Origin of the sequence: Peribacillus sp. ACCC06369 (assembly GCF_030348945.1) — a bacterium.
GTDB lineage: Bacteria > Bacillota > Bacilli > Bacillales > DSM-1321 > Peribacillus.
This window is the reverse complement of record NZ_JAUCEN010000002.1, coordinates 3748649-3863991: the sequence shown is the minus strand read 5'-3', so window position 1 is coordinate 3863991 and position 115343 is coordinate 3748649. Positions and strand designations below refer to the sequence as shown.

Sequence of the window (115343 nt, the reverse complement as noted above, 5' to 3'; positions counted from 1 at the left end):
TATTTTTTATGCAAGAAATGACGCTGTACTCTCTTTCATGACGAAAAACTTCATGATATGATAGAATTAGGATTGTTTAGATTGGGGGCATCATTTTGTCAGACGATAAACGAAATAAAACAACAGTTGATATATACGGACAACCATATACAATAGTCGGTACAGAAAGCGCGAGTCATATGCGCCTGGTCGCTTCGATGGTTGACGAAAAAATGAGAGAGATCAGGATGAAAAATCCATATTTGGATACAAGTAAGCTAGCGGTACTAACGGCCGTGAATACGATTCACGAATATATAAAATTAAAAGATGAACTAGACCAGCTTCAACTGGAATTAAAGAGAGAGAAGGACTGAGTACATGCTTGATTTAGCAATTCTGGCCATTCTTTTAATCGGTTTATTAATCGGTTTAAAGCGTGGCTTCATTTTACAAACGGTTCATATGACTGGGTTCATAGTAGCCTTCATCGTCGCCTATGTATTTTACGGAGATCTTGCTCCCAATTTGAAATTGTGGATTCCGTTTCCGACTATGGGGGATTCCTCGACCATTAATATGTTTTTCGATACAGTCGGGCTGGACACGGCGTATTACAATGCAATTGCCTTTGCAATCATTTTCTTTGCTGCCAAGATTCTTTGGCAAATGATCGGGTCCATGCTGAATTTCATTACCCATCTTCCGATTTTAAAACAGCTGAATCGCTGGGGTGGAGGGATATTGGGCTTTATCGAAGTCTATCTTATCATGTTTATTATATTATATATAGCTGCCATGCTGCCAATGGATTCCATCCAGAAACCATTAACGGGATCTTTTCTGGCAGAATCGATCGTGAAACATACACCGTTCCTTTCCGAGCAAGTGAAGGAACTTTGGTTTCATGATTTAAAACAATCTTAATGTCAGTATACGAGGGCCTGCCTCCCTTTCTCAAAGTCCTAGATTCCTATACTTTGAATGGGGGAGGCCCCTTTTTATGTAGCAGCATGTAACTTCCTCCCTGATTGAATCAAAAGTCAAGAATCGGACTGCTTGTACTTTACCTCCAAGAAAGGTATCTTTAAGAAAGTGAACATGGGACACCCTACTAATTTTTTCGGCGGTGAATGAAATGACGATTAATAAAAAAGATATCATTAAATTATTAGAAAAAATCGCAATATATATGGAATTAAAAGGAGAGAACCCGTTCAAGGTTTCAGCTTTCCGAAAGGCAGCAGGCGCCTTGGAGACAGATGACCGGAGCCTGACGGCCATCGAAGACTTTACCGCTTTAAATGGAATCGGGAAAGGAACGGCATCCGTCATCGAAGAGTATATGAATGAGGGGAAATCGACTGTACTTGAAGAGCTTCAGGAGCAGGTGCCAAAAGGTCTGATTCCGCTCTTGCAGCTTCAAGGTTTGGGCGGGAAGAAAATTGCCAAGCTTCATAAAGAGCTGCATGTAAATGATGTGAATGATCTTAAACTCGCCTGTGAAGAAGGCAGGGTCGCGGCGCTTGCCGGTTTCGGCAAAAAAACGGAAGAGAAGATCCTGTCTGCGATTGCCGAGGCAGGTTCAAGGCCTGATCGGCTGCCCCTTGCCTTCATGAGGCCGATTGCGGATGATATTGAAACGGCCCTTGCTAACATGGAATACATCATCCGTTCTTCCAGAGCCGGCAGCATCAGGCGTATGAGGGAAACGATCAAGGACCTCGATTTCATCATCTCGACAGATCATCCCGAAGAAGTTAAGGATCAACTGCTTGCATTAAAGGGCATAAAGCAAGTGATTGCAGCGGGTGATACAAAAGTATCGGTCGTGCTAGATTATGAATATGATATTTCCGTCGATTTCCGGATCGTGAAGGATAAGGAATTCATAACGACACTCCATCATTTTACCGGTTCGAAAGATCACAATGTGCGAATGCGCCAGCTGGCTAAAGATCGCGGTGAGAAAATCAGCGAATATGGGGTGGAAGTGGCTGAAACCGGTGAGGTATTGACGTTTGAAACAGAAGAACGTTTTTATAATCATTTTGGTCTTCCATTCATTCCCCCAGAACTGCGTGAAGACGGAACGGAAGTAGAGCATTATGATGCAAATGAACCTCTCATGTCTTTGGAGGCCATCAAAGGTGACCTGCACATGCATACCACATGGAGTGATGGGGCTCATACCATTGAAGAAATGATTGAAGCGTGCCGTGCAAAAGGTTATCGATATATGGCCATAACCGATCATTCGCAATATTTGAAAGTTGCGAACGGCTTGACCGTGGAACGTTTACGGGAACAAAAACGGATCATCCATGAAATGAATGAAAAATACGATGATTTTACCGTTCTTTCGGGGATTGAAATGGATATACTTCCTGATGGGACACTTGATTATGACGATGAGCTGCTTGCAGAGATGGATTTGGTTATCGCATCGATCCACTCAAGCTTTTCACAGCCGCGGGAAACGATCATGGAGCGCTTAAAAACGGCTCTGAATAATCCGCATGTCGACATAATCGCCCATCCAACGGGAAGGATTATCGGCAGACGCGCCGGATATGATGTCGATATAGAGATGCTGATCGAACTGGCACGCGAAACGAATACCGCCTTGGAATTGAATGCGAATCCGAACCGATTGGATTTGGCACCTCCCCATCTGCGCAAGGCACAGGAAGCAGGCGTTCCGATTGTTATCAATACAGATGCCCACAGCATCGATATGCTTGATCATATGCCTGTTGGGGTCTCGTCGGCCAAAAAGGGCTGGATTAAAGAATCAACGGTTCTTAATGCAAGGGATACGGATGGATTATTAGCGTTTTTAAAGAGAAATGATTAACTATTTGCCCATAAATAAGGAGGAGCTTTAACTCCATGCATAATAAAGCTTTAAAGACATTGGAATTTCATAAAATAAAAGAACAATTAATCTCACACGCATCCTCTTCCATAGGAAAAGAGAAGGCACAGCACTTGATGCCTTCTACTGATTTTGAAGAGGTGTCGAGATGGCAGGAAGAAACAGATGAGTCAGCAAAAATCGTCCGCTTGAAAGGTAACTTGCCATTGGGCGGGATTTTTGATATCCGTCCTCATGCAAAAAGGGCACAGATTGGCGGAATGCTCTCACCTATGGAATTGATGGAACTTGCGAGTACCATTCGAGCCGGCAGGATTCTCAGCCGTTTCTTCGAAGAACTTGCAGAACAGGAAATTGAAGTTCCGCTTTTAGCCGAATATATCGATTCCCTTCATCCATTGATTGATTTGCAGCAGGAAATTACGTATGCAGTAAGCGAGCATGGCGAAGTGATGGATTCTGCTAGCGATAAGCTCCGTACCCTAAGAAACCAAATTCGGACGAACGAAAGCCGTGTCCGGGAAAAACTGGAAAGCATGATCCGTTCTTCCAATGCATCAAAGATGTTATCGGACGCCATCATCACCATCCGGAATGACCGTTTTGTCATCCCGGTAAAACAGGAATACCGCAGTGTGTATGGCGGGATCATTCATGATCAATCCTCATCTGGGCAGACATTGTTCATTGAACCGCAAGCAATCGTTCAATTGAATAATGTCCTGCAGGAAACCCGAGTGAAGGAAACGCAGGAAATAGAACGGATCCTGGTCGAACTTTCGGAAAAGGTAGGTGCGTTCACCCCTGAATTGCTTCATAATGTCAAAGTCCTTGCACAAATCGATTTTCTTGTCGCCAAGGCAAAGTATGCAAAAGCGATAAAAGGGTCCAAACCGATTCTGAATAATGAGGGACGCGTGAAATTATTCAAAGCGAAACACCCGCTCATTCCGAGTGATGTTGTCGTAGCCAATGACATTTTCCTTGGTGATGAATTTACGACAATCGTCATCACCGGACCGAATACAGGAGGTAAAACGGTTACCCTGAAAACGATTGGCCTCTGTACATTAATGGCCCAGTCAGGTCTGCAAATCCCTGCGCTTGATGGTTCCGAAACGGCAGTGTTTTCCTCTGTTTATGCCGATATTGGCGATGAACAGTCGATTGAACAAAGCTTAAGTACATTCTCTTCGCATATGGTCAATATTGTCGATATCCTTAAGAATGTCGATTATGATAGCCTAGTTTTATTCGATGAGCTTGGAGCGGGAACTGACCCTCAGGAAGGTGCCGCTTTGGCCATTTCCATTTTGGATGAAGTGTATAAGCGCGGTGCACGTGTGATTGCCACGACACATTACCCGGAATTAAAAGCTTATGGATATGATCGGGAAGGCGTCATTAATGCAAGCGTTGAATTTAATGTGGAAACATTGAGTCCCACCTATAAACTTTTGATCGGTGTACCGGGACGGAGTAATGCGTTTGAAATATCCAAGCGCCTTGGTTTGGAAGAAAGCGTGATAAGCAACGCCCGCAGCCATATTGGTGAGGATACGAATAAAGTTGAGAATATGATAGCGTCCCTTGAAGACAGCCGCAAGAAGGCCGAAGAAGAGGAGCAGGAAGCCAAGAATCACTTGAAACAGGCAGAAATCCTTCATAAAGACCTTCAAAGGCAAATTGGTGAATACCATGAAGAACGGGATGCTATGGTTGAAAAGGCAGCAAAAGAGGCAGCGGCGATCGTTGAAAATGCACAAAAAGAAGCGGAAGCGATTATAGCTGACTTACGTAAACTGCGACTCGAAAAGCATGCCGATGTTAAAGAACATGAACTGATTGATGCAAAAAAACGGCTCGAAGAAGCAGCGCCTAAAGTGAAAAAAACATCAAATAAAGTGGCGAGGCCTCTGGATAAAAGCTTGAAACCTGGAGATGAAGTAAAGGTCGTAAGTTTTGGTCAAAAAGGTCATTTGATCGAGAAGGTATCAAGTAATGAATGGCAGGTTCAGATCGGCATCATGAAAATGAAGGTGAAGGAGTCTGACCTAGAATTCATCAAGGCCACGAAAGTAAAAGAAATAAAGCCGCTTACTACGGTAAAAGGTCGCGATTATCATGTTAGCGTGGAACTTGACCTACGTGGTGAACGCTTTGAAAATGCAATATCAAGAGTGGAAAAGTACGTTGATGATGCTCTTTTGGCCGGTTATTCCAGTGTCTCCATCATTCATGGTAAAGGAACGGGCGCTCTCCGGTCCGGGGTCCAGGAATACTTGAAAAATCACCGCTCTGTCAAAAGGATTCGCTTCGGCGAAGCCGGTGAAGGCGGAACAGGTGTTACGGTGGTGGAATTTAAATAAAGGAAAGTGGTCATTCCGGCTAACTGCCAAGCCGGGTGGCTAGTTACCATTCGGGAGTTGGACCATGGAGAACATGTGGGAAAATGAATATGTATATATAGCTGCTCGTTACAGTGTCGTCATTCTTTGCATGATTGTTTTTTTAGCCATTTTTGAACTTGTCACAAAGTACAAGAACTGGGAGGAAATCAAACAGGGAAACTTTTCTGTCGCGTTGGCAACAGGTGGTAAAATATTTGGAATCGCCTATGTATTCCAACAGTCCATCCTCCATCAGAATTCGATGCTTACCATGATTGGCTGGGGCGTATACGGATTTATCCTTCTGTTGATCGGTTATTTCATTTTTGAATTTATGACTCCTGGATTTAAAATAGATGAAGAGATACAAAAAGATAATCGGGCAGTTGGATTCCTATCGATGATCATTTCAATCGCATTATCTTTTGTCATCGGCGCAGGAATTTCTTAATGCCCTTCATGAGAGGGAGAAAACTGTGGAGAAGCTTGCAAAAGTCTTAATTGTTTGTTGCGGAATCTTTTTTCTGTTAGGAATTTTTTATATGATATTCTTCAATTGAAGCGGCCATTGTGCCGCTTCTTTTATTTGAATTCCATTTTAAAAAAGGAGGTGGTGTGTAAAGTGAAACTTTCGAAACCAAGACTATGCTGCAAATCTAATTCGTAACATATTGAAATGGGACAAAAAAAGCTTTTCTTCAAGTTTGTTTACAGTCTGTAAGGAGTAAAACACTCCTTTTTTTTGTTTTCCTTTTTAAGTGTTTCCAATCCTCTCTTGTACTCTTGCAGGACATATGGACTACCTTAATGCTCATCATCAGCCTTTATGCTTATTTTTCTGAATTTAAGCAATTGTAAGAAAATCCCGATTGTATTATAATGATAAAGAGTATTGAGAATATTCAGAAGGAGGGGGCAAATGAGCAATAAGCCATGGCAAGCTATTTATCCGGAACAGATACCAGCGGTTTTGTCGTACGAAGATAAACCTCTTTATTCTTTTTTGAAGGAATCAGCCGAAGAATTCCCTGATAAAGTATCGATTCATTTCCAGGGAAAAGAATTAACTTTCCAGGAAGTGCATGAATCTGCTTTAAAGTTCGCAGCGTATTTAAAAAGTATCGGTCTTCAAAAAGGAGAACGCGTTGCCGTCATGCTTCCGAACTGCCCTCAGGGTGTCATAAGCTTTTTTGGGATATTGATGGCTGGCGGTGTCGTGGTTCAAACGAATCCAACCTATACTGAACGTGAATTAGAGTATCAAATGAAAGATTCAGGAGTGAAAATAATTTTAGCGATGGATATTTTATTTCCCCGTGTCACTGCAGTCGCTTCAAGAACGGATATAGAACATATAATTGTAACCGCTATCAAGGAATATTTACCTTTTCCGAAAAATCTTATCTATCCTTTTATTCAAAAAAAGCAATATGGCATTGTCATCAATGTGGAGCATGTGGGCAATCATCATTTATTTTCCGAAATCATGAAACAAAAGGTCCCTGAAGAAGTCGCCGAGCCGATCGATGTGAATAACGACCTTGCACTTTTGCAATATACTGGCGGGACAACAGGCTTTCCCAAAGGGGTCATGCTTACCCATAAGAACTTGCTGGCAAATACAAAAATGTGCAATGCATGGCTTTATAAAAATAAGCGCGGTGAGGAAAGGATCCTTGCGATACTCCCATTCTTCCATGTGTACGGTATGACGACAGTCTTGGTTCTTTCCGTCATGGAAGGGAACACCATGATCATCATGCCGAAGTTTGATGTTGAAGCGACGCTTAAAACCATCCAAAAACAGAAACCGACCATGTTTCCAGGAGCGCCAACGATGTATATCGGCCTCTTGAACCATCCGGATATCGCTAAGTATGACCTTTCTTCCATCAATGCCTGCATAAGCGGTTCTGCACCATTACCTTTAGAGGTTCAAGAGCAGTTTGAGAAAATTACCGGCGGGAAGCTGGTTGAAGGCTTTGGACTGTCGGAAACCTCACCGGTAACCCATGCTAATTTCATTTGGGATCAGCCGCGTGTAAAAGGAAGCATTGGATTGCCATGGCCAGATACCGACTCGGTGATTCTGTCCTTGGAAACGGGCGAAGAGCTTCCTCCGAATGAAATTGGTGAGATTGCCATAAAAGGACCTCAGGTAATGCAAGGTTACTGGAACCGTCCGGATGAAACGGAAAGCACTTTTAAAGATGGCTGGCTACTAACAGGCGACCTGGGTTACATGGATGAGCGTGGGTTCTTTTATGTAGTCGAGAGGAAAAAGGATACAATCATTGCTGGTGGTTTCAATATATACCCACGTGAGGTGGAAGAGGTACTATACGAGCATGAGGCCATACAGGAGGTTGTTGTGGCAGGTATCCCTGACCCATATCGCGGTGAGACCGTCAAAGCCTACGTCGTACTGAAAAAAAATGCCCGGGTGACTGAAGATGAATTGAATGATTTTGCTAGAAAAAGCCTGGCTTCCTATAAGGTGCCGCGCAGCTATGAATTTAGGGAGGAACTTCCTAAAACGACGATAGGAAAGATTCTGAGAAGAGTCCTTATCGAGGAAGAAAAGAAAAAAATATCGGAGGAAAGAAAAGAAGCGTAAACAAGCAACCCCTTCATACGGAGCAGCGGAATAGGGCTCCGTGTTTTGCAGAACGACTGGACAACCTATGGATCGGGGCTGTACAATGAACATAAGTGGAATGCCATGACTCTTAGAAGTTTTTGCTTGACAGTAAAGGGTCGTCATTTTATGATAGAAATATGAATGATGATTCATTCATTTTCTGAAAGGGGACATCCAGTGAAACGCAACAGACCAAAGTATAACCAAATTATTGATGCGGCCGTTATCGTCATTGCCCAAAACGGTTACTATCAAGCTCAAGTATCCAAAATCGCCAAGCAGGCAGGCGTAGCGGATGGCACCATATATCTTTATTTTAAAAATAAAGAAGATATCTTAATATCATTATTCCATGAAAAGATGGGCTATTTTGTGGAACAGATCGAAGAAGAACTAAAAGGAAAGACCACAGCTTCGGATAAACTGCATGTGCTCATCCAAAAACATTTTCAAAACCTTTCAGAAGACGTGAATTTAGCAATTGTCACTCAGTTGGAATTAAGACAGTCGAATAAAGAATTACGCCTAAGGATTAATGATGTGTTAAGAGGATATTTAAATTTAATCGATCAGATCATTATAGAAGGAAAAGAGAACGGCGAATTTTTGCCTGATTTAAATAATTTACTTGCCAGGCAGATGATTTTTGGAACGATTGACGAAACAGTGACGACTTGGGTCATGAATGAGCAAAAGTATTCGCTCCCAGACCTTGCACCAGACGTTCACCGCCTTCTAATTGGCGGCTGTGGCTTGAAAAGTTAACGATTTTAATAGAGGATGGCTAGCCATCCTCGAAAGAATCGGTTAATATGCTTTCCGGCTTACCGGGAAGTGATACATATAGAATTTTCAAAAAAGTTTGACTAGATGCCAGGAGGGATAGATATGGAATACCTTAAGCTTTCTGTCGAAAATCATGTAGCATTTATAACGATTGATCATGCACCAGCAAATGCGCTTTCCACGGCAATCATCGGAGAGCTGTCACAGGCCTTTGATCAAATTGAGCAAGACGAAGCCGTACGGGTTGTCCTTCTTCATGGTGAAGGAAGATTTTTCTCTGCAGGAGCAGACATTAAAGAGTTTACGGAAGTGACAAACGGTAAGGCTTTCGAGAAGCTGACCAAGAATGGTCAATCTGTATTCGAGAAAATCGAATCTTTTCCAAAGCCGGTCATTGCAGCCATCCATGGTGCGGCGCTTGGCGGAGGATTGGAGCTGGCCATGTCCTGTCACATCCGTTTGGTAACCGAAAAGGCTAAACTAGGTTTGCCTGAACTGCAGTTGGGCTTAATCCCTGGATTTGCTGGCACCCAGCGTCTTCCTCGTTATGTGGGTATGGCAAAGGCCGCTGAAATGCTGTTTACAAGTGAACCGATTACAGGTATCCAAGCTGTGCAATGCGGATTGGCCAATCATGCTTTCTCGGATGAAGAACTGATTCCAAAAGCGAAGGAACTAGCCAATAAAATTGCCAAGAAAAGCCCTCTGGCTTTAAAGGCGGCTATAGAATTATTAAATTATTCCAAGCATGATTCCTACTATAAAGGTGTGGAAAGGGAAGCCGATCTCTTTGGCAAAGCTTTCGATACTGCTGACGCAAAAGAAGGAATTGGCGCTTTCATGGAAAAAAGAGAAGCTGTATTCAAAGGGAAATAAATAACTATTTTTATATATCATGCAGGATTTTGATGAAATTTGAAGAATACAATAATATATATCAATAAAATTCATAATCTTCAAAACTCAAATCATTCGGGAGGTATTATCGTGAACATTTATGTACTGCTGAAAAGAACATTTGATACAGAAGAAAAAATTACACTATCCAACGGGAAAATTAATGAGGATGGAGCAGAATTCATCATTAATCCATACGATGAATATGCTGTTGAAGAAGCAATCCAGGTGCGAGATGCACAAGGCGGCGAAGTAACGGTTATTTCTGTCGGAACCGAAGAGGCTGAAAAGCAATTACGCACAGCGCTTGCAATGGGGGCTGACAAAGCCGTATTGATAAATATTGAGGACGACATAGAAAATGGCGATCAATTCACGACTGCCAAAATTATAGGCGAATACTTAAAAGGTAAAAATGCCGATCTAATCATTGCAGGGAACGTTGCAATCGATGGCGGTTCTGGTCAAGTGGGTCCACGAGTTGCCGAGATTTTAGAAATTCCTTATATTACAACCATTACTAAACTGGACATTGCAAATGGAAATGTAAGCGTTATCCGGGATGTCGAAGGGGACTCTGAAACGATCGAAGCATCTCTTCCATTGTTAGTGACAGCTCAACAAGGGCTAAATGAGCCACGTTATCCTTCTTTGCCGGGAATCATGAAAGCGAAGAAAAAACCGCTTGAAGAATTGGAATTGGATGACCTGGATTTGGAAGAGGAAGATGTTGAAGCAAAAACAAAAACGATTGAAATCTACCTTCCTGCGAAAAAAGAAGCTGGAAAAGTATTGAACGGCGAAATCGGTGCCCAAGTCAGCGAACTTGTTCAATTATTACGCAGCGAAGCAAAAGTGATTTAATCGAAACGGTACTTTTAAAACAACAACACACGACAAATAGATAAAATAGAGCACAGGAGGTTTTTATAAATGGCTAGAAAGTTTCTTGTATTGGGCGAAGTTCGCGACGGTTCACTAAGAAATGTATCATTTGAAGCTATCGGTGCGGCTAAACTTGCTGCAGATGGCGGGGAAATCGTAGGTGTTTTAGTTGGTGACAGTGTTCAAAATTTCGGAAATGAATTGATCCAGTATGGTGCAGACCGGGTTGTTGCAGTCGAAAATGATCAATTGAAACAATATACTTCAGATGGTTATGCGCAAGGATTGCTTGCCGTCATCGAGCAGGAAAAGCCAGAAGGGATTTTCTTTGGACATACGGCTCTGGGAAAAGACCTTGCACCTAAATTGGCTGGAAAGCTTGAATCAGGATTGATTTCCGACGTTACATCCATTGAAGAAGAAGGCGGAAATATCGTTTTCACCCGCCCGATATATTCTGGTAAAGCATTTGAAAAGAAAATTGTTACAGATGGCGTGATATTCGCGACAATCCGTCCGAACAATATTGAACCGTTAGCGAAAGATGAGTCCCGCTCTGGTGATGTTTCTGCATTAAGTGTGGATATTAAGGATTTACGCACAATCATCAAAGATGTTGTTAGAAAAGCTAGTGAAGGGGTCGACCTTTCAGAAGCAAAAGTAATCATCGCAGGTGGCCGTGGCGTGAAAAGTGAAGATGGTTTTGAACCATTGAAGGAACTGGCACAAGTACTGGGCGGAGCGGTAGGTGCTTCCCGCGGTGCATGTGATGCGGACTATTGCGATTACTCTTTGCAAATCGGGCAAACGGGTAAAGTCGTTACACCAGACCTTTATATCGCCTGCGGTATTTCTGGAGCGATACAGCATTTAGCGGGGATGTCCAACTCCAAGGTTATCGTTGCCATCAACAAAGACCCGGAAGCTAACATATTCAATATAGCTGATTATGGAATTGTCGGAGATCTTTTCGAAGTCGTTCCATTACTTACGGAAGAATTCAAAAAACTAAAAGTTAACGCTTAAAAGAAATAAATTCTGATGAGGGGCAAGACATTTGGCATAAGCCGATACATGTCTTGCCCCTTCATTTTTCTTGGCTTTTAGGCAAGGTTTGAGCCTGCATATTTACTCTTTTTTTGGACATCCTACCACTGAAGCAAAATATTAGCATCGTTTCTAGCAACAATGGTATACTGTCTTTAGTTATTTGAGTAATTTTGAGGAGGAAATATATATGGCTATTGTAAATGCAACTGACCAAACTTTCACAACAGATACTAGCGAAGGTGTAGTTCTTGTAGATTTTTGGGCACCATGGTGCGGACCTTGTAAAATGATCGCTCCTGTTCTTCAAGAGCTTGATACTGAAATTGGCGATACAGCGAAAATCGTAAAAGTGGATGTAGATGAAAACCAAGAAACAGCTGGGAAATTCGGTGTGATGAGCATCCCGACATTAATCGTCCTTAAAGACGGTGAAGTGGTGGATAAAGTTGTTGGTTTCCAACCTAAAGAAGCACTTGCTGAACTTATTTCAAAACACGCGTAATAGTAAGTTAGCTAAAAAAAGCTTCAAGTCTGCGGACTTGAAGCTTTTTTCACTATCTTGATATATAATAATTGTAAAATGGGAGAACAGGAGGCTGAATGCATGAACCAACAAATAAAGAATAAACTTGCCCTTCTTCCCGATCAACCTGGTTGTTATTTAATGAAAGATCGTCAGGGAACGATCATATATGTAGGCAAAGCGAAAGTGTTGAAAAATCGTGTCCGTTCTTATTTCACGGGTTCTCATGATGGAAAAACATTTCGGCTTGTGAATGAGATTGAGGATTTTGAATACATCGTCACCTCTTCCAATATCGAGGCCCTTATTTTAGAGCTGAACTTAATCAAAAAACATGATCCAAAATATAATGTCATGCTTAAGGATGATAAGACGTACCCTTTCATCAAGCTGACGGCGGAACGTCATCCACGTCTAATCATTACGCGAAAAGTAAAAAAAGATAAAGGGAAATACTTCGGACCATATCCAAATGCTTTTGCAGCTAACGAAACGAAAAAGTTGCTCGATCGCATCTATCCCCTTAGAAAATGCAATACCTTACCTGATCGCGTTTGTCTTTATTATCACCTTGGCCAGTGCCTGGCCCCATGTGTTTATGATGTTGAGGAACAGGAATATAAGAAAATGGTGGATGATATCAACCGCTTCTTGAACGGTGGACATACTGAGATAAAAAAAGAACTGACTGAAAAAATGCTGGAGGCATCAGAAAATCTCGATTTCGAGAGGGCCAAAGAGTTCCGTGACAAAATTGCCCACATCGATATTACGATGGAGAAGCAGAAAATGATGACGACCGATTTCATCGACAGGGATGTATTTGGGTTTGCCTATGATAAAGGCTGGATGTGTGTTCAGGTATTTTTTGTCCGACAGGGTAAATTGATAGAAAGAGATGTTTCACTTTTTCCTGTCTATGATGAACCGGAACAGGAACTTCTTACATTCCTCGGTCAGTTTTACGAGATTACCAACCACTTTAAACCAAAGGAAATCTTGCTGCCTGAGTCAGTGGATGCTGAAATGGCCGAAGGGCTCCTTGGTGTCAAAACGATTCACCCGAAACGGGGATCGAAAAAAGACATGCTTAAATTGGCGAATAAAAATGCCTCCATCGCCCTTCAGGAAAAATTCTCCTTGATTGAACGGGATGAAGAAAGAACCATCAATGCGGTAGAAAACCTCGGGACCCAATTAGGCATCTACACCCCGCACCGAATTGAAGCTTTCGATAACTCCAATATTCAGGGAAGTGACCCTGTTTCCGCTTTAGTCGTGTTCATTGATGGGAAACCGGAAAAAAGGGAGTACCGTAAATATAAGATCAAGACGGTCCAGGGACCTGATGATTATGAATCGATGCGTGAAGTGGTCAGAAGAAGGTATTCACGAGTATTGAAAGAAGGGCTGCCGCTTCCGGACTTAATCATCATCGATGGTGGAAAGGGCCATGTGGAAGCCGTTCGGGATATATTGGAGAATGAATTGGGCCTTGATATTCCACTATCAGGTCTCATTAAGGATGAAAAGCATAGGACCTCGCAGTTGATGATTGGAAATCCGCTCGAACTCGTACCACTTGATTCACGTAGCCAGGAATTTTACTTATTGCAAAGAATTCAGGATGAGGTGCATCGGTTCGCGATTACGTTTCATCGCCAGCTACGCGGGAAAAATGCGGTTCACTCCCAGCTAGATGATATTCCAGGTGTCGGGGAAAAGCGAAGGAAGCAATTGTTGAGGCATTTTGGGTCATTGAAGAAAATCAAAGAGGCAACGGCCGAGGAAATTATGGAAGCGGGCATGCCAAAAGGGGTAGCCGAGGGAATCGTAAGAAAATTACAAGAATAATCCTTGCTACCGACTATTCCCTATGCTATGATTAAAAGGAATTTTTAACTAGACAACTTAAAAGTGCTGATAGAGGTGCGGAATTCAAGAGTAAAAACCTGGAGAAGTATGAGCTTCCATGAAAGGTTTTGAAAGGGGATGACGCCGAAGGAAGACAAGACTCATACCTTGTTTTTCTGGTCTGACATTTAATAAATGGCGGATTGTCAGGGGTAATACCCTGGAGAGCTATCTCACTGTGTTTACAGTATTAGATATGTGATCACAGCAATGAGATATTTCTCATTGCTTTTTTTATTGCCTAAAAAGGTAGAGAGGGTGCATTAGGATGGCATTAATCGTTCAAAAATTCGGCGGAACATCCGTCGGAAGCGTAGAAAAAATCAAAAATGTTGCCAATCGGGTAATCGAGGAAGTGGAGAATGGAAATGGTGTGGTAGTCGTTGTTTCAGCTATGGGGAAAACCACAGATCAATTGGTTTCCATGGCCCAAGATATTTCCGGAACCCCGAGCAAGAGGGAAATGGATATGCTATTGACGACGGGGGAACAGATCACGATATCCCTGTTAACGATGGCATTGATTGAAAAAGGACATGAAGCCATTTCGTACACAGGCTGGCAGGCAGGCATGCAAACGGAATCCGTTCATGGGAATGCCAGGATTTTAAACATCGATGCTACAAGGATTCAAGCCCAGCTCCAGGAAAAGAAAATTGTGGTCGTAGCCGGTTTCCAGGGGAGCGATGCAAATGGGGAAATCACTACCTTAGGGCGGGGTGGTTCCGATACGACGGCGGTTGCCATCGCTGCAGCGCTGAATGCGGATAGATGCGATATTTATACGGATGTAACTGGTGTTTTCACTACGGATCCACGCTACATAAAAGGTGCGCGAAAACTTCAATCCATTTCTTACGATGAGATGCTGGAACTTGCAAACCTGGGGGCGGGCGTCCTACATCCAAGGGCTGTCGAATATGCAAAGAATTATCAAATCCCGCTTGAAGTCCGTTCGAGCATGGAGAGAGAATCAGGAACGATCATAGAGGAGGAAGCAACTATGGAAGAAAACTTAATTGTACGCGGCATTGCTTTTGAAGACAGTATTACTAGGGTCACAATTTATGGTTTGCCACAATCACTTGGTGCATTATCCACAATTTTCACGACACTTGCGAAAAACCGGATTAATGTGGACATCATCATTCAAAGCATGACTGCCGAGGATACGACCAATCTATCATTTTCCACAAAAAGTGAAGATACGGAAGCGGCATTGGTCGTGCTGGAAAACAATAAAGAACGATTGGCATTCGACCGAATCGAAACGGAGGGTGGGTTGGCCAAAGTGTCCATCGTCGGATCTGGTATGGTATCCAATCCAGGAGTGGCTGCCGAGATGTTTGAAGTGATGGCCAATACAGGCATCCAAGTGAAAATGGTCAGCACATCGGAAATTAAAGTCTCGACTGTCGTCAATGAAAAGGAAATGGTGAAGGCTGTCGAATCTCTTCATGAAGCATTTAAACTTGGGCAGCATGCAAATGTGCTAGCTTGAGTGTAAGGAGTCCAATAAAAAAACAGACTTCCGGTAAAAAGGGTAAGTCTGTTTTAAGGGCTTATTAGATTGGATCTCTGGGATCCCATTGGATGGTGAATATCACTTTTTTTGCGCGGCGTTTGATTTCTTCCGTTGATTCGCTGAGGAATTTTTTTTGCAGTGTAAACTGCTCGGCAAGGAAACCGGCTTCAAGTTGGAAGTGACAATCAGGGTGTAAATCCAGGCGGCGGCTGATTATTTCACCCGTCAGGGATAATTCCATCTCGGTTTTTGAATACTTCATGATTTCCAAATTGCCCCATCCAGCGCTCTGGAAAAATTCAATCACTTCCTGATCGCCATTCAATGGGAATTTTCTTGCTAACTGTTTACCTGCCCAATAAAGGATTTGATTAGAGTCTTTTCCGAGAATATCGTTCAATAGAACTTCTCTGATTAATTCGTATCCGAAAGCTGGAACTTGGAATTCTTCAGTTTGAATTTCTTCAGCTTGAATCTCTTCTTCTATCGCAGCAGCAATATTTTTTTTCATAGTTTATCGCCTCTTTCTGTAAATCTATTATAAACGTATTTCTTTTGCAAATTATACTGTTTTTTATTTATTTAAATAACAATTGGAAAAAAATGAGAAATTATACCGAGATATTAATAGTTAAATTTGAAATTTCTTCAAAATATCATCTTGACAAACAAAAAATAGCCAATTTAATCCAATAAAATCTATTCTGAAAAAGAGATTTCTTGTATCCGTTTTCTTGACGCACATAGAAGTCAGGAGTAAAATGGACATGTCACATAATTGTAAAGGAAGTATAGAGGAGTTTTTTTGACTCTATACTGTATTTTCACGCGGAGATAAAAGGTAGCCACCAGTTTATCTTTGCATGATTTTTCACAAATTAAGGGGGGGCACTTAGTGGCAAAAAATCGTGAGTTTGGGAATCGCAGGCTTCATTCACTTCTAGGAGTAATTCCAATTGGTCTATTCCTAATTTTTCATTTATCGGTAAACTTTATGGCAACAAAAGGAGAAGAAACTTTTAATGGGGCAGTTCATTTAATTGAGTATACGCCCGTGAAGATTTTGGTAGAATGGGTCGTTATCTATCTACCGCTCATTTTCCATGCTGTGTACGGAATTTATATTGCCTTTACAGCAAAAAACAATTTAGGCAGATTTAGTTTCTTCCGTAACTGGATGTTCATGCTGCAACGTCTAACTGGAATCATAACGTTGATTTTCCTTGTTTGGCATATATGGGCAACTAGAATTCAAGCAGCCATGGGTGCTGAAGTTAACTTTGACATGATGGCTGAAATTTTCTCTAGTCCATTTATGATTGTGTTCTATATTGTTGGAATTATCTCGGCAATTTTCCACTTTGCTAATGGATTATGGTCATTTGCAGTGAGCTGGGGTCTTACAGTTTCACCTAAATCGCAAAAAATCATGACTTACTTTACATTGATCGTTTTCGTTCTTCTTTCTTATATCGGAATTAGCGCAATTTTCGCTTTCGTATAAGAAGATAGAGTTCATTTATAAGTATTAGGAAAAACATAGCTTGGCTAATGGAAATAAGGGAGTGACAGAATTGGGTAAAGGTAAAATAGTTATCGTTGGTGGAGGTCTAGCTGGATTAATGGCTACGATCAAAGCAGCAGAGCTGGGACAACAGGTTGATTTATTTTCTTTAGTGCCTGTTAAACGCTCTCACTCAGTTTGTGCCCAAGGCGGAATCAATGGGGCAGTAAATACAAAAGGTGAAGGGGATTCTCCATATATCCACTTCGACGATACAGTTTATGGCGGAGATTTCTTGGCTAACCAACCGCCGGTTAAAGCGATGTGCGAAGCAGCACCATCTATCATCCATATGTTTGACCGTATGGGTGTTATGTTCAACCGTACTCCGGAAGGTCTTCTTGATTTCCGTCGTTTCGGTGGTACTCAACATAGCCGTACAGCATTTGCTGGTGCAACAACTGGTCAACAATTACTTTACGCATTGGACGAGCAGGTTCGCCGTTATGAAGTTGAAGGCCTTGTAACGAAATATGAAGGCTGGGAATTCCTTGGAGCTGTTATCGATGATGAACAAACAGCACGTGGTATCGTAGCTCAAAACCTGACTTCAATGGAAATCAAATCATTCCCTGGCGACGCAGTCATCATGGCGAGCGGTGGCCCTGGAATCATTTTCGGTAAATCAACTAACTCAATGATCAATACAGGCTCAGCAGCTTCCATCGTTTATCAACAAGGTGTAAATTATGCAAATGGTGAGTTCATTCAAATTCACCCGACTGCAATCCCTGGAGATGACAAACTTCGTCTAATGAGTGAATCCGCTCGTGGTGAAGGTGGACGTATCTGGACATATAAAGACGGAAAACCTTGGTATTTCCTTGAAGAAAAATACCCTGCTTATGGTAATCTAGTACCTCGTGATATCGCGACTCGTGAAATCTTCGACGTATGCATGAACATGAAGCTTGGCATTAATGGAGAAAACATGGTTTACCTGGATCTATCACATAAAGATCCTAAATTACTTGATATAAAACTTGGTGGAATCATTGAAATCTACGAGAAATTCATGGGTGAAGATCCACGTAAAGTTCCAATGAAAATTTTCCCTGCCGTTCACTATTCCATGGGCGGACTTTGGGTGGATTATGACCAAATGACTAACATCAAAGGTTTATTCGCTGCTGGTGAGTGTGATTACTCTCAACATGGCGGTAACCGTCTTGGTGCGAACTCACTTCTTTCTGCAATCTATGGTGGTTCAGTCGCTGGACCGAATGCCGTTAAATATATTGAAGGCCTTGATAAAACTTCAGAATCCATTTCTTCTTCGTTGTTTGAAGGGTACGAAAAACAAGAACAGGAAAAATGGAATGAAGTCATGTCCCTTGATGGTAACGAAAATGCGTACGTTCTTCACAAAGAACTTGGTGAGTGGATGACACAGCATGTTACTGTAGTTCGTTACAATGACAAGCTGAAAGAAACGGATAACAAGATTCTTGAACTGATGGAACGTTACAAGAAAATTAACATCAATGACACGGCAAAATGGAGTAACCAAGGAGCTGCATTCACTAGACAGCTGCAAAATATGATGCAATTGGCTCGTGTAATCACAATTGGTGCGTTAAACCGTGACGAAAGCCGCGGAGCGCATTACAAACCTGATTTCCCAGAACGTAATGATGAGGAATTCATGAAAACAACTATGGCAACATTCAAAGGCATGGATCAAGCACCTGAATTCCATTATGAAGATATTGATGTATCACTGATCGCACCGCGTAAACGTGATTACACAACGAAACACTAAAGAGGGGGAGCAAAAAAATGGTTGAAACTAAATCTGAGACTAAAACAGTCCGTTTTATAATCACTCGTCAAGATACACCGGATTCAGCTCCTTATGATGAGGAATTCGAATTAGCGTATCGCCCGAATATGAACGTAATTTCCGCTCTAATGGAAATTCGTCGTAATCCGGTAACTGTACAAGGCAAGCACACTACAGCAATCGCATGGGACATGAACTGTCTTGAAGAGGTTTGTGGTGCTTGTTCAATGGTTATCAATGGTAAACCAAGACAATCATGTACAGCTCTTATCGATCAATTGGAGCAACCGGTTCGTCTAGCTCCAATGCGTACATTCCCTGTTGTTCGTGACCTACAAGTCGATCGCAGCCGTATGTTCGACTCATTGAAAAAGGTAAAAGCATGGATTCCAATCGATGGAACGTACAATCTTGGACCAGGACCGCGTATGCCAGAAAAGAAACGTCAATGGGCTTACGAGTTATCAAAATGTATGACTTGCGGTGTTTGTTTGGAGGCTTGCCCGAACGTAAACAGCAATTCAGACTTCATGGGGCCACAACCATTATCACAAGTTCGTTTATTCAACGCACATCCAACGGGTGCAATGAACAAAGCTGAACGTTTAAATACAATCATGGGTGATGGAGGACTTGCAAACTGCGGTAACTCACAAAACTGTGTGCAGTCTTGCCCTAAAGGCATTCCATTAACAACTTCGATTGCAGCATTGAACCGTGATACTACGATCCAACAATTCCGTAACTTCTTCGGAAGCGACGAAGTTTAATAATGAAAATGAAAGAACCCGTATCTTAGGATATGGGTTCTTTTTGTTTTACATTCGTAGAGAATGGCAAGTCCTTAAAAGATTGATAATTTGCATGCACCCTGAAAAACCGGGATCGAAGTGTGATTGGTTTGGGCAAATGAGTTTCTTGTAACCCAACATCCTCACGCAAAGGCTGAAGGATTTGAATAATAAAGTGAGCAACAAGCAAATTAACCTGCCTTCAATAGAAAATCCTTTTCAATATCGTTGTTTTCTTATAAAATGAGTGAATAGTCATTCAATTCAGAAAGGGTGTGCACAAGATGGGCAGGATATCATATATCGATAATATAACGGAGTGGATCAATGATTTTTCTTTTAAACATGAGATTAAGGTCCGTTTTTCAGAAACTGATATGTTTGGGCACTTGAATAACACGATTCCTTTTACTTATTTTGAGGAAGCTCGGATTGAGTATTTCAACAGTATGGGGTTCATGAAGGATTGGACCTCGGCTGAATGCAGTGAGATGCCGGTTGTTGCCAATTTACAGTGTGATTACCTGAAGCAAGTGTTTTTCAATGACCAATTGACGATCCATGTGAAAGCTGACCATATCGGAAACTCTTCAGTAGACATACATTATATGGGAACCAAACAAGATGGTTCAATTTGTTTAACGGGTAGGGGAACGATTGTCCAAGTTTCCAAAGCCACCGGAAAGCCGATACCTTGGACGGAAGAGATGAAGCGATCGATGTGGCAAACAGAGCTCGAACATTCCTGAAAATATTTTCATTTTAGACAAGTAAAAGAGTCACTCCCTTGCCCCGGCCGACATACTATATCTTGACTAAATAGACACCCACTCCGGGTTTTATGCTGGTGAAGGCAAGGAGGGTAACATTACTTGAAGGAGAACGAATTCACTCATAAGCCACTACTCACCAAAAGAGAAAAAGAAGTATTTGAGTTACTAGTACAAGACAAAACAACAAAAGAAATCGCAGGTGAATTGTTTATTAGCGAAAAAACAGTTCGAAACCATATTTCAAATGCGATGCAGAAGCTTGGAGTCAAAGGACGTTCGCAGGCAGTCATAGAACTCCTTCGTATGGGAGAACTTAAGCTTTAATGTGTTGACATTTAATACGTAAGCCTTATAAATATTTTCTCTCCCGTTCATTGGCAGCATATAAGGAAGGCCAAAACAATTTGGTTGTTTTGACTTCTTTGGATGCTGCTTATTTTTATGAAGGGGGTTTCATTATGGATTCCGGATAATCATTCTTGAAAATCATTTCACTTTCATCCAAAATGGTAGTATGATAAGTTTCATGAAGTGGGGAGCTGTGTGTATGGATGAAGAGAAGCAGGTTGCATATGTAGCCGATATCGAGAGGGAATTGCGCTATGTATCGACATGGCTTAAGCAAAGGGGAAGAGAAATTCTCAAAGATTATAAAATCACCATTCCTCAATTCGTGGCTTTGCAATGGCTTTTTGAATCAGGCGACATGACGATTGGCGAATTGTCCACAAAGATGTTTCTCGCCTTCAGCACAACAACGGATCTGATTGACCGCATGGAGAAACATCAGCTTGTCCAGCGTGTCAAGGATGATAAGGACCGGCGCGTGGTTCGAATTCACCTTCTTGAAGAAGGTGAACGGATTATTGAAGAAGTGATTAATAAACGACAACAGTACTTGAGTGGGGTATTAGTCAATTTTAACGAATCTGACATCGTGTCCCTGCAAGGAATTCTAGCAAAACTACATCAAGAAATGAAAGGAAAATGAGGCGAGTTTTTTGAAACAACCGATAGGAATCATTGATTCAGGGGTAGGCGGCTTGACAGTAGCTAAAGAAGTCATGCGTCAGCTTCCAAATGAAAATATTATATACTTAGGTGATACAGCAAGATGCCCTTATGGGCCTAGGACCAAAAAAGATGTCCAAACCTTCACATGGCAAATGACGAGGTTTTTGATGAAGAAGGATATAAAAATGCTGATCATCGCCTGCAATACAGCGACTGCAGCTGTACTGGATGAAATCAGGGCATTACTTCCGATTCCGGTATTAGGTGTCATTCATCCTGGGGCAAGGGCGGCGTTGAAAGTTTCCAATTCCTTGCATATTGGCATTATTGGTACGGAAGGCACAGTGAAAAGCAAAGCGTATGACGATGCACTTGCCTCCATCAATTCCGATGTGAAAGTAGATAGTTTAGCATGCCCGAAATTTGTCCCTATCGTAGAAAGCGGCGAGTTTCAAGGGAAGATAGTCAATAGGGTCGTGGCACAAACCTTGAGTCCGTTGAAGAAAACGAAGATCGACACATTAATCCTTGGCTGTACCCATTATCCACTGCTGGGGCCTGTAATCTCGACCTATATGGGGGATGAAGTACAAGTCATTTCCTCTGGGGAAGAGACGGCCCGAGAGGCAAGTGTCATTTTGGATTACTATAAATTAATCAATAAAAGCAAGCTCCGTCCAGTTCATCGCTTTTATACAACCGGTTCAAGAGATATGTTCGGTTCCATCGCGGAGAGCTGGCTCGGTATTCATATCAATACAATCGAAACAATTAAAATTGATCACTTATAAGGCTTCCATATGGAAGCCTTTTTTCTGAAGGGAAAAAATGAAAAAGCCTACCGTTATATGTATATAGCTACAAGCCTGGATGGATATATCGCTAGGGAAGCTGGAAGCATAGATTGGCTTGAAGAGACAGAAGGGGAAGGGGGACAATGGGGTACGGCGATTTCTATAAAAATAGCGATACGGTGATTATGGGAAATAAGACATATCAACAGATTCATACATTGGCAGGAGAATTTCCCAATCAAGATAAGGCCTGCTATGTCTTTTCAAGAAGTGCGAAAGGGAAAGAAGAACATGTGGAGTTTGTGATTGGAGATGTGGGTGATTTCATTGGAAAACTGAAAGGCGGATCAAGGATCTGGCTTGTAGGCGGTGCGGAGTTAGTGTCTGATTTCATGAAGAAATCGCTGGTGGATGAAGTGATCCTGTCCATCATACCGATTATCCTGGGGAATGGGATTCGTTTGTTCCAAGCAGGAAGTCCCGAAATCCAAATGAAGCTGACAAAGATGCAGCAGTACAGGCAAATTGCCCAGCTCCATTATCGGAGTGAAAAATAATTGGTCTATTTTCGCTTAGGGCTCGTATAAATAGGAGTACAAACTGTCCTAGGAGTGATTTTATGTCCAATAAATCAAAAGTAACAATGGCTGTGACCATTCTGGCATCTTCTTTTTGGCTTTCAGGCTGCGGATTATTTGGCGGTGAAGAGAAAAAGGAAATTGATCCACCAAAGGATGTTTCATTAGTCGAGGATGAATCTTCATTAAAAGAAACAGAAACGAATGGTGAAGAAAAGCCTGCAACAGATGGAGAAGAAGGCGCTGTTGAGTCGAAAACTGTGAAGACAGAGTTATATTTAATTGATAAAAGTGGGTATGTGGTTCCACAGACATTGGAACTTCCTAAATCGGAGGCCGTAGCTAAACAGGCCCTTGATTACCTTGTCGCTAACGGACCAGTCACGGATAAACTTCCTAATGGATTCAGGGCCGTCATTCCTGCCGATACCCAAATAAGCGTGAACATTAAAGAAGGAGTGGCTGTTGCGGACTTTTCGCCGGAGTTCAAAAACTATCAAAAAGAGGATGAACTCAAAATCCTTCAAGCCATTACATGGACTCTGACACAATTCGACTCGGTCGATAAAATCCAAATGAGAATAAATGGGGAAGATATTTCCGAAATGCCGGTCAATGGCACACCGATAGATGAGAATATCTCAAGGTCTTCAGGAATCAATATCGATACGAGTGATGTGGTCGACATTTCGAATTCCAAAGCACTGACTGTTTATTATGTAGGCGGTGACGAGGAGTACACCTATTATGTTCCGGTGACACGCAGGATCAGCGAAACGGTGTCTGATAATGTAACGGCAGTCATACAGGAATTAACGAAGAGTCCTTCGGGTTCTAACCTGCAAACTGGGTTCATGAGTGATGTAGCTTTACTTGACGAGCCTAAAGTGGCAGAAGGTAAGGTCAGCCTCAATTTTAACGAAAATATCCTTGGAAGCTTTAAAGAGAAAAAGGTATCACAAGAAGTACTTGATGCATTGGTCCTTTCTTTAACGGAACAGAAAGGAATTGAAAGCGTTGAAGTACAAGTGCAGGGCAGCGCCGATGTTCTTAATGAAGAAGGAAAGAAATTATCCGAACCAGTGGTCCGTCCAGAGAAAGTCAACACAGGTAGTTTTTAAAGAGCGATATTATATATTGAAATAGCACAATGAGGCAGCCTGCAGCTGCCTCTTATTTTTTTACCTCCACCATTGATTACCACGTGTTAGAGTCCTTGTTTTATAAATCTTAATTATTGCATTAGTTGAAAACTAATACCCCGCCAAGCAAATTCTCTTATCGTGAGAAAGTTTTTACATAAATAAATTTTTAAAAGGGGAAATTACCTTTAATGATGTAATTAATGGGGGATATTATGGATCAAAAGGTAATTCAGGCTTTACACATCTATGTTTTAATCATTATGAATACAGGATTCATGGTACATGTCCTGCTCATTCCCAATATCTTAACCGCATCTCAACGCGACGCATGGATAAGTGTCATAATAAGTGTTGTTCCATGTATCGTTTGGACGCTATTTATTTTTTATATTTATAAAAAACTAGATAAAGAAGATATAATCTCTTTTCTGAAAAAATGGTCTACACCTTTTGTTACATATATTTTCACTATAGCATTTGGGTTGTACTTTATAATTAACGCCTTCATTACCATCAAATTTACAGTGATTTGGGCAAAAGCTAATTATACTCATGACATACCAAACATCGTAGTCGTCAGCCTATTCACTTTTATATGTATTTTTGCAAGTTATAAAGGAATACGCACCATAAGTACTTTGGCTCTCCTATTTCTTCCGGTCGTCACTTTTTTCGGGATATTTGTGGGTCTGGGGAATACGAGTAATAAGAATTACGAATTATTGTTCCCGATATTTGAAAGCGGGTATCACAATACTCTAAATGGAATTCTGTATACGAGTGCAGGATATTTAGAAATTATCGTTTTTTTATTTTTAACTCCTTACTTGAAAAATAAGCTAAAAGCCAAGTGGCTATTAATGGCTGGTATTATCTTAATCATGCTGACGTTAGGACCCCTCATGGGAGCGATTGCGGAATTTGGTTCTGTGGAAGCAGTGAAAATGAGGAATCCGGCTTATGAACAGTGGAAGTTGTTAAGGTTTGGCTATTATATTACTCGACTCGATTTCCTTTCCATCTTCCAATGGCTTTCAGGTGCCATGATTCGAATAAGTTTATGTTTATTTATAGGCTATAAATTAATCTCAAATTCAAAACATCAGAAGTGGATACTGCTTTCACTATATTTGTTAATTGTTATTGGAACGCTAATCCATTGGGATGCTGATTCATTTTTAAATTTTATATACAAATATTTCTTTCCAATCAGCAGTCTGTTTCTTTTAAGTGCTGCAATTATACTGTTATTTATTATTATAAAAAAGGGAAAAGGAAAAGGAAAAGGTGAAACATTATGAAGAAGGGAAAATTGAATGGAACTCCTTCTTACATTGACCAAATCCAAAAATGGTTCGAACATTCTTCCGATGTTGTTTTAAGAACAAAAACTTTTGATAATGAAGATCGTTATTTGTTGGGATTTTTATATGCGCCGAACTTAGTGGATATGCAATTTATCAATGAAGTGATACTGCCTACAATATCAAAAGCGGTTCAAGAAAATGGGGAATTAACAATTGATCAATTAAGCAATATTATGGAGATCAGTACGCTTAAAAAGGGCTCCGATTTAAAAGAGGGAGTAGAGAGCATTCTTTTTTCAGGAGACCTAATCATTATTAATGAATCTTCTAATGAAATTTACTATACCCCATTGGCTAATTCCCCTAAGCGCAGTCCGGAAGAATCCAATATAGAATCTTCCATTCGGGGACCCAGAGATGGATTTGTTGAGAATATATCGGATAACATGTCTTTAATTCGCCAAAGGTTAAAAACGGCATCACTTAAATGTATAGAATATACAATTGGGAAAAGAAGTAAAACTAAAATATTGCTACTTTATATAGATGACATTATTAATCCCTCGATTCTTTCGGATATTAAAAAAAGATTGGATTCATTAAAAGTTGATATCATAGTCAGCAGTTACCAAGTTGAAGAACTCCTATATGATAATCAATTTTCCATCTTCCCCTTAATGGATTACGTTGGTCGACCGGACTATGTTGTTGAATCCTTGAATCAAGGGCGCTTTGCCATCCTGGTAGACGGGAATCCCACATGCTTGATCGGACCAACCAGTATTAATCAGTTGCTTTATTCTGCTGATGACGCACATGCAAGCTTTTTTTACATTAGTTTTATACGCATCATTCGTGTAGTCGCCTTATTTGTAACGGTTACGTTACCGGGTTTTTTTATAGCGTTAGTTTCCTATCAATTCGATCAAATTCCCTTTTCGCTTCTTGCGACAATTTCAATCACGAGACAGGGATTACCCATACCTGCTTCTTTGGAGGCATTCATGATGATCATATTGTTTGAACTATTTAAAGAAGCCGGTCTTCGCCTGCCAAAAGCTGTAGGTCCTACGGTTTCAGTGTTGGGTGGATTGATTATAGGTGATGCAGCGATTCGGGCAGGGCTCACTTCACCCTCCATGCTAGTAGTAATAGCTGTTACAGTTCTGTCAAGCTATACCTTAATCAATCAGAATATTGCTGGGAATATCGTTCTTATAAGGTTATTCATATTTGCTTGTTCAGCGTTTTTAGGCTTGTTTGGATTCTTTATGGGAATATTCCTTATCTTGATTGTTGTGGTTTCCTTGGAAAGTTTCGGCCAGCCTTTTGTGAATCCACTTTCCAAACCAAATAAATCGGATATGTTAAAAGTCTTATTTAAGCTTCCGTATGGGATGTTAAGGCAGCGGAATCAAGCTATACAGTCCAGTGATAATGAACCGCAAAAGGAGTCGAACAAATGAGAAAGCTATTTGCAGTCATGATTATTGGCTGTCAACTTTTACTGACGACAGGATGCTGGGGAATGAAGGAAATTCAAGCTCAAACATATGGATCCGCTCTTGGGATCGATTATAAAGAGGGTGAATTCATCTTATACTTTCAAGCATTAAATTTTGCGGATATAGCAAAACAAGAGGGGGCAACTGCATTACAACAAAAATCTTCTGTTGTCATTGGGAAAGGTAAAGGGGAAAGTATCGAAGAAGCATATACTGAATTAGAACAAAATGCAGCATTACCACTTTATATCGGGCATATTAACTCCTTCATTTTAAGTGAGAATGTAATCAAAAAGAAAATGAAGGATTTCATTGAATATGTAGGAAAAGAGCCCTTATTGCGATACAATTCTTGGCTGTTTGTTACAAACGAGGATATTAAAAAGGTGTTTGATAGTGATAGTTTCTTTAATCTTCCTAACTTATTCACGATCATTCAAAGGCCAGAGACCGTTATTAATGAGAACTATTTTATTTCCCCGTTAAAATTCAGTGAACTGGTTTCGGAATTTTATCAACCGGTTGGTTCCATTTTAATTCCCTCTATGGTCATAAATGAGCATCATTACTCAGAGAAGGGGAAAGAAAAAAAGATACCAACGTTGAATGGCGGCTATGTTTTATCAAAACAACAGTATAAAGGGTTCGTAAGTAAACAAGATTTGATCGGTTTAAAATGGGTTGAAAACAAGGCGACAGTAATGTTTTTTTCCCTGAACAAACAAAAGGTAAGTGTTGAAATCATGGATCCCAAAACAAACATCATAGTATTGGAACAACAAAAGAAACCTTTGTATGATTTAGAGGTTAGAGCAAATGGAATATTGAAACAAAATATAGATAACTTGGATATAGAAAAAATCGAAAAAAAAGTAGAAATAAAAGTTAAGGAAGATATTTTGAAGACATTGGAGACGGGGGGGGGAATCAATACAGACCTTTTTAACATAAGTGAAAAGGCATACAGATACCATGTCAATAAGTGGGATAATAAAGTTATTAATTCCTTTGATAAGACTTCAATAAATAACATAAAAGTTAATATCCATATTGAACATAGTGAAAATTACAAACGTTAGTTTATAAGTTTCGGGTTAATGCAGATGAGGGAGTTGTGTTAGACTTAACTTATCAGGAAAATTCAGCGGCCGTTGTTGATCATGAAAGGCAGCGCTGAATTCATCCGTTTGGCACTGGAGAAGAAGCGGCTTTTACATATAACGAGTTACAGCAAATTCTTGCTTAGCCCCAAAAGGGCTCACATGCCGATAAAATAAAAAAGGGTGAAATGAAAAAATGAAGACAGTAATCATTGCAACGAAAAATAAAGGGAAAGCCAAGGAATTCGAAAGCTTGTTCTCTGCTAAAGGATATGAAGTCAAAACGCTTCTCGATGTACCGGGTGCACCGGATGTGGAGGAAACAGGTACGACCTTTGAAGAAAATGCAATCTTGAAAGCAGAGGCCATTGCCCATCAGCTAGGCCATTTTGTCATTGCGGATGATTCCGGATTGATTGTAGATGCATTGGATGGCCGTCCGGGCGTATATTCTGCCCGCTATGCTGGAGAGTCCAAGAGTGATGAAGCGAACACGGAAAAAGTCCTCGGGGAACTGGAAGGCGTCCCGGAAGAGGAAAGGACAGCGAGATTCTATTGCGCCTTGGCCCTCGCGTCACCCAACCAGGAAACGATTACGGTTTCGGGAACGATGGAAGGCTTGATTACAGTACAGCCTTCAGGAACGAATGGATTTGGTTATGATCCAATCTTTTTTGTTAAAGAACAGGGTAAAACAAACGCCGAATTGACAAAAGAGGAAAAAAACCAAATCAGCCACCGTGCCCACGCATTGAGGGCCCTAGATGAAAAACTTGATTTATTTCTAAAAAGGGAAGAAGGAATGTGACGATGAAAGTGCTAATAATGAGTGACAGTCATGGCTTAACTCATGAAATAAGCATGATAACCGACCGTCATAAACAAGAAGTTGCTGCCATGATCCATTGCGGTGATTCAGAGTTGGAAAGAAATGATCCTCACATGGCGGATTTCTTAGCTGTTCGTGGGAATTGTGATCATGATTCGGCATATCCGACTGACATTGTGGAGAACATCGCAGGCAAGCGTTTCTTCATTACGCATGGACATCTCTATAACATAAAAATGACCCTGATGAATTTATCTTATAAAAGTGAAGAGGCCGAAGCGGATATTATTTGCTTTGGTCACTCCCACGCTGCAGGTTCCGAATCGATTGACGGCAAGCTCTTCATCAACCCGGGAAGCATACGCCAGCCGCGTGGACGAAAAGAGAAAACCTATGCCATTTTGGAAATGGGAACAGGCAAACTTGAAATCACCTATTATGACCTTGAAGGAAAAATCGTTGAAGAATTAAGAAATGCTTATCAAATGGAATGAATTCATGTATAATGAACAGGAAGCGTTTTTCCCCGCTTCCTGGTACATAAAAAAAAGAAAAAACTTTTTATGAAAAACCGTTGACTTTCTTTTGATATCCTACTATAATAAGAAGTGTCCTAAGGGAACAGTTAAGGTAATACATAAGTTTTACCGCAACTTATATCATAAATGTCTCAGTAGCTCAGCTGGATAGAGCAACGCCCTTCTAAGGCGTCGGTCGGGAGTTCGAATCTCTCCTGGGACACTAACTTGAAAAAGCCAAAACCTTTTAAGGTTTTGGCTTTTTTACTTTTTGCTTTAAGTGTGAACGAAAATATGGGATGAATATAGAAAGAATGCCTTTCGATTTGCATCCTTTGAACCATTAATGTTCCGTTTTGACGAAAAGAAGTTTTTTATTTCATATTGCAGGTGGATGATCTTTTTATGTCGAACTTGTTATGGATAAGGAGTTGTTTAAATGAATAAAGATAGATTGTTCAAGTTCATTCAAACTTCCACTCGGGGCAATTTCTTCTCAGTCGAAATATCCGAAGATGGAACTAAAGTAGTCCAATTAGCCAAAGAGTTAGAAAAAGAAGGAAGAATTAAGTTGAGGGAATGCACACGAAAAGATCAAAGTGTTTATCTGGAAGGAATACTTAAGTTTGTGCCTAGCTAATACTTAATGAGCTTTAACGAAGGACTTATACTACGAATTTCAAATGCTCCATGGAAAAAAGGCATCCAACATTGGATGCCTCAGTTTGTAGACAAAAGGGGTTCGGAATTAAAAAATTCCGAACCCCTTTTTGAGATTCCCTTTGAATTTTTGCCTGAAGTTAGGAGATTGGGGCTCTACGAGCCCACTATGTTAGGCCATTTTTGGACCTCGCCATGTCCAATTGGCCATCTTCTTTAAATTAATGGCAGCGAAAGTAAGCATCGCCTGCATCGACAATTTTTTAAGTCCCCTTAAAGTTGTCCAACGCATACCATGCTTTTCTTTTGCATCTGCGAATACACGCTCAATCGTTTCTTTACGTTTCGCATATATAGTTTTTACATCTTGATGATGACGCAGATGATCTGCTTCTTCCACATGTGTTTGCCAAATATGCCGTGTCACCACTTTTTGATGGTCTTTGCTTTCTGTACACTGAGATAAAAATGAGCATGTCGCACAAGTGTGTTTGGGTGATTTATACTCGCGATAGCCCTCTTTATTGGTTGTTGAGTACTTTAATAGCTCTCCCGAAGGACAAAGGTAACAATCAAAATGTTCATCGTATACATAGTCCTGTTTGCGGAAAAATCCTTCTTTGGTGCGAGGACGTGTATAAGGTAAAGCCGGTATGATTTCTTTGTTAAATAGGTAGCTTGTAATCGCTGGTGTTTTATAAGCTGCATCTGCGGCAACGGCTTCCGGTTTTCCAACTTTCTCAATCACTTGTTCAACTAGTGGCTCTAAGATCTGACTGTCATGTATATTTCCAGGTGTTACAATCGTTCCCAATACAAAACCGTTGCGGTCTGCGGCCGCATGGAATGAATAGGCAAACTGTTTTGTTCGTTCATCTTTCACATAGTAGCCACTCTCAGAATCCGTTGTACTTTCTTTAATCTCTTTGGTCTCTTCTTTATCAAATTTATCTGATGGAAAAGGCTTCTTTCCATGTTTTTCACGATCTTGATTGATTTCTTCTTGAAGACGCCCTTGATACGCTCGTGTTTCTTTACGAACGATTTTCTTTTCAAATTTCCTTTTATTCGCACTGGCTTTCACATGTGTGGAATCCACGAAAACGTGTTCAGCACTTATTAACTTTTTATTAGCAGCTGTCATTAAAATGCGATAGAAAATCTGTTCAAACAGGTCTGTATCTTTAAAGCGTCGCTCATAATTTTTCCCGAACGTAGAGAAATGAGGTACTTTATCATGGAAACCATAGCCTAAGAACCAACGGTAAGCCATATTGGTTTCAACTTCTTCAATCGTTTTACGCATGGAACGAATACCGAAGGTATATTGAATGAATGTCAGTTTAACTAAAATAACTGGATCAATACTTGGGCGTCCTACCTCTGAATACATCTCTTTCACCAAGTCATAAATGAAAGTGAAGTCAATGGCAGCCTCCATTTTACGAACCAAATGGTTCAGTGGCACCAGTTGATCTAACGTAATCATTTCAAGTTGATCTCGCTGAATAGAATCATGTTTAGAAAGCATCCTCATCACCTCAAGTTTTAATACTTCTATTTTAAAACAAAAATGACTCCAGGCAAAAGTGTTTATCTAAAAGGTAAGACAAAGTTGATTGGAACGGAAGGTACGAGACTCCTGCGGGAAAAGCGCGTCTAGGGGAGACCCCGCAGGCGAAAGCCGAGGAGGCTCCCCGACCGCCCGCGGAAAGCGAGTGCCTGGAGTGGAAAATCAACGGCCAAATTGTACAACTCATAAAAAATAGACAAACTCGATTTTCATCGAGTTTGTCTACAGTCTGAGGCATCCAACATTGGATGCCTTTTTCTATTTTAATCAAGTCCTATTTAATGTTTGAAGATTCTTTTTAATAGTTTCACGGTTTTTGATTATTGCCGTCTTCAATTCTTCAACGGGTGAACTTTTATCATCTTCTTCACTAAGTTGCTGCACACTTGATTGGTTTTGTATAAGTATTTCAATTGTATCCCGTAATTCTGGCAGTGATACCTTGAATTGTTCGGATAAATGATGTAATGCCTTATGTAAATCGGGGTTATGGATTGAAGGGACAATCCCTTCATGTTCATCTTTCAATGATAATCCTCCTCTAAGCTTATTCGCGCTTTTATATAGCATATTATTGAGGGTAGATAATTATACAATGAAGGCTCTATTTCGACATGGGAAATTACACTCATTAATCAATGGATTATATCGGCATAGTGCCATGGGATCATTGAACTTGGTTGAAATCAGTAAAAGCTCAATTCCCAGACTCCTCGCTTGCAAGGCCTGAATACTTTAGTGAAATTATAAATAAATCAGAAAAAACATTGACATATAGCAAACAAATTAATAATATGTTTATTATATTATAAACTTTACAGGGAAGTGTTTGTTTAATGAAGGACGCTGAAATGTTTTGGAGTGCATCTCAGGATGAGCTTAAACAAGGGTATAGCGAAGAAGGGAATCAATATATTTGTTTGCTATGCGGAAATGCAATTGAAAAGGGGATAGTATACCCGAAAGATGGGGTTCTTTATGAAGCTGAGAGGTATATGCGAATTCATATTGAACATGCACACAGCTCCGTTTTTGAATACTTGATTGATCTCGATAAAAAACTTACAGGGCTTACTGATCACCAAAATCGTCTCCTTCGCCTTTTTTACCAGGGGAAGAATGATGCTGAGGTTCAGGAGGAAATGGGAATTGGAAGTCCTTCCACAATTCGGAACCATCGCTTTGTGTTAAAAGAGAAAGAGCGTCAGGCTAAGTTGTTTTTAGCACTGATGGAACTTTTGAAAGATAAAGATGAACATGCGCCGGCATTTATCCCCCTTCATCAAAAAGCAAGGATGGTCGATGATCGTTATAACGTTACCGAGGATGAAAAGATGGCTGTACTGAAAAAGTATTTCCCTAAAGGCAGTAAGGATGCATTAAAGTCTTTCCCGCCCAAGGAAAAACAAAGGCTGATGATTCTCCAAGAAATTATGAACCGTTTTGAAAATGAGCGAAAATACGAAGAAAAGGAAATCAATCAAATATTGGGTGCCGTTTATCATGATCATGTTCTTTTGAGGAGATATTTAATAGAATATGGATTCTTGGATAGAAAGCCTGATGGGAGCCAATATTGGCTGAAGAAATGATGACTGGAGGCAAGGAAGATGGATCGTAAAAAAGAATTGAAGCAATTATATAAAGAAACGAAAGTTGAAGCGGGTGTATACCAAATAAGAAATACGGTAAATAATAAAGTTTTTATCGGGAGCACCAGAAATTTAAAGACGTTGAAGGGTAAACAATTTGAATTGGAAGTGGGAACAAACACCAATAAAGTTCTCCAGGATGAGTGGAATCAATATGGGAAAGAGGCTTTTTCTTTTGAAGTACTGGAGGTAATGAAGCCGAAAGAAACAGGATTTTTCGATGCAAAACGGGAATTGAAAAAACTTGAAGATTTGTGGGTCGAAAAAATACAGCCATATGAAGAACAGGGATACAATAGAATGAAATCCAACTGACTTTTTTGAAGTTAATCTTTTGAAATTCTTCCGTAATTCCAGCTCTCGATTTAGCGTTTGCGCATCTCATCCCTTTATGGGAATGGGATAAATGAGGTATTATTGAATAAGATGGTAATATATTCAAGTGTTTTGCTTAGGAGGTGCTGGGATGGAAAATGAAAATGGATATCTAAGGGCGAAAAAAAGGGTGGAAAACCTTAAGGCATTCTACATCCATTTAACGGTGTATGTATTGGTGAATGTAATGCTTTTTGCCATTAACCTATTAACTGATTCTGGTTATTGGTGGTTTCTTTATCCCCTTGGAGGGTGGGGGATTGGAGTTCTGATACACGGCATTACTACCTTTGCAGATGGAAACTTCGGGTCTGAGTGGGAAGAAAGAAAGATAAAAGAATACATGGAAAAGGATAAAAAGAACGGTTGAATTTGGATATTTTCAAAACCGGGAGTCATTTATGGCTCTTTTTTTATGTGGAAAGATAATTATAGGATCTCACTTGTTGTTAGTTTTTAAATGGTTTAAGCTAGTAATGCGGGACCTGTTTGTAAAACAGAGGGGGAACCTGTGAAGGACCTTCACTAAATAATTAATAATAGGAGTTGCTAATGAAAAAAATAGGATGGGCCATAACGGGGATAGGGGCAATCATTGCACTGGGTGCCTTGCTTTATCCTCTGAATGTCATTAATAAAACACTATGTATATATTTTTTGCTTGGCGGTGCAGGGCTAATGTTTGTCGGGTCTATGATCAGGGCCTTTTCGCTTCTTAAGAGATGACTGATTAAAGAGTCTTTTAGTTACATAAATGATTGATCAAAAACGTTCAATTAGGGTGATGACATGGAGAAAAACCAATTGAAATATGCCCAGCAGCATCTGGCTAATGAACGCACCTTTTTAGCATGGATAAGAACGGTGATTGCGATAGTGGGGGTTGGTTTTCTCACGACGAGCCTGCATTTTACGATAGGTGTGCATCGGGATTCCCGGATTGACTTAATCAGTATCGTACTGGGGATGTTTACATGTGCTTTGGGCCTTGTGATTACAGTACTGGCGACGTTCGGGTATCTGCAGAAGAAGCAACAAATCATTGAAGGGACGTTCCGGCCCTCGAGTGCACACGTAATTCTTATCGCTGTTTTTATGGTCATTTTGTTATTGATGATCATTTTATATTTTGTTTTCATAAAGGTTTAAAAAACTGTCCTATCCTAAATAGGTCAGTTTTTTAGTTTCTACTATAATATACTTATTCTTACGTCATTACGGTAAGATTTCTTCCATTAATTAAAATGCAATCAAAAAACAGAAGCATGACATACTCTGAATTTCATTCTGGTCATGAAGGAGTAATAAAAAACTTGTAATAAAAATCATGCAGTATCGTACACCTCAGCCTTAGTGAAACCTAGGGTTTTCAGGAATGATATATCATCGGTCAGGAATAATCGATCAAGATTTCCTTATCATGTCTTATGCCTTCCTGAAAATATTGTTTATTAGCCGTTTTTTATTTGTAAATAAACTTCACATCAACAATGCTTGCTTTCACTCCAATGAATTTTGATCACGTTTTAAATATTTGTTTAATTTCCATTTAGTGAGATATGATAAAGGAAACTAAAAGGAGGTCAACAAGATGGTGGATATCAAAAAAGGTGAAAGTTCTTTTTTTGTCGAAGAATCTGGCGAGAAGCTAGCGGAAATCACATTCTTTAAATCAGGTGATGATGTAATCACGGTCGATCATACCGTAGTTTCTGACAAGCTTCGCGGACAAAAGGTAGGAAATGCCCTTGTTGAAAAGGTAATAGGATTCGCACGTGAGGAAAAACTGAAAATTGTTCCGGTATGTTCGTTCGTTCAAAAACAGTTTGAAAAAAATGCTGAATATGAGGATGTTTTGGCTAAATGAACCAGAGGGCTGGACACAGGGGGATGATATATTTCACCTGTGTTCGGCCCTTTTGCATTCAGGCAGGGTGTGTAAATGAATAAGGATTTTTTCATCAATCAGCCCCCTTCAAGTTCTTCCAGTTTAATAATATATAAAGCGCCTTTCCGTCTAGGACATTTTTCGCATTAAATATAGGGGAGGTGCCAGGATGGCTATCAAATTACAAACCCTATTGAATCGCGCAAAGGAAAATATGGGAAGCGGTATGAACCCGGTCGTGAACGAAGCGATACTTGAAGTGGTTAAATTGGCTTATGAAGTGGGGATATTTGTTCAAATCACGGCTGGTTATCGAAGTTTCTTGGAACAAAAAGAATTGTATGAACAAGGCAGAACGAACAAATCAAAACCAATCGTGACTTATGCGAGAGCGGGCCAATCCTTGCACAACTATGGACTTGCTGTAGATTTTGTCATTGTCAGTGATGACGGCAAGCGGGCATTGTGGACAGAGGACGAAAAGTGGACAAGGGTGGCAGCCATAGCGAAATCCCTGGGCTTTGTTTGGGGTGGGGATTTTGAATTGTTCCGGGATTTTCCGCATCTTGGAATGTCGGGAGGTTTGTCCACGAGAGATCTTCAAAAGGGATTGAGGCCGAATCTTGTATCAAAAGTTACGTTTCCAAACCCTTGTCACAAAGGAGATTGACAGTGGGAAATGAAGCTGAAAGGAAAAATGGATGTATCCACATGGTGAAAACATTACAAGTGACTTGAATAGGATGGGTAATACATGGATGGATACGTTAGTGGAGTTCCAATGATAAGTTATAAAAAATAAATGATGTACCTAACGTTTTAAAAATTAAAAATTGAAATAACTTTATTTTATAGAATGTGGTAATGATAGGTATGTAAGCGTATACAACAAATCTTTCAATTTAGAATTATCAAAAAATTCTCAAAAACCTGTTGACTACTACCGGAAATACGCGTAAGATAATCACAAATACAAGACATCAAACATAAGCGATACGAAAAATAGAATAATGCGAAAAGCATTGAAGAGGATAAGTAGTCTTTTTAAAAGTCATTTACAGAGAGCCGGGTTGCTGAGAACCGGTATTGTCCCGAAAGATGAACTCACCTTGGAGTTTCAGCTTGAACGTCAGACTAGTAGGGCTGAACGGGTGCGTACCAGTACCCGTTACCAAAACAGAGAATAGTGTAAACTATTCAAAGTGCGCATGGAGTTTCATGCGAAAAAGGGTGGTACCGTGGAGTGGCTCATCAAGCCTTTTCACCCCTTTAACTTGCTAAGTGCAAGTACATTTGGGGTGAAAAGGCTTTTTTGTATGCACAAAAAGCTGAAAATTCTGAATCTTGGGAAAATACTTAGAAGAAAAGCGAAGGAGGTCTTTACGAAATGACACAAAAATCAGTGGTAGCTGATCGGAAAAGTGGAAAGACACATTATAGTGGTGCCGAATTTCTGATGGATGCATTGAAAAAGGAAAATGTTGAAGTCATCTTTGGTTATCCAGGTGGTTCCGTATTGCCGATTTATGACAAGCTTTACAGTTCAGAGCTTTTTCATATTTTGACAAGACACGAACAAGGTGCGATCCATGCAGCGGAAGGATACGCCAGAATTACCGGCAAGCCGGGGGTTGTCATAGTCACTTCCGGACCAGGGGCGACGAACATTGTGACTGGTTTGGCCGATGCAATGATCGACTCTTTGCCGCTTGTGGTAATTTCGGGTCAGGTAGCTACCAGTGTAATTGGTACAGATGCTTTCCAGGAAGCTGATGTACTGGGGATTACTACACCGATTACAAAACATAACTATCAGGTGAGAAAGCCGGAAGACCTCCCGCGCATTATAAAAGAAGCTTTTTATATCGCTTCAAGCGGCCGGCCCGGTCCAGTATTAATCGATATACCTAAAGATATGGCCATTTTAGAAGGTGTATCGACGGATGTGGAACCGGAAATGGATCTCCCTGGTTATCAGCCGACGACCAAGCCTAATTACTTGCAGATCAGAAAGCTTGTTGAAGCCGTAAGTGGAGCGAAAAGACCGGTCATTCTTGCAGGGGCAGGTGTCCTGCATGCAAAGGCGTCCAATCTATTAAAGGACTATGTTGAGCAGCAAGGCATTCCAGTCGTCCACACTTTATTGGGTCTTGGAGGTTTTCCGGCGGAACATCCTCTCTTTATCGGAATGGGTGGCATGCATGGCTGTTTTGCAGGAAACATGGCGTTATCGAAATGTGATCTATTAATCAATATCGGTGCCAGGTTCGATGATCGATTGACTGGGAATTTAGCGAAGTTCGCACAGCATGCAACGGTGGCCCATATCGATATTGATCCAGCAGAAATAGGTAAAAATGTACCGACGAAAATTCCAGTCGTCGGAAGTGCTAAGGAAGCATTGACGGACTTGATTGCACAAAATGGCAAGAAGCCGGAAATTGATGAATGGACCACACAGCTGGCTGCATGGAATGAAGAATTCCCATTGCGTTATACACATGAAGAAGGCGTCCTGAAACCTCAGCGGGTCATCCAGATGCTTCATGAAAAAACGAATGGGGAGGCCATTGTTACGACGGATGTTGGACAGCATCAAATGTGGGCAGCACAATACTATCCGTTTAACAAACCGAATTCATGGGTCACTTCCGGTGGACTGGGGACGATGGGCTTTGGCTTACCTTCGGCTCTCGGAGCGCAGCTGGCGAATCCGAAAGCGACGGTGCTTTCGATATCGGGAGATGGAGGATTCCAGATGTGCCTCCAAGAACTTTCGGTCATAGCCGAATTGAATCTGCCGATCAAAATCATCATCGTCAATAATGGGGCACTTGGGATGGTAAGGCAGTGGCAGGAACTCTTTCACGATAAACGTTTCTCACACAGTATTTTTCAATCGCATCCGGATTTCGTGAAATTGGCCGATGCGTATGGAATTCCAGGATACAAAGTGACGACAGAGGAAGAGGCAAGCAACTGCCTGGATGTAGCGTTGAAAACTGATGGTCCCGTGTTGATCGATTTCCGGGTAAAGCAAAATGAAAATGTCTTTCCGATGGTAGCACAAGGAAAAGGGCTTGATGAAATGGAAGGAGTTTAATCAATGAAGGGAATTCTTAGCCTCACCGTGAACAACCGTCCAGGCGTCCTGAATCGGATTACGAACCTGTTCACTAAAAGAAATTATAACATTGAAAGCATGGCTGTCGGGCCTTCCGAGCAGGCCGGCATTTCAAGGATGACCTTTGTGGTCGATGTTGATGACGAAGCTGTCGTGGAACAGATCACCAAGCAATTGAATAAGCAGATCGATGTATTGAAAGTAAATGATATTACGAATCAATCGATTGTGGCGAGGGAACTTGCACTCATTAAAATATTGGTGACTACACAGACCCGAGCCGAGATTTATTCAGTCATCGAACCCTTCCGAGCATCAGTTATTGATGTCAGTAAAGATAGCCTGACAGTTCAAATCACAGGGGAATCGGATAAAATCGAAGCCTTCATTGAACTGATCAAGCCATATGGCATTAAGGAATTGGCAAGGACAGGGACTGCCGCCATCCCGCGTGGAATGCAAATAGCACACGCTAAGAGCGCGACAATCGTATAAACAAAAAACTAAAAAACAAAAAACAAAAAACAATGAAAAGAAAAGGGAGATGTAATTATTATGGCAAAAGTATATTATAACGCAGAGGCAAACGAGAATTTTTTCAACAATAAAAAGGTAGCGGTAATCGGATATGGTTCACAAGGACACGCACACGCACAAAACCTGCGTGACAGCGGTGTAGAAGTAATCATCGGAATCAGGAAAGGTAAATCCTTCGATAAAGCCGTGGAAGACGGGTTCAATGTTTACACAGTTAAAGAAGCAGCTGAACAAGCAGATGTAATCATGAACCTTTTACCGGATGAAACTCAGCCGAAGGTATATCAAGAAGAAATCAAACCGGTCTTGCATGCTGGTCAAGCGTTAATGTTCGCACACGGATTCAATGTCCATTTCAATCAAATCGTTCCTCCGGCAGACGTAGATGTTTTATTAGTCGCTCCAAAAGGTCCTGGACATCTTGTTCGCCGTACATATGAACAAGGTGCAGGAGTGCCGGCATTGTTTGCCATCTATCAAAATGTTACGGGGGAAGCAAGAGAATTGGCACTTGCGTACGCTCGGGGGATCGGATCTTTAAGAGCTGGCGGTTTGGAAACTACTTTCCAGGAAGAAACGGAAACGGATCTATTTGGAGAGCAAGCCGTACTTTGCGGCGGATTGACTGCCCTTGTGAAAGCTGGATTCGAAACCTTGACAGAAGCTGGATATCAACCGGAAGTAGCATATTTCGAGTGTTTACATGAACTTAAATTAATCATCGACCTTATGTATGAAGGCGGTATGGAAAACATGCGCTATTCCATTTCTGACACAGCTCAATGGGGAGATTTCGTTTCTGGACCACGCGTTGTGACGGAAACTACGAAAGAGGCCATGAAAGCGATCTTGAAAGACATCCAAGACGGAGAGTTCGCTAAAGGATGGATTTTGGAAAACCAAGCGAACCGTCCAGTCTTCAATGCTATCAATAATCGTGAAAACCAACATCAAATCGAAGTGGTGGGCCGTGAATTAAGAAAAATGATGCCATTCGTAAAACCTCAACAAAAAGAGAAAGAAGTGGTAGCCGTTGCGAAAAATTAATATATTTGAAACCACACTTCGAGATGGGGAGCAATCCGCCGGTGTAAATTTAAATTTTACCGAAAAGCTTGAAATTGCTTATCAGCTTGAAAGATTGGGTGTTGATATTATCGAAGCCGGTTTTCCGGCAGCATCCAAAGGGGATTTTAACTCCGTACAGGAAATCGCGCGCAAAATTAAAAACAGCTCTGTTACGGGGCTGGCGCGTGCTGTAAAAGGAGATATTGATGCAGCTTGGGATTCATTGAGGATCGGTGCAGAACCAAGGTTGCATACGTTCATCGCCACTTCGCCCATTCATCGTGAATATAAGTTGAAAATGTCGAAACAGCAAGTGATTGAAAAGTCCGTTGAGATGGTTAAGTACGGGGCAGCACGTTTCCCGATCGTACAATGGTCTGCAGAAGATGCCAGTCGTACAGAACTTGACTATTTGGCTGAAATCGTTGAAGCAGTCATTCAAGCTGGTGCCAAGGTCATTAATATTCCAGATACTGTAGGATATGCAGCTCCAATCGAATACGGAAACATTTTCCGGTACCTTCGTGAACATGTTCCTTCTATTGATAAGGTTAGCTTATCTGCACACTGCCATGACGATCTTGGTATGGCAACCGCCAATTCATTGGCCGCCATCGAAGGCGGGGCTACACAAGTCGAAGGTACAATCAATGGCATTGGTGAACGTGCCGGAAATGTGGCACTTGAAGAAGTGGCTATGGCACTCTACATCCGTAAAGATTTCTATCAAGCGGAAACGGGCCTTGTATTGAATGAAATTAAAAGAACCAGTGATTTGGTCAGCCGACTTACCGGAATGCAAGTTCCTGCTAATAAAGCCATAATTGGTGCCAATGCATACGCACATGAATCTGGCATTCACCAAGATGGCATGTTAAAAGAAAAAACGACATACGAAATCATTTCACCTGAACTCGTCGGAGTTTCGTCCAATTCACTTGTTTTAGGGAAGCATTCAGGACGCCATGCTTTCAAAGAAAGATTACAAGAGTTGAATTTTTCGGTTACGGATGAGGAAATGAACTCATTATTCGTTCAATTCAAGGAATTGGCCGATAATAAAAAGACCATGACGGATGAGGATATCGTGGCACTTGTGCTTGAAGAGAAAGCGACGGATATCAGTTTCTATGACCTGATTTCCTTACAGATTTCCCACGGTACACATCAGACGGCAACAGCGACGGTTACACTGAAAAAAGGCGATAATGAAGAGATTCAGGAAGCGGCAACAGGTGCAGGAAGTGTTGAAGCCCTTTATAACACGCTTGAAAGATGTTTGGGCAGCGAAATCAACTTGCTGGACTATCGGATTCAATCGGTAGGTGGCGGAATGGATGCACTTGCCCAAGTTTTTGTGAAAATTGATTTTAATGGTGTGGAAACAAGCGGCCGCGGTCTGGATCAGGACGTCTTGGAAGCATCCGCAAAAGCGTATTTGAACGCTGTGAACCGAGTGATCATCATGAAGGAATTGGAAGAAAAAGCAGTATTACAATAGGAAGGGGAGATTTCGATGAAAAGGAATATTGCGGTGCTTCAAGGAGATGGCATCGGGAGAGAAGTAACAAGAGGCGCTGTAGAAATCCTCGAAGCCGTTGCCCAAAGATATGGACACGATTTTGAATTTCAATATGGTGAGATTGGCGGCGGGGCCATCGATAACACGGGTTCGCCCCTGCCGGATGAAACAGTGGAGATTTGTAAAAACAGCGATGCGGTATTATTAGGGGCCGTTGGAGGACCTAAGTGGGATGCCCAGCCTGCGCACCTAAGACCGGAACGAGGTTTGTTGAAAATCCGAAAAGATTTGAATCTTTATGCTAACATCCGTCCAATCAGCTACTATTCCAGCTTGTCGGAATCTTCTCCTCTTAAAAAGGAATTCATTGAAGATGTGGATTTCGTGATTGTCAGGGAACTAACTGGCGGCCTTTATTTCGGAAAGCCAAGTGAACGCGTTGAAAAAGAGGGGAAAGAGGCGGTTGTCGATACTCTTTTCTATCAGAAAAGCGAAATGAAGCGCATTATTGAACTTGCTTTTGCATTAGCATCGGATCGCAAGAAAAAAGTAACATCCGTGGATAAAGCGAATGTTCTTGAATCCAGCAGGATGTGGCGTGAAACGGCTGAAGAAATCGCCAAGGACTATCCGGATGTAACCCTTGAACACATGCTTGTGGATAATGCAGCCATGCAACTGATCAAAAACCCGAAACAATTTGATATTATCGTGACGGAGAATATGTTCGGTGATATTTTAAGCGATGAAGCATCCGTGTTGACTGGTTCGCTTGGAATGCTACCATCTGCCTCTATATCAACAAAAGGGCCTAACCTATATGAACCGATTCATGGCTCAGCTCCGGATATCGCGGGCAAAAACTTAGCTAACCCAATCGGGACCATTTTATCAGCGGCGTCCATGCTGCGTTTATCCTTTGGCCTGGAAGATGAGGCACATGCCGTTGAGCAGGCAGTGGAAGCGGTCCTTGATTATGGTTTGAGAACAGGCGATATCGCAAATGGCCAACCAAATATTACGTCTACTTCAGAGATGATTGCAGAAATAAAAGCAAATCTTTTAGACCAGGAAGCCATTTCCAACATCATGGGAGCTTACGCATAAACTTCTTTCACGGCCTAACATTAGGCCGTGTTTTTTAAAAAAATACAAGATTGATCGAGGTGGGATAAAGATGGGAAAGTCGATAATAGAGAAAATATGGGATCGCCATATTGTAAATGAAGAGGAAAATAAACCGGATTTAATTTATATTGACCTTCAATATATTCATGAAGTGACCTCTCCGCAAGCATTTGAAGGATTAAGATTAAAAGGACGTGCAGTCAGGAGACCCGACCGTACTTTTGCGACAATGGATCATAATGTGCCAACCGTTAATCGTTATTTCATCGAGGATGATATTGCAAGGAAACAATTAGAGGCACTTGACCAAAACTGTAAGGAGTTCGGTATCCGCCTTGCTGATTTAGACAGCCCGGAACAAGGGATCGTTCACGTTATCGGACCGGAATTGGGTCTTACACAGCCAGGGATGACGATTGTCTGCGGTGACAGTCATACTTCCACACATGGTGCGTTTGGATCGATTGCGTTTGGAATCGGGACGAGTGAGGTTGAGCATGTTTTAGCCACACAAACCCTATGGCAAACAAAACCCAAAACATTAAAGCTTGAGGTTAATGGCAAGCTTGGTCACGGCGTGATGGCGAAAGATGTCATTTTATATGTGATTTCTAAATTCGGCGTCGATTTCGGCACGGGACACATTATTGAGTATTGTGGGGAAGTTTTCCGGGATATGTCGATGGAAGAGAGAATGACGGTGTGCAATATGTCGATTGAAGGCGGGGCAAGAGCGGGGCTGGTAGCTCCCGATGAAACGACTTTCTCTTATTTGAAAGGTCGTAAGTATTTGCCAAAAGGGGAAGAGTTCGAGCAATGTGTACAGGACTGGAAGTCACTTTCCAGTGATGAGGATGCTGTATACGACCAGGAAATCACTCTTGATGGCAGCCTGATTTCGCCAATGGTCAGCTGGGGTACAAATCCTGGAATGGCTAGCGGAGTGGACGGTAAAGTACCTACCTTCGCGGAAGATATCATGGATCCAAAGGAACTGAATCGTGCACTTGAGTATATGGGTCTTGAGGAAGGCATGCCGATTACGGATATTCCCGTTCAGCATGTATTCATAGGATCGTGTACCAATTCACGCATTGAGGACTTACGGCAGGCTGCAGAAATGATCGAAGGCCAGACTGTTCAAAAAGGAGTTCGGGCGATGGTCGTTCCCGGTTCACAGAGTGTTAAAAGGCAAGCGGAAGATGAAGGGTTGGATGAGATCTTCAAATCTGCGGGCTTTGAATGGCGCGAATCAGGTTGCAGCATGTGCTTGAGCATGAACCCTGATGTGGTTCCAGCCGGAGAGCATTGTGCCTCCACCAGTAATCGGAACTTTGAAGGAAGGCAAGGAGCTGGTGCCAGGACACATCTAGTTAGTCCGGCAATGGCTGCTGCGGCCGCCATTCATGGGAAATTTGTCGATATTAGGAATTTGAAAACGACTGAACAAGTCCATTAAGAATAGAATTAACCGGAGGTGCAGAGGATGGAACCCATTACTATATATAAAGGAAGAGCGGCGGTACTTGACCGTAAAAACGTGGATACGGACCAAATCATTCCAAAGCAATTTTTAAAACGAATTGAGCGAAGTGGATTTGGTGAATTTTTATTCTATAACTGGCGTTTTGATGAAAATGGAAAAGAACGTCCTGAGTTTGAATTGAATCAGCCCCATAATCAAAACGCGTCCATTTTAATAGCCGGTGAAAATTTCGGCTGCGGTTCTTCGCGTGAGCATGCTCCATGGTCCTTGAAAGACTACGGATTCGATATCATCATCGCACCGTCCTATGCTGATATCTTTAAAAGTAATTGCATGAAGAATGGCATGGTCCCCATTGCTTTAACCCAAGCTGAAGTGAAGTATTTAATGGAGAGAGTGGCGGCACCTGACTATGAGTTGACGATTGACCTTCCCAATCAGACATTGAAAGATGGTCAAGGGTTTGAAACAAGTTTTGAAATTCATCCATATTGGAAGGAAATGCTCATTAAAGGCTGGGATGAAATTTCCATAACCCTTCAATATGATAAAGAGATTTCCGCCTATGAATCACAAAAAAAGGTTGTATCGAGCATTTAATTGAAGATGGTCATTTTCCCGTCCTCCTTTCATATTTGAAAGGAGGACGGGATTTTTTTATGGGAAAGCTTGAAATGGACGGAAAAGGCGTTTATTCTCCCATATAAAATTTTGTGTTTCCTGCTATTACATGCTAAACTGTTTTTCAAAAAGCGAACGGTGAGGCGGAAAATAGGATGGATAATGAGAACAACCAAAAGAAGGCTGGAGAAACCAAGATTATCGCCTTTCCAAATCTCGGTGAAAGGCTGATTGTAAAAGGGTTGGATGAGCTTGGAAACAGAAACTTTAAAGTAGCTGCACAGCTTTTCAGCCAAGCCAGGGAATATGAGCCCGAAAATGATGAGGTTTGCATGGGGCTAGTGGTCTCTCTAGTCGAACTTGAGCACTATGAGGAGTCAAAAGAGTTATGTATAGAGATGCTGAATAAAGGCATCGGCGACTATTTTCAACTTATCAATATCTATTTGATGGTCCTGCTGCAATTGGGCGAGCATCAGGAAATGGTCACGACGATCGAACTGCTATTTGAAGAGAGCCAAATTCCCTTTGATAAAGAGGAACATTTCGAAAAGATGCTTCAGTTCAGCAAAAGGGCCCTTGAGGATAAAAAAGAGGAAAAGGAAAGGCAAAATCAGCAGCTTGCAGAAGAATTGCAAGAGGATGATCTCTTTGAAGGGAAAACGGATAATGAAATGTTCTTGGTCATTTCAAAACTCACGAATATCAACATTCGACCATTCATCCCGCAAATCGAACAATTTCTACAAAGAGACGAGGGACACCCTTTCTTTAAAACGATGCTCCTTAACATCCTTATCGACCAGGAATATGCCGAGGAAGTGACACTAAGGAAATTCAATCAATCGAAGTCGGTCATACCAAGGGAATTGAAAAGTTTGAAGGAGACGGACTTCTATAAGACGGTAACCGGCCTGACAGAAGAGGAAATCAGTCAGGAAAACCCGAGCTTATTTGAAATGGTCCATAGTTTAATCGATCGTCATTCCTTTCTGTTATATCCTTTTGAACCCGGACCTGAAAGCTTGCCGGCTTGGGCAGCTGCCTACCATGCATTAGCGGAGGAATACATGACTGGGGAAGTTTTCGGGAGGGACTTAGCGGACCTTTATCTGGCTGATGAAGAAACAGTTGCGGATATTCTATCCTATTTAAAAGAAATTGAGGAAATTTCTTATCCCATTATTTAAGCTATTGCTGTTGTAACAGATTAAACCTGTGGTATAATGTAGTGGTTGTAATGTATAAATCGTCGAGTTTTGACGATTTCCCAATATTTTTTTTGGGTATATTTGAAGGATGACTTGTTAACACTTGCAAAGCATATTCATCCAATGCTTATTATTGAAGTATATAGATTTTTTGGAGGGAAACACATGTCTGTAAAATGGGAAAAACAAGAAGGTAATCAAGGCGTACTAACAATTGAAGTTGACGCTGCAAAAGTAAACGAAGGTTTAGACGCAGCTTTCAAAAAAGTAGTGAAACAAGTAAATGTACCTGGCTTCCGTAAAGGTAAAATGCCACGTCAAATGTTCGAAAAGAAATTCGGCGTAGAATCACTATACCAAGATGCGCTTGATATCATTCTTCCAGATGCTTATGCAAATGCTGTCGAAGAAGCTGGAATTCAGCCTGTAGATCGTCCAGAAATCGACATCGAGAAAATGGAAAAAGGCGAAAACCTGATTTTCACTGCAACAGTAACGGTTAAGCCTGAAGTTAAATTGGGAGATTACAAAGGTGTTGAAGTTGAAAAGTTCAATACTGAAGTAACTGACGAAGATGTTGAAAACGAATTGAAAACATTACAAGAGCGTCAAGCTGAGCTTGTTGTTAAAGAAGAAGGACAAGCTGCTGAAGGCGATACAGTCGTTCTTGACTTTGAAGGATTCGTTGATGGTGAAGCATTCGAAGGCGGAGCTTCAGAAAACCATTCATTGGAAATCGGTTCGAACTCTTTCATTCCAGGATTTGAAGAGCAACTTGTTGGTCTTGAAACTGGCGCTGAAAAAGATATCGAAGTTTCTTTCCCTGAAGAATACCATGCTGCTGAACTTGCAGGTAAACCAGCTGTATTCAAAGTGAAAATTCACGAAATCAAAACAAAACAACTTCCTGAGTTGGATGATGAGTTCGCGAAAGATGTCGACGACGAAGTTGAAACTTTGGCTGAACTTAAAGAAAAAACAAAACATAAATTAGAGCATGACAAAAAACACGAAGAAGAAAACTTCATCCAAAACACTGTAATTGGTAAAGCTGTTGAAGGTGCGGAAATGGACGTTCCTGAAGCAATGATTTCAAATGAAGTGGACCGCATGATGAATGAGTTCTCTCAACGCATTCAATCTCAAGGACTTAATTTGGAACTTTACTACCAATTCTCAGGTCAAGACGAAGAAGCTTTAAAAGCACAAATGAAAGAAGAAGCTGAAGGGCAAGTTCGTACGAGCCTTACTCTTGAAGCAATTGCTGAAGTTGAAAAACTTGAAGCGACTGACGAAGATGTGGAAGCTGAACTTGGACAAATGGCTACAATGTACAACATGGAAATTGACGCGATCAAACAAGCTCTTGGAAACTTAGAAGGAATCAAAGGCGATCTTAAAATTAAGAAAGCTATTGACTTCTTGGTAGAAAACAGCAAAACAGTTGACGCAAAATAATTTTTATAAATAAGTAGATTTAAATATTTCCTTTAAAAAAACAAGGCGCGAGTAATCGTGCCTTGTTTTATACATATTGAGAATTAGTGGAAATTTCAAATATCGGTTAGTTCCTGATTGATTTTTTTTGGATTTCAGTGTAGATTAGTTCTAATACCGCATATACATATTTATACAGCAAATCCTGATTTTAAAAATCAAAAGTTTTGGGCATACTGGTAAAGGGCAAATACATATTGATTGATTATTGTACTTATTTAACAACTCGGACGCGTGAGCATTTTTGTTACTAAACTTCCAAGAACATGATAAAATGCAAAACATACTAGGGATTTTGGAATGCTTAAGTAGATGTGTGCCTATTTTTTTCATTCGATTGGGTACCACTATGTAATAGAGTTGGAAGAGTATTTAAAGGGGTGAACGTACATGTTTAAATTTAATGATGAAAAAGGACAGTTAAAATGTTCTTTTTGCGGTAAAACACAAGAACAAGTCCGTAAACTGGTTGCTGGTCCAGGTGTCTATATTTGTGACGAGTGTATCGAGCTTTGTACGGAGATCGTCGAAGAAGAGCTGGGCACTGATGAAGAAGTGGAATTCAGGGATGTTCCTAAACCTATGGAAATCCGTGAAATTCTTGACGAATATGTGATTGGACAAGAACAGGCGAAGAAATCTTTGGCTGTCGCTGTTTACAACCATTATAAACGTATTAATTCCAATAGCAAAGTCGACGATGTGGAGCTTTCTAAAAGTAACATCGCCCTAATCGGACCGACGGGAAGCGGGAAAACCCTTCTTGCGCAAACATTGGCACGATTACTGAATGTTCCTTTTGCCATTGCTGATGCAACTTCATTGACGGAAGCTGGATATGTTGGGGAAGATGTCGAAAACATCCTTCTAAAATTGATCCAAGCAGCTGATTATGATGTGGAAAAAGCGGAAAAAGGCATCATTTATATTGATGAAATCGATAAAGTTGCCCGTAAATCGGAAAATCCTTCCATTACACGTGACGTGTCTGGTGAAGGTGTGCAACAAGCTTTATTGAAAATTCTTGAAGGAACGGTTGCAAGCGTTCCGCCTCAAGGTGGGCGTAAACATCCGCATCAGGAGTTCATCCAAATCGACACGACCAATATTTTGTTCATCTGTGGCGGTGCCTTTGATGGCATCGAACCGATCATCAAACGCCGTCTTGGTCAAAAAGTCATTGGTTTTGGCTCTGACGTGAAGAAGGATGATGTTGCAGAAAAAGAATTGCTTTCCAAAGTCCTTCCTGAAGACTTGCTTCGTTTCGGTTTAATTCCGGAATTCATCGGACGTCTTCCGGTAATTGCGACTCTTGAGCAATTGGATGAAGCTGCTTTGATCGAAATCCTGACAAAACCGAAAAATGCCCTTGTTAAGCAATATCAAAAATTGCTTGAACTAGACGATGTCGAATTGGAATTCGAACAGGAAGCGCTTAGTGAAATTGCTAAAAAGGCAATTGAACGTAAAACTGGTGCACGTGGCCTGCGATCCATCATTGAAGGCATCATTCTTGAAGTGATGTTCGATCTGCCTTCACGTGATGATGTTGCAAAATGTGTAATCACAGGCAGCACGATTTCAAAAAATGAATCTCCAAAGCTCGTCCTAAAAGACGGTACGACCATCAAAGGACAAGAAAAGAAGACATCTGCTTAATTAATAGGAAAAGTAAGACTGCCAGTTCATCCTGGCAGTCTTTTTCTTTTGTCTTTTTTTATGTTTATTGAAAAATTGTTGTTCTTAAGGATGAAAACCCCAAAATTTACAACACGAATTTCTTGGATAATATCGCCCTTCCAAAGGAGATACTAACAGAAATGACAAACTAGGAGAGTGCAGGAGGGAATACGATGAATTGGACAGGATTGGCGTTGTTTATCCAGCTGTTTTTTGGGATTATTATTGGATTGTATTTTTTGAACCTATTGAAAGGCCAGCGGACACAAAAAGTTTCCATTGACCGTGATTCACGTAAGGAAATGGACCAATTACGGAAGATGAGATCGATTTCGTTAACTGAGCCATTGGCTGAGAAGGTTAGACCAAGCTCATTTAATGAAATCATCGGTCAGGAAGATGGCATTAAATCTTTAAAGGCTGCTTTATGTGGGCCGAATCCCCAGCATGTGATAGTTTACGGTCCTCCAGGGGTAGGGAAAACAGCAGCGGCCAGACTTGTTTTGGAAGAGGCTAAGAAAAACGGGAAGTCCCCTTTTAAGAATTCGGCAGTGTTTGTTGAATTGGATGCCACCACAGCCAGGTTCGATGAACGGGGGATTGCCGATCCGCTTATTGGTTCGGTACACGATCCAATTTATCAAGGGGCCGGGGCAATGGGACAAGCTGGCATTCCGCAGCCAAAGCAGGGTGCAGTCAGCAATGCTCATGGAGGCGTATTGTTCATCGACGAAATAGGGGAGCTACATCCAATACAGATGAATAAACTGTTAAAGGTATTGGAGGATCGTAAGGTCTTTCTGGAAAGTGCCTATTATCAAGAGGAAAACCAAAATATTCCCACTCACATCCATGATATTTTTAAAAATGGACTTCCGGCTGACTTTCGATTGATTGGAGCCACAACGAGAACGCCAAATGAAATCGCACCTGCAATACGCTCGAGATGCATAGAGGTATTTTTCCGTGAACTTGATCGGGAAGAAATAATCACCGTGGCTAAAAATGCATCAGATAAAGTGGGAATCACCATCAGTGAAAAAGGCTTGCATTCGATTTCGGATTATGCCCGAAATGGCAGGGAAGCCGTCAACATGATTCAGACTCTTGCAGGAATTTCAATTAATGAAAACAGGACTTTTATCAGAGAAGAAGATATAGATTGGATGGCACATAGCAGCCAACTGACCCAAAGAATGGACAGGAAAATAGAATCTAATTCTAAAATAGGCCTTGTCAACGGTCTTGCAGTCTATGGTCCCAACAGCGGGGCATTGCTTGAAATCGAGGTTACGGTCATGGCTGCCTCTGATGAAAAAGGCTCGATAAATATTACCGGCATCGTTGAAGAAGAAAGTATTGGCGGTGGTGGCGGCAAGTCGATTCGCCGTAAGAGCATGGCAAAAGGTTCGATTGAAAATGTCATTACGGTTTTACGGTCGATGGGAGTGCCTGCCGATCAATTCGATATCCATGTGAATTTCCCGGGCGGAAGTCCTGTAGATGGTCCTTCTGCCGGAATCGCGATGGCAACTGGCATATACTCGGCCATTTATAAAATCCCTGTTGATCACACAATGGCGATGACTGGGGAAATCAGCATTCATGGCGGTGTTAAACCGATTGGCGGTGTCATTCCGAAAATCAAGGCCGCAAAACTTGCCGGCGCAAAGAAAGTAATCATCCCAGCCGATAACATGCAGCCTTTGCTATCTGAAATCAAGGATATAGAAATCATTCCGGTTACGAATGTAAAAGAAGTGCTCGATCAGGCACTGAAAAAGGAAATGATATCGGAACAAATACTCACATCCTTGGACCTATCGAAAAAAGAAAGTGTATAAACGAAATGCCCCGGCTAAAATAAAACCGGGGCATTTTAAGGACCATATTGGAGTCCGTCTTAAACTTAAAGAAAAAATAAACACGTGTTCAGACGTGCTTTTTTATCTAATATTGGAGATAATAATAGCAGTCGAAACGTGTTAAGGTAAACGAATAGACACTTCTATATAAATAGGATAGAATTGTTAAAAGGTTGAGAACATGGGTAAATAGTTTACAACGACGATACTAATTAGATGGAGGTGTCAGGAAATGACTGATAAAGAAATCATCGTCCCCCTCCTGCCGCTTAGAGGACTGCTTGTATATCCAACGATGGTACTTCATTTAGATGTAGGCCGAGATAAATCGGTACAAGCCCTTGAGAAAGCAATGGTGGAAGACCATCTTATATTTTTGACGACACAACAAGATGTTTCGTTGGACGAACCAGGTGAAGAAGATTTATTTACAATGGGAACTTTAACAAAGGTAAAACAGATGCTGAAGCTTCCGAATGGTACAATCCGGGTGTTGGTGGAAGGATTGAACCGGGCAGAGGTCATTGATTTTTACGATTATGAGACACATTATGGTGCCAAGATTAAAATATATGAAGACAGTGATGAAAAGGATGCTGAACATCAAGCATTAATGCGCACACTATTGGATTATTTTGAACAATACATAAAAATGTCCAAGAAAATAACCGGTGAAACATTTTCTTCCACTTCCGATATTGAAGAGCCAGGGAGATTAGCCGATATAATCGCTTCCCATTTGCCTTTGAAATTGAAGGAAAAGCAAGAAGTGCTCGAGACCATTGATATGAAAAAGCGTTTAAGCCGTGTAATCGAGATCATCAATAACGAGAAAGAAGTTCTTTTCCTCGAGAAAAAGATCGGCCAGCGTGTTAAGCGTTCGATGGAACGGACTCAAAAAGAATATTATTTACGTGAACAAATGAAAGCGATCCAAAAGGAATTGGGCGATAAAGAAGGGAAGACAGGGGAAATTGAGGTCCTCAACGAAAAGATAGAAGAAGCGGATATGCCAGAGCACATCAAAGAAACGGCATTAAAGGAATTGGACCGTTATGAAAAAGTACCGTCCAGCTCAGCCGAGAGTTCTGTCATCCGCAATTATATCGAATGGTTGATCTCGCTTCCTTGGTCCAAAGCTACTAAAGATGACTTGAATATTCACAAAGCTGAAAAAATCCTGAACCGGGACCACCATGGATTGGAAAAGGTGAAGGAGCGGGTGCTTGAGTATTTAGCCGTCCAGCAATTGACCAATTCATTGAAGGGTCCTATCCTTTGCTTGGTTGGACCACCTGGTGTCGGGAAAACCAGTCTCGCTAAATCAATCGCGTCATCACTGAATAGGAATTTCGTCCGTATATCTTTAGGCGGGGTGCGTGATGAATCGGAAATCCGCGGACATCGCCGCACATATGTAGGGGCGATGCCAGGACGGATCATCCAAGGTATGAAAAAAGCTGGAACGATCAATCCTGTCTTTTTACTGGACGAAGTGGATAAGATGTCCAATGACTTTAGGGGAGATCCATCTGCAGCGATGCTGGAAGTACTCGATCCTGAGCAAAACCATAATTTCAGTGATCATTATATTGAAGAAACGTATAATCTTTCCAAGGTCATGTTCATTGCGACGGCGAATAATTTGGGATCGATTCCTGGCCCGCTTCGTGATCGTATGGAAATCATTTCGATTGCAGGTTATACTGAGATAGAGAAACTTCACATAGCCAAGGATCACTTACTGACTAGACAGTTGGAAAACCATGGTTTATTGAAGACACAATTGCAAATCCGTGAGGAAGCTCTTACCAAAATCATCCGTTATTATACTCGGGAAGCCGGTGTCCGGAGTCTGGAGCGACAGCTTGCAAGCATCTGTCGAAAGACTGCAAAAATCATCGTGTCCGGAGATAAAAAGCGGGTCGTCATTTCTGAAAAGAATGTCGAGGAGTTTTTAGGGAAAACCATGTTCCATTATGGACAGGCGGAAGTCGAGAACCAAGTCGGTGTTGCTAATGGTTTAGCATACACGTCGGTTGGTGGCGATACGCTGCAAATCGAGGTTTCCTTATCACCAGGTAAAGGCAAGCTTATCCTGACAGGAAAGCTTGGCGATGTAATGAAAGAGTCAGCCCAGGCTGCTTTCAGCTATGTCCGTTCAAAAACCGAGAAACTTCATATTGATACGAACTTCCATGAAAAATATGATATTCATATTCATGTCCCCGAAGGTGCCGTCCCTAAAGATGGCCCATCTGCAGGCATCACGATTGCAACAGCGTTAATATCGGCCCTAACTAATAGGCCGATCAGAAAAGAGGTAGGCATGACAGGCGAAATTACATTACGCGGACGGGTTCTTCCGATCGGCGGGCTTAAAGAAAAATCTTTAGCGGCCCATCGCGCAGGACTTACGAAAATCATCATCCCGCAAAATAACGAAAAGGATATTGATGATATCCCGGAAAGTGTCCGTAAAGCATTAACATTTGTTCCAGTTTCACACGTCGATGAAGTCCTTGAGCATGCATTGGTAGGTGTGAACGAATGAAAGTAACAAGTTCAGATATTGTCATCAGTGCTGTGAAGCCTGAACAATATCCCAATACTCCAATACCGGAATTTGCCTTGGCAGGCCGTTCCAACGTTGGGAAATCCAGTTTCATCAACAAAATGATCAATCGAAAAAACTTGGCGCGGACATCCTCTAAACCGGGTAAGACGCAGACCTTGAATTTTTATATCATAAATGAAGCACTCCATTTTGTGGATGTACCGGGTTATGGTTATGCAAAGGTATCAAAAACGGAGCGCGATGCCTGGGGAAGGATGATCGAAACGTACTTCACTTCCCGTGATCAGCTCCGCGCTGCGCTTCTGATCGTCGATTTGCGTCATCCTCCGACTAAGGATGATATCGCAATGTATGAATTCCTGAAGCATTATGATCTGCCAAGGATCGTCATTGCCACCAAAGCGGATAAAATTCCAAAGGGCAAATGGCAGAAGCACTTGAAGATCACGCGCCAAACGTTGAATATGGAAAGAGAAGATGAATTGCTTCTTTTCTCAGGGGAAACAGGAGAAGGTAAGGAACAAGCATGGGGCGTCCTTAAGAAATATATGTAAAAGAAAAGGGTATTCCGCATCTGGAATACCCTTTTTCATTATGGAATTCACATAAAATGCGAATCGGTCCATATTCACTTTTTTCGAACCAAAAAGAAAATGCCGATTGCCATCAAGGCAAATGGCCAAAACCTTTCGATGTTCGCCGTGCTTGTTTCAACAATCCCGAAAGACGTTGTGATTTTATCATAGAATAAGAAAAGGATCGAGATGATGAGTATTACCATCCCGTGAAACATTCCAGAATTTGTTTTACGTGCCCGAAGAATAAATCCCAGCGAGATGATTAAAATAAAGATACCTATATTGTCCGGCCAAATATCCAGGTTCTCGACAATGTGGAAGTGGGCCCCGAACCCCAGTAAGATGACGCCTGGCAGGATGGACTCATATTCATTACCGCTATAAGCCTGAATCAAGAAGGCGGCACCAACTATACATAATAAAGTGGGCCAGCTAAAAAAGCCTGGAAAGATCTCCATTTGGGAATGTTCAAGAAAAAAATAGAGTCCGAAACCGATTAAAACGATTCCAGGGAAAATACGCTGCGTTTTCATTTTATCCTCCTATCCAATTCGATTACTTGAAGTTTTTTGCCATTTTTGATATGGTACTTTTGTACACAATGTCGAAATATGTATGTAACTTACAAATCCCGCTTAGACACCTTTTGTAGCAATCAGGCGTTTTGGCTGTCTTTTCATGGTAGCATACGTTTTCATAAACTGTTCATATTATTTGCGTGAATCAATTTTAGTACATGGTATAATAAATTTACATGAAAAATTTTGGGGGTGCAAAACAAAAGGATGCATATTCTAGCGGTTGGTATTAATTACAAAACTGCCCCTGTAGAAATTCGGGAAAAACTATCGTTCAGCGAAGCCGAACTTGCCGAGGCAATGAAAGCTCTTAAAAATAAAAAAAGCATCTTGGAAAATATTATTATTTCAACATGTAACAGAACGGAGATATATGCGGTCGGTGACCAGCTTCATACAAGTAGGTATTATATAAAGGAATTTCTTTCGGAATGGTTTAATATCGATAAAGAAGAATTTTCTAAATATCTCTTCATTTATGAAGGCGATGGGGCTGTCGAGCATTTATTTTCTGTTACCTGCGGCTTGAATTCCATGATCCTGGGAGAAACTCAGATTTTGGGACAAGTACGTTCAAGCTATCTGTTAGGGCAGAAGGAAGATACGATCGGTACCGTTTTTAACCATCTCTTCAAGCAAGCCCTTACATTGGCTAAAAAAGCTCATTCGGAAACCGAAATCAATACCAATGCCGTTTCCGTCAGCTATGCGGCAGTCGAGCTTGCAAAAAAAATCTTTGGAGGCCTGAACGGCAAGAATGTCTTGATTCTTGGGGCCGGTAAGATGGGTGAGCTAGCCATTCAAAATCTTCATAGTAATGGAGCCGACAGCATCACAGTCATTAACCGCACCTTTCAGAAAGCGGTCGACCTGGCGGAAAGATTCAATGGTACAGCAAAACAGCTTCAAGAGCTGCAATGCGCTTTAGTGGAGGCTGATATCCTGATCACTTCCACTGGATCAAAAGATCTTCTCGTAACAAAAGAAATGATGTCATTCGTGAATAAGCTTCGTAAAGGCCGTCCTATTTTCATGGTCGATATCGCAGTGCCGCGTGACCTTGATCCAACATTGGGCGAGCTGGAAAATGTCTTCCTGTATGACATTGACGATCTTGAAGGGATCGTGCAAGCCAATATCGAAGAACGTAAAAAAGCTGCCGAGAAAATAGAATTGATGATCGAATCTGAAATTGTGGACTTCAATCAATGGATTAATTTGCTTGGTGTGGTGCCAGTCATTTCTTCTTTACGGGAAAAATCCCTTTCGATACAAAAGGAAACGATGGAAAGCATCGAAAGAAAGCTTCCGCATTTAAGCGAACGTGACAAAAAGGTTCTGAACAAGCATACGAAGAGCATCATCAACCAAATGCTAAAAGATCCTATTCTTTATGCAAAAGAGCTTGCAGATGAGCCGAATGCAAAAGAGCAATTAAATAATTTCGTTAAAATCTTCAATTTAGAGGAATTGATAGAAGACCAGCTGGTTGCGGATGATGAAAAAGAACTGAACAGTTCCAAGGCATCCCTATTGAATCCAGTTCCTGTCCAGTAATGAGGTAGATATGGAATTACTAATGACAAGATTGCATGAAGCCACTGTGTTGTTGTATGCCATCAGTATGCTTTTATATTTTATTGACTTCCTTAATAATAACCAGAAGGCTAATAAGGTCGCCTTCTGGTTGCTTTCTATTGTTTGGGTACTGCAAACAATTTTTTTGTTTCTGTATGTAATGAAAACGGGAAGGTTCCCGGTATTGACGATTTTTGAAGGCTTATATTTTTATGCATGGGTCCTCATATCGTTATCTTTGATCATTAACCGATTGCTAAGAGTCGACTTTACGGTCTTTTTTACGAATGTATTAGGTTTCATGGTTATGGCCATCCATACATTTGCACCTGTTCAGATAGAATCTCAAGTGCTTGCACAGCGTCTGGTTTCAGAGCTATTGCTCATACATATCACTTTTGCCATCCTATCTTATGGGGCATTCACGCTTTCTTTCGTGTTTTCACTACTCTACTTAATTCAATATGATCTGTTGAAACGGAAGAAGTGGGGGAAACGGCTGCTTCGACTCGGCGATCTAACTAAGCTCGAGCAAATGTCTTATGTCCTAGCAGTAATAGGTGTTCCATTATTGGTGGTATCACTTATCTTGGGGATTCAATGGGCTTATATAAAAGTGCCTGGGGTATCCTGGCTGGATATGAAGATCATCGGCTCATTTATTTTGCTCATCGCATACAGTGTATTTTTATACTTGAAAATTCGGAAACAAATGTATGGAAGGACGCTAGCCTTTCTGAATATTGGATCTTTCATGATTGTGTTAATTAACTTTTTCCTTTTCGGAAGCCTTTCAACATTCCACTTTTGGAATACATAGGAGGAAACTATGAGAAAAATAATTGTCGGTTCTAGACGTAGTAAATTAGCGATCACCCAAACGAACTGGGTTATCGATCAACTTAAAGAGCTTGGGGTTCCATACGAGTTCGAGGTGAAGGAAATTGTCACAAAGGGTGACCAAATCCTTGATGTAACGCTTTCCAAGGTAGGCGGAAAAGGCTTATTCGTTAAAGAAATCGAGCAAGCGATGCTGGATAAAGAAATTGATATGGCTGTACATAGTATGAAAGATATGCCGGCAGTGCTTCCTACAGGATTGACGATTGGTTGCATACCACCGAGGGAGGACCATCGGGATGCCTTGATTTCCAAGAACCATGAAACCCTTTCTGAACTGAAACCCGGTTCCATCATAGGTACAAGCAGCTTGCGCCGTGGCGCTCAAATTTTGGCTAGAAGGCCGGACCTTGAAATTAAATGGATTCGCGGGAATATCGATACCCGTTTGAATAAGCTGAAAACGGAAGATTATGATGCTATCATTTTAGCTGCAGCAGGACTATCAAGAATGGGATGGGAACAGGGCATCGTAACGGAATTCTTAGATGAAGATATTTGCATTCCGGCAGTTGGACAAGGAGCACTATCCATTGAATGCCGTGAAGATGACAAAGATCTGCTGGCAGAACTTGCGAAATTGACCTGTGAAAAAACGAAAAGAACGGTTGAAGCGGAACGTGCCTTTTTGGATAAAATGGAAGGCGGATGCCAGGTTCCGATTGCCGGATTTGCGGTAGCAAAAGATAATGGATCCGTTTCCTTGACGGCTTTGGTCGCTTCTCCTGATGGAAAGGTGATTTATAAAGAAATGGTCGAGGGGGCAGATCCCGTGACAGTTGGGCATGATGCTGCCAAGCAGATTAGTGAAATGGGCGGTAAAGAATTGATCGATCGCGTAAAAGAGGAGCTTGATCAGTAATGAAACCCTTTCAACCTCTTAAGGATTACCGGGTATTAATCACGAGAGGGAAAGGGCAGGCAGATGGTTTAAAAGATTCGATCGAGAAAAATGGCGGAACGCCGCTTCTTGTGCCATTGCTTGAGTTCACTCTTCCTGATCATATGGAAGAGGTTCATCAGCGTTTAGGTGAGTTGCTTACCTATGACTGGATCATTCTGACAAGTCAAAATGGGGTGGATTTCTTCTTTAAGCTTCTTGGTAAACTGCCTTTAAAGCTTCCGAAAATAGCCGTTATCGGCTCCAAAACAGAAGCGGCCCTGAAACGGCATGGGTATAAGGCGGATTTCGTGCCAGCTCAGTTTGTTGCTGAAGGGTTTGTTTCGGAGTTCATGACCTTACTTGATCCCGGGTCACGCGTATTGCTGGCAAAAGGAAATCTCGCCAGGGCGGTTATTGCGGAGGCAATCAATGAAGGTGGAGCATCGTGTGATGAAGTGATTATTTATCATACCGTGCTTCCTCGAAGCAGTGAAAAAAAACTCGTGCAACTTATAACGAATCATGAAATCGACGTCATAACCTTTACGAGTTCTTCGACGATCCATCATTTTTTGCAGATTATGGAACGCTGTGAGTTGGATACATACATAGACCGGATCATCATCGCATGCATCGGACCGATTGCCGCTAAAACGGCTGAAAAACATGGGCTATCCGTCGATGTTTGTCCAGATGTTTATACGACGGATGCCATGGTTGCTGATTTAATACGCTTCATCGTGAAAAGAAATAATAAGGGAGGAACTTTAAAATGAAAAACATTCCATTCAATCGCCACCGTCGCTTGCGTGCAAGTGCTGGCATGAGGGCTTTAGTCCGTGAAACACAATTGCATAAAGAGGATTTGATCTATCCGATTTTCGTCATCGACGGTGAAAATGTAAAAAATGAAATCAACTCGATGCCGGGTATCTATCAGTTATCCATGGATAATCTGGGAGCGGAAATGGATGAAGTCGTGAGTCTGGGCATAAAGTCAGTCATTTTATTCGGTGTCCCTTTTGATCATGATAAAGACGAACAGGGCACAGGTGCTTTTCACCATAACGGACTTGTGCAAGAGGCAACCCGCTTTATCAAAAAACAATATCCAGAAGTCATTGTCATTGCTGATACCTGCCTTTGTGAGTATACAAGCCATGGACATTGCGGGGTCGTTGAAGGGGAAAAGATCCTGAATGACGCTTCTCTTGACCTTCTTGCCAAAACGGCAATCAGCCAGGCTGAGGCCGGTGCCGATATCATTGCCCCTTCCAATATGATGGACGGTTTCGTTGCGGCCATCCGTGCAGGTCTGGATGAAGCGGGCTATGAAGATATTCCGATCATGTCCTATGCAGTGAAATATGCCTCGGCTTTTTACGGTCCATTCCGAGATGCTGCGAATGGTGCACCACAATTTGGCGACAGGAAAACTTACCAAATGGATCCCGCCAATCGCCTTGAAGCATTCCGTGAAGCTGAATCCGATGTTGCTGAAGGTGCGGATTTCCTAATCGTAAAACCAGCCCTATCCTACATGGACATCATCAGGGACGTTAAGAATAACTTTAATCTCCCGATTGTTTCCTATAATGTCAGCGGTGAATACTCAATGGTTAAGGCAGCTGCCCAAAATGGCTGGATTGATGAAAAAGCGATAGTGATGGAAATGCTGACAGGCTTGAAACGCGCAGGTTCCGACTTGATCATTACGTATTTTTCAAAAGAGGTAGCACGCTGGATAAACGAAGATAATCAAGGATGATTACAAATAAAACCTGTAATGGAAAAGGGGATTGAATCATGCGGTCATATGAAAAATCGAAAAAAGCGTTTGCCGAAGCAAAAGACTTGATGCCAGGCGGCGTGAACAGCCCGGTACGTGCCTTCAAATCTGTGGACATGGATCCAATTTTCATGGAGCGCGGAAAAGGCTCAAAAATGTATGATATCGATGGGAATGAATATATAGACTATGTTCTTTCATGGGGACCGCTTATCCTGGGTCACACGAATGACCGTGTCGTGGAATCATTGAAAAAGGTAGCGGAATCAGGTACAAGCTTTGGAACCTCTACACTGATTGAGAATGAACTGGCTAAGTTGGTCATTGAACGGGTGCCTTCGATTGAGATGATCCGGATGGTATCTTCAGGAACCGAAGCGACGATGAGTGCCCTAAGGTTGGCACGAGGCTTTACAGGCCGGGATAAAATCCTGAAATTCGAAGGTTCTTATCATGGGCATGGCGATTCATTGCTAATCAAAGCGGGATCCGGTGTTGCAACATTAGGTTTACCTGATAGCCCGGGAGTACCGGAAGGCATTGCGAAAAATACGATTACCGTACCATATAATGATCTTGCTGCAACCAAATATGCGTTTGAACAATTTGGCGAAGACATCGCCTGTATCATCGTAGAACCTGTTGCGGGGAACATGGGCGTCGTTCCGCCACAGCCAGGTTTCCTCGAAGGCTTACGTGAAGTGACGACCCAATACGGGGCTCTATTGATCTTTGACGAAGTGATGACCGGGTTCCGTGTCGGCTATAATTGTGCACAAGGCTATTTTGGCATCGTACCGGACCTGACTTGCCTTGGGAAAGTAATTGGCGGTGGCTTGCCGGTCGGAGCTTTCGGAGGAAAGCGCGAATTCATGGAACGAATCGCCCCGAGTGGGACAATCTATCAAGCAGGAACATTGTCTGGTAACCCTCTGGCCATGACGGCTGGTCTTGAAACGCTGAGCCAATTGACTCCAGAATCTTATGAAGAGTTCACCCGAAAAGGTGATATCCTTGAAAAAGGCATTGGAGAAGCAGCGGAAAAATACGGAGTTCCCCATACATTCAATCGTGCCGGTTCCATGATTGGGCTTTTCTTTACAAATGAAGAAGTCGTAAATTATGATACAGCAAAAACATCCGATTTAGAGTTCTTTGCTTCTTACTATAGGGAAATGGCGAATCAAGGCATCTACTTGCCGCCATCCCAGTTTGAAGGTTTATTCCTATCAACAGCACATAGTGATGAAGATATCGAAAAGACCATTGAAGCGGCAGAAAAGGCCTTTGCAAAATTAAAAAAATGATGCAAAAAACTTTCTGGCTAATTAAGCAATCATAAATATTAAACAGGCACCATTTTCCAAAAATCTTTTGGAGAATGGTAGCCTGTTTTTTTGAATTCAATCAGTAAGCGGAAGAATGCTGATTAAAAGTTGAAGGCCGAATAAAAGGGTGGTAGGACGGAATAAAAGGTTGAAGGCCGAAATAATAGGGAGATAGGACGGAATAAAAGGTTGAAGGCCGAAATAATAGGGAGATAGGACGGAATAAAAGGTTGAAGGCCGAAATAATAGGGAGGTAGGACGAATAAATAGATTGAAGGTCGAAATAAAATGGAGATAGGACCGAATAACTGGTTTTAGGACCAAATTTAAATGGTTTCAGGCTGATTGCATTGATCCAATTCTACATTGATTTTAGCCTGGAAAAATAGAATCTCCTCCTTTTTAGTGGTTCAGGATAAATAAGATCTGGATGGCGGCAAATGAAATTAAGGAATAATCATCTTCCTACCTTCATAGATTGATAATGGTATAGGTACCGTTTCCTGAAGCTGAAAGGAGGAGTTGTCTTGTCGCAAGAAAATGAATCGTATTTACGATTTTCTTTAGAGGAATCCGTTTGGTTCCAGAAGGGACAGGAAGTGGCTGAGCTCTATTCCATTTCCCTGGATCCGAATGTGACGATTCAAGAAAGTGATCAATATGTTTTTATACGAGGCTCGTTAGATTTATGCGGTGAATACAAAGACTCGCAAAATGGTGAGGAAGAGGAGTTTTCGCAGACCTTTTTGCCAAAATCCGTTCAAAAGGTCGAGAGGCATCCCAATGGACTTAATGAGTTCACACACCGTTTTCCGGTTGATATAACGATTCCGAATAATCGGATTGCCTCATTAGAGGAGATCGATGTCTCGATTCAAAGCTTTGATTATGCCCTGCCTGAGCATAACTGTTTGAAATTGCAGGCGGATTTGTTGATAACTGGAATCTATAATGATTCATATGTGGAACAACGGTTCGATACGGAGCAGGAAGTTGGGGAAACAGAGGGAGAAGAAACGGATGGGGAAAATGAGTCATACATTCCTTATGCGGCTGCAGTGCCGCCAATCCCGGATTTTCAGCCTGTTTTCCGTGATGAGCAGGAGGAAGAGTTATACACGCCTTTTTCTGCAGAGGCAAGACGAGTATCTGAAGCGAACGAAGAAGAAGAAGAGGAACCAATCTATTTAAGCGATCAGCATAATGCCCCAGTCTTTGAAATTCCCGTTTCACCATATCCTGAAGAGGAGGAGTGGGAAACGGAAGTGCACAGACAGGAAGATGCTGAAGCTGTAGAGGAAGAAGTGAATTTTATAAGTGATCAGCCTGACCCCACAGAGGAGGTACCTGTGTCATTCGTGGATGAGGAGAAACTGGAGGAAGAAGTAAGTAGGCAGGATTCCATAGTGGAGACGGAGACTCCTAGAGTGACTTTGAAAGAAGAAGTGGTAGAAGAGCCTCATCAAGATAGCCCAGTTTCAAATCTTGAAACCGAGGACGTCATCCGGCAGGAAGAAGATGACGTTGTAACGGGACCTATCCTAAATGAACATGTGAAGGTGGAACAGGAAGAGGAGTCCAATTCATCCATAAGCGATCTATTCAAAAAGAGGGAAAGACCAGCTCCCCCAGCCAAGGAAGTCAAAAATTTCAAAGGCAGGAAACAAGCAGCTAAGCGTGATGATAAAGATACGGCCGATCATGATGAAAAGCAGCTTTCCATCATGGATTTATTCGGACGGAAACAAGAAGAAGAACTGGTAAGGATGAAGGTTTGCATTGTCCAGCAAGGGGAAACGCTTGACGACTTGGCTCAACGTTATGATGTTACGGTTCAATCCATACTTTTCAGCAATGAATTGGAGTCGAATCAAAACGTCCATGAAGGGCAAGTCATATATATACCGAAGGCCGTTGTATATAAGAATTGACCAGGACAGAGAGCAGAGCATATGGTCTGCTCCTGTTTTTTACTAGGGTAAAGTTGTTGAACGGCGTTAGAGCAGCCTGATTGGCCACTGGACTTTGGTGACTATAGGAATCGGATTGAGTTTTTTTAGAGAAAGTGAGTGAGTCTCGTGAGGGAAAACGAGAATCAGCAGCCTGCTAATCGGGATCTTGACACGGAAACCGTCTTGAAGGAATATGCCATGTATGTACAATATATTGAGGATTTCGGGCGTGTAAAAAAAGTATACACTGATCGCGGTACATTTGCCTTGAAATCGATTTTACCGCATAACGGCATTGATTTTATAAAAAATGTTCAAAAACTGTACCATCGCGGCTATAACAGGATCGTTCCCATTTATCAAACGATGGATCAGCGTTACGCCGTTCTTCATAATGGACGTTTGTATTACCTGATGCCCTGGTTGAATAATGAAGGGGACGGGGAGCGCGTTGAAAAGCATAAGCAAATGTTCAGGGAGCTTGCCCGGATGCATACGCTGTCCGTTAGGGAAATACAGGTGGATCCAGAGGAACGGGAAGCCCATTATGAGCGGACGCTTGATGCCTGGAATAATGAGAAGGACTTTATGGATGAGTATATTGTCAGCTGTGAAAAGAAGTGGTATATGTCTCCAGTCGAAATGACGGTTTGTTCTTTCTACACTGATATTTCACAGGCACTGAAGTACTCGATCAAGAAGTTTGAAACTTGGTATGAAAAAACGAAGGAAAGTGAAAAGGTTCGAACCGTGGTCACGCACGGAAAGGTCTCTTTGAAGCATTTCGTTTATGACGAACGCGGATATGGCTACTTCATCAATTTTGAGAATTCGAATACGGCACCGCCTCATTTCGATTTACTGCCATTTCTCGTTAAGTCGGCCAGGACCTATCCTGTCCAATGCGATGACTGCGTCGACTGGCTATATAACTATTTTCGTTATTTTCCGTTGAAAGAAGAAGAATTGCTGCTCATGCAAAGTTATCTGGCTTTCCCTGGATCAGCTTTGGAATTAGTGAAGGGTTATTCCGATGGCAGGGGACATCGTTCAGAGCTTGATAATGTTACTCAACTGCAGCGGCAATTTTGGCTACTGAAGAATATTGAGTATATGGTGATGAAAATCGAAGAGATCGAACAGCAGAAAAAGGCGGCTGCCGAGGCTGCCAAAGAAGAGCAATCACCCCCAAGCTAAATATACATGATTGGATCATCTCCAGTCATGTATATTTTTTTGCTGTAAGGGAATAATTAAATCCATTCGAAATACAAAGACATGGCCAAGAAAATAAAGGCGATTAGCAGGAGCATATCGAAGAAAGTAGGGAAAATCAGCGTACGCAATCCTTGGAATAAGACAAAGGGGATGATGAACTGCTGGCAAACACCCCGGAATTTTTTCATCCAAGGCGGTAAAGTATAGGGGGTATATCTTCGCTTCATATTATTACCTTCCTTTTTAGGGCTTCTTATATTCTATGGGCGGGTAGTGGAAAAGGTGAAAAAACGGTCACATTCACTGTTCCTGGAGGATAAAATAAAGAAAATGGCCGGGCAGCGGGATCGAATGCATGTAATGGAATGCTTGCTAAAGAAAGAAAGCGAAAAGATGATTGACTGGAGCCCCATATTTTTTGTACTATATACTATATGCATTCAATGATTTTACATATGAATATAAATCAATGCAAAGACCGGAAATAGTAAGATGAAATGCACTTTTCAGAGAGGAAACCAATTGGTGCGAGGTTTCCAGGCAGCAGCATCCGAAGTCGTCCGCGAGCAGTTTTCGTGAAAGATCTTAAGTAGCGAAGGCCGGTGAAGAGCCGTTATCCGATTTGAGAGCCGAAAGAGATTTTTTACTTTTTCGGAAAAAAGGTGGCACCGCGAACAACTTCCTTCGTCCTTTTGTGATGATGGAAGTTTTTTTTATGCCCAAATAAGGAGGAAATGATATGGAAGAGAACCAAATTTCGATGCCGACTAAATATGATCCGCAGACGATAGAGAAAGGCCGCTACAAATGGTGGCTTGATGGGAAGTTTTTCGAAACGACGGGTGACGATAAAAAAGAACCATACACGATTGTCATCCCCCCGCCGAACGTGACTGGTAAGCTGCATCTTGGCCATGCATGGGATACGACACTTCAAGATATATTGACACGCATGAAAAGGATGCAAGGCTATGATGTTTTATGGTTGCCGGGCATGGATCATGCCGGTATCGCCACTCAAGCGAAAGTTGAACAGAAACTTCGTGCGGAAGGCGTGAGCCGTTATGACCTTGGACGTGAAAAGTTCGTGGAAGAGACATGGAAATGGAAAGAGGAATACGCGAGCCATATCCGTGAACAATGGTCAAAGCTGGGTCTTGGACTTGATTATACCCGTGAGCGCTTCACTCTTGATGAAGGGCTTTCAAAAGCAGTGCGCGAAGTGTTCGTTTCGCTTTATAAGAAGGACTTGATTTATCGCGGCGAATACATCATCAACTGGGATCCATCAACGAAAACGGCGTTATCCGATATCGAGGTTATTTACAAAGATGTACAGGGTGCATTTTACCATATGAAATATCCGTTAGTTGACGGATCAGGTGAAATTGAAATAGCCACCACCCGTCCGGAAACGATGCTTGGCGATACTGCGGTTGCTGTACATCCTGAAGATGATCGGTATAAACACTTAGTCGGCAAAAAGGTTCGCTTGCCAATTACAGGCCGAGAAATCCCGATTGTCGGTGATGACTATGTCGATATGGAATTCGGTTCAGGCGCGGTTAAAATTACTCCTGCTCATGATCCTAATGACTTCGAAATCGGGAACCGTCACGATTTGGAGCGTATCCTTGTCATGCATGAAGATGGCTCGATGAATGAAAAGGCCGGTAAATATGAAGGTATGGACCGTTTTGAATGCCGTAAACAAATCGTCAAAGACCTTCAGGAAGAGGGAGTACTCTTCAAAATCGAAGATCACCTTCACTCAGTAGGTCATTCAGAGAGAAGCGGTGCTGTTGTTGAACCATATCTATCGACTCAATGGTTCGTAAAAATGCAGCCTCTAGCTGATGCATCCGTTGATCTTCAAAAAGGATCCGATGAGGAAAAAGTTCATTTCGTACCGGATCGTTTCGAAAAAACGTATCTCCGTTGGATGGAAAATATCCGCGACTGGTGCATTTCCCGTCAGCTTTGGTGGGGTCACCGCATTCCAGCCTGGTACCATAAAGAAACAGGTGAAGTGTATGTAGGACATGAAGAGCCTGCGGATGCTGAAAACTGGGAACAAGATACAGACGTTCTGGATACATGGTTCAGCTCGGCTTTATGGCCGTTCTCGACTATGGGTTGGCCTGACAAAGACAGCGTCGATTTCAAACGATACTACCCAACAGGAGCGCTAGTGACAGGCTATGATATCATTTTCTTCTGGGTTTCAAGGATGATTTTCCAAGCACTTGAGTTCACGGGCGAACGTCCATTTGAAGATGTACTGATTCACGGTCTTGTTCGTGACGAACAAGGACGCAAGATGAGTAAATCGCTTGGTAACGGTGTCGATCCGATGGATGTCATCGATCAATACGGTGCCGATTCGCTGCGTTACTTCTTATCAACGGGCAGCTCACCAGGTCAGGACCTTCGTTACAGCACGGAAAAAGTGGAAGCGGTTTGGAACTTCTCCAACAAAATTTGGAACGCATCCCGTTTTGCATTAATGAACATGAATGGCATGACGTATGACGAAATCGATTTAAGCGGTGAAAAATCTGTAGCCGATAAATGGATTTTGACACGTTTGAACGAAACGATTTCAAACGTGACAAGACTCGCTGACCGTTATGAGTTCGGTGAAGTCGGCCGTGTGCTTTACAACTTCATTTGGGATGATTTCTGTGACTGGTATATTGAAATGGCGAAGCTTCCGTTATATGGCGAAGATGAAGCGGCTAAGAAAACGACGCGCTCGATCTTGGCTTATGTACTGGATAATACGATGAGATTGTTGCACCCGTTCATGCCATTCATTACCGAAGAAATCTGGCAGAACCTTCCGCATGAAGGTGAGTCGATCACTGTTGCCGCTTGGCCGGAAGTAAATGAAGGATTGACAGATACAGCTGCAGCCGAGGAAATGAAGCTGCTTGTTGAAATCATCCGCGCCGTCCGTAATATCCGTGCTGAGGTGAACACGCCGCTAAGCAAAAAAATCAATTTGATTTTAAAAGCGAAAGATGAGTCCATCTTAGAAACGTTAAAGAAAAACAGCAGTTATATCGAGCGTTTCTGTAATCCTGAACAATTGACGATCGGTATCGAAGTCGAAGAACCTGCTCAAGCCATGACAGCTGTCGTAACTGGCGTAGAACTAATCCTTCCGCTGACAGGGCTGATCAATATCGACGAAGAAGTGAAACGTCTTGAAAAAGAACTCGACAAACTTAATAAAGAAGTTGAACGCGTACAGAAAAAATTAGGCAATGAGGGCTTCGTTAAAAAGGCGCCGGCAAGCGTCATTGAAGAAGAACGTGCTAAAGAAAAAGACTATAGCGAAAAACGCGACTCTGTGATCCACAGGATCAGCGAACTGAAACAACTGTAAAACAAAAGGATGAACCAGCTAATATGCCGGTTCATCCTTTTTTGTGTTGGACGACATTGATTCGAAAATCAAATGTTCCGTTAGGAGGATAGACTTTCTTTTATGAATGTAAGGTACTCCGATACGATATTGATGTCACTTAGTGCACTTAATGTCCGGCTGCCGACTACATCCTCGATTTCGTTGAGCATGAGGCTGCCATCCTCGGCAAATATGAAATCGATCCCGACCAGACCGAAATCAAACGCTTCGATAACTCTTTCTACAAGGGCTAAATCGGAAGCGGTCAGCTCATATATGGAAGCCGATCCCCCAAGCGTATAATTTGCCTTGAAACTTGAAGCGGATTCCCTAAGTACAGCAGCCTTCACTTTTTTACCAACTACAAAAACGCGGATATCCTTTCCGAATAAGCCGGGTTTTTGGACAATCCAATTTCCGTCATTCAGTTCGGCCAAATCATCGGCATGCTCGATTAAATATACTTGTTTCCCGCCGCGGCCACGCGTTTCTTTAGCAATGAAAGGGAACTCCATGTCATCGGCATTCGGCTTTCCGTTGCAATATATGGTATCGGCCATTGGAATTCCCATCGAGGACAAATATTGATGCGTCCTTGCTTTGTCATTCGCGATTTCCGATACGAATGAGGAGTTAAAGCAGGCAATCCCCATTTGCTCCAGTTGCCTTGTTAGAAAAGGATCGATGGCCCGGACGATAGCAAAGTCTGGCAATGCAATTGGCTGAGCTGCATGTTCCACGTACAATTCGTTGGAACGATGACCGATTCTAAGGTCTTCCCGATGGTAAAAGTGTAAATCAAGATCAAGCTTACTGGCTTCGTCAAGCATCCAATCTATGTATCCTTGATTTTTCACGGCATCCTCACGGTTATAAATCAACCAACCTACTTGTTTTTTCATCAGATGCACTTCCCTTTCCTAATTTGTTCAAGATATAATCAAACATGCTCTCAGCGATGTTGATGCCAGTACATTCATAAATATTTAGTAAATGCGAATTCGAATTCACTTCGCACAAAAGCGGCCCCTCTTTACCGAACAACAAATCGACGCCAGCGAAGTCGGCACCTAGTATCTCCGCACAACGGATGGCAAGTTGTGCTTCTTCCCTAGTGGGTGTATAGGGGGCAGCCTGACCACCGACAGTCATATTAGCTCGGAAGTCGTTCTCGGAATGGCGTTGCATCGCTGCTATGACTTGATTGCCGACGACATTCACACGAATATCCCGTCCTTTACTATGTTCGATGAATTCCTGAATGATAAATGGTTTGTGGCCAAGTATGCGGATGGTCTTTAGTAACTCATCCTCTGTTTGGATCAAATATACTTGTTCCCCAAAAGAACCGTATGCTTCCTTAACGATAAGTGGATACCCAAGTTCAATACCGATTTGTATGAAGGCATCCATATTGACCCTTTCAATACCTTCGTACGTGAAAGGTGGAAACAAGGTTTTTGGCATCGGTATGCCATGACTGGCCAATGCTTGATGTGTTTTTGCTTTACTGTCGCAAATATCGATTGCCGTGCTGCTGTTATATACGGGGATGCCGAGCAATTCCAAATGGCGTGCCAAATGAATGTCTTTATCCATGAACAGAACAAAATCAGGCAGCATATCAAAGGCTCCTTTAATTAGCGGCACTCCTTTTTCGATTATGGGAATAAGATCTGAATTGCGGATAAGGGTTGCTGTGATCTCTTTCCTTTCAGCCGCTTCTTTAATGAAGAAAGCTAAACTGGAAAACTTATCATGCTGTAAATAGCCGTTAACGACAATCCAACAGTGGAGATCTGAAGGTTTCATGGTAAAACACTACCTTTCATCTAGGTTAATCGTTCATATATTGATAAAATAATCTTAACGCATAAGAGCGGTATAAAGAAAGAGGAGGCTCAATGATTAATGGTAACAACCATGAAAGACATCAATCATTTTTTTGAACGGCGCCAAGTTCAATTGGGCATGAATTTTGGCCTATCACGAATGGAAACATTGTTAACTGAATTGGGTGACCCCCATAAGGCGCTAAAGTATATTCACATTGCAGGATCAAACGGGAAAGGATCAACCTTGCAATATATTAAAGAAATCCTTCTTGCTGAAGGGATTCGGGTCGCTTCCTTCACTTCACCATATTTAGTGCGGATGAATGAACAGCTGAAGATAAATGCGGATGAAATAAGTGATAAGGATTTTATCGCTGCCTTCCGCGAGCTGTGGCCGTTCATCCAAGAGATGGACAATAAGGGGGATGGTCCCACTCAGTTTGAAATATTGACTGCGATGGCATTCTCTTATTTTAGCAAAAAGGAAGTGGATTTGGTTTTGATGGAAACAGGGCTTGGAGGCAGGCTCGATACAACGAATGTCATCCAGCCGTTTCTTTCGATCATTACCTCGATTTCTTTGGAACATACGAGCATCCTGGGTAACACACTTGGGGAAATTGCTTCAGAGAAGGCGGGCATCATTAAAAGCGGGGCGCCGGTCATCAGCGGAGTCAACGCTTGGGAACCAGCAAAAGTAATCGAAGAAAAAGCATCTTCATTAGGCGTCCCCCATTACCAATTAGGCAAAGACTTTCATGTAGGGAATGTGAAGCAAAGTGAGCAAGGACAAAGTTTCTCCTTTTCGCTTGCCGATAGGTCCATCGAAAATGTGGAAATGCAGATGTTGGGACGTCATCAAATCGAGAATGCGGCACTGGCCATTGCTGCTGTCCTGGTAGGAATGGAAAATATCGATGAAAAAAGCATCCTTAAAGGGATAGGGGAGGCGAAATGGGAGGGGCGTTTTGAAAAAATATCGGATGAGCCGTTGGTGATCATTGATGGTGCACATAATCCTGCCGGCATCGATGTATTGATGGAAACGCTAAAATTGAATTATCCTGAATATAAGTACCGGTTCATATTCAGTTCATTTAAAGATAAAAATTATTCCCAGATGCTTCGAGGACTGGAAACGGAAACGATTGAAATCATCATTACCGAATTCGAACATGAACGGGCGGCGGATGCTCAAACACTTTATGAAGAATGTCATCATGAAAATAAAACAATAAACAAGGATTGGCAGACGGCGATAAGGGAAGGCAGAAGAAAAACAGGGGAGAAAGAGGTTCTTGTCATAACAGGTTCCCTTCATTTCCTTTCACTTGTGAGGGGATTTCTATCTGAAAGTTAAAAAATTCAAAGTGGATGATGATTGATGTGGTACCTCCATAGAGAATGCTAAATGGATAGATGGTGAACTGGTTATTTTTTCTTCTCCATATGCAGAGGCACGATTGTGATTAATTAACTTACATCAGTAACAGTCTCAAAAAAAGGACCTTTTCAATGGTCCTTTTCCCTTTTTAAGAAGGACAGCTCATTTCTATTTAACAGGGACTTCGAAAAAGAAAAAAATCTAATAGAGTGATTGATAACAAAACACCGCGTATATTTGTTAAAATATGTTTATATATTGATTCTGAATAGTAGTTTGGACTTAACGGCTTTAAGCAGAGCCGGGTAGGGAAAATGAAATATGGGAGGAATGAATAATCATGAAGAACCCAAATGATTATGACAAAGTCGCATATCCTGTGAAAGGAATGGGACATGACCTTAGAGATACAACGAAAGTGAATCGAATCCTCGTGCACTCTGTATAAATGATGGGTATCCATTTCTATCTCTTCGTCCTGGGCTTAATTTTAGGCTCATTCTTTAACGTCGTCGGTTTAAGTGTTCCAGCAAATAATCCATTTGCGAATCGTCGATCCGCTTGCCCATCTTGTGGGCGTACATTGACCTTCTTCGAGTTGATACCGGTTATTTCTTATATGTTGCAAGACGGAAAATGCCGGGGCTGTAAAGCAAGGATTTCCCTCCTTTATCCGGTAGTGGAATTGCTGACCGGTGTTTTGTTTGCCTCAGCTCCCATATTTCTTGGCTGGTCTGGTGAACTCTGGGTTGCCTGGACATTGATTTCATTATTTATGATCATCTTGGTGTCTGATGTAGCCTATATGCTCATACCTGATAAAATACTGCTTTTCTTTACGGTGATTTTTATGGTTTTAAGGGTTTCATTTCCGCTGTCACCCTGGTGGGATTCAATTTTCGGAGCAGCGGTTGGTTTTAGCCTTCTGCTATTAATCGCTGTTGTGAGTAAGGGGGGCATGGGTGGCGGTGATATTAAGCTCTTTGCAGTGATTGGCTTTGCATTGGGGATGAAGATGGTCCTGTTATCATTCCTTTTTGCGTGCTTTTATGGGGCATTCCTTGGCATCATAGGGTTGCTAACCGGAATTCTAAAAAAGAAAACGCTGATTCCTTTCGGTCCGTATATCGTTTTTGGGACATTGACTGCCTATTTTTGGGGCGACTCCATTTTATATTGGTATGTAACTTTTCTAAGATGAGCTTAAAGGACCATCACAGTTTACGGGGAATTTGTCAAAAATCACCTGAACAATGAGGCAGTAGGGAACTATCCCCATGCGGCTGCAAGTGAAGGTGACATGGAAGAGGAATGCATGTAATTGTTGAGAGGCGATATTAAAATGTTATGAACCAGAAGTACCAGTACCTGGAAGGCCCTTTTGGTTAACGGGATATGAATAGGGAAATTTGACGAAACCTATTAATGACAAGACGACAAAAGTCTTGTTATTTTTTTTTACCTCTATGATAGGATGAAAAAAATGACCTGGAGAGGAGGAAAAAAATTGGGCAAGCCGGAACAAAGCAAGGGCGTCACGATTAAAATAAATGGGGAAGAAAAAGTATTTGCCGATAAAAAGATTGAAAGTCAAGAGGCGGCGAGTGAGGAACAGGAACATCCAGATGAGAGTTTCGAATGGATACTCCCTGAGGATTCAAATGAGAACAAGATCGTATTGGTTCCCACACCTCCAAAGAAGAAATTGCCAAAGCTGATCGGTTTTGGTACCAGTTCGCTGAAAAGCTCGGATAAAAGACCGATCAAGACATTCATGATCGCCGTCATTTGTGCTGTTTTTTTTGGGTCGATTCTTGGCTTGATTGCCGTTAAAACGATAACAAAGGAAAAAGCCGCAGTATCTTCGGTCGAGACCACGATTCCAACGGAAGCTACTGTTGAGGATAAAAAAACGGCAGTGAAAGAACCAGGTACCCAACTGAAGACATTCCTTGTACAGGGAGGTGTATTCAGCAGCGAGGATGCGGCAAGGCAAATACAAAAGAAAATCATTGAAAAGCAGGTTCCAGCTGAAATTTTCAAATTGGAAGACAGCTATTATTTATTCTTGGGATCGGCAGAGAGTCTAGTTGCAAGTAAGGAGCTGGCCTTGTTCTTAAAGTCCTATGATGTGGACGTATATTGGAAGGAAATCAATTTTGAAGCTGCTGGGACAAGCCAGGAAGATGAGAAAACCCTCGACAAGATGATGGAAGTATATGCTTCATTGGCAGAAACATCTTCAACCAAGCTTCGTGGAAAGGAAGGGACGGTAAACGAAGAAACCCTGAAAAAAAACATGGATGAACTGAAGGCGGGGAAATTATCGCCGGAGTTTTCGAATTTGAACGATGACTTGACTGCTGCGGCAAAGTCGATTGATGAATATGAGACTTCCAAAAAGGAAGAAAAGCTATTCAAGGCTCAAGAAAGTCTTCTTGATTTTTTATTGAATTACCAAAACATATCGAGTTAAGTAAAGAAAAAGGGGAGCTGCCTAATGGGACAAGCTCCCTTTTTGAACTCTCAGGTTACACTTTTTTTATTCTCCGGGAAATACTTACAGATATTTGTCGATTCCTAGTAAACAATAATTGTGGATTGCACCATAATTTGATAGGATAGATATGTATCTCCCTATGTAAAGAAAGGTGACTTTTTTATTATGCAGCCATTGATTTTAGCTTCTTCATCACCACGTCGTAAAGAACTTCTACAATTTCTTCAAATCCCCTTTGAATGCATGAATTCCAATGTCGATGAAAGTATTGATGAAAACATGTGTCCGGATGCTGCTGTGAAAGAGCTGGCCTCCCGTAAAGCGGAAGCCATCTCAGCAAAATTTCAGGAAAGCTGGGTTATCGGCTCGGATACCGTTGTTGTCCTTGATGGTGAGATATTGGGTAAGCCCACAAGCCGGGCGGATGGAAAAAGAATGCTGGAAATGCTATCAGGACGGACACATGAAGTATACACTGGTGTCGCCATCCTATTCGGCAGGCATCGCAGAGTATTCGCAGAAAAAACGGAAGTGACATTTTGGGAGTTGCCAGATGCTGAAATCGAACGTTATCTGGATAGCGGTGAACCCTTTGACAAAGCTGGCGGCTATGGGATTCAAGGATACGGATCTCTTCTTGTCGAACAGATCAAAGGCGACTATTTCTCTGTCGTCGGGCTTCCGGTTTCAAGACTGGCCCGGGAACTTAAAGCAATGCAGGCAGACTTAGGATAATGGATTTCCTCTGGCATCTTCCCTTTCTAAGGAAGGGTGGATTTTTTGAGTGAAAAAATGTTAATACGGGATTACCCGAAAGAAGAGAGGCCGCGCGAAAGGTTTTTGCAGGACGGACCGCAAAGTCTCTCCAATCAAGAATTGCTTGCACTGCTCTTGAGGACGGGATCGAGGGAAGAATCCGTTCTGCAACTATCCGGCAGGCTCATCAATTCCTTCAAGGGCCTGCGCCTGCTAAAAGAAGCTTCAGTGGAAGAACTGACCGTGATGAAAGGGATTGGTGAAGCGAAAGCGATTCAAATCCTGGCCTCAGTCGAACTTGGCAGGAGAATTAATAAATTGAATGATCAAGACCGTTATGTGATTCGATCTCCTGAAGATGGGGCCAATTATTGCATGGAAGAAATGCGGTTCTTGTCACAGGAACATTTCGTCTGTCTCTATTTAAATACGAAAAATCAAGTGCTACAAAAAACTACGGTCTTCATCGGCAGCCTCAATGCCTCAATCGTGCATCCGCGTGAGGTTTTTAAAGAAGCTTTCAGAAGGTCCGCTGCCTCTATCATCTGTCTTCATAACCACCCCTCCGGAGACCCCTCTCCCAGCAGAGAAGATATTGAAGTGACGAAAAGATTAGTCGAATGTGGTAAAATTATCGGGATCGAAGTATTGGACCATATCATTATCGGGGAACATAAATATGTTAGTTTGAAGGAAAAAGGTTATTTATGACACTATCAAAATTTTTGACGATACGATATAATATTGTTTATGATTTTTAAAAGAGGAAACTTTTTCAAAACTCTTATTGTCAAAAAACGACAAATTATTATTTGAACTTATAAAAAGGCATTTTTGTTTACGAAAGGGAGATACCATAATGTTTGGAATTGGCGCTAGAGATATAGGGATTGATTTAGGAACGGCGAATACGCTTGTATATGTAAAAGGAAAAGGGATTGCTGTACGTGAACCATCGGTTGTAGCTGTGCAAACAGATACAAAGCAAATCGTTGCAGTCGGAAACGATGCGAAAAACATGATTGGCCGTACACCTGGTAACGTGGTTGCCCTTCGCCCGATGAAGGACGGGGTAATTGCCGATTATGAAACGACGGCTACCATGATGAAGTACTATATGAAGGAAGCTCAAAAGAAGGGCGTATTCGGCAACAAGCCATATGTCATGATTTGTGTGCCTTCTGGAATTACGGCAGTTGAGCAGCGTGCTGTCATCGATGCAGCTAGACAAGCTGGAGCCCGTGATGCATACCCTATCGAAGAACCGTTTGCAGCAGCGATCGGGGCGGACCTTCCTGTTTGGGAACCTACAGGCAGCATGGTCGTTGATATCGGCGGAGGAACAACGGAAGTGGCAATCATTTCACTTGGCGGAATCGTAACAAGCCAATCCATCCGTATTGCCGGTGACGAAATGGATGATGCCATCATCGTTTACATCCGTAAGAACTACAATTTGATGATCGGTGAGCGTACTGCTGAAGCTATTAAAATGGAAATTGGTTCTGCTGGAGACACGGAAGGCGTAGAAAACATGGAAATTCGCGGCCGTGACCTATTGACTGGATTACCGAAAACGATCGAAATTACTGCTGAGGAAATATCCAAAGCATTAAGCGACACAGTTTCCGCAATTGTGGATTCCGTGAAAAACACTTTAGAGAAAACACCACCTGAATTAGCCGCTGACATCATGGACAGAGGTATTGTATTGACAGGTGGGGGTGCTTTGCTGCGCAATTTGGATAAAGTCATCAGTGAAGAAACGCAAATGCCGGTAATCATCGCTGAAAATCCGCTGGATTGTGTTGCAATCGGAACGGGTAAAGCGTTGGACCACATTCATTTGTTCAAGACTAAATCAAGAGATTCCCGATAAGCATTACTTCTCAAATAGGGCCGGCTCAACAAAAGGTGCAATTTTGAGCCGGTTTTTCTTATGTTTTGCTGTTTAATTTAACTGTTTTTTGGTCTGGATGAACAAGATAATTGAGTAAATTTTAGACCATTGAGTAAATTTTTAGACCATTACCATGGAGTAAATTTTTAGATAGAGGTGCAATTATCATGCCACAGTTTTTTAATAAAAAGCTCCTTCTCTTGCTCGTTAGTATTATCGTTCTCGTGGCATTGATCGGTTTTTCATTAAGAGAAAGAGAAGAGTTGACATGGCCGGAGCAATTCCTGAAAGATACGACAGGCTGGGTCGGAAATGTGTTTAATAAGCCAGTATCGGGTATAACAGGTTTTGTAGGGGGCTTAAAAGACCTTCAACATACATACGATGAAAACAAAAAATTGAAAGCCCGCTTGGATGAATATGTATTATTGAAAACCCAAGTCCAAGATTTAAAAGAAGAAAATGAAGAACTTCGCGATAACCTCAAAAAAGAAGATGACCTGCGGAAGTATTCGCCCACTCAGGCGACGGTCATCGGACGTAATCCTGACCGCTGGCATGAAATGCTGACGATTAATAAAGGGAAGCGTAATGGGGTAGAAAAAAATATGGCTGTCATCACTTCCAATGGATTAGTGGGTAAGGTGAAATCAGCGACGGATTTCACTGCTTCGGTTCAACTCTTAAGTTCGATCGATAAAGCCAATCGTGTTTCAGCCATCGTTCAAGGCGATGATAAAGCATATGGCTTGATTGAAGGATTCGATGATAAGAAGAACCTTTTGCTGATGAAACGTATTCCTTACGATAAAAAGATCAAGAAAAATTCATTGGTCATCACATCCGGTTATGGAGGGATTTTTCCGAAAGGTCTGCTGATCGGGAAGGTTGTCGATGTCAAAGTGGATCAATATGGGTTGAACCAGACCGCATATATTGAACCTTCGACGGATTTTTATGATATTAACAATGTTATGGTCGTTCAGCGCGAAGTGGACGGTGCACCGAAAGAAAGTGAAGGGGAGGATGAAGCTGAGTGAAATATTTCATCCTTTCTTTTATAGCCTTGGTTTTTTTTGTTTTTGAAAGCATCTTCGCCCAGATGTTCGCTGGAGATGCATTCGGGGCCGATAAAATCCTCGTGCCCCATTTCATGATGGTTTTCGTTTTTTTCCTGACCATGTTCGGGTCCAGGAAAATGGGTATGCTTTATGGGGCGATTCTTGGGTTGACTTATGATGTCGTATATACGGAAATCCTTGGGACTTACATGTTCCTGCTGCCTTTTCTTGCCTATCTGATATCGAAATGCATGAAAATCCTGCAAAATAATATATTGATTGCCTGCCTTACTGCGTTTTTATTCACGGCAGTTTTAGAGGTTGTCATCTTTCAGATGAATATCATCCTTTCTTTTGCAGATATGGGATTTGGTGAATTTGCGGAACGAAGATTGCTGCCGACATTATTATTGAATCTCGCATTCATTATTATCAGTTGCTACCCTTTAAAGAGAATGATTGAAAAGCTTGATTTACAGGGAGAAACGGAATAACGTTCCTGTGTCTTAAGAAGCAGGAGGAAATGTATTTTCTCTTTTCCGTGTACGTAGAAAAAGGAAATTTGTTTTCCTATGTCGAATTATATTTCATTGAGGTGAAACAAACGTCATGAATAAAAGAATTCAGCAAAATGTCATGATTAAGGGAACAAAAGACGGGTTTATGCTTCATCTCGATGATTCTTGCTCATTTTCCGAGTTATTGAAAGAGTTAGAAGTGAAGCTTTCGGCAAACTATCAGTTTCAAGAAAATGACCCGTCCATTTCCGTAAAAGTACATACAGGGAACCGCTATCTTGATGAACAACAAGAAGAAAAGATTAAAGAGGTCATCCATAAAAAGAAGAAGCTTTTCGTAGATGAGATGATTTCGAATGTCCTGACGAAGGATGAAGCGAAACGATGGAAAGATGAAAACCAAGTGACGACCGTGACCAAGGTGATAAGGTCGGGACAGGTTTTTGAAGTTCCCGGAGACTTACTGCTAATAGGGGATGTCAATCCCGACGGAACGGTTCGTGCGGGTGGCAACATATATATCATGGGACAGCTAAAAGGAATAGCCCATGCCGGATATAAAGGGAATAATGAGGCCATTATAGCTGCCTCTGTCATGAAGCCTGCCCAGCTGCGCATTGCCGGACAAGTGAATTTATCTCCTGACCAATATACGAAATGGGGACATGACTTGGAATGTGCCTTCATGGATGAAGAAGAAAATATCATAATAGAAAAACTGCAAGTCTTAAAGAAATATAGACCTAATTTAAATAGATTAGAAGGGGGTCTCTAATCGTGGGAGAGGCAATAGTTATAACATCCGGTAAGGGTGGTGTCGGGAAAACGACCACCTCCGCCAATTTAGGAACATCTTTAGCTCTTCTAGGCAAAAAGGTTTGCTTGATTGATACGGATATTGGTCTTCGGAACTTGGATGTGATCATGGGATTGGAAAATCGCATCATCTATGATTTGGTCGATGTGGTCGAAGGGCGCTGTAAGATACACCAAGCGCTTATTAAAGATAAACATTTCGAGGATTTGCTTTATTTGCTTCCAGCTCCACAAAATAGTGATAAATCAGCGGTTGATGAAGAGCAGATGAGGAAACTCATAAGTGATATGAAGCCTGACTATGATTATATCATCATTGATTGCCCTGCAGGCATTGAACAGGGCTTCAGGAATGCCATAGCTGGGGCAGACAAAGCGATCATCGTTACGACTGCAGAGAGACCGGCTGTCAGGGATGCAGACCGTATCATTGGCCTGCTTGAAAAAGAAGAGCATATTGAACCGCCTCAATTGATCATCAACCGGATACGTGGCCATTTGCTTCATGAGGATGAAGAAATGGATATCGATGGAGTTGCCGATTTTCTTAAAATTGATTTGATCGGCGTCATTCCTGATGATGACCAAGTCATTGTGGCAGCCAATAAAAAGGAACCCATTGCCTATAATCCGGACAATAGAGTCTCGCTTGCCTATCGGAACATTGCCAGGAGGATCCTAGGTGAATCTGTACCCTTGACTCCAATTGGCGGCGAACCTAAAGGCTTCATGTCCAAATTGAAAAAATTCTTTAGCGTGCGGTAAATCTATATTCCATATTTAGAAGCGGGAGCACTTGATGCCCTCGCTTTTTTTTATGCTGAACATGTAAAATAAAAAAGGCAAGCCATATCCTGGCTTGCCTTATCCATATGCTGAAATCCAACGGGTTATCCGCGTCTTCCGCCTCTGCCGCCGCGTTTTGATTCGGTGCTGCGTTTAAGAGTTGATAAATTTTCTTCACTAGTCTTTAAAAAGCGAACCATTTTATCTTCGAAATTTTCCTTTGGTTGGAAATTACCTTTTGAACGAAAATCTTTAGAACGGCTATCCCCTTGGCGTGGTGGGCGTTTGGTATAAGAAGAGGTTTGCCCTTCGGGTCTATCTATAGCCTTTTTGATGGACAAGGCAGTTTTTCCGTCTTTCTCACTAATCACTTTTACTTCAATTTGGTCGCCTACTTTAAGATGGTCATTTACGTCTTTTACATAGCTATCTGCTACCTCACTGATATGCACAAGACCTGTTGAGCCTCCTGGTAATTCTACGAATGCTCCAAAATTAGTGATACCTGTTACTTTACCTTGTACTTTGCTGCCTATTTCGATTGACATAAAAAAATGTTCCCCCTCAATAATGTTAAAACCACTTTATTATAACAAATTCAGGGGAACAATATCAATTGGATTTTTCCCCAATTATTCGTTTTTCTGATTCGATGCCCAAATCACCTTGGGAATTCATAAGTTTCTGGTTAATTTATCATCAAAAAAATATTTTTCTGTCAATAAATTCAGGGGTGTGCAGAAAGAAATTCTTTTCTCCGGCATAGTCTGGACAAGATACTCATACGTTGTAATATAGCGCTTTGACATGAGCAGGGGGGAGATCTGGAATGGATGATCGCAGGAAAGATATCCGTAATCGTATCGCCAAGAGACGTAAGTTTAAGGATAATCCGGCAGGAAGCAGTAGTTGGACGGAGATCAACAATGAGGAACCATATGGGATTGATTCATATAATGGGTATTCCGAGAAAGATCATCCGCTCTTCAAGAAAGAATATTTTTTCTTTAAAATCCTTGCCAGTGTATGCCTGTTCCTGATTATCGCGGTGATGTTCAAACACCCTTCTGTGCGGCTCGACCCTGCCAGAAGTTTTGTCATGGAGAACATGAACAAGGAATTTCAGTTCGCTTCAATCTCCAATTGGTACGAAAGTGCATTTGGTAAACCGATCGCTTTCTTACCGAATGAAGCTGATACGGAAACTGTCGACTCGGGTGAAGGCTATGCAATGCCAGCATCTGCGAAGATTACCCAAACCTTCGAAACGAACGGTGAGGGTATCATATTGGAAACGAGCAAAGGCTCGAAGGTCGAGGCAGTCAATGAAGGGGTAGTCATTTTTGCCGGTGAAAAGGAGGGGATTGGAAAGACGGTCGTCATTCAGCATGCCAACAAAAGTGAATCTTGGTATGGGCAGCTGGAAGAGATTGATGTGAAATTGTATGAGTTCGTTAAAAAGGGCAATGAAGTCGGACAGGTTACAGTAAGTGAAGATGGATCCAAGGGCAGATTTTATTTAGCGATAAAAGAAAATGACGCCTTCGTCGATCCTAAAAAGGTGATTTCCTTTGAGTGAATACGGGAAGTTACTGTTTAAAGTCAGGGTGCACCCGACATTGTGGTTTGTCATTGGAATTGCCATCCTCACTGCTCATTTCGTTGAAGTGATGATGCTTCTGCTCATCGTCTTCATTCATGAGATGGGGCATGCCGTTTGTGCCCAGCACTTCAAATGGCGGATAAAGTCAATCCAGCTGCTTCCTTTTGGAGGGGCTGTCGAGACTGAGGAGTATGGTAATAAGAGTTTGAAGGAGGATTTGGCGGTGGTGCTTGCCGGTCCGCTTCAACATGTTTGGCTCATTGGTGCAGCTTTTTTGCTCTATTTCTTTTCTATTATTCCCTATGAGCTGTATCAGCCCTTTTTGTATATGAATCTTATGCTGTTGGCTTTTAATTTGCTGCCTATTTGGCCTTTGGACGGGGGACGGCTGCTATTCATCGGTATTTCCCTATATTGCACCTTTCTTGAAGCGCAGAAACATACACTTCATTTTTCTGCAGTATTCGCTTTCCTGGCTTTTTTGACCTGGCTCATTCTTGATCCGCTCAATTTGAACATCTGGCTCATCATCTTTTTCATAAGTCTCTCACTCGTCATGGAATGGCGGCAGCGGTATTATGCGTTTATCCGCTTTCTTTTGCAGCGCCATTACGGGCATACGAATGATTTGGCAAAACTGAAGCCGATCTCGGTAGATTCACAAGAACCGATTTATAAAGTGCTGGAACTGTTCCAACGCGGATGTAAACACCCCGTCATCATCACGAAAAACGGGAAAGAGAGCGGTTCGTTGGATGAAACGGAGATCCTTCATGCCTATTTTTCCGAAAAAATGACAAACGGGAAAATCGGCGACCTATTATATTCTTATTAAATATGTTATCCTTTCTTCAAATTGAGGAGAGGATTTTTTTTGATGAAAAAGATGATCGCGAACCTAGCTTCACGCGAAAAAAGAGTGGCCGTACTTGAGAATGGTGTTTTACGTAAACTTGAAATCATGCCGCCCCACCAGCGCAGTACGGTCGGTAATATTTATCTTGGGAAAGTGACGAAGGTGTTACCGGGTATGGATGCCGTCTTCATTGATTATGGTGCAGAGAAGAATGGTTTTTTACACCGTGACGAGATTCCCTCTTTCCAGCTGACAAAAAAAAGCGATGGGAAAGCATCCATCGGTCAATATGTCCGTCAAGGAGAAAAGCTGCTCGTTCAGGTGACCCGGGATGAAACGGGCACAAAAGGAGCTAAATTGACAGGGCTGATCGAGTTTTCAACGGATTCCCTCGTATACATACATGGAATGGATTATGTTGGCGTTTCAAAGAAATTCAAAAACGATGATCTGCATCAGCGATGGCGGGAAACGGCCTTACAATATAAAAAGCCTGATGAGGGATTGATTGTCCGCACCTCGATGGAGAACGAAAGCGAAACGGTCTTCCTGGACAGGTTAACCATATTGCGGGATCTCTTTAAAGGACTTGAACTAAAGGCTGCGTCGGTTAAGGCCCCGTCCCTTCTCTATGAGAGGGACACATACCTTGACATGATCATTTCTGAAATGTCGGGAACGGCTACCGGGGAACTTGCCATCGATGATTTCGAGGCCTATCAGGAATTGAAAAAATGGGTACAGGAAAACGGTAAGGAGTGGGAAATATCCCATGAATCGGGTAAGAATATTTTTTCCGAATGGAATGTGGAAGCGCAAGTGGAGAAACTGGCCAAGAAAATTGTCTGGCTTGATAATGGTGGATATTTAATTTTTGAAGAAACGGAAGCTTTCACCGTAATCGATGTCAATTCAGGTAAGTTCACCGGTAAGGTGGCGAAGGAGGCAACATTGTTTGCGGTGAATCAGGCTGCTGCAAAAGAGGTCGCCCGTCAATTGAGATTGAGGAATATCAGCGGAATCATCTTGATAGATTTCATCAATATGGACCAATCGCGACATGCACAAGAAATCATCGACATCGTCAAAAAGGAAGCGGCGAGGGATGAGAAGCGGGTCCAGGTCATCGGCTTTACGGAACTGGGGATTTTACAATTGACGAGAAAGCGAACGTCCCCGTCTTTAAGTGAAATGATGACGGTGCCGTGCCCCGTGTGCAGCGGAAGCGGTAAAATCGAGAGCCCTGAAACGGTGGCTTTCCGGTTGGAACGTGACCTGCTGGAACACCGGAAGACGGATGATGAAGCGGTCTGGGTGGAGGTCAGTAAGGCGGTGGCGGACGTGCTTCTTGGTGAAAAGGAATCATACCGGCCGACACTGGAGGATTTGATCGCTAAAAAGTTATTTCTATCTTTAATCCCCGGTTCCAGTAATACCTATTCCATCAAGCGTTTCGGGAGCATTCAGGAAATCGGGCGGGCTTTCGAATGAAGGACGGGAATTCTTACAAATATATTGACAGCCATTCCAGTTTCATGTTAGGATTTTAATGTTATGTTTGTAGCACCCGTGCTACAACCGCTCAACAACAGGTCATAAGCTTTTGCCTTTCTGGTAAAACGCCTGTGATTGGCGAGTCTGAGACATTTAAGGAGGTGCAAGTATGTACGCAATTATCGAAACTGGCGGTAAACAAATTAAAGTAGCAGCTGGCGAAGCGGTTTACATTGAAAAATTAAACGCAGAAGCAGGCGAAACTGTTACATTTGACAAAGTTTTATTCGTAGGTGGCGAAGACGTGAAAGTCGGTGCTCCACTAGTTGAAGGCGCTACTGTAACAGGTACTGTCGAAAAACAAGGTAAGCAAAAGAAAATCACTGTTTTCAAATACAAAGCGAAGAAAAACAATCGTAAAAAACAAGGTCATCGTCAACCATACACAAAAGTTGTTATCGAAGCAATCAACGCGTAAGGGCTGATTCTAGATGATTAAAGTTGTCTTTGACGCTCCGCAGGAACGGATTACTTCGTTCACTTTAAGCGGACATGCTAATTTTGCTAAAAAAGGTTCTGATATCGTTTGTGCAGGTGTATCGGCTGTTTCCTTCGGGGCAGTCAATGCGATCATGTCCTTAACGGACGTAGAGCCTGAGATTGAGCAAGGGAGGGAAGGCGGCTATCTTCGCTGCGTCATTCCGGGGAATCTTTCGCCGGAATCGGAAGAGAAGGTTCAGCTCCTTTTGAACAGTATGCTCATATCTTTGCAAACCATCGAACGTGATTATGGTAAATACATGAAAATTATCCTCAACCAATAGGAGGTGGAACAAATGTTAAGATTAAATCTTCAGTTCTTCGCTTCGAAAAAAGGAGTAGGTTCTACAAAGAACGGACGTGACTCAATCTCTAAGCGTCTTGGCGCTAAACGTGCAGATGGTCAATTCGTTTCTGGTGGTTCTATCCTTTACCGTCAACGCGGAACAAAAATCTATCCTGGTGAGAACGTAGGCCGTGGTGGAGACGATACTCTATACGCTAAAGTAGACGGTGTTGTTAAATTCGAACGTTTCGGACGTGACCGTAAAAAAGTAAGCGTATATCCAGTAGCACAAGAAGCATAATTGGCATCTTTGAACAGAGGCTGACTCAAAAGGGTCTGATTCCTTCTACGAGACACTATATACCGCGTCATTTTTAATAATGGTATGTGATATAGTGAAGAAGGGGTCCGGCCCTTTATTTATACTATAGGAACGATAAATAACCAGCATTTTGCAGGAGACTTTAGTCATTAGTATAAGGAAAACAACCTCTGACTTAAAAAAGGCTCGCCAATCGGCGGGCTTTCTTAAACTTTCAGGGGGAAAATCCAAGATTACTCTTCCATCCCATTTGGTTTAACCAAATAGACAGTCCACTTCAACTATAATATCTCCAATTGGTGCATAAAAAAGGCCCATTCTCTTTTTTAGTTCAAATGGCTCTACCATCGTCCAAAGAACTCAGGGTGTGTGGCTGTATTTTTTGGACGGGGGCTTTCATGTGAAGGCATGTGAATCGAGCTTCATTTCCTGTTTGTTGTTTTTTTGATATACTGTACAAATGGAAGTATTCAACATGATAGAGCTGAAAAAAGTTTCTTTATCATAATTGAAGGTGTTAATAATGGATAAAAATTGGACGACTATTGAAACTCTGCGTCAAACCAGGCATGACTGGCTGAATAAAATTCAAATCATCAAAGGGAATCTGGAGTTGAACAGAATTGATCGTGTCAAGGGAATCATTGATGAAATCATTGTTGAAACCCAGAATGAAGCACGCCTTTCCAGTTTGAATTTACCTAAGTTCACCGAGATGCTGTTGACGTCGAATTGGAATAATGGATCATTTTATTGCGAATATGAAATCATTGATGTTTTTGAAGGCTCTGCTGAGATGGACGTGCTGATGCATCGCTGGACGAACGATTTCTTTGAAATTCTGGATAAGAATCTGGACCCGTATTATGAAAATATACTAGCTGTTTCTATGTGTAAAAAAGAAGTGAGTGATATGCACTGTTCATTTCATATGCAAGGGAAGTTCATTGATCAATCCGCAGTGATGGAGTTTTTGGGAAGTTCATTAACGGCAGAGCAATCAATTGAAATTCTTGAATGTAATGAGGATGAAATATTTTTTAAGATGGATATTAACTTTTAGAGAAGTATACAGCAAGAAATGACTTGCAGAAAACAAGGAAGTGATAGCATGTTTGTCGATCAAACGAAAGTCTATATAAAAGGCGGAGACGGTGGTAACGGGATAGTTGCTTATCGTCGTGAGAAATTCATACCAAAAGGCGGACCTGCCGGCGGAGATGGCGGCAATGGAGCCAATGTCGTATTTGAAGTGGAAGAGGGCTTGCGTACGTTAATGGATTTCCGTTATCAACGTCACTTTAAGGCACCTCGCGGAGAACATGGCATGTCCAAAAACATGCATGGTGCGGCCGCAAAGGATATGGTCATCAAGGTTCCACCAGGCACGGTTGTCATTGATGAAAAGACGAAGGAAGTCATCGCTGATTTAGTTGAGCACGGGCAGCGCGCCATTATCGCTAAGGGCGGTCGCGGAGGCCGGGGGAATTCCCGTTTTGCTACACCAGCTAATCCTGCACCTGAAATCGCGGAGAACGGCGAACCGGGCCAAGAACGCGATATAATCATGGAATTGAAACTGTTGGCTGATGTCGGTTTGGTTGGTTTCCCAAGTGTAGGGAAATCCACTTTGCTTTCCGTCGTATCCGCAGCAAGACCTAAAATTGCCGAATACCATTTCACGACGATCGTCCCTAACCTCGGAATGGTGGAAACGGAAGACCACCGCAGCTTCGTCATGGCCGATTTACCGGGTCTGATTGAAGGTGCTTCAGAAGGAGTGGGCCTTGGACATCAATTCCTGCGTCATATTGAAAGAACGAGGGTAATCGTTCATGTAATCGATATGTCGGGTCTTGAAGGCAGGGATCCATATGAAGACTACCAAACAATCAATAAAGAGTTGGAAGAGTATAACCTGCGCTTGACTGAACGTCCGCAAATCATTGTGGCAAGTAAAATGGATATGCCGGACTCAGCAGATAATTTAGCGGCATTCAAAGAAAAGCTGGAAGAAGATTATCCTGTCTTCCCGATTTCTGCCGTAACGCGTGAAGGGATCCGTGAGCTTCTTTATGCAATTGCTGATAAAATCGAAGAAACGCCTGAGTTCCCTCTTGACCATGAAGAAGAGAATACTGGAATCCACCGGGTTCTTTATAAACATACATCACAGTCTGATGAATTTAATATTGAACGCGAATCCGATGGCAGCTTTGCCGTATCAGGATTCAAGATCGAGCGTTTATTCAAAATGACTGACTTCACCCGTGAAGAGTCCATACGTCGTTTCGCTAGACAGCTTCGTTCATTCGGAGTCGACGAAGGCCTTCGTCAAAGAGGTGCGACAAATGGCGATATCGTCCGTATCCTTGAATATGAATTTGAATTTGTTGATTGATTGGAGACCATGATGGCAGGCAAAAGGAGGCGTGCGGAGTTTGAATAAGTCCGATCAGAAATTTTTCCTCGTTCGAGAGGATGTCCTTCCCGAAGCGATGAAAAAAACGCTGGATGCAAAAGAAATGATTGAACGGGGAAAAGCAGAATCAGTTTGGGAAGCGGTACAGCGGGTGGACCTAAGCAGGAGTGCTTTTTACAAATACCGTGACACGGTTTTTCCGTTTCATACAGTTGTTAAGGAAAAGCTGATTACACTGTTCTTCTATCTCGAAGATCGTTCTGGTACTCTATCGGAGCTCTTACGGCTCGTCGCCTCATCCGGTTGCAACATCATGACTATCCACCAAACGATTCCCTTGCAGGGACGTGCCAATGTTACCCTATCCCTTAACACGGGTGGGATGACAATGGATATTAATGATCTGCTTACTAAACTGCGTAAAATGGAGTTCGTCGAAAAAGTAGAAATTATTGGTAACGGCGCATAAAAACAGCCTGTACATTTTAAATGTACAGGCTGTTTTTATTTGTAAGAGGAAGATTTAACGATTAAGTATTGTAAAAAATCAGAAAATGGCATAACATAAACATTAGATTTTCCGTGAAAAGGAGTTTATAATATGACATCAAAAATTGCATTTCTTGGACCAAAAGCAACGTTCACGGATTTAGCTGTTTCGCGACTATTTCCTAATGATATTAAAATACCCATGAACACGATTCCAGACTGCCTTGATGCTGTCCGGGACGGGGAAGTGAATCACACGCTCGTACCGATCGAGAATGCTTTGGAGGGATCGGTAAATATAACGATGGATTACTTAGTCCATGAAGTTCCATTACCGATAAAAGGGGAAGTGACGATTCCCATCCAACAGCATTATATGGTGCATCCGGATCATGCATATCCTGGTTTCAAACCGGACATGGTTTATTCGCATTCCCATGCCATCGCTCAATGCCGTAAATTCCTACATAATGAACTTAGGGGTATTCCGTATGAGTATGTCACATCCACAGCAGCCGCTGCGAAGATGGTGATGGAGAATCCCGATATCAATATTGCAGCGATTGCAAATGATATGGCTGCAGCGGAGTATGGTTTGACGATCGTAAAACAAAATATTCATGATTACGAACATAATCACACCAAGTTTATTGTCGTATCCAACAGTGAAGTCGACTATGAAGGGCATTTGACCGTTGAGGGGAACAAGAAAACGACCCTGATGATTCAGCTGCCTGCCGATCATTCAGGTCAGCTGCACCAAGTCCTTTCCGCTTTTTCCTGGAGGAAGCTAAATCTTTCCAAGATAGAATCAAGACCCATGAAAACAGGATTGGGCAATTACTTTTTCATCATCGACATTGAAATGGGCCTTGACGATGTTCTCATTCCAGGAGCGATCTCTGAGCTCGAGGCCCTTGGGTGTACGGTTTCGATCATGGGAAGCTATACATGCTTTAAAGTCCAAAATGGTGTGGCGCAACGATGATTTCCCAGGAATAAAGAACGCTTAAAGCAGAGGTGGAAATTTTCCTTGGGTTCATAAAGTTGTCGTTTCCCCAAGTGATGAATGGTACAACCTCCGCTTTTTTTAACAATGTAAAAGGGAAATAATGAATAAGAAGGGTGTCCCGGAAGTATTTCCGGGGCATTTTTTTGTGAAGGTTTACGTTAAGGTTTGTATTTCCCTTCTGTACAAGTTCCTAAATTGGTTGGCTGTCATTTTATGAAAATATGGAAATAGGCAAGAAAGGAACAATGAAGGAATGAATTTAATTTTTTGGATTTTGAGGATGAGAAGTAAATAAACCCGTTCATGATGAACGCGTTTACAATAGGTAAATCCCGGTAGGCTCCCTGTGGAAATAGGCATATGAATACATACCTTGATGACTAATTCAGTGGATGTACCTTAAGAAAAATATCGATTCAGAGAGAGGGTGGTGGTCAGCAGAGATGGATAGTCAATTCAAAGAAACTTTCGGTTCTTGGACTCAAGCGATAGGAACTGTCATTTCAGCTGTTGCGGGTACGCCATCCAATGTCTTGGGCGAAGAATTTCGTGAAAAGTTGGATTTGATTGGAAATGAACTTCAAGCAACAGGAAATGCCATATTGGCGGACGCAGAAGAAACCTGGTCACTGAATAAATTCGGTAATGTAATACAGGCGATCGGGAATTCGACGGTTATCTTAGGATTAGTCATTGATTTCGATGAAGTAACGAAACAGGAATTGATCATTAAAGGTAATCTGATTCAAGCGTTAGGCGGGGGTACCGCTGTGGCGGGGGCATTCGAAAATCCGGATGAACCGGAGCAGGCCTTCAATGTTACGGGAAATTTGTTGCAGGCGATTGGGAATTCGATGCAAGCGATAGGTGGAATTGCTGAACTTAAAGATAGCTGTCAGGATAAAGACCAAAAAGTACAAGATAAAGATGCAGACAAAGAGCAGAACATGAAAAACTATCAATATCCATATTTGGAAGAGAAGCCTTCGGATGCTGAATTAATACAAGTGATGGGAGGCTGGATACAGGCGGTCGGTTCCATCATTAGTCTTATAGGGCAATTGAGAAGTAACAATGAAGAAAACTCCGAGGATGGCAGCACCAATGAAAACATTTCCAATGGTGGAGGGAGCATATGATCATACATGCACTTTGGAACCAATAAAAAAAACCCTCAAAATATTTGGCTTTTGAGGGTTTTTCGTTTATTCAATCGACCAATATGCCGGCTTCCCTCAATGCACCCTCTGCTTCGTCAAGCAGTTCTTCGGATGAAGCGCTCAGTGTATGGAGATGAATGCCACTCGTTAGTTCCGATAAAAAAGATGCGTTCGTTTCCGTCACCCTAGAGAGAAATTGCTGGACTTCCTTACGGCTGCTGACCATGATGGAAGCAGTAAGGTCACCGTATACGGGGTGCTCGATTTTGACATCTTTCACCGTGATGCCGATATCCACGAGTAAATATAGCTCTTCTTGGGTCCGGGAAGGATCATGCTGGCAAGCAATGATCCTTTCCGGCTTTTGAGTGCTCCCCGTTTGTAAGTACATATAGCCTTGGCTCGTGGCAATGATAGGTTCATTCCGCGCTTTCAGGAGAGTTATGTCACCAACGATAACCTGCCGGCTTACATTCGTTAATTGCGAAAGCTCGCTACCTGTTACTGGCTGCGCGCTCTTTTGCAATATATGTAAGAGTTTCGTCCGTCTTTCTTCCCCGAGTAATTTCTTTCTTTCCATAATCATTCACCTCTTTATTTACAAAACATTCTACCACAGAATGGAGGGTTTTATCGAATGCCAGCTATTCCTTCGATGCAGTCTGCCAACTTGTGAATGTCATCGGCCGTCGTATTTTTCCCAAAGGAAAAGCGGACGAATTGATGGGCTTCATCTTCGCTTTTCCCGATGGCCATCATGGTTTTTGAAGGATCCTGTTTACCGATTTGACAGGCGCTTCCAGTCGATACAGCGAATCCTTTCTGGTTTAATTCGAGCATGATGTACTGTCCTTGCAATCCAGCAAAGGTCAGCGCCAGAATGTGAGGCAATTGGTTTTTCGCTTCGATGATTCGAAAATCGACTTTCCTTACCGTGAGCTGCTCGATCAATTGCATCCTAAGCATGCAAATCCGTTTCCGTTCATCTTCCATGATATCCCCTAATTTCTTGGCAGCGGTTACGAAGGAAGCTATACCGGGGACGTCCACTGTCCCTGGGCGGAAACCATACTCATGAGTAATATTCGGTACCGGAGCCTTCAACTGATGGATGGCCGGGAAAAAGACGGCTCCAGTCCCTTTTGGACCATAAACTTTATGGCTGGAAACTGATAATCCATCACATAAGGCAGATATCTTCCCAAGCGGCAATTTAGCAAATGATTGGACACAATCCACATGTAAAAAAGCCTGGTGTTTTCGAACGGCTTTACTTATTTGCTCAATGGGTTGAATGACCCCAATTTCTGAATTCACATGTTGGACAATGACCAAGCAAGTTTTCTCCGTCAGACATTCCTCCAGATGTTCAATATCAACGCTGCCATCTTCCAAATGCCGTAAATATGTAACGTCGAAGCCTTCTTGTTCAAGCTTTGCGACAAAATTGGCAATGGATGCATGTTCAGTTCGACTAACGATCAAGTGGTTCTGCCAGGATGGTCTTGAAGCGATAAATGTATCTATGGCAAGCATATTGCTTTCTGATCCGCCGCTCGTAAAGATGATTCCTTCCTTTTTTATGTTCAGCATATCTGCGAGTTGCTGCCGTGACATATCCAATAAACGTGCCGCTTCAGAACCAATATCATGCAAACTGCTCGCATTCCCGAAAAACTTCCGGGATGCTTGGCTGAATACTTCGAGTGCCTCATCATCAATCGGCGTTGTAGCTGCATAATCCAAATAAATCAAGAAATCACTTCCATCCTTTAATCTTAAAAAACTCTTGATAATAGTTTAATAATATGTAAATATAGTTGTCAAGACACCTGTCATAAACAGGAGGAATGAAATAATGGTAAAAGCGGAAATCATCGTGATAGGCAGCGGGATTGCTGCCTTGAAAACGGCATTGGAAGCAAGTGAACATAAGCATGTGATACTCATCACAAAATCAGATATCCGTGATAGTAATTCCTATTTGGCTCAAGGCGGGATTGCTGCTGCAATATCTGATCGTGACACAGTATCCTTTCATAAAGAAGATACGCTGACGGCTGGACAGCGATATAACAAGGTGAAGGTAGTGGAAAAACTCGTTGAAGAGGCCCCTTCGATCATAGCTGAACTTATTAGATCCGGTATGCAATTTGACCATGATCAAGACGGCACTCTCATGCTTGGCATGGAGGGCGCCCACAGTGAAAGAAGAATCCTTCATAGTCACGGGGATGCTACCGGAAAGTATATCATGGAACATCTAATAGGGTGCTTGAAAAACTCATCGATCACTGTGATCGAGAATGTGGCTGCAGTTGAGTTGATCATCGGGGAAGATGATTCTTGCATAGGCATCAAAACTCTTGATAAGACAGGGGAGCTAGTAACCTATCATGCAGAACAAACGGTTTTGGCAACAGGCGGCTGTGGTTCCCTATACCATTTCACTTCAAATTCACAAACGGTTTCAGGGGATGGAATCGCACTTGCATTCAAGGCTGGGGCAAAAGTTCGTGACATGGAATTCATCCAGTTTCACCCGACACTGCTTTTTATAAATGGTAAAGCGGAAGGGCTGGTTTCAGAAGCTGTCCGCGGGGATGGTGCAAGATTAGTGACTGAAACGGGAACGCCGATCATGGATGATGTCCATAGCATGAAAGATTTAGCTCCAAGGCATATTGTGGCACAGACGATTTTTTCTTATTTACAGCGCGGTGAAAAGGTATTTTTGGATATTTCGATGATTAAGGATTTTAAAAACCGTTTTCCGACTGTTAGCTCATTATGTGAAAAAAGTGGGCTTGACCTTCAATTCGGGAAAATTCCTGTAGCACCTGGAAACCATTTTCTAATGGGGGGGATTGAAGTGGATGAATGGGGGCAAACCTCTGTACCCTCTTTGTATGCAGTTGGAGAAGTGGCATGCACAGGTGTACATGGGGCGAACCGGTTGGCAAGCAACTCCCTTCTCGAGGGGCTGGTTTTTGGCAATACGCTTGGTCAGCTGCTTGCTAACATGCCAGCAAGGTCGATACCGGAAGAAAAAGAGCTGTCCAAAAGTTCCTGTCAATTTTCCTTTTTACCTGATTTCACGACATTGCAGGAAAAATTAATGAGTGAAGCGGGAATCGTTCGAAATGAAGCGGGTTTAACGCGAATGAAGGATTATCTAGAGACATTTAATATCGAAGAATTGCTGCAAATGGAAGTACCTGCATTATCGATAAAAGAAATAACGAAAATCAATGCCATAATCGTGGCGTGGCTGATTGCCGAATCTGCATTGACCAGAACGGAAAGCAGGGGCGGTCATTTCCGCAGTGACTATCCAAGCGAAGATGACTCCCAATGGCTTGAAAATTCGGTTATCCTTGCTCGCACGGATGTGAAAAATCGAGTGAAAGGGAGACGACTATATGAATATATTGAAGCTTAAGCAGATGCTGCAACAATTTTTAATGGAAGATATAGGTGAATGTGATGTAACGAGTGATACGATTTTTGATCAAGGAGAACAAGGGACATTGACATTCATCGCAAAAGAAGGCGGGGTCTTTAGTGGAGGTGACGTCATCAAGACGGGTTTTGCATTGTTGGATGAACAAATCGAGGTTTACCTTTTTGTTCAAGATGGCGAATTTTTTGTAGAAGGACAGCAGCTTGCAAAAATGACCGGCGATATGGCCTCTCTTTTAAAAGGGGAACGGGTGGTTTTGAATTTAGTGCAGCGTATGTCCGGCATTGCGACACAGGCTCATAAAGCTACTATGATTTTAGCGGGTACGAAGACGAGAGCTTGTGATACGAGGAAAACCACTCCGGGCCTGCGGATGCTTGAAAAATATGCGGTCCGTTCCGGCGGTGCATTCAATCATCGATATGGTCTGTATGATGCCGTGATGATAAAGGACAACCATATTTCTTTCGCTGGGTCCATAACGAAAGCGGTTCAAACGGTAAAATCCAAGCTGGGACATACCACTAAAGTGGAAGTGGAAACGGAAACAATCGAACAGGTGCTTGAAGCAGTGGAAGCCGGTGCCGATATCATCATGTTCGATAACCGGAGCCCCGAAGAAATTAAGCAAATGGTCAAATTGGTTCCTGCCCACATCACAACTGAAGCTTCCGGAGGAATCCATTTAGGCAATCTAGCTTCATATCGGGAAACAGGGGTTGATTATATATCGTTGGGCAGCCTGACACACAGTGTCAAGGCACTTGATATTAGCGCAAAGGTCAAAGAACGTGAGGGGATAATGAAATGAACATATTGGAGATGGCTAGCACAGCAGGAAATGTATTGCCTGAAAAGTATAAAACGATGAAAAAGGAAGATATGGAGAATCGGGTCCATGACATTAAGAAACGGTTGGGGAACCGTCTTTATATCCCAGGTCATCATTATCAACGGGAGGAAGTCATTCAATTTTCGGATGTAACGGGAGATTCACTTCAATTGGCCCAACTTTCCGCGCAAAATCGCGAAGCGGATTATATCGTGTTTTGTGGCGTGCATTTCATGGCTGAAACAGCAGATATTTTGACAGAGGAAAGGCAGACCGTTATCCTTCCTGACATGCGTGCAGGCTGTTCCATGGCAGATATGGCGGATATTGAACAAACGGAACGGGCCTGGACAAAGCTTCAGGATTTATTTGGCGAAACGATCCTTCCGCTAACTTATGTTAATTCGACTGCTGCCATCAAAGCATTTGTAGGAAAAAATGGCGGAGCGACGGTGACTTCTTCAAATGCACAAGGGATGGTCTCGTGGGCCCTCTCGCAAAAAGAACGGATCCTTTTTCTTCCCGATCAGCATCTTGGGAGGAATACAGCCTTTGACCTTGGCATTCCTTTGAATGAAATGGCTGTCTGGGATCCTCATAAAGACGAATTGATTTATGAAGGGGAACTCGAAGATCTGAAGGTACTTCTTTGGAAAGGTCATTGTTCGGTGCATGAAAATTTCACTACGGCCAATATTGAAACGCTTCGGACGGAGCAGCCCGAAATGAATATCATCGTCCATCCCGAATGTCGCCGTGAGGTAGTCGCCGAGTCAGATTATGCGGGTTCGACATCGTACATCATAAATATGATCGAAAAGGCTGAACCAGGTAGTTCTTGGGCAATCGGCACGGAAATGAACCTTGTCAAACGACTTATCGCCAATAATCCTGACAAGAACATCATCTCGTTAAATCCGAATATGTGTCCATGTCTTACGATGAACCGGATTGACCTGCCACATCTGCTTTGGGCGCTTGAATCAATTGAAGAAGGTATAATCATTAATCCGATAAAAGTGGAGAAGAGCATTGCGGATAATGCCATCCTAGCTTTAAACAGAATGCTGGAACGCGTTTGAGTTAGTCTTATTAATGTTATGGACCCAAGAAAAAAAAGGGGGCAGGAGCCACATTGAGTTTGTCGACCTAATGGGGAATGGAATGGTCTCATCCCCAATCCCTTTCACGATTTTATCAAGGGAGTTATTGCCATGATTTTAAAACAAGACCCTAGTTATCCTCATGTATTTTTACTGTATTATATAACTGAAAACTCACTGGATTTTGAAAGCAACTGCCATTTTTTTTAAAAAAAGCTGCAAGCAAACTCGCTTTTCTTCGAATTTGTCTACAGTCTGAAAGGGGGCCAAGACCCCCTATTTCTTATGTAATCGAAACATGTAAGAACTTTTAAAGATTACTCGCTTTAAAAGTATTGCCTTCATTCATATCACCGGATTTAAATCCTTTATTGAACCACCGTTTCCTCTGTTCGGAGGTACCATGCGTAAAGCTGTCTGGAACCACGTACCCTTGTGCCTTTTTTTGGATACGGTCATCTCCCACACCACTTGCTGCATTCATGGCCTCCTCAAGATCGCCTTCTTCAAGCAAATTCTCTCCCTGGACATGATGTGCCCAAACTCCAGCCAAATAATCAGCCTGTAATTCTAGGCGGACAGAATACTTATTATATTCGGTCTCGCTGACCTTTGAACGATCGGGCATTGCCTTTTCCGTTGTCCCTAAAAGTGTCTGAACGTGATGTCCGACTTCGTGGGCAATGACATAGGCCATGGCGAAATCCCCTGGTGCCTGGAATTCTTGCTTCAACTCTTGATAAAAGCTGAGATCAATATATAGTTTCATGTCACCTGGACAATAAAATGGCCCAACGGATGAACCTGCCAACCCGCATGCCGATTCGACACTTCCTGAGTATAGGACAAGTTTCGGTTCCTTATATTCCAAGCCATTTTTACGGAATTCATCTGTCCAGACCTGCTCCGTATCTGCAAGGACAACAGATACGAACTGCGCAAGTTCCTTCTCTTCATCGGTTTCCACATAATTACTGCCGTTGTCCGAATCAGTGGAGTTCAAGCTGCCTAGCAATTCGCTGGGATTACCGCCAAGGAGCGTCACGATCAAGATGATTACCAATCCAACCCCTCCACCGATCCCAGCCATACCCTTGCCGCTCATGCCTCTTTTGTCCTCGACATTCGAGCTGCCTTGCCTTCCTTTCCATTTCATTATTATTCCTCCCAGAATGTAAGATAAGTGCCTGAAGACAAAGCCTTAGGTCATTTACTTTCTTATACCCGGATTTCCATGAGTTTAGACAGGAGCTTGAAAGAAGCGTTTCATTCATCATGGCTTCCTAACCTAAAAAACCACTGTCTCCTATTCTTGGGAAGTATGCAATGGTTCATTTTTAATTATATATTCTTACTCGATCAATCAACCAGAATGGGGTCCAAAGTGGTGGTTCTGAGATGTCACATTGAATATTTCCTCTCCAAAATAACACCTTTCATGTCCATAAATCATTGATCCAATCATAAAAGTCCTTTTTCAAGCATAAGTTTTCATGATAAAAATAATAGCAATTCACCCACTGCATCATAGAATATATGGACATATGCACAGGAGGGGTTAACAGCGTGAAAATTCATATAGTCCAAAAAGGCGATACACTTTGGAAACTCGCCAAAAAATACGGCGTCAGTTTTGAAGAACTTAAAAAAGTTAACGCACAATTGAGCAACCCGGACATGATGATGCCCGGAATGAAAATTAAAATACCGGGGACATCCGGAGCTGTAATAAAAGGAACGGCTACACCAAACGTGAATATTCAACCGGGAATGAAAGAATCCCAAGTTCAACCGTATCAGGTTCAGCCTGCACTTATGAAAGAGCAGCCAATCATGCAAAAACAGCCGGTCAATGAACAGCCGAAATTTCAACAGCCAGTGAAAGAACAGCCGAAATTTCAACAGCCAGTGAAAGAACAGCCGAAATTTCAACAGCCAGTGAAAGAGCAGCCGAAATTTCAACAGCCAGTGAAAGAGCAGCCGAAATTTCAGCAGCCAGTAAAAGAGCAGCCGAAATTTCAGCAGCCAGTGAAAGAGCAGCCGAAATTTCAACAGCCAGTTAAGAAAGAGCAGCCGAAATTTCAACAGCCAGTTAAGAAAGAACAGCAAATCGTTCAGCCAAAGCCAATAAAAGAAAAGGAAATGATCGTTCCAAAAGAAGTACCGGTACCTATGCCGGTGATTCCGGAAGTTGATATCAATAATTATTATATGGTCAACATGACCAATATGAGTGTGCAAAAGCCTCCTGCACCGCCACCTTTACCAAAGAAAAAGGAAGAGCCGGCAGTCACTAAAAAGAAGAAGAAAAAGCCAGCTGTTCAGCCAGTTCAGGAAGAGCCAGTGGATGATTGTATTCCAGTAACGCCAATCATGCCTGGAAGCGGTTATTGTATTCAGCCGCCACCATGGGCGCAAATGCACATGCAAGGGATGCAAGCCCCATATCAAGACGCTCAAGGGTATCAGGCGGCTCAGGAAACACAAGGTTATCACATGATGGAAGAAAGCTCTGATATTTGGGATGAGTCTCCTGACATGCAAATGATGGGTCAAGGATTCGTTCAAGGGGCAAGTATGAATCCACCAAGCCAGCAACATTATCCATATCAAGCCTCAGCACCCGTTCCGCACCATTTTTATGGGGGAATGAATCAACAGGCTCAAGTAGCAGGTTCATATATGCAACAAGATTATGAGTCACCAGCAGAATCGCCATCTTCAAACAATCACAATAACTACCCTCAGCAGTATGCCCAGACTGCCGATGAAGAAGATTGCGGTTGTAATAAGGGGCTACTTGGAACCTACGGGCCGGAAGTGAAGGGGCAGTTTCAAGCAAACAAAAAAATGGATTCCAATCCAAAACATCATCCAGATTATCACCAATATCAATCCGTACAATCACAGCAGCAACATCAAGGGCAATATCAATATGATACAGAGTCAGTAGAATCGCCTCAAGCGCAACCATATGAAGGGTTCATGATGATGGGCGGTCAAAATGGAGGCCAGCCGGGCATGATGATGGGTGGTCAAAACGGAGGTCCTCCAGGTATGATGATAGGCGGTCAAAACGGAGGCCCTCCAGGTATGATGATGGGTGGTCAAAATGGAGGCCAGCCGGGCATGATGATGGGCGGTCAAAATGGAGGCCAGTCGGGCATGATGATGGGCGGTCTTAACGGAGGCCAGCCGGGCATGATGGGCGGTCAAAATGGAGGTCCTCCAGGCATGATGATGGGCGGCCAAAACGGAGGTCCTCCAGGCATGATGATGGGCGGCCAAAACGGAGGTCCTCCAGGCATGATGATGGGTGGCCAAAACGGAGGTCCTCCAGGCATGATGATGGGTGGCCAAAACGGAGGTCCTCCAGGCATGATGATGGGCGGCCAAAATGGAGGTCAACCAGACATGATGGGCGGTCAAAACGGAGGCCCTCCAGGCATGATGATGGGCGGTCAAAATGGTGGCCCTCCAGGCATGATGATGGGCGGTCAAAACGGAGGCCCTCCAGGCATGATGATGGGCGGTCAAAATGGTGGCCCTCCAGGCATGATGATGGGCGGTCAAAATGGAGGCCCTCCAGGTATGATGATGGGCGGTCAAAACGGAGGTCCTCCAGGCATGATGAATGGCGGCCAAAATGGAGGTCAACCAGACATGATGGGCGGTCAAAACGGAGGTCCTCCAGGCATGATGATGGACGGTCAAAATGGAGGTCAACCGGACATGATGAATGGCGGCCAAAATGGAGGTCAACCGGACATGATGGGCGGTCAAAACGGAGGTCCTCCAGGCATGATGATGGGCGGTCAAAACGGAGGTCCTCCAGGCATGATGATGGGCGGCCAAAACGGAGGTCCTCCAGGCATGATGATGGGCGGTCAAAATGGAGGCCCTCCAGGCATGATGATGGGCGGTCAAAATGGAGGTCCTCCAGACATAAAGGAGAGTCAAATAGGAGGTCTACCAGGCATGATGGGTGGTCAAAACGGAAGTCAGCCGTGGATGATGGGCAGTCAAAACGGAAGTCAGCGGAGCATGATGCCGGGACAGTTTGGCGGTCACCCGGAAGCTATGTTACCTGGACAAATGGGAGGCCAGCCAGGCCAATTCGGGGGCGTTCGTGCGCCTGAAACATTTGGGATACCGACATATGTAGATGAAAGCGATGACTACTAATTATCAAGGAGACAGTGTTTTTAACACTCGTCTCCTCTCTTATTTAAATCGTAAGCCAAAGAATGTCCAACATCTTCAAAGTAGTGTCTATTTAATAACTTTTGATAAGGGCCACCCAATAATCCTTAAAGGATTCGACAGTTTTGAAAAATGGGATCGGCAAAGAGAATTGACTACTTTGTTAAAACAAAAGGGATTCCATCAAACTTATTATATTCATCAGAATTTAATGCCCTTTCAATTTAAAGGGAAATGGTATGGCAGCATGGACTATTTTCAGCCGAATAAGAAAAAATTTCGATTTTCCAATCATAAAGACCGATTGGAGGGGATTCAGTTACTGGAAAGCTTCCATGATGTGTCGGAACACCTCTCCATTAACGCACCTGTTTTCAATCAATTTAAAAAATGGAAAGAGCGTTTATCACTATTTAAAAAGAACTTTTCTTATGTTCGCCAATATGTTTCCGAAGATACAATCAAAGAATGGATTAGATGGGGTGAGTGGGCACTAGAGGGTTTTGAAAAAAATCAATCTTTATGGAATGAAGAAAAGAAAGTCATCATCCATGGTGATTGTGCCCACCATAATTTCTTGAGGAGAGCAGACGGCACATTGACCTTAATCGATTTTGACCTAATGGCAAGTGCTCCAAGGTGCATTGATTATTTACAGTATGCGAATCGAATTTCGCATCATTTGGAAGATGCAGCCACTACGATGTGGGAAGTGCCGCAATTGCAAAGGTATCAGTCAGACCTGGCCTTTTTATATGCTTTAACTTATCCAACGGATATTTTCCGTGAATGGAATCGCCTTAATAAAAGTTCTTCCCAGCTTCATTCTGTCTGGAAAATGACTGTGGAAGGTTTTTCGGAGCGGATGCAGATGAATGAAAAATTGGAGAAAAAGATTTCTTCCCTAAATAGGAAATAAAACGGGCTTTTGGCCGTAACTTACAGAGTACATTTCCCGTTCGACACCCATGCTAATTATGAGCGGAATATAGCTCATTCTATCGCAATGGGAGGGTTATTGGTGCAGAAAATAAAATGGGCACTGCCGCTTTACACGGTATTAGCCGCCGTCAGTTTGGTTGGATGTGCTAATAATGATACAGCGGAGAACGAAAATATCACGAATGATACAGGGTACCATTCAACTGAAAAAGATGTATTGGTACGAAACATCAATTATCGGAATATGGCCCAAGGTCTATACGATAAAGATGATGCATACAGTGAACGTGACCGTAATTACCATGGCCATGAAAGTAAACCGCTTAGGGCACGATCATCTTATTATAATTCTTATGAAGGCACTTTAGCTGACAAAGTTAATGTGGTCGCCAATGAAGTGGGGTCGGTCGCCGATGCCAGGACAATCATCATGAAAGACGAAATGCTGGTTGCCTTGCTGCTTGACGACTACAGTCAAGCAAAAGGTGTCAAAGAAAGGATCAAGAAGGAAATCGGCCCCCTTTCTAATGGCCGGACCATACATGTCACCACCGATGAAGGTGTCTATTTCAGGACGATGACACTTGATAACAATCTTCGTGATGGCGATACGAGGGAAATGATCATTCAGGATGCCAATGACATGTTCGATAACCTTAACATTCACGAAGACCACTTAAAGTAATTCGTGAGCTGACCCGATCAGGAGTCAGCTCTTTTTGATTTTTTTCTGGTTAATAATCCTTATTTGGGGTCAAACTATTTAAAAAGTAAACGCCTTAAGAGGTGAGTAAATTGACTAATCAACTAAGAATCCAATTTTTCATGATCCTATTCATATTGCCATTTTGCTTAACCGTTTTTGCTGAAGAACCAGTTCAAAAGGAAAATGAACCAATTGAAAGGAAGGTCATCCTTCAGCGTATGTATCTGGATGGCGAGTTAAGTGAGGAGAAATTGACAGAAAAAATTTGGTCGATGGAAGACTTTTGGTCAAAATATCAAGGATGGAAAGTAGTCGATCAAAATGAAGAGCAGATTGTCCTTAAGAAAATAGAAAATGACATATCTCCGCTTTTAAAAGCGAATGGATACCTTGGGATGAGGGAAGATGGTACGTTATCCATTTTTATAGGAAGGCCGGAGCACGCCAAAATCATTCATACTTTCTACCAAATAGACGTTGGTAAACTTGAAGTATACAAGCAGGAGGAACTGCAAAAAGGGATACCGATCATGAATAAAGACCAATATAAACAGCTCATTAAAGAATATGAGCCATATTCGTTAAATTAGGATGGGATGACACCCATCCTCTTTTGTTTTTCAACAGAATACCATAAACGTCAAATGCAATGAAACGTGATATCGTCCATCGGAAAAGTCTTTGCCGATTACTAAATAACTTTTAATGAACAACGCTCCCTTTTTATGATAAAATGAGAGGTACAGCAAAATCAGGGAGAGAATTAATTTGTATGATTATATAAAAGGCAAGGTCGATTATATTGGACCTGAATACATAGTTGTGGAAAATGGGGGGATCGGATATCAAGTGATGACACCGAATCCTTTTATTTTTTCCGCTCAATACCAGAAAGAGATCCAAGTTTTTTTGTATCATTATGTGCGTGAGGATATGGCTGCATTTTACGGTTTCCAGACTCGTCAAGAAAAGGCATTATTCACAAAACTATTGAATGTAACCGGAATCGGGCCGAAGGGTGCACTAGCCATATTAGCATCAGGACAGGTTGATCAGGTGGTGCAGGCAATCGAAAATGAAGATGAGTCGTTCTTGGTGAAATTCCCGGGAGTCGGTAAGAAAACGGCACGGCAAATGATTCTCGATCTAAAAGGAAAACTTGAGAACATTATTCCGGATGCTTTTCCAAGCTTGTTTAACGAAGGCGTCACGGCTGCACTCAGTCCAAATGGTTATTCGGAGGAATTGGATGAAGCCATTCTTGCCTTGAAGGCTCTTGGTTATTCTGAAAAGGAAATCCAAAAGGTTGCTAAGAAATTGCAGACGGAAGATATGACGACCGAGCAATATATTAAGAAAGCATTGCAAATGATGTTAAGATAAGGAGTGGCGCAATGGAGGAGAGAATATTCAATCAGGAAGCCGATTTGAACGAACTATCCTTTGAACAAAGCCTGCGGCCCCAAAACTTAAAGCAATATATTGGACAGGATAAAGTTAAAGCGAATTTGAGTGTATACATTGAAGCGGCAAGGATGCGTGAAGAAACGCTCGATCATGTACTATTATATGGACCACCCGGTCTTGGAAAGACGACGCTTGCCGTCATCATCGCCAATGAAATGGGTGTCAATATCCGCACGACTTCCGGTCCCGCCATTGAGCGGCCGGGGGATCTGGCGGCCATTTTGAGTGCACTTGAACCTGGTGATGTATTATTCATTGATGAGATTCACCGTCTTCCTCGTGTTGTCGAAGAAGTGCTATATCCGGCTATGGAAGACTTCTGTCTGGATATTGTAGTCGGTAAGGGACCGGAAGCCCGTTCGATCAGAATCGACTTGCCGCCGTTCACCCTCGTGGGGGCCACGACACGTGCAGGCTCACTGTCTGCACCGCTCAGGGACCGTTTTGGCGTTTTGAGCCGTCTTGAATATTATACGGAAAACCATTTGACTGATATCATCATCCGTACATCAAGAATCATGGATACGGAAATGGATGATCAAGCAGCTAGCGAACTTGCTAGAAGGTCAAGGGGCACCCCGAGAATTGCTAATCGGCTATTACGGAGGGTCAGGGATTTCGCCCAGGTACGCGGTGATGGTACGATAACGGCCGAGCTTGCCGATTATGCGCTTGAATTAATGCAGGTCGACCGTTTAGGACTCGATCATATTGACCATAAATTACTTAAAGGGATCATTGAAAAATTCCGTGGTGGACCCGTGGGTCTGGAAACGATTGCTGCAACGATTGGCGAAGAGGCACATACGATCGAAGATGTGTATGAACCATATCTGTTACAAGTCGGTTTTCTTCAGCGTACCCCTAGAGGCCGGATGGCAACACAGCTGGTTTATGAGCATTTCGGCATGGAGATGCCCGAATGATGAATATACCAAAAATGGTTATGATGCTTGGTGTGATTATATTCGTGATTGGTTTTGCGATGAAATACATTCATCTCGGCAAGCTGCCGGGAGATATTTTGCTGAAAAAGGGGAATACGACGTTTTACTTTCCTATCGTCACATCAATCATCGTCAGTGTTGTGTTGTCCGCCATTTTTTATTTGATTGGCCGTTTTAAATAAATATTACAGCTTGAAAGACAGGTTAGGAAGTGGAACAGATGAAATTGGATATGTTTGATTTTCATTTACCGGAGGAATTGATTGCCCAAGTTCCTTTGGAGGATAGGGAAGCAAGTAGATTGATGGTGTTGGATAAAGGAACCGGTAAGCTCCAGCATGATGTATTCAGCCATATCACGGAATATATCAAGCCGGGAGATTGCTTGGTTTTGAATGATACGAAGGTGCTGCCTGCCCGACTTTACGGAAGTAAGGAAGAAACAGGTGCAAAAATCGAGGTATTGCTGCTTAAGCAAGAGCATGATGATGTATGGGAAACGCTTGTGAAGCCAGCCAAACGGATTAGAGAAGGCTCGACAATCATTTTTGGCGATGGTAAGCTGAGTGCCGTCTGTACAGGTGTACTTGAGCATGGAGGCCGAATCCTTGAATTTAAATATGAAGGCATATTTTATGAAATACTAGAGAAGCTTGGCGAAATGCCATTACCTCCATATATCAAGGAACAACTCGACGATCAGGACCGTTATCAAACGGTATATGCACGTGAACGGGGATCTGCAGCGGCACCAACCGCAGGCCTGCATTTTACGGAGGATTTGCTCGAGAAACTTAAAGGGATGGGTGTCCACATCGCTTTCATCACGCTTCATGTAGGGCTTGGTACGTTCCGTCCAGTCAGTGTCGACGATATTGACAGCCACGAAATGCATTCAGAGTTTTATCAAATGACGGAAGGCACAGCCAGGTTACTGAATGATGTGAAAGAAAAAGGCGGGAAAATCATCACGGTCGGCACAACGTCCACAAGGACATTGGAAACGATTGCGTCCCGTAATGATGGGGTGTTCAAGGAAGAGAATGGCTGGACGAGCATCTTCATCTATCCTGGATATGAGTTCAAAGGGATTGATGCGATGATAACGAACTTCCATTTACCGAAATCGACTTTAATCATGCTTATTTCTGCACTTGCAGGCAGGGAGCATGTCCTTCATGCCTATGAAACGGCCGTGGAGGAAAAATACAGGTTCTTTAGTTTTGGAGATGCAATGTTAATTAAGTAATATAAGAGTGAGAAGCTCTTGAAGGGAGTTATTGCGTTGACTGCAATACGATATGAGTTAATCAAAACATGTAAACAGACAGGGGCACGGCTAGGCCGGGTTCATACGCCGCATGGTTCTTTTGACACGCCGGCATTCATGCCGGTTGGAACGATGGCTACTGTCAAAACGATGTCCCCGGAAGATTTGAAACAAATGGGGGCAGGCATCATCCTGAGCAATACGTACCACTTATGGCTGCGTCCGGGGCATGAAATCATCAAGGAAGCTGGCGGATTGCATAAGTTCATGAACTGGGATCGGGCAATCTTGACTGACTCGGGCGGCTTTCAAGTCTTCAGTTTGAGCGAGTTCCGTAAAATTGAAGAAGAGGGCGTACATTTCAGAAACCATCTGAATGGCGATAAATTATTTTTATCTCCGGAAAAAGCGATGGAAATACAAAATGCACTTGGCTCCGATATTATGATGGCATTCGATGAATGTCCGCCATTTCCGGCGACTGAAGAGTATATGAAGAAGTCGGTTGAACGGACATCACGCTGGGCAGAACGCTGTTTGAATGCCCATGAGCGTCCAAATGACCAAGGGCTGTTCGGGATCGTTCAAGGCGGGGAGTTTGAAAATCTTCGCAAACAAAGTGCAAAAGACCTTGTCTCCCTTGACTTCCCGGGTTATGCTATTGGAGGATTATCCGTAGGGGAACCGAAGGATATCATGAACCGCGTTCTTGAGTTTACAAGTCCGCTGCTGCCAACTGACAAACCGCGTTACCTGATGGGAGTCGGTTCGCCGGATTCATTGATCGATGGTGCACTCCGCGGAGTCGATATGTTTGACTGTGTACTGCCGACGCGAATTGCGCGTAATGGTACGCTGATGACGAGCAATGGGCGGCTGGTTGTGAAAAATGCGAAATATGCACGTGATTTTGGTCCAATCGATGAAAATTGCGATTGCCATGTTTGCAAGAATTATAGCCGGGCATATATCCGCCATTTGATTAAATGTGAAGAAACCTTTGGGATTCGTCTTACGACTTATCATAACCTTCATTTTCTGTTAAACTTGATGGAACAGGTCAGACAAGCTATTCGAGAAGATCGTCTTGGAGACTTTAGGGAAGAGTTTTTTGAGCAATATGGTTTCAATGAACCTAATGCGAGAAACTTCTAATTCCATAAATATTTTAATGAACGAAAGGAGTGAATTATACAAATGGGTTCTTTAACACAAATACTTCCGTTGATCTTAATGTTCGTATTGTTCTATTTCTTATTGATCCGTCCGCAGCAAAAACGCCAAAAGGCTACGCAAAACATGCAAAGCAGTTTGAAAAAAGGTGATAAAGTTGCTACTATCGGCGGCATGCACGGAACAATCGATGCAATCGATGAATTGCAAATCGTCATTAAGTCACCAGACGGTACAAAACTAACTTTCGACCGTGCGGCAATCCGTGAAATTAAGGAAAGCGCACCAAATAAAGAAGCGACTTTATAAGACAAACGAAAACCGGGCCATGTGCCCGGTTTTTTGCTGTGTTTTTTTAATTGGTACGTGATTCGGAACTCATGTTGACCCCAAGCACGCCACCCATCATGGCCGTAATGACAAAACAGCCATAGTATATCCATTGCTTGATGGTGAAGAGCGCATCGTGACCTAAATATTGAAAAAGGAACACGACCAACAGATAAAGCAGCCCAGTACTACCGCCTAAGAATAGTCCTTGCTTTTTCCCTTTCCCTCCTGAGATGAATCCACCAATGAACAGTGATAAAAAGGACACGATCATGATCACGTATGTCAGGGATGATTCCGTCAGTGAAGTGAAACGAAGAAGGATGGAAACGATTAAACTTGCAATCATCGCTATGGCAAAGATGGAGCCTACGCCATAAATTACGGCGACACTCATTTTTTTAGTTTCGATGGGTATTCCTCCTTTTTACAAGGCTGATACGTTTTAGCCTGTTTATGTGTTTGTACAAGCATATTCCCCGTATGGAACCTTTAGACCAGGTTTAAGAAGCTTCCAAGTAAAATTAGAAAAGATTATGGAGTAATTTTTCAATTCCCAAGCCATGCTATGGATGAAGGATGTGGTATTGAAGTGGATATCATGGCTATTATTTTTAGGACAACAGTGATCTATCTAGTCATCTTATTACTTTTCCGAATGATGGGTAAACGGGAAGTTGGGGAACTGAGCATACTTGATTTAGTGGTATCCATCATGATAGGAGACATTGCCGTCCTATCCTTTGAAGATTTGGATAAACCATTTTTCAGGCAAATCATTCCCATGTTCGTGCTTGCTTTCATCCAAATAATCATGGCCTACATTTCATTGAAAAGCATAAGATTTCGAAACATCGTGGACGGTACACCTCAAATTATCATCAACCAAGGGAAAATAGATGAAAAAGCGATGCGTAAGCAACGATATAATTTCGATGATTTATTGACCCAGCTGCGTGAACAGGGGATTAATGATTTAAATGATATACAATTCGCAATCCTCGAATCTTCAGGGAAGCTGTCGGTTATCAAAAATACCCAAAGCAAAGGTTCCAATACGAAGCAAACACCCTATCCCCTTATAATCGACGGAGAGATACAGGAGAAAAATCTCGATAAAATCGGCAAAAATCACTTTTGGCTCCGGCACCAGTTGAAAAAAATGGGAGAAACGAAGATTAAAGAGATTTCGATTTGTGGGTACATAGATGGTCGATTTTACATCGATAAAAATGAAACGAAGAATTGACCGAAGTCTTTTTAAATGCTTCGGTTCATTTTATTTCCAAGCAAACTTTGATAAAAAGCCGCCAACTACAGGAATCCGGATTAGATCCGCTTTTTTTATGCTGCCGGTCATGAGCAGGAAAAATGTGAACAGCAGGATAACGACCGTCACGGAAAGCAAAAGCCGTATGCCAAGAGGCTGTGAGGAGAGCGGGAATTGATAAAGGTAATAACCGCCCCATCCGGAAATTAAAGCAAGGACCAAAGCTGACATATAGCTGCGGAAATGAAGCGTGAAAGGGACGACCTTCAGCACGGTTGAAAAATGCAGGAAGGTAACGAGCATTGTACCGACGGCTATCCCGATTGCGGCTCCCATGATCCCGAAGCTTTCCTTTGACGCCAGCAGCCAGATCACACCGATTTTAAGGATGTTCCCAGCCAGGCTGTTGAACATTGCGGCCTTTGCAAGATCCAGTGCTTGCAGCATGGATTGCAGCGGATATTGAAAGTAATAAAGGATGAAAAAAGGTGCCAGGAATTTAATGAAAACAGCAGCATGCGAAGAGCCATACATGACTTGTAAAATCGGTTCGGCAAAGATAAACAGAATGACGATAGCTAAACAGCCTGTGATAAAGGTGATTTTCAAGGCCTGTTGAAGCCTATGTTCAACGAGTAAAAAATTTCCGGTCGTACGGGCTTCGCTCACTGCCGGGACAAGGGCCGTCGCCAACGAGGATGTAACGAATGACGGAAGCATGAGTAAAGGCAGTGCGTATCCTGTTAACTCCCCGTATTGACTGGTGGCTGCAGCCGCGGTGACGCCGGCGATTGCCAAACTCTGGGCGACCACTATCGGTTCGAAAAACCACGAAACCGATCCAATCATCCTGCTTCCGGTGGATGGAAGGGCGATCCCCATCAATTCGGTGAACGTTCCTTTTCCGGATTTGACATTCTTGAAGAAACCTTTCCGGAACTTAAAATGTTTCTTTAACTTAAAACTAGTCAATAAGTAGAAGAGAGATACAAGCTCACCAATAATAGAAGCGAACATCGCCCCGGCAGCAGCGTATTCGATTCCATATGGTAAAAAGGCCTTCGTCAGGACGGCTATGAACGTGATTCGTGCCACCTGCTCGATAACTTGTGAGAAAGCGAAGGGCTTCATATTTTGCTTGCCTTGGAAATAACCGCGCAGTACGGATGAAATGGCTATGATCGGTACGATAGGAGCAATCGCCATGAGCGGCCATACCGTCCGTTCGTCAGTGAATAGATATTCTGAGAGCACCGGCGCGAAAAGCAGCATTGCGGGAGTGAAAATCATCGATAGCGTAAAGGTGCAGGCCAAAGAGACGACAAGGATTTTCTTGATTTTCCGTTCATCACCTCTGGCATTTGCCTCTGCCACGTATTTGGAAATGGCGATAGGCAGGCCTAACTGGGTAATGTTTACGACGAGAAATAGGGTCGGTAAAGCCATCATATATAAACCAACGCCTTCTTCGCCGATGAAGCGGGCGATGACAATGCGGTTAATGAAACCAAGAACCCTTGTTATCAGGCTTGCGACTAATAAAATCAGCGTCCCTTTTAAAAATTTGGACATTGAACTCCCTTCCTTCCTTCTCAAAAAAGCGGTTATGCTATACAATTATCTATATGCTTGTACTTGGACAAAGCATGACAAAAGTGTTTGTTTGCGTTCTAACAAATGATTGAAACTCTTCTAAGAAAATGCGCATTCATTTGAGAATCATTTTTACTGGAGGCAAAGTGATGGCGAAAAAGAATCATCCCTATCAAAGGTATTATCTAAAGGTACGCCCATTTTTGAAGAGCAAGCGTGAGGAATTCGAAATGGTCGGATTGAATGCCGTAACAGAGGAAGACATATGGGGAACCTTGACCAAAAATAAATGGAAGCGTCCGCAGGAAAACATTCACCTTCATGAACTTGTCGCAGATATCGTGACATTTTCGAGCAACCAGTTCATGACTTTCCAAATGGTCGAAGCTTATAAATCACCAAACCTATTTGAGCCGCTTTCTGAAGAGGAACTGAAGGAACTTTTAAAAGAATGATGCAAAGATATACTTAAATTGACAGCTGTTTGTATATGACTCATAATGGATATGGTTATGCTTTTTTTGGGAAAAAGCATGGGAAGCTGTGTCTTTTTTCTCAAGAAGCAAAGGGTATGCAGTTATCATATAAACTTTTTTTAAACTTCAGGAACAGGCGTATTATAGAAAGGGGCCTACTACATAATGGTAAAAAGAGGCAGGATCGTTGCGTTTTTTCTAATTGCACTTTTGATTTTCGCAGCGATGGGATCGACTTCAAAAGGAATCCTAAAGGATATCAAGCTGGGTCTTGATCTTCAAGGCGGCTTTGAAGTGTTATATGAAGTAAAACCGCTGTCTGGGGAAAAGATCACCCCGGATGTTTTACGGGCTACAGTAAGCTCGCTTGAGCGGCGTGTCAATGTTTTGGGCGTTAGCGAACCTAACATTCAAATCGAAGGGAAAGACCGGATCCGCGTTCAATTGGCTGGAGTCAAAGACCAAAACAACGCTCGGGAAATCCTTTCGACACAAGCTAAATTATCCTTCCGTGATTATAACGATAAGGAAATGATGACCGGTGCTGACCTGAAAGAAGGCGGCGCGAAACAAACGTTCCAAGATAATAAACCGGTTGTCGAAGTCACATTGAAAGATGTGAATAAATTTAAGGATATCACCCAAAAAATTTCCTCGATGGAAAGTCCGACTAATGTCCTTGCAATCTGGTTGGATTTCGAAGAAGGAAAAGATTCCATTAAAGATACAGCTTCACAGGACAATATGATTTCAGCTCCAACTGTTAAGGAAGTTTTCAATACGAAGAAGGTATATATTACAGGTCAATTCACGGTGGAAGAAGCGAAAGAGCTTGCAGCCCTTCTGGATGCAGGTGCCCTGCCTGTAGATTTAAAAGAAAAGTACTCTACTTCTGTAGGTGCCCAATTTGGCGCGGGTGCGCTGAATGATACCATTTTTGCGGGCATAATCGGAATTGCACTTGTTTTTATTTTCATGCTTGTGTATTACCGCTTCCCGGGATTCATTGCAGTCGTCACTTTAAGCATATACATTTTCTTGACGCTATTAGTGTTTGATTGGATGAATGCAGTCCTTACGCTGCCTGGTATTGCGGCATTGGTACTCGGGGTCGGGATGGCTGTCGATGCCAACATCATAACCTACGAGCGAATCAGGGATGAGCTGAAACTTGGCCGTTCAGTTAAAGCAGCTTATAAAGAAGGTACGAAAAATTCACTTGCTACGATCACGGATGCGAACTTAACGACCTTGCTGGCTGCAGCCGTTCTGTTCTATTATGGAACAAGCTCGGTTAAAGGGTTTGCAACAACTTTGATCATTTCGATTTTAATGAGTTTCATTACAGCCGTCTATGGTACACGTCTTTTCATGAGCCTGTGGGTGAATAGCGGGTTCCTGGACAAACGTACAACATGGTTTGGCGTGAAAAAGAAATACATTCACGATTTATCCGAGAAAATTGAATTAATGTCATTGCCAACGCGCTTTGATAAAATCGATTTCGTCAAACATCGGAAAGTTTTTTATGGCATTTCAATCGGTGTCACAATTATCGGGATCATTTTCCTGCTCGTCTTCAGATTGAATCTAGGGATTGATTTCACGAGCGGTACCAGAATTGAGATTGCGTCCAAAGATGTCTTGACGACTCAGCAAGTCAAAACCGAAATGAGCAAGGTCGGTATTGACAAAAAGGACATCAAGGATGTCAGGCTCGCTGGAAAAGAAAATAAAAACGCTGTCGTTCGGACAGTCGGTGTCCTTGATAAACAGGAAATCGCTGAATTGAAGGACCACTTCAAGAAGGATTACGGAGCAGAACCGAATGTCAGCACCGTTTCGCCGACAGTCGGGAAAGAACTTGCGAAAAATGCCATGTTTGCGTTAGCGATTGCATCAATAGGAATCATATTGTATGTATCGATACGATTTGAATGGCGAATGGCTGTACCGGCCGTCGTAGCGCTAATACATGACGCATTCTTCATCATAACGGTTTTCAGCTTACTTCGGCTTGAAGTGGATATCACCTTCATTGCTGCGGTTCTGACGATCGTCGGTTATTCGATCAATGATACGATCGTAACCTTTGACCGCATTCGTGAAAACTTACGCTTCAGTCGTAAAGTCAAAACCGTCGAAGAGCTTGAGAACATTGTAAACATCAGTATCAGGCAAACTTTGACGAGATCCATTAACACAGTACTGACCGTTCTCATTACGGTTATCGCGTTGGCGATATTCGGCAGTGAAGCTATCCGAAACTTCTCGATTGCACTGTTTATCGGTTTAATATGCGGCGTGTATTCATCACTATTGATCGCTTCCCAATTCTGGCTTGATTTGAAAATCAGGGAATTGAAGAAGAAAGGTCCGCTGAATACCGCAAAAGAGAAGAAACAAAGTCTTGAAGGACAAGTTTAATAGGAGAGAGGGGGCTGGCATGATGCCAGCCTTCTTTTTGTGAGACTAACTTGTTGAATAGGGAATTACAGCCATTTTTGAGTTTAAAATAAATTGAAACCGTTATTGCCGTTTTGTATAATGAGTAAGTTGAGGGGTGAATTAATGTTAAAGCCAAAAACTCGGTGGAACTTGCGAACTGCCGATGAAAACAAAGTTGCTGCACTAGCTGAAGAGCTCCATATCACACCTTTGGTTGCAGCGTTGCTTGTGAATCGAGGCCTGGATACGATCGAAAGTGCCCGATCATTTTTATTTGTAAAAAATCAAACTTTTCATGATCCATTTTTATTGAAAGATATGGATAAAGCAGTATATAGAATAAGAGAAGCCATTCAAAATGGAGAAAAAATACGTATATTCGGTGATTATGACGCGGATGGCGTGACATCGACCACAGTGATGATGACGGCACTAACGAGATTGGGAGCCGATGTGGATTTTTATATCCCGAATCGCTTTACAGAGGGGTATGGACCGAATCCAATGGCGTTCCGCCTTGCAGCTGAGCAAGGGGTGAAGGTATTGATAACCGTCGATACAGGAATTTCTGCAATCGATGAAGCGAAGCTTGCCGGAGAGCTTGGAATGGATTATATTTTGACCGACCACCATGAACCGGGACCGGAATTGCCTGAAGCATTGGCAATCATCCATCCTAAACTTGAGGGCAGTTCCTATCCATTTAAAGACCTTGCGGGAGTAGGGGTCGCTTTTAAGCTGGCACACGCCTTGCTTGGAGAATTGCCGGAGGATTTGCTTGAAATAGCGGCAATTGGCACCATAGCGGATTTAGTGCCTTTACAAGGGGAAAACCGCGTCATTGCTGCGAAAGGCATCGAGCAGTTACGTTTGACCCGCCGTCCGGGACTTGTTGCATTAATGAAAGTGGCGAATGTTCAGCAGGAAGCATTGAATGAAGAATCGATCGGCTTTGCGATGGCACCACGGATCAATGCTGTCGGACGTCTTGGAGATGCCGACCCCGCTGTGGATTTATTAATGTCTGAAAGCCTGGAAGAAGCGACGGAACTCGCCAATGAAATCAATGATATCAATAAAGAGCGGCAGGCTATGGTTGCAGAGATGGCGGAAGAAGCGATTTCTGAAGTTGAGGAAAACTTCCCGCCGGAGTCGAATGGTGTGCTCATCATCGGCAGGGAAGGCTGGAACGCCGGTGTTGTGGGTATTGTGGCCTCTAAACTGGTTGAACGCTTTTACCGGCCCACGATTGTATTGAGCTATGACCGGGAAAAGGGATACGCTAAAGGTTCTGCTCGGAGTATCGCCGGTTTCGATCTTTTTGAAAGTCTGTCCACTTGCCGTGAATTACTGCCTCATTTTGGTGGCCATCCTATGGCTGCTGGAATGACATTGAAAATTGAAGATGTTCAGGAGCTTAGGGACCGCATGAACTTGATTGCGAAGGAACAACTGAATGAAGAGGACTTCACACCCATTACAAATTTGGACGGTGCTACGACTTTAGCTGAAGTTTCCGTTCAAACGATTCAGGAGATGAGCCTGCTAGCGCCATTCGGGGTTACGAATCCTAAGCCGAAGATTTTGATAGATTCCGTACAACTTTCAAGCGCCCGTAAAATTGGTGCCAACCAAAATCACTTGAAGGTCCAGCTGGAAGATGGTGAAAATCATAAACTTGATGGCGTAGGCTTCGGTCTCGGTCATTTTGTGGATGAATTAGCGCCGCACGCTGAAGTCTCGGTGATTGGAGAGCTTTCCATCAATGAGTGGAATAATATGAAAAAGCCCCAGATCTTTGTCCAGGATGTCTCGGTGAACCATTGGCAGTTATTCGATTACCGCGGCAAGGGCCAGGCAGAGAAGTGGCTTGCCGACATTCCGGCACAAAACCGGAAAATCGTCATTTTCTCGGAAGATATTTATAGCAGATATCCCTTTTTACGAAACCATCCGGATCTTGTTCATATCAAGAATGAACAGGATGCAGATCAGCTCGACTGCCTAGAAGGACATGTGGTTTTTATGGACATGCCACCGTTAAGGGAATATTTGAAACGGGTCATTGCCAATAAGAATCCATCGCGTATCTACGCTCACCTTTCACATGAACAGGACCATTTCTTAAGTACGATGCCAACAAGGGACCATTTTAAATGGTTTTACGCCTTCCTTGCCAAAAAGGGTCCGCTCGATGTGAAAAGATATGGTGATGACCTTGCCAAATACCGCGGCTGGTCAAGGGATACCGTGGATTTCATTTCTAAGGTGTTTTTTGAGCTTGATTTTGTTACAATAGAGAATGGGTTAATTATGCTTACAACCAATGCGAAGAAACGCGATCTCAGTGAATCTGAATCGTATATAAGAAAGAAAGAGCAATTTGAGCTTGAACAAGAGCTAGTTTATTCTTCCTATCAGCAATTATTCGATTGGTTCAATCATTATTTAGTCCATGAGGCAACAGACCTTGAGGAGGAAACAAAGCAATGGATTTAAAGCAATATGTAACAATTGTGCAAGACTGGCCAAAACCGGGTATTGTCTTCAAAGATATTACAACATTAATGGATAACGGCGCAGCTTATAAATACGCAACAGACCAAATCGTCGAGTACGCTCGCGATAAAAATATCGATTTAGTGGTCGGACCGGAAGCACGCGGATTCATTATCGGATGTCCAGTCGCATACTCATTGGAAGTCGGCTTTGCGCCAGTGAGAAAAGAAGGAAAACTTCCACGTGAAACGATAAAAGTTGAATATGGATTAGAATATGGCAAGGATGTTTTGACGATCCATAAAGATGCCATCAAACCGGGACAGCGTATCCTGATTACCGACGATTTACTTGCTACTGGAGGAACAATCGAAGCGACGATCAAATTGGTTGAACAGCTTGGCGGAATTGTAGCCGGGATTGCATTCCTTATTGAATTGACGGACTTGGATGGTAAAGATAAATTAGACGGCTATGATGTCTTGACATTAATGAGCTTTTAATAAAGAAGAGCACTCTGACCAGGGTGCTCTTTCTGTTTTACTCGTTTTAACTGGATTTTGTCGAATTTCCAGTGAAAAAATGCATTATTCTTTATAAAATACACGTTTAACCCTTTACATCCTTGCCTTTTTTTTCGATAATAGTAATAATAAAGAGTTTTTCTGCTAATAAGTTTATTTGCACTTGTATCCGTTTAAGCGGATTTATTTTTTTTCGCAAAAATTGTCACGTTTTGCAGAATAAAGGGAAGTGCTACCAATCATACTCAATCCGGATCATACCGGTGGCAGTTAAAGTGGGGTTAAGGTGATTAAATGGCTAATGATCAAATATTGACTGCCGAGCAGGTTGTAGAACGTGCCAGCTTATATCTTCAGCCGGAAGAAGCTGAATTTATTCATAGAGCGTTTAAGTATGCAGAATATGCCCACCGAGAACAATTCCGTAAATCGGGAGAGCCGTATATTATTCATCCGATTCAAGTGGCGGGCATTCTGGCTGATCTTGAAATGGACCCTGCAACTATT

Annotated in this window: 111 protein-coding genes, 1 tRNA gene, 1 pseudogene, 1 riboswitch and 3 other annotated features (1 of these 117 cut by a window edge); of the genes and pseudogenes, 99 read left to right on the top strand and 14 right to left on the bottom strand. The window is 42.4% G+C overall.

Features of this window, described 5'->3' with window-relative positions; translation table 11 throughout:
* Positions 1-95: 95 nt before the first annotated feature.
* The 13 genes from zapA (at position 96) to QUF78_RS19565 (ending at position 15444) form a co-directional block, all read left to right on the top strand.
* Positions 96-356: a cell division protein ZapA gene (zapA, locus tag QUF78_RS19625; RefSeq protein WP_048678967.1), complete on the top strand. Its 261-nt coding sequence runs from the start codon at positions 96-98 to the stop codon at positions 354-356.
* A gap of 4 nt (positions 357-360) precedes the next feature.
* Positions 361-906 carry a CvpA family protein gene (locus QUF78_RS19620; RefSeq protein ID WP_289315420.1) on the top strand — a complete coding sequence of 182 codons (546 nt, stop codon included), beginning with the start codon at positions 361-363 and terminating at the stop codon, positions 904-906.
* Positions 907-1117: 211 nt separating this feature from the next.
* Positions 1118-2836 (top strand): DNA polymerase/3'-5' exonuclease PolX, encoded by a 1719-nt coding sequence (gene polX / locus QUF78_RS19615; protein WP_289325965.1) that lies wholly within the window; start codon positions 1118-1120, stop codon positions 2834-2836.
* Positions 2837-2871: 35 nt separating this feature from the next.
* Entirely contained in the window at positions 2872-5226 is a 2355-nt protein-coding gene (locus tag QUF78_RS19610) for an endonuclease MutS2 (RefSeq protein WP_289325964.1), read from the top strand.
* Positions 5227-5290: 64 nt separating this feature from the next.
* Positions 5291-5698: a DUF350 domain-containing protein gene (locus QUF78_RS19605; RefSeq protein WP_289325963.1), complete on the top strand. Its 408-nt coding sequence runs from the start codon at positions 5291-5293 to the stop codon at positions 5696-5698.
* Between the two features lie 468 nt (positions 5699-6166).
* Positions 6167-7864: an AMP-binding protein gene (locus QUF78_RS19600; RefSeq protein WP_289325962.1), complete on the top strand. Its 1698-nt coding sequence runs from the start codon at positions 6167-6169 to the stop codon at positions 7862-7864.
* A 201-nt stretch (positions 7865-8065) separates the two neighbouring features.
* Positions 8066-8653, top strand: coding sequence for a fatty acid metabolism transcriptional regulator FadR (locus QUF78_RS19595; protein WP_289325961.1), 588 nt, complete (start codon positions 8066-8068; stop codon positions 8651-8653).
* A 123-nt stretch (positions 8654-8776) separates the two neighbouring features.
* Complete coding sequence (locus QUF78_RS19590) at positions 8777-9550, top strand: enoyl-CoA hydratase (RefSeq protein WP_289325960.1); 774 nt, start codon at positions 8777-8779, stop codon at positions 9548-9550.
* Between the two features lie 111 nt (positions 9551-9661).
* The gene (locus tag QUF78_RS19585) at positions 9662-10435 is read left to right on the top strand and encodes an electron transfer flavoprotein subunit beta/FixA family protein (RefSeq protein ID WP_289315426.1); all 774 of its coding nucleotides are present in this window, start codon (positions 9662-9664) and stop codon (positions 10433-10435) included.
* A 69-nt stretch (positions 10436-10504) separates the two neighbouring features.
* Positions 10505-11482 carry an electron transfer flavoprotein subunit alpha/FixB family protein gene (locus tag QUF78_RS19580; RefSeq protein WP_289325959.1) on the top strand — a complete coding sequence of 326 codons (978 nt, stop codon included), beginning with the start codon at positions 10505-10507 and terminating at the stop codon, positions 11480-11482.
* A gap of 184 nt (positions 11483-11666) precedes the next feature.
* Entirely contained in the window at positions 11667-12008 is a 342-nt protein-coding gene (gene trxA, locus QUF78_RS19575; RefSeq protein ID WP_289325958.1) for a thioredoxin, read from the top strand.
* Between the two features lie 102 nt (positions 12009-12110).
* Entirely contained in the window at positions 12111-13883 is a 1773-nt protein-coding gene (uvrC, locus tag QUF78_RS19570; RefSeq protein ID WP_289325957.1) for an excinuclease ABC subunit UvrC, read from the top strand.
* Between the two features lie 62 nt (positions 13884-13945).
* A riboswitch (Lysine riboswitch) is annotated at positions 13946-14122 on the top strand.
* An 89-nt stretch (positions 14123-14211) separates the two neighbouring features.
* A complete protein-coding gene (locus QUF78_RS19565; protein ID WP_289325956.1) occupies positions 14212-15444 on the top strand; it encodes an aspartate kinase in 1233 nt (410 codons plus the stop codon).
* A 64-nt stretch (positions 15445-15508) separates the two neighbouring features.
* Here QUF78_RS19565 and QUF78_RS19560 read toward each other — a convergent pair whose 3' ends face one another.
* Positions 15509-15979 carry a YslB family protein gene (locus QUF78_RS19560; protein ID WP_289325955.1) on the bottom strand — a complete coding sequence of 157 codons (471 nt, stop codon included), beginning with the start codon at positions 15977-15979 and terminating at the stop codon, positions 15509-15511.
* Between the two features lie 384 nt (positions 15980-16363).
* On the opposite strand from QUF78_RS19560, the gene QUF78_RS19555 reads away from it, so the two are divergent.
* From QUF78_RS19555 to QUF78_RS19480, 17 genes are all read left to right on the top strand, one after another.
* Entirely contained in the window at positions 16364-16972 is a 609-nt protein-coding gene (locus QUF78_RS19555; RefSeq protein ID WP_289315432.1) for a succinate dehydrogenase cytochrome b558 subunit, read from the top strand.
* A gap of 70 nt (positions 16973-17042) precedes the next feature.
* Positions 17043-18794, top strand: a complete 1752-nt coding sequence (gene sdhA / locus QUF78_RS19550) for a succinate dehydrogenase flavoprotein subunit (RefSeq protein ID WP_289315433.1) — start codon at positions 17043-17045, stop codon at positions 18792-18794.
* A gap of 17 nt (positions 18795-18811) precedes the next feature.
* Positions 18812-19585: a succinate dehydrogenase iron-sulfur subunit gene (sdhB, locus tag QUF78_RS19545; protein WP_048689018.1), complete on the top strand. Its 774-nt coding sequence runs from the start codon at positions 18812-18814 to the stop codon at positions 19583-19585.
* 305 nt (positions 19586-19890) lie between these two features.
* A complete protein-coding gene (locus tag QUF78_RS19540; protein WP_289315435.1) occupies positions 19891-20355 on the top strand; it encodes an acyl-CoA thioesterase in 465 nt (154 codons plus the stop codon).
* Positions 20356-20478: 123 nt separating this feature from the next.
* The gene (locus QUF78_RS19535) at positions 20479-20703 is read left to right on the top strand and encodes a helix-turn-helix domain-containing protein (RefSeq protein ID WP_028392149.1); all 225 of its coding nucleotides are present in this window, start codon (positions 20479-20481) and stop codon (positions 20701-20703) included.
* A gap of 223 nt (positions 20704-20926) precedes the next feature.
* Positions 20927-21370 carry a MarR family winged helix-turn-helix transcriptional regulator gene (locus QUF78_RS19530; protein ID WP_289325954.1) on the top strand — a complete coding sequence of 148 codons (444 nt, stop codon included), beginning with the start codon at positions 20927-20929 and terminating at the stop codon, positions 21368-21370.
* A 10-nt stretch (positions 21371-21380) separates the two neighbouring features.
* Positions 21381-22184 (top strand): glutamate racemase, encoded by an 804-nt coding sequence (gene racE / locus QUF78_RS19525; protein WP_289315437.1) that lies wholly within the window; start codon positions 21381-21383, stop codon positions 22182-22184.
* Between the two features lie 57 nt (positions 22185-22241).
* Entirely contained in the window at positions 22242-22370 is a 129-nt protein-coding gene (locus tag QUF78_RS28060) for a hypothetical protein (protein WP_370015999.1), read from the top strand.
* A 2-nt stretch (positions 22371-22372) separates the two neighbouring features.
* Positions 22373-22744 (top strand): dihydrofolate reductase family protein, encoded by a 372-nt coding sequence (locus QUF78_RS19520; protein WP_483313856.1) that lies wholly within the window; start codon positions 22373-22375, stop codon positions 22742-22744.
* A 62-nt stretch (positions 22745-22806) separates the two neighbouring features.
* Complete coding sequence (locus QUF78_RS19515; RefSeq protein WP_289325953.1) at positions 22807-23886, top strand: GerMN domain-containing protein; 1080 nt, start codon at positions 22807-22809, stop codon at positions 23884-23886.
* 236 nt (positions 23887-24122) lie between these two features.
* Positions 24123-25211 carry a GerAB/ArcD/ProY family transporter gene (locus QUF78_RS19510; protein ID WP_289325952.1) on the top strand — a complete coding sequence of 363 codons (1089 nt, stop codon included), beginning with the start codon at positions 24123-24125 and terminating at the stop codon, positions 25209-25211.
* Positions 25208-26683 carry a spore germination protein gene (locus QUF78_RS19505; RefSeq protein ID WP_289325951.1) on the top strand — a complete coding sequence of 492 codons (1476 nt, stop codon included), beginning with the start codon at positions 25208-25210 and terminating at the stop codon, positions 26681-26683. The genes QUF78_RS19510 and QUF78_RS19505 overlap by 4 nt, the downstream gene beginning before the upstream one ends.
* The gene (locus tag QUF78_RS19500; protein WP_289325950.1) at positions 26680-27801 is read left to right on the top strand and encodes a Ger(x)C family spore germination protein; all 1122 of its coding nucleotides are present in this window, start codon (positions 26680-26682) and stop codon (positions 27799-27801) included. Before QUF78_RS19505 ends, QUF78_RS19500 begins: the two co-directional genes overlap by 4 nt.
* A gap of 217 nt (positions 27802-28018) precedes the next feature.
* On the top strand, positions 28019-28630 hold the full coding sequence (locus QUF78_RS19495) for an XTP/dITP diphosphatase (protein ID WP_289325949.1): 612 nt from the start codon (positions 28019-28021) through the stop codon (positions 28628-28630).
* Between the two features lie 2 nt (positions 28631-28632).
* Positions 28633-29145, top strand: coding sequence for a metallophosphoesterase family protein (locus QUF78_RS19490; protein WP_289325948.1), 513 nt, complete (start codon positions 28633-28635; stop codon positions 29143-29145).
* Between the two features lie 173 nt (positions 29146-29318).
* A tRNA-Arg gene (locus tag QUF78_RS19485) sits at positions 29319-29392 on the top strand.
* 216 nt (positions 29393-29608) lie between these two features.
* Complete coding sequence (locus QUF78_RS19480; RefSeq protein ID WP_289325947.1) at positions 29609-29809, top strand: hypothetical protein; 201 nt, start codon at positions 29609-29611, stop codon at positions 29807-29809.
* Positions 29810-30001: 192 nt separating this feature from the next.
* Here QUF78_RS19480 and QUF78_RS19475 read toward each other — a convergent pair whose 3' ends face one another.
* Positions 30002-31360, bottom strand: a complete 1359-nt coding sequence (locus tag QUF78_RS19475) for an IS1182 family transposase (protein ID WP_289323635.1) — start codon at positions 31358-31360, stop codon at positions 30002-30004.
* Positions 31361-31669: 309 nt separating this feature from the next.
* The gene (locus QUF78_RS19470; protein WP_289325946.1) at positions 31670-31930 is read right to left on the bottom strand and encodes a hypothetical protein; all 261 of its coding nucleotides are present in this window, start codon (positions 31928-31930) and stop codon (positions 31670-31672) included.
* A gap of 308 nt (positions 31931-32238) precedes the next feature.
* Here QUF78_RS19470 and QUF78_RS19465 point away from each other — a divergent pair, with 308 nt between their 5' ends.
* The 20 genes from QUF78_RS19465 (at position 32239) to yihA (ending at position 54188) form a co-directional block, all read left to right on the top strand.
* Positions 32239-32994, top strand: coding sequence for a DUF2087 domain-containing protein (locus QUF78_RS19465; RefSeq protein ID WP_289325945.1), 756 nt, complete (start codon positions 32239-32241; stop codon positions 32992-32994).
* Between the two features lie 18 nt (positions 32995-33012).
* On the top strand, positions 33013-33369 hold the full coding sequence (locus tag QUF78_RS19460; RefSeq protein WP_289325944.1) for a GIY-YIG nuclease family protein: 357 nt from the start codon (positions 33013-33015) through the stop codon (positions 33367-33369).
* 151 nt (positions 33370-33520) lie between these two features.
* Positions 33521-33799 carry a 2TM domain-containing protein gene (locus QUF78_RS19455; protein ID WP_289325943.1) on the top strand — a complete coding sequence of 93 codons (279 nt, stop codon included), beginning with the start codon at positions 33521-33523 and terminating at the stop codon, positions 33797-33799.
* Positions 33800-33981: 182 nt separating this feature from the next.
* Positions 33982-34155: a hypothetical protein gene (locus QUF78_RS19450; protein WP_289315448.1), complete on the top strand. Its 174-nt coding sequence runs from the start codon at positions 33982-33984 to the stop codon at positions 34153-34155.
* Positions 34156-34218: 63 nt separating this feature from the next.
* Positions 34219-34578 (top strand): YidH family protein, encoded by a 360-nt coding sequence (locus QUF78_RS19445; RefSeq protein ID WP_289325942.1) that lies wholly within the window; start codon positions 34219-34221, stop codon positions 34576-34578.
* A gap of 442 nt (positions 34579-35020) precedes the next feature.
* Positions 35021-35296, top strand: coding sequence for a GNAT family N-acetyltransferase (locus QUF78_RS19440; RefSeq protein WP_289315450.1), 276 nt, complete (start codon positions 35021-35023; stop codon positions 35294-35296).
* Between the two features lie 190 nt (positions 35297-35486).
* Positions 35487-35987: a M15 family metallopeptidase gene (locus tag QUF78_RS19435; RefSeq protein WP_289325941.1), complete on the top strand. Its 501-nt coding sequence runs from the start codon at positions 35487-35489 to the stop codon at positions 35985-35987.
* A gap of 343 nt (positions 35988-36330) precedes the next feature.
* Positions 36331-36589, top strand: a binding site (T-box leader).
* Positions 36590-36704: 115 nt separating this feature from the next.
* Complete coding sequence (ilvB, locus tag QUF78_RS19430; protein ID WP_289325940.1) at positions 36705-38420, top strand: acetolactate synthase large subunit; 1716 nt, start codon at positions 36705-36707, stop codon at positions 38418-38420.
* Between the two features lie 3 nt (positions 38421-38423).
* Positions 38424-38936 carry an acetolactate synthase small subunit gene (ilvN, locus tag QUF78_RS19425; protein ID WP_289325939.1) on the top strand — a complete coding sequence of 171 codons (513 nt, stop codon included), beginning with the start codon at positions 38424-38426 and terminating at the stop codon, positions 38934-38936.
* A gap of 60 nt (positions 38937-38996) precedes the next feature.
* Positions 38997-40025: a ketol-acid reductoisomerase gene (gene ilvC / locus QUF78_RS19420; protein ID WP_289325938.1), complete on the top strand. Its 1029-nt coding sequence runs from the start codon at positions 38997-38999 to the stop codon at positions 40023-40025.
* On the top strand, positions 40012-41547 hold the full coding sequence (locus QUF78_RS19415) for a 2-isopropylmalate synthase (RefSeq protein ID WP_289315454.1): 1536 nt from the start codon (positions 40012-40014) through the stop codon (positions 41545-41547). Before ilvC ends, QUF78_RS19415 begins: the two co-directional genes overlap by 14 nt.
* 15 nt (positions 41548-41562) lie before the next feature.
* A complete protein-coding gene (gene leuB / locus QUF78_RS19410; protein ID WP_289315455.1) occupies positions 41563-42675 on the top strand; it encodes a 3-isopropylmalate dehydrogenase in 1113 nt (370 codons plus the stop codon).
* A 70-nt stretch (positions 42676-42745) separates the two neighbouring features.
* Positions 42746-44155 carry a 3-isopropylmalate dehydratase large subunit gene (gene leuC / locus QUF78_RS19405; protein ID WP_289325937.1) on the top strand — a complete coding sequence of 470 codons (1410 nt, stop codon included), beginning with the start codon at positions 42746-42748 and terminating at the stop codon, positions 44153-44155.
* A 27-nt stretch (positions 44156-44182) separates the two neighbouring features.
* Positions 44183-44782 carry a 3-isopropylmalate dehydratase small subunit gene (gene leuD / locus QUF78_RS19400; RefSeq protein WP_289325936.1) on the top strand — a complete coding sequence of 200 codons (600 nt, stop codon included), beginning with the start codon at positions 44183-44185 and terminating at the stop codon, positions 44780-44782.
* Between the two features lie 176 nt (positions 44783-44958).
* On the top strand, positions 44959-45993 hold the full coding sequence (locus QUF78_RS19395; protein ID WP_289325935.1) for a tetratricopeptide repeat protein: 1035 nt from the start codon (positions 44959-44961) through the stop codon (positions 45991-45993).
* A 186-nt stretch (positions 45994-46179) separates the two neighbouring features.
* Entirely contained in the window at positions 46180-47472 is a 1293-nt protein-coding gene (tig, locus tag QUF78_RS19390; protein WP_289325934.1) for a trigger factor, read from the top strand.
* A gap of 429 nt (positions 47473-47901) precedes the next feature.
* A complete protein-coding gene (gene clpX, locus QUF78_RS19385) occupies positions 47902-49170 on the top strand; it encodes an ATP-dependent protease ATP-binding subunit ClpX (protein WP_101222811.1) in 1269 nt (422 codons plus the stop codon).
* 194 nt (positions 49171-49364) lie between these two features.
* On the top strand, positions 49365-51035 hold the full coding sequence (gene lonB, locus QUF78_RS19380; RefSeq protein WP_289325933.1) for an ATP-dependent protease LonB: 1671 nt from the start codon (positions 49365-49367) through the stop codon (positions 51033-51035).
* Between the two features lie 253 nt (positions 51036-51288).
* Complete coding sequence (lon, locus tag QUF78_RS19375; RefSeq protein WP_289325932.1) at positions 51289-53610, top strand: endopeptidase La; 2322 nt, start codon at positions 51289-51291, stop codon at positions 53608-53610.
* Positions 53607-54188: a ribosome biogenesis GTP-binding protein YihA/YsxC gene (gene yihA / locus QUF78_RS19370; RefSeq protein WP_289315462.1), complete on the top strand. Its 582-nt coding sequence runs from the start codon at positions 53607-53609 to the stop codon at positions 54186-54188. Before lon ends, yihA begins: the two co-directional genes overlap by 4 nt.
* 74 nt (positions 54189-54262) lie before the next feature.
* Here the strand turns inward: yihA and QUF78_RS19365 are convergent, their stop codons facing one another.
* Positions 54263-54745 (bottom strand): LiaI-LiaF-like domain-containing protein, encoded by a 483-nt coding sequence (locus tag QUF78_RS19365; protein ID WP_289315463.1) that lies wholly within the window; start codon positions 54743-54745, stop codon positions 54263-54265.
* A gap of 252 nt (positions 54746-54997) precedes the next feature.
* On the opposite strand from QUF78_RS19365, the gene hemA reads away from it, so the two are divergent.
* From hemA to ysxE, 8 genes are all read left to right on the top strand, one after another.
* Positions 54998-56347 carry a glutamyl-tRNA reductase gene (hemA, locus tag QUF78_RS19360; RefSeq protein ID WP_289325931.1) on the top strand — a complete coding sequence of 450 codons (1350 nt, stop codon included), beginning with the start codon at positions 54998-55000 and terminating at the stop codon, positions 56345-56347.
* Positions 56348-56357: 10 nt separating this feature from the next.
* Positions 56358-57188, top strand: a complete 831-nt coding sequence (locus QUF78_RS19355) for a cytochrome C assembly family protein (protein ID WP_289315465.1) — start codon at positions 56358-56360, stop codon at positions 57186-57188.
* Positions 57189-57197: 9 nt separating this feature from the next.
* Positions 57198-58130 (top strand): hydroxymethylbilane synthase, encoded by a 933-nt coding sequence (gene hemC, locus QUF78_RS19350; RefSeq protein ID WP_289325930.1) that lies wholly within the window; start codon positions 57198-57200, stop codon positions 58128-58130.
* Positions 58130-58927: a uroporphyrinogen-III synthase gene (locus tag QUF78_RS19345; protein WP_289325929.1), complete on the top strand. Its 798-nt coding sequence runs from the start codon at positions 58130-58132 to the stop codon at positions 58925-58927. The genes hemC and QUF78_RS19345 overlap by 1 nt, the downstream gene beginning before the upstream one ends.
* On the top strand, positions 58924-59919 hold the full coding sequence (gene hemB, locus QUF78_RS19340) for a porphobilinogen synthase (protein WP_289325928.1): 996 nt from the start codon (positions 58924-58926) through the stop codon (positions 59917-59919). The genes QUF78_RS19345 and hemB overlap by 4 nt, the downstream gene beginning before the upstream one ends.
* Positions 59920-59957: 38 nt before the next feature.
* A complete protein-coding gene (gene hemL, locus QUF78_RS19335) occupies positions 59958-61247 on the top strand; it encodes a glutamate-1-semialdehyde 2,1-aminomutase (RefSeq protein ID WP_289325927.1) in 1290 nt (429 codons plus the stop codon).
* A gap of 548 nt (positions 61248-61795) precedes the next feature.
* Entirely contained in the window at positions 61796-63199 is a 1404-nt protein-coding gene (locus QUF78_RS19330) for a LysM peptidoglycan-binding domain-containing protein (RefSeq protein ID WP_289325926.1), read from the top strand.
* Positions 63200-63346: 147 nt separating this feature from the next.
* Positions 63347-64417: a spore coat protein YsxE gene (ysxE, locus tag QUF78_RS19325; protein ID WP_289325925.1), complete on the top strand. Its 1071-nt coding sequence runs from the start codon at positions 63347-63349 to the stop codon at positions 64415-64417.
* 56 nt (positions 64418-64473) lie between these two features.
* On the opposite strand, the gene QUF78_RS19320 is transcribed toward ysxE, so the two are convergent.
* Complete coding sequence (locus QUF78_RS19320; protein ID WP_289325924.1) at positions 64474-64665, bottom strand: hypothetical protein; 192 nt, start codon at positions 64663-64665, stop codon at positions 64474-64476.
* 238 nt (positions 64666-64903) lie between these two features.
* Positions 64904-65133, top strand: a binding site (T-box leader).
* Between the two features lie 44 nt (positions 65134-65177).
* On the opposite strand from QUF78_RS19320, the gene QUF78_RS19315 reads away from it, so the two are divergent.
* Entirely contained in the window at positions 65178-67829 is a 2652-nt protein-coding gene (locus QUF78_RS19315) for a valine--tRNA ligase (protein ID WP_289325923.1), read from the top strand.
* Positions 67830-67909: 80 nt separating this feature from the next.
* Here QUF78_RS19315 and QUF78_RS19310 read toward each other — a convergent pair whose 3' ends face one another.
* On the bottom strand, positions 67910-68752 hold the full coding sequence (locus QUF78_RS19310; RefSeq protein WP_289325922.1) for an ATP-grasp domain-containing protein: 843 nt from the start codon (positions 68750-68752) through the stop codon (positions 67910-67912).
* Positions 68721-69662, bottom strand: coding sequence for an ATP-grasp domain-containing protein (locus QUF78_RS19305; RefSeq protein WP_289325921.1), 942 nt, complete (start codon positions 69660-69662; stop codon positions 68721-68723). Before QUF78_RS19305 ends, QUF78_RS19310 begins: the two co-directional genes overlap by 32 nt.
* 99 nt (positions 69663-69761) lie before the next feature.
* On the opposite strand from QUF78_RS19305, the gene QUF78_RS19300 reads away from it, so the two are divergent.
* The 10 genes from QUF78_RS19300 to minD all read left to right on the top strand — a co-directional run bounded on the left by QUF78_RS19300 (position 69762) and on the right by minD (position 79385).
* On the top strand, positions 69762-71045 hold the full coding sequence (locus tag QUF78_RS19300; RefSeq protein ID WP_289325920.1) for a bifunctional folylpolyglutamate synthase/dihydrofolate synthase: 1284 nt from the start codon (positions 69762-69764) through the stop codon (positions 71043-71045).
* Between the two features lie 472 nt (positions 71046-71517).
* Positions 71518-72270 (top strand): prepilin peptidase, encoded by a 753-nt coding sequence (locus tag QUF78_RS19295; protein ID WP_289325919.1) that lies wholly within the window; start codon positions 71518-71520, stop codon positions 72268-72270.
* A gap of 306 nt (positions 72271-72576) precedes the next feature.
* Positions 72577-73545, top strand: coding sequence for a hypothetical protein (locus QUF78_RS19290; protein WP_289325918.1), 969 nt, complete (start codon positions 72577-72579; stop codon positions 73543-73545).
* 189 nt (positions 73546-73734) lie between these two features.
* Positions 73735-74304, top strand: a complete 570-nt coding sequence (locus QUF78_RS19285) for a Maf family protein (RefSeq protein WP_289325917.1) — start codon at positions 73735-73737, stop codon at positions 74302-74304.
* Positions 74305-74361: 57 nt separating this feature from the next.
* The gene (radC, locus tag QUF78_RS19280; RefSeq protein WP_289318324.1) at positions 74362-75036 is read left to right on the top strand and encodes a RadC family protein; all 675 of its coding nucleotides are present in this window, start codon (positions 74362-74364) and stop codon (positions 75034-75036) included.
* Between the two features lie 148 nt (positions 75037-75184).
* Positions 75185-76204: a rod shape-determining protein gene (locus QUF78_RS19275; RefSeq protein ID WP_034308871.1), complete on the top strand. Its 1020-nt coding sequence runs from the start codon at positions 75185-75187 to the stop codon at positions 76202-76204.
* A 188-nt stretch (positions 76205-76392) separates the two neighbouring features.
* A complete protein-coding gene (mreC, locus tag QUF78_RS19270) occupies positions 76393-77265 on the top strand; it encodes a rod shape-determining protein MreC (protein WP_289325916.1) in 873 nt (290 codons plus the stop codon).
* Entirely contained in the window at positions 77262-77780 is a 519-nt protein-coding gene (gene mreD, locus QUF78_RS19265; protein ID WP_289325915.1) for a rod shape-determining protein MreD, read from the top strand. The genes mreC and mreD overlap by 4 nt, the downstream gene beginning before the upstream one ends.
* Positions 77781-77895: 115 nt before the next feature.
* The gene (gene minC, locus QUF78_RS19260) at positions 77896-78579 is read left to right on the top strand and encodes a septum site-determining protein MinC (protein WP_063232834.1); all 684 of its coding nucleotides are present in this window, start codon (positions 77896-77898) and stop codon (positions 78577-78579) included.
* 2 nt (positions 78580-78581) lie between these two features.
* Positions 78582-79385: a septum site-determining protein MinD gene (gene minD / locus QUF78_RS19255; protein WP_289315481.1), complete on the top strand. Its 804-nt coding sequence runs from the start codon at positions 78582-78584 to the stop codon at positions 79383-79385.
* Positions 79386-79510: 125 nt separating this feature from the next.
* Here the strand turns inward: minD and QUF78_RS19250 are convergent, their stop codons facing one another.
* Complete coding sequence (locus QUF78_RS19250) at positions 79511-79954, bottom strand: S1 domain-containing RNA-binding protein (RefSeq protein WP_034308861.1); 444 nt, start codon at positions 79952-79954, stop codon at positions 79511-79513.
* A 281-nt stretch (positions 79955-80235) separates the two neighbouring features.
* Between QUF78_RS19250 and QUF78_RS19245 the strand changes: the two genes are divergently transcribed.
* The 11 genes from QUF78_RS19245 to QUF78_RS19195 all read left to right on the top strand — a co-directional run bounded on the left by QUF78_RS19245 (position 80236) and on the right by QUF78_RS19195 (position 89569).
* A complete protein-coding gene (locus QUF78_RS19245; RefSeq protein WP_289325914.1) occupies positions 80236-80985 on the top strand; it encodes a M23 family metallopeptidase in 750 nt (249 codons plus the stop codon).
* Positions 80978-81844 (top strand): M50 family metallopeptidase, encoded by an 867-nt coding sequence (locus QUF78_RS19240; RefSeq protein ID WP_289325913.1) that lies wholly within the window; start codon positions 80978-80980, stop codon positions 81842-81844. The genes QUF78_RS19245 and QUF78_RS19240 overlap by 8 nt, the downstream gene beginning before the upstream one ends.
* Before the next feature lie 42 nt (positions 81845-81886).
* Complete coding sequence (locus QUF78_RS19235) at positions 81887-83356, top strand: Rne/Rng family ribonuclease (RefSeq protein ID WP_289325912.1); 1470 nt, start codon at positions 81887-81889, stop codon at positions 83354-83356.
* A gap of 75 nt (positions 83357-83431) precedes the next feature.
* Positions 83432-83515: a sequence feature (ribosomal protein L21 leader region), on the top strand.
* A gap of 13 nt (positions 83516-83528) precedes the next feature.
* Positions 83529-83837: a 50S ribosomal protein L21 gene (rplU, locus tag QUF78_RS19230; RefSeq protein ID WP_034308849.1), complete on the top strand. Its 309-nt coding sequence runs from the start codon at positions 83529-83531 to the stop codon at positions 83835-83837.
* Positions 83838-83850: 13 nt separating this feature from the next.
* Positions 83851-84183 (top strand): ribosomal-processing cysteine protease Prp, encoded by a 333-nt coding sequence (locus tag QUF78_RS19225; protein ID WP_061464244.1) that lies wholly within the window; start codon positions 83851-83853, stop codon positions 84181-84183.
* Positions 84184-84195: 12 nt separating this feature from the next.
* On the top strand, positions 84196-84486 hold the full coding sequence (gene rpmA, locus QUF78_RS19220; RefSeq protein ID WP_061143474.1) for a 50S ribosomal protein L27: 291 nt from the start codon (positions 84196-84198) through the stop codon (positions 84484-84486).
* Positions 84487-85030: 544 nt separating this feature from the next.
* Complete coding sequence (locus QUF78_RS19215) at positions 85031-85570, top strand: Spo0B C-terminal domain-containing protein (RefSeq protein WP_289325911.1); 540 nt, start codon at positions 85031-85033, stop codon at positions 85568-85570.
* A gap of 48 nt (positions 85571-85618) precedes the next feature.
* A complete protein-coding gene (obgE, locus tag QUF78_RS19210; protein WP_289325910.1) occupies positions 85619-86908 on the top strand; it encodes a GTPase ObgE in 1290 nt (429 codons plus the stop codon).
* A 40-nt stretch (positions 86909-86948) separates the two neighbouring features.
* A complete protein-coding gene (locus QUF78_RS19205) occupies positions 86949-87398 on the top strand; it encodes an ACT domain-containing protein (RefSeq protein ID WP_289325909.1) in 450 nt (149 codons plus the stop codon).
* A gap of 132 nt (positions 87399-87530) precedes the next feature.
* Positions 87531-88406 (top strand): prephenate dehydratase, encoded by an 876-nt coding sequence (gene pheA / locus QUF78_RS19200; protein ID WP_289325908.1) that lies wholly within the window; start codon positions 87531-87533, stop codon positions 88404-88406.
* Between the two features lie 467 nt (positions 88407-88873).
* A complete protein-coding gene (locus QUF78_RS19195) occupies positions 88874-89569 on the top strand; it encodes a DUF6944 family repetitive protein (RefSeq protein ID WP_289325907.1) in 696 nt (231 codons plus the stop codon).
* A 70-nt stretch (positions 89570-89639) separates the two neighbouring features.
* Here the strand turns inward: QUF78_RS19195 and QUF78_RS19190 are convergent, their stop codons facing one another.
* From QUF78_RS19190 to QUF78_RS19185, 3 genes are read right to left on the bottom strand one after another with little or no spacing between them, the layout of a single operon-like run.
* Positions 89640-90116 carry a 3H domain-containing protein gene (locus QUF78_RS19190; RefSeq protein WP_483313855.1) on the bottom strand — a complete coding sequence of 159 codons (477 nt, stop codon included), beginning with the start codon at positions 90114-90116 and terminating at the stop codon, positions 89640-89642.
* The gene (locus QUF78_RS28055) at positions 90085-90180 is read right to left on the bottom strand and encodes a hypothetical protein (protein ID WP_483313892.1); all 96 of its coding nucleotides are present in this window, start codon (positions 90178-90180) and stop codon (positions 90085-90087) included. Before QUF78_RS28055 ends, QUF78_RS19190 begins: the two co-directional genes overlap by 32 nt.
* 40 nt (positions 90181-90220) lie before the next feature.
* Positions 90221-91345 carry an IscS subfamily cysteine desulfurase gene (locus QUF78_RS19185; RefSeq protein ID WP_289325906.1) on the bottom strand — a complete coding sequence of 375 codons (1125 nt, stop codon included), beginning with the start codon at positions 91343-91345 and terminating at the stop codon, positions 90221-90223.
* A gap of 103 nt (positions 91346-91448) precedes the next feature.
* Between QUF78_RS19185 and nadB the strand changes: the two genes are divergently transcribed.
* From nadB to nadA, 3 genes are read left to right on the top strand one after another with little or no spacing between them, the layout of a single operon-like run.
* A complete protein-coding gene (gene nadB / locus QUF78_RS19180) occupies positions 91449-93032 on the top strand; it encodes an L-aspartate oxidase (protein ID WP_289325905.1) in 1584 nt (527 codons plus the stop codon).
* A complete protein-coding gene (gene nadC, locus QUF78_RS19175) occupies positions 93013-93864 on the top strand; it encodes a carboxylating nicotinate-nucleotide diphosphorylase (protein ID WP_289325904.1) in 852 nt (283 codons plus the stop codon). The genes nadB and nadC overlap by 20 nt, the downstream gene beginning before the upstream one ends.
* Positions 93861-94967, top strand: a complete 1107-nt coding sequence (gene nadA, locus QUF78_RS19170; protein WP_289325903.1) for a quinolinate synthase NadA — start codon at positions 93861-93863, stop codon at positions 94965-94967. Before nadC ends, nadA begins: the two co-directional genes overlap by 4 nt.
* A 331-nt stretch (positions 94968-95298) precedes the next feature.
* Here the strand turns inward: nadA and ypfJ are convergent, their stop codons facing one another.
* Positions 95299-96144, bottom strand: a complete 846-nt coding sequence (ypfJ, locus tag QUF78_RS19165) for a KPN_02809 family neutral zinc metallopeptidase (RefSeq protein ID WP_289325902.1) — start codon at positions 96142-96144, stop codon at positions 95299-95301.
* 410 nt (positions 96145-96554) lie between these two features.
* Between ypfJ and safA the strand changes: the two are divergent.
* The 10 genes and pseudogenes from safA to yajC all read left to right on the top strand — a co-directional run.
* Positions 96555-96698, top strand: a pseudogene (gene safA / locus QUF78_RS28050) (SafA/ExsA family spore coat assembly protein); the annotation flags it as partial.
* A 2464-nt stretch (positions 96699-99162) separates the two neighbouring features.
* Complete coding sequence (locus tag QUF78_RS19155; RefSeq protein WP_289325900.1) at positions 99163-100110, top strand: phosphotransferase; 948 nt, start codon at positions 99163-99165, stop codon at positions 100108-100110.
* 102 nt (positions 100111-100212) lie between these two features.
* Positions 100213-100818 carry a YhcN/YlaJ family sporulation lipoprotein gene (locus tag QUF78_RS19150; protein ID WP_289325899.1) on the top strand — a complete coding sequence of 202 codons (606 nt, stop codon included), beginning with the start codon at positions 100213-100215 and terminating at the stop codon, positions 100816-100818.
* Between the two features lie 110 nt (positions 100819-100928).
* Positions 100929-101429, top strand: a complete 501-nt coding sequence (locus tag QUF78_RS19145) for an intercompartmental signaling factor BofC (protein WP_289325898.1) — start codon at positions 100929-100931, stop codon at positions 101427-101429.
* A 178-nt stretch (positions 101430-101607) separates the two neighbouring features.
* Positions 101608-102222, top strand: a complete 615-nt coding sequence (gene ruvA / locus QUF78_RS19140; RefSeq protein WP_289325897.1) for a Holliday junction branch migration protein RuvA — start codon at positions 101608-101610, stop codon at positions 102220-102222.
* A gap of 11 nt (positions 102223-102233) precedes the next feature.
* Complete coding sequence (gene ruvB, locus QUF78_RS19135) at positions 102234-103232, top strand: Holliday junction branch migration DNA helicase RuvB (protein ID WP_289315500.1); 999 nt, start codon at positions 102234-102236, stop codon at positions 103230-103232.
* Positions 103229-103435: a DUF2905 domain-containing protein gene (locus QUF78_RS19130; protein ID WP_289315501.1), complete on the top strand. Its 207-nt coding sequence runs from the start codon at positions 103229-103231 to the stop codon at positions 103433-103435. The genes ruvB and QUF78_RS19130 overlap by 4 nt, the downstream gene beginning before the upstream one ends.
* Positions 103436-103473: 38 nt before the next feature.
* Positions 103474-104502 (top strand): tRNA preQ1(34) S-adenosylmethionine ribosyltransferase-isomerase QueA, encoded by a 1029-nt coding sequence (gene queA, locus QUF78_RS19125; RefSeq protein ID WP_289315502.1) that lies wholly within the window; start codon positions 103474-103476, stop codon positions 104500-104502.
* A gap of 36 nt (positions 104503-104538) precedes the next feature.
* On the top strand, positions 104539-105678 hold the full coding sequence (gene tgt, locus QUF78_RS19120; protein WP_289315503.1) for a tRNA guanosine(34) transglycosylase Tgt: 1140 nt from the start codon (positions 104539-104541) through the stop codon (positions 105676-105678).
* 42 nt (positions 105679-105720) lie between these two features.
* On the top strand, positions 105721-106005 hold the full coding sequence (gene yajC / locus QUF78_RS19115; RefSeq protein WP_289325896.1) for a preprotein translocase subunit YajC: 285 nt from the start codon (positions 105721-105723) through the stop codon (positions 106003-106005).
* A gap of 46 nt (positions 106006-106051) precedes the next feature.
* On the opposite strand, the gene QUF78_RS19110 is transcribed toward yajC, so the two are convergent.
* Entirely contained in the window at positions 106052-106423 is a 372-nt protein-coding gene (locus tag QUF78_RS19110; protein WP_061464226.1) for a TIGR04086 family membrane protein, read from the bottom strand.
* A gap of 171 nt (positions 106424-106594) precedes the next feature.
* Here QUF78_RS19110 and QUF78_RS19105 point away from each other — a divergent pair, with 171 nt between their 5' ends.
* Positions 106595-107275 (top strand): DUF421 domain-containing protein, encoded by a 681-nt coding sequence (locus QUF78_RS19105; RefSeq protein WP_289325895.1) that lies wholly within the window; start codon positions 106595-106597, stop codon positions 107273-107275.
* A 30-nt stretch (positions 107276-107305) separates the two neighbouring features.
* On the opposite strand, the gene spoVB is transcribed toward QUF78_RS19105, so the two are convergent.
* Entirely contained in the window at positions 107306-108868 is a 1563-nt protein-coding gene (spoVB, locus tag QUF78_RS19100; RefSeq protein ID WP_289325894.1) for a stage V sporulation protein B, read from the bottom strand.
* Between the two features lie 170 nt (positions 108869-109038).
* Between spoVB and QUF78_RS19095 the strand changes: the two genes are divergently transcribed.
* The 5 genes from QUF78_RS19095 to QUF78_RS19075 all read left to right on the top strand — a co-directional run.
* Positions 109039-109344, top strand: a complete 306-nt coding sequence (locus QUF78_RS19095) for a post-transcriptional regulator (RefSeq protein ID WP_289315508.1) — start codon at positions 109039-109041, stop codon at positions 109342-109344.
* A gap of 186 nt (positions 109345-109530) precedes the next feature.
* Positions 109531-111792, top strand: coding sequence for a protein translocase subunit SecDF (secDF, locus tag QUF78_RS19090; RefSeq protein ID WP_289325893.1), 2262 nt, complete (start codon positions 109531-109533; stop codon positions 111790-111792).
* Positions 111793-111936: 144 nt separating this feature from the next.
* Complete coding sequence (gene recJ / locus QUF78_RS19085; protein ID WP_289325892.1) at positions 111937-114312, top strand: single-stranded-DNA-specific exonuclease RecJ; 2376 nt, start codon at positions 111937-111939, stop codon at positions 114310-114312.
* Positions 114303-114815 carry an adenine phosphoribosyltransferase gene (locus tag QUF78_RS19080; protein ID WP_061464220.1) on the top strand — a complete coding sequence of 171 codons (513 nt, stop codon included), beginning with the start codon at positions 114303-114305 and terminating at the stop codon, positions 114813-114815. The genes recJ and QUF78_RS19080 overlap by 10 nt, the downstream gene beginning before the upstream one ends.
* 315 nt (positions 114816-115130) lie before the next feature.
* Positions 115131-115343 carry the 5' portion of a RelA/SpoT family protein gene (locus tag QUF78_RS19075; RefSeq protein WP_289325891.1) on the top strand. The gene runs 1986 nt beyond the window's last position, so 213 of the gene's 2199 nt are visible here — the first part of the coding sequence; its start codon is at positions 115131-115133; its stop codon lies beyond the right edge, outside the window.

Excerpts from the sequence above, each read along its gene's own strand:
- tig (WP_289325934.1), top strand. The coding sequence starts at position 46,180 with ATGTCTGTAAAATGGGAAAAACAAGAAGGTAATCAAGGCGTACTAACA.
- polX (WP_289325965.1), top strand. The coding sequence starts at position 1,118 with ATGACGATTAATAAAAAAGATATCATTAAATTATTAGAAAAAATCGCA.
- QUF78_RS19480 (WP_289325947.1), top strand. The coding sequence starts at position 29,609 with ATGAATAAAGATAGATTGTTCAAGTTCATTCAAACTTCCACTCGGGGC.
- QUF78_RS19245 (WP_289325914.1), top strand. The coding sequence starts at position 80,236 with ATGGATGATCGCAGGAAAGATATCCGTAATCGTATCGCCAAGAGACGT.
- QUF78_RS19275 (WP_034308871.1), top strand. The coding sequence starts at position 75,185 with ATGTTTGGAATTGGCGCTAGAGATATAGGGATTGATTTAGGAACGGCG.
- QUF78_RS19435 (WP_289325941.1), top strand. The coding sequence starts at position 35,487 with ATGGCTATCAAATTACAAACCCTATTGAATCGCGCAAAGGAAAATATG.
- hemC (WP_289325930.1), top strand. The coding sequence starts at position 57,198 with ATGAGAAAAATAATTGTCGGTTCTAGACGTAGTAAATTAGCGATCACC.
- QUF78_RS19475 (WP_289323635.1), bottom strand. The coding sequence starts at position 31,360 with ATGCTTTCTAAACATGATTCTATTCAGCGAGATCAACTTGAAATGATT.
- ilvC (WP_289325938.1), top strand. The coding sequence starts at position 38,997 with ATGGCAAAAGTATATTATAACGCAGAGGCAAACGAGAATTTTTTCAAC.
- QUF78_RS19530 (WP_289325954.1), top strand. The coding sequence starts at position 20,927 with ATGGATGAAGAGAAGCAGGTTGCATATGTAGCCGATATCGAGAGGGAA.
- leuC (WP_289325937.1), top strand. The coding sequence starts at position 42,746 with ATGGGAAAGTCGATAATAGAGAAAATATGGGATCGCCATATTGTAAAT.
- QUF78_RS19320 (WP_289325924.1), bottom strand. The coding sequence starts at position 64,665 with ATGAAGCGAAGATATACCCCCTATACTTTACCGCCTTGGATGAAAAAA.
- QUF78_RS19440 (WP_289315450.1), top strand. The coding sequence starts at position 35,021 with ATGGTGGATATCAAAAAAGGTGAAAGTTCTTTTTTTGTCGAAGAATCT.
- hemB (WP_289325928.1), top strand. The coding sequence starts at position 58,924 with ATGAAAAACATTCCATTCAATCGCCACCGTCGCTTGCGTGCAAGTGCT.
- QUF78_RS19285 (WP_289325917.1), top strand. The coding sequence starts at position 73,735 with ATGCAGCCATTGATTTTAGCTTCTTCATCACCACGTCGTAAAGAACTT.
- ilvB (WP_289325940.1), top strand. The coding sequence starts at position 36,705 with ATGACACAAAAATCAGTGGTAGCTGATCGGAAAAGTGGAAAGACACAT.
- hemL (WP_289325927.1), top strand. The coding sequence starts at position 59,958 with ATGCGGTCATATGAAAAATCGAAAAAAGCGTTTGCCGAAGCAAAAGAC.
- ruvB (WP_289315500.1), top strand. The coding sequence starts at position 102,234 with ATGGAGGAGAGAATATTCAATCAGGAAGCCGATTTGAACGAACTATCC.
- QUF78_RS19235 (WP_289325912.1), top strand. The coding sequence starts at position 81,887 with ATGAAAAAGATGATCGCGAACCTAGCTTCACGCGAAAAAAGAGTGGCC.
- QUF78_RS19215 (WP_289325911.1), top strand. The coding sequence starts at position 85,031 with ATGGATAAAAATTGGACGACTATTGAAACTCTGCGTCAAACCAGGCAT.
- QUF78_RS19590 (WP_289325960.1), top strand. The coding sequence starts at position 8,777 with ATGGAATACCTTAAGCTTTCTGTCGAAAATCATGTAGCATTTATAACG.
- QUF78_RS19460 (WP_289325944.1), top strand. The coding sequence starts at position 33,013 with ATGGATCGTAAAAAAGAATTGAAGCAATTATATAAAGAAACGAAAGTT.
- nadA (WP_289325903.1), top strand. The coding sequence starts at position 93,861 with ATGAACATATTGGAGATGGCTAGCACAGCAGGAAATGTATTGCCTGAA.
- QUF78_RS19250 (WP_034308861.1), bottom strand. The coding sequence starts at position 79,954 with ATGTCAATCGAAATAGGCAGCAAAGTACAAGGTAAAGTAACAGGTATC.
- QUF78_RS19540 (WP_289315435.1), top strand. The coding sequence starts at position 19,891 with ATGGGCAGGATATCATATATCGATAATATAACGGAGTGGATCAATGAT.
- QUF78_RS19080 (WP_061464220.1), top strand. The coding sequence starts at position 114,303 with ATGGATTTAAAGCAATATGTAACAATTGTGCAAGACTGGCCAAAACCG.
- QUF78_RS19490 (WP_289325948.1), top strand. The coding sequence starts at position 28,633 with ATGAAAGTGCTAATAATGAGTGACAGTCATGGCTTAACTCATGAAATA.
- QUF78_RS19580 (WP_289325959.1), top strand. The coding sequence starts at position 10,505 with ATGGCTAGAAAGTTTCTTGTATTGGGCGAAGTTCGCGACGGTTCACTA.
- QUF78_RS19225 (WP_061464244.1), top strand. The coding sequence starts at position 83,851 with ATGATTAAAGTTGTCTTTGACGCTCCGCAGGAACGGATTACTTCGTTC.
- spoVB (WP_289325894.1), bottom strand. The coding sequence starts at position 108,868 with ATGTCCAAATTTTTAAAAGGGACGCTGATTTTATTAGTCGCAAGCCTG.
- yihA (WP_289315462.1), top strand. The coding sequence starts at position 53,607 with ATGAAAGTAACAAGTTCAGATATTGTCATCAGTGCTGTGAAGCCTGAA.
- QUF78_RS19105 (WP_289325895.1), top strand. The coding sequence starts at position 106,595 with ATGGATGAAGGATGTGGTATTGAAGTGGATATCATGGCTATTATTTTT.
- QUF78_RS19345 (WP_289325929.1), top strand. The coding sequence starts at position 58,130 with ATGAAACCCTTTCAACCTCTTAAGGATTACCGGGTATTAATCACGAGA.
- queA (WP_289315502.1), top strand. The coding sequence starts at position 103,474 with ATGAAATTGGATATGTTTGATTTTCATTTACCGGAGGAATTGATTGCC.
- leuD (WP_289325936.1), top strand. The coding sequence starts at position 44,183 with ATGGAACCCATTACTATATATAAAGGAAGAGCGGCGGTACTTGACCGT.
- QUF78_RS19395 (WP_289325935.1), top strand. The coding sequence starts at position 44,959 with ATGGATAATGAGAACAACCAAAAGAAGGCTGGAGAAACCAAGATTATC.
- yajC (WP_289325896.1), top strand. The coding sequence starts at position 105,721 with ATGGGTTCTTTAACACAAATACTTCCGTTGATCTTAATGTTCGTATTG.
- QUF78_RS19295 (WP_289325919.1), top strand. The coding sequence starts at position 71,518 with ATGATGGGTATCCATTTCTATCTCTTCGTCCTGGGCTTAATTTTAGGC.
- QUF78_RS19305 (WP_289325921.1), bottom strand. The coding sequence starts at position 69,662 with ATGAAACCTTCAGATCTCCACTGTTGGATTGTCGTTAACGGCTATTTA.
- nadC (WP_289325904.1), top strand. The coding sequence starts at position 93,013 with ATGAATATATTGAAGCTTAAGCAGATGCTGCAACAATTTTTAATGGAA.
- QUF78_RS19500 (WP_289325950.1), top strand. The coding sequence starts at position 26,680 with ATGAGAAAGCTATTTGCAGTCATGATTATTGGCTGTCAACTTTTACTG.
- recJ (WP_289325892.1), top strand. The coding sequence starts at position 111,937 with ATGTTAAAGCCAAAAACTCGGTGGAACTTGCGAACTGCCGATGAAAAC.
- uvrC (WP_289325957.1), top strand. The coding sequence starts at position 12,111 with ATGAACCAACAAATAAAGAATAAACTTGCCCTTCTTCCCGATCAACCT.
- QUF78_RS19300 (WP_289325920.1), top strand. The coding sequence starts at position 69,762 with ATGGTAACAACCATGAAAGACATCAATCATTTTTTTGAACGGCGCCAA.
- QUF78_RS28060 (WP_370015999.1), top strand. The coding sequence starts at position 22,242 with ATGTATATAGCTACAAGCCTGGATGGATATATCGCTAGGGAAGCTGGA.
- clpX (WP_101222811.1), top strand. The coding sequence starts at position 47,902 with ATGTTTAAATTTAATGATGAAAAAGGACAGTTAAAATGTTCTTTTTGC.
- QUF78_RS19515 (WP_289325953.1), top strand. The coding sequence starts at position 22,807 with ATGTCCAATAAATCAAAAGTAACAATGGCTGTGACCATTCTGGCATCT.
- QUF78_RS19365 (WP_289315463.1), bottom strand. The coding sequence starts at position 54,745 with ATGAAAACGCAGCGTATTTTCCCTGGAATCGTTTTAATCGGTTTCGGA.
- lon (WP_289325932.1), top strand. The coding sequence starts at position 51,289 with ATGACTGATAAAGAAATCATCGTCCCCCTCCTGCCGCTTAGAGGACTG.
- leuB (WP_289315455.1), top strand. The coding sequence starts at position 41,563 with ATGAAAAGGAATATTGCGGTGCTTCAAGGAGATGGCATCGGGAGAGAA.
- QUF78_RS19605 (WP_289325963.1), top strand. The coding sequence starts at position 5,291 with ATGGAGAACATGTGGGAAAATGAATATGTATATATAGCTGCTCGTTAC.
- hemA (WP_289325931.1), top strand. The coding sequence starts at position 54,998 with ATGCATATTCTAGCGGTTGGTATTAATTACAAAACTGCCCCTGTAGAA.
- pheA (WP_289325908.1), top strand. The coding sequence starts at position 87,531 with ATGACATCAAAAATTGCATTTCTTGGACCAAAAGCAACGTTCACGGAT.
- sdhB (WP_048689018.1), top strand. The coding sequence starts at position 18,812 with ATGGTTGAAACTAAATCTGAGACTAAAACAGTCCGTTTTATAATCACT.
- QUF78_RS19315 (WP_289325923.1), top strand. The coding sequence starts at position 65,178 with ATGGAAGAGAACCAAATTTCGATGCCGACTAAATATGATCCGCAGACG.
- QUF78_RS19195 (WP_289325907.1), top strand. The coding sequence starts at position 88,874 with ATGGATAGTCAATTCAAAGAAACTTTCGGTTCTTGGACTCAAGCGATA.
- QUF78_RS19510 (WP_289325952.1), top strand. The coding sequence starts at position 24,123 with ATGGATCAAAAGGTAATTCAGGCTTTACACATCTATGTTTTAATCATT.
- QUF78_RS19600 (WP_289325962.1), top strand. The coding sequence starts at position 6,167 with ATGAGCAATAAGCCATGGCAAGCTATTTATCCGGAACAGATACCAGCG.
- QUF78_RS19520 (WP_483313856.1), top strand. The coding sequence starts at position 22,373 with ATGGGAAATAAGACATATCAACAGATTCATACATTGGCAGGAGAATTT.
- QUF78_RS19450 (WP_289315448.1), top strand. The coding sequence starts at position 33,982 with ATGAAAAAAATAGGATGGGCCATAACGGGGATAGGGGCAATCATTGCA.
- QUF78_RS19455 (WP_289325943.1), top strand. The coding sequence starts at position 33,521 with ATGGAAAATGAAAATGGATATCTAAGGGCGAAAAAAAGGGTGGAAAAC.
- radC (WP_289318324.1), top strand. The coding sequence starts at position 74,362 with ATGTTAATACGGGATTACCCGAAAGAAGAGAGGCCGCGCGAAAGGTTT.
- QUF78_RS19565 (WP_289325956.1), top strand. The coding sequence starts at position 14,212 with ATGGCATTAATCGTTCAAAAATTCGGCGGAACATCCGTCGGAAGCGTA.
- QUF78_RS19095 (WP_289315508.1), top strand. The coding sequence starts at position 109,039 with ATGGCGAAAAAGAATCATCCCTATCAAAGGTATTATCTAAAGGTACGC.
- ilvN (WP_289325939.1), top strand. The coding sequence starts at position 38,424 with ATGAAGGGAATTCTTAGCCTCACCGTGAACAACCGTCCAGGCGTCCTG.
- ypfJ (WP_289325902.1), bottom strand. The coding sequence starts at position 96,144 with ATGAAATGGAAAGGAAGGCAAGGCAGCTCGAATGTCGAGGACAAAAGA.
- obgE (WP_289325910.1), top strand. The coding sequence starts at position 85,619 with ATGTTTGTCGATCAAACGAAAGTCTATATAAAAGGCGGAGACGGTGGT.
- QUF78_RS19310 (WP_289325922.1), bottom strand. The coding sequence starts at position 68,752 with ATGAAAAAACAAGTAGGTTGGTTGATTTATAACCGTGAGGATGCCGTG.
- QUF78_RS19130 (WP_289315501.1), top strand. The coding sequence starts at position 103,229 with ATGATGAATATACCAAAAATGGTTATGATGCTTGGTGTGATTATATTC.
- QUF78_RS19465 (WP_289325945.1), top strand. The coding sequence starts at position 32,239 with ATGAAGGACGCTGAAATGTTTTGGAGTGCATCTCAGGATGAGCTTAAA.
- QUF78_RS19620 (WP_289315420.1), top strand. The coding sequence starts at position 361 with ATGCTTGATTTAGCAATTCTGGCCATTCTTTTAATCGGTTTATTAATC.
- mreC (WP_289325916.1), top strand. The coding sequence starts at position 76,393 with ATGCCACAGTTTTTTAATAAAAAGCTCCTTCTCTTGCTCGTTAGTATT.
- QUF78_RS19110 (WP_061464226.1), bottom strand. The coding sequence starts at position 106,423 with ATGAGTGTCGCCGTAATTTATGGCGTAGGCTCCATCTTTGCCATAGCG.
- nadB (WP_289325905.1), top strand. The coding sequence starts at position 91,449 with ATGGTAAAAGCGGAAATCATCGTGATAGGCAGCGGGATTGCTGCCTTG.
- QUF78_RS19610 (WP_289325964.1), top strand. The coding sequence starts at position 2,872 with ATGCATAATAAAGCTTTAAAGACATTGGAATTTCATAAAATAAAAGAA.
- minC (WP_063232834.1), top strand. The coding sequence starts at position 77,896 with ATGAATAAAAGAATTCAGCAAAATGTCATGATTAAGGGAACAAAAGAC.
- QUF78_RS19445 (WP_289325942.1), top strand. The coding sequence starts at position 34,219 with ATGGAGAAAAACCAATTGAAATATGCCCAGCAGCATCTGGCTAATGAA.
- rplU (WP_034308849.1), top strand. The coding sequence starts at position 83,529 with ATGTACGCAATTATCGAAACTGGCGGTAAACAAATTAAAGTAGCAGCT.
- QUF78_RS19155 (WP_289325900.1), top strand. The coding sequence starts at position 99,163 with ATGACTACTAATTATCAAGGAGACAGTGTTTTTAACACTCGTCTCCTC.
- QUF78_RS19560 (WP_289325955.1), bottom strand. The coding sequence starts at position 15,979 with ATGAAAAAAAATATTGCTGCTGCGATAGAAGAAGAGATTCAAGCTGAA.
- rpmA (WP_061143474.1), top strand. The coding sequence starts at position 84,196 with ATGTTAAGATTAAATCTTCAGTTCTTCGCTTCGAAAAAAGGAGTAGGT.
- QUF78_RS19355 (WP_289315465.1), top strand. The coding sequence starts at position 56,358 with ATGGAATTACTAATGACAAGATTGCATGAAGCCACTGTGTTGTTGTAT.
- QUF78_RS19495 (WP_289325949.1), top strand. The coding sequence starts at position 28,019 with ATGAAGACAGTAATCATTGCAACGAAAAATAAAGGGAAAGCCAAGGAA.
- QUF78_RS19505 (WP_289325951.1), top strand. The coding sequence starts at position 25,208 with ATGAAGAAGGGAAAATTGAATGGAACTCCTTCTTACATTGACCAAATC.
- lonB (WP_289325933.1), top strand. The coding sequence starts at position 49,365 with ATGAATTGGACAGGATTGGCGTTGTTTATCCAGCTGTTTTTTGGGATT.
- secDF (WP_289325893.1), top strand. The coding sequence starts at position 109,531 with ATGGTAAAAAGAGGCAGGATCGTTGCGTTTTTTCTAATTGCACTTTTG.